The sequence below is a fragment of the Rhodoferax sp. genome (assembly GCF_018780565.1).
In the GTDB taxonomy this organism is placed as follows: domain Bacteria; phylum Pseudomonadota; class Gammaproteobacteria; order Burkholderiales; family Burkholderiaceae_C; genus Rhodoferax.
On sequence record NZ_JADMJN010000008.1, the window covers coordinates 1 to 114,503 of the forward strand.

At 57.8% G+C, this 114,503-nt stretch carries 113 protein-coding genes, 1 tRNA gene and 1 pseudogene (1 of these 115 running past the window's edge); 75 read left to right on the top strand and 40 right to left on the bottom strand.

Going from position 1 to position 114,503, the window contains the following annotated elements; all coding sequences use genetic code 11:
- Positions 1-76 (bottom strand) — tRNA-Arg (locus tag IV109_RS11725).
- Positions 77-165: 89 nt separating this feature from the next.
- Here IV109_RS11725 and IV109_RS11730 point away from each other — a divergent pair.
- Positions 166-699: a c-type cytochrome gene (locus IV109_RS11730; RefSeq protein ID WP_296696563.1), complete on the top strand. Its 534-nt coding sequence runs from the start codon at positions 166-168 to the stop codon at positions 697-699.
- 88 nt (positions 700-787) lie between these two features.
- Here the strand turns inward: IV109_RS11730 and IV109_RS11735 are convergent, their stop codons facing one another.
- Both IV109_RS11735 and IV109_RS11740 read right to left on the bottom strand, forming a co-directional pair.
- Positions 788-1,327, bottom strand: a complete 540-nt coding sequence (locus IV109_RS11735; protein WP_296696566.1) for a DUF2946 family protein — start codon at positions 1,325-1,327, stop codon at positions 788-790.
- Between the two features lie 3 nt (positions 1,328-1,330).
- Positions 1,331-2,311 (bottom strand): alpha/beta fold hydrolase, encoded by a 981-nt coding sequence (locus IV109_RS11740; RefSeq protein ID WP_296696569.1) that lies wholly within the window; start codon positions 2,309-2,311, stop codon positions 1,331-1,333.
- 138 nt (positions 2,312-2,449) lie between these two features.
- On the opposite strand from IV109_RS11740, the gene IV109_RS11745 reads away from it, so the two are divergent.
- From IV109_RS11745 to IV109_RS11755, 3 genes are read left to right on the top strand one after another with little or no spacing between them, the layout of a single operon-like run.
- The gene (locus IV109_RS11745; protein WP_296696573.1) at positions 2,450-3,037 is read left to right on the top strand and encodes a LemA family protein; all 588 of its coding nucleotides are present in this window, start codon (positions 2,450-2,452) and stop codon (positions 3,035-3,037) included.
- Positions 3,038-3,052: 15 nt separating this feature from the next.
- Positions 3,053-4,000, top strand: a complete 948-nt coding sequence (locus IV109_RS11750) for a TPM domain-containing protein (protein WP_296696575.1) — start codon at positions 3,053-3,055, stop codon at positions 3,998-4,000.
- The gene (locus tag IV109_RS11755; RefSeq protein ID WP_296696579.1) at positions 4,000-4,521 is read left to right on the top strand and encodes a TPM domain-containing protein; all 522 of its coding nucleotides are present in this window, start codon (positions 4,000-4,002) and stop codon (positions 4,519-4,521) included. Before IV109_RS11750 ends, IV109_RS11755 begins: the two co-directional genes overlap by 1 nt.
- A 98-nt stretch (positions 4,522-4,619) precedes the next feature.
- Here IV109_RS11755 and IV109_RS11760 read toward each other — a convergent pair whose 3' ends face one another.
- Genes IV109_RS11760 through IV109_RS11800 form a run of 9 tightly spaced genes read right to left on the bottom strand, consistent with a single transcriptional unit; the run spans position 4,620 to position 11,765 of the window.
- The gene (locus IV109_RS11760; protein ID WP_296696582.1) at positions 4,620-5,036 is read right to left on the bottom strand and encodes a F0F1 ATP synthase subunit epsilon; all 417 of its coding nucleotides are present in this window, start codon (positions 5,034-5,036) and stop codon (positions 4,620-4,622) included.
- A gap of 39 nt (positions 5,037-5,075) precedes the next feature.
- Positions 5,076-6,476: a F0F1 ATP synthase subunit beta gene (gene atpD, locus IV109_RS11765; RefSeq protein ID WP_296696585.1), complete on the bottom strand. Its 1,401-nt coding sequence runs from the start codon at positions 6,474-6,476 to the stop codon at positions 5,076-5,078.
- Between the two features lie 26 nt (positions 6,477-6,502).
- Positions 6,503-7,387, bottom strand: coding sequence for a F0F1 ATP synthase subunit gamma (gene atpG / locus IV109_RS11770; protein WP_296696589.1), 885 nt, complete (start codon positions 7,385-7,387; stop codon positions 6,503-6,505).
- A 39-nt stretch (positions 7,388-7,426) separates the two neighbouring features.
- Positions 7,427-8,980, bottom strand: a complete 1,554-nt coding sequence (gene atpA / locus IV109_RS11775; protein ID WP_296696593.1) for a F0F1 ATP synthase subunit alpha — start codon at positions 8,978-8,980, stop codon at positions 7,427-7,429.
- Between the two features lie 49 nt (positions 8,981-9,029).
- A complete protein-coding gene (locus tag IV109_RS11780) occupies positions 9,030-9,560 on the bottom strand; it encodes a F0F1 ATP synthase subunit delta (protein ID WP_296696596.1) in 531 nt (176 codons plus the stop codon).
- Positions 9,561-9,570: 10 nt separating this feature from the next.
- Positions 9,571-10,041, bottom strand: coding sequence for a F0F1 ATP synthase subunit B (locus IV109_RS11785; protein ID WP_296696601.1), 471 nt, complete (start codon positions 10,039-10,041; stop codon positions 9,571-9,573).
- A gap of 37 nt (positions 10,042-10,078) precedes the next feature.
- Positions 10,079-10,345: a F0F1 ATP synthase subunit C gene (gene atpE, locus IV109_RS11790; RefSeq protein ID WP_188709704.1), complete on the bottom strand. Its 267-nt coding sequence runs from the start codon at positions 10,343-10,345 to the stop codon at positions 10,079-10,081.
- Between the two features lie 45 nt (positions 10,346-10,390).
- The gene (gene atpB / locus IV109_RS11795; protein WP_296696604.1) at positions 10,391-11,275 is read right to left on the bottom strand and encodes a F0F1 ATP synthase subunit A; all 885 of its coding nucleotides are present in this window, start codon (positions 11,273-11,275) and stop codon (positions 10,391-10,393) included.
- Positions 11,276-11,285: 10 nt separating this feature from the next.
- Positions 11,286-11,765, bottom strand: a complete 480-nt coding sequence (locus IV109_RS11800) for an ATP synthase subunit I (RefSeq protein WP_296696606.1) — start codon at positions 11,763-11,765, stop codon at positions 11,286-11,288.
- A gap of 192 nt (positions 11,766-11,957) precedes the next feature.
- Here IV109_RS11800 and IV109_RS11805 point away from each other — a divergent pair, with 192 nt between their 5' ends.
- The 4 genes from IV109_RS11805 (at position 11,958) to IV109_RS11820 (ending at position 17,512) form a co-directional block, all read left to right on the top strand.
- Positions 11,958-12,248: a DUF493 family protein gene (locus tag IV109_RS11805; protein WP_296696609.1), complete on the top strand. Its 291-nt coding sequence runs from the start codon at positions 11,958-11,960 to the stop codon at positions 12,246-12,248.
- Between the two features lie 61 nt (positions 12,249-12,309).
- Entirely contained in the window at positions 12,310-12,966 is a 657-nt protein-coding gene (gene lipB, locus IV109_RS11810) for a lipoyl(octanoyl) transferase LipB (RefSeq protein ID WP_296697137.1), read from the top strand.
- A 16-nt stretch (positions 12,967-12,982) separates the two neighbouring features.
- Positions 12,983-13,990, top strand: a complete 1,008-nt coding sequence (gene lipA / locus IV109_RS11815) for a lipoyl synthase (protein WP_296696612.1) — start codon at positions 12,983-12,985, stop codon at positions 13,988-13,990.
- A gap of 63 nt (positions 13,991-14,053) precedes the next feature.
- Positions 14,054-17,512: a DEAD/DEAH box helicase gene (locus tag IV109_RS11820; RefSeq protein WP_296696615.1), complete on the top strand. Its 3,459-nt coding sequence runs from the start codon at positions 14,054-14,056 to the stop codon at positions 17,510-17,512.
- Between the two features lie 6 nt (positions 17,513-17,518).
- On the opposite strand, the gene IV109_RS11825 is transcribed toward IV109_RS11820, so the two are convergent.
- Entirely contained in the window at positions 17,519-18,322 is an 804-nt protein-coding gene (locus IV109_RS11825) for an SDR family oxidoreductase (protein ID WP_296696618.1), read from the bottom strand.
- 152 nt (positions 18,323-18,474) lie between these two features.
- Here IV109_RS11825 and IV109_RS11830 point away from each other — a divergent pair, with 152 nt between their 5' ends.
- A complete protein-coding gene (locus tag IV109_RS11830) occupies positions 18,475-18,903 on the top strand; it encodes a thioesterase family protein (RefSeq protein WP_296696622.1) in 429 nt (142 codons plus the stop codon).
- On the opposite strand, the gene IV109_RS11835 is transcribed toward IV109_RS11830, so the two are convergent.
- Positions 18,878-19,360 (bottom strand): hypothetical protein, encoded by a 483-nt coding sequence (locus IV109_RS11835; RefSeq protein WP_296696624.1) that lies wholly within the window; start codon positions 19,358-19,360, stop codon positions 18,878-18,880. The two genes, IV109_RS11830 and IV109_RS11835, sit on opposite strands and share 26 nt — an antisense overlap.
- A gap of 184 nt (positions 19,361-19,544) precedes the next feature.
- Between IV109_RS11835 and IV109_RS11840 the strand changes: the two genes are divergently transcribed.
- Positions 19,545-20,465, top strand: coding sequence for an alpha/beta fold hydrolase (locus IV109_RS11840; protein WP_296696626.1), 921 nt, complete (start codon positions 19,545-19,547; stop codon positions 20,463-20,465).
- Here IV109_RS11840 and pqqE read toward each other — a convergent pair.
- From pqqE to pqqA, 5 genes are read right to left on the bottom strand one after another with little or no spacing between them, the layout of a single operon-like run.
- Positions 20,443-21,639: a pyrroloquinoline quinone biosynthesis protein PqqE gene (gene pqqE / locus IV109_RS11845; RefSeq protein WP_296696630.1), complete on the bottom strand. Its 1,197-nt coding sequence runs from the start codon at positions 21,637-21,639 to the stop codon at positions 20,443-20,445. The two genes, IV109_RS11840 and pqqE, sit on opposite strands and share 23 nt — an antisense overlap.
- Before the next feature lie 5 nt (positions 21,640-21,644).
- On the bottom strand, positions 21,645-21,941 hold the full coding sequence (gene pqqD, locus IV109_RS11850) for a pyrroloquinoline quinone biosynthesis peptide chaperone PqqD (RefSeq protein WP_296696633.1): 297 nt from the start codon (positions 21,939-21,941) through the stop codon (positions 21,645-21,647).
- 29 nt (positions 21,942-21,970) lie between these two features.
- Complete coding sequence (pqqC, locus tag IV109_RS11855; protein WP_296696635.1) at positions 21,971-22,681, bottom strand: pyrroloquinoline-quinone synthase PqqC; 711 nt, start codon at positions 22,679-22,681, stop codon at positions 21,971-21,973.
- Positions 22,674-23,606 (bottom strand): pyrroloquinoline quinone biosynthesis protein PqqB, encoded by a 933-nt coding sequence (gene pqqB / locus IV109_RS11860; RefSeq protein WP_296696636.1) that lies wholly within the window; start codon positions 23,604-23,606, stop codon positions 22,674-22,676. The genes pqqC and pqqB overlap by 8 nt, the downstream gene beginning before the upstream one ends.
- A gap of 57 nt (positions 23,607-23,663) precedes the next feature.
- Positions 23,664-23,738 (bottom strand): pyrroloquinoline quinone precursor peptide PqqA, encoded by a 75-nt coding sequence (gene pqqA / locus IV109_RS11865; RefSeq protein ID WP_086121059.1) that lies wholly within the window; start codon positions 23,736-23,738, stop codon positions 23,664-23,666.
- Positions 23,739-23,976: 238 nt separating this feature from the next.
- Between pqqA and IV109_RS11870 the strand changes: the two genes are divergently transcribed.
- Positions 23,977-24,381: a PaaI family thioesterase gene (locus IV109_RS11870; protein WP_296696637.1), complete on the top strand. Its 405-nt coding sequence runs from the start codon at positions 23,977-23,979 to the stop codon at positions 24,379-24,381.
- Positions 24,382-24,401: 20 nt separating this feature from the next.
- Here IV109_RS11870 and IV109_RS11875 read toward each other — a convergent pair whose 3' ends face one another.
- Positions 24,402-24,878 carry a glycine zipper family protein gene (locus IV109_RS11875; protein ID WP_296696638.1) on the bottom strand — a complete coding sequence of 159 codons (477 nt, stop codon included), beginning with the start codon at positions 24,876-24,878 and terminating at the stop codon, positions 24,402-24,404.
- Between the two features lie 141 nt (positions 24,879-25,019).
- Between IV109_RS11875 and IV109_RS11880 the strand changes: the two genes are divergently transcribed.
- A complete protein-coding gene (locus IV109_RS11880; RefSeq protein ID WP_296696640.1) occupies positions 25,020-25,160 on the top strand; it encodes a hypothetical protein in 141 nt (46 codons plus the stop codon).
- Positions 25,161-25,534: 374 nt separating this feature from the next.
- Positions 25,535-27,409, top strand: coding sequence for a phosphoenolpyruvate carboxykinase (GTP) (locus tag IV109_RS11885; RefSeq protein ID WP_296696642.1), 1,875 nt, complete (start codon positions 25,535-25,537; stop codon positions 27,407-27,409).
- Between the two features lie 150 nt (positions 27,410-27,559).
- Here IV109_RS11885 and IV109_RS11890 read toward each other — a convergent pair whose 3' ends face one another.
- Positions 27,560-27,979: a hypothetical protein gene (locus tag IV109_RS11890; RefSeq protein WP_296696645.1), complete on the bottom strand. Its 420-nt coding sequence runs from the start codon at positions 27,977-27,979 to the stop codon at positions 27,560-27,562.
- 128 nt (positions 27,980-28,107) lie between these two features.
- Here IV109_RS11890 and IV109_RS11895 point away from each other — a divergent pair, with 128 nt between their 5' ends.
- The 4 genes from IV109_RS11895 (at position 28,108) to IV109_RS11910 (ending at position 31,599) form a co-directional block, all read left to right on the top strand.
- Entirely contained in the window at positions 28,108-29,118 is a 1,011-nt protein-coding gene (locus IV109_RS11895; protein ID WP_296696647.1) for a LysR family transcriptional regulator, read from the top strand.
- Complete coding sequence (locus tag IV109_RS11900) at positions 29,084-29,941, top strand: metallophosphoesterase (protein WP_296696650.1); 858 nt, start codon at positions 29,084-29,086, stop codon at positions 29,939-29,941. The genes IV109_RS11895 and IV109_RS11900 overlap by 35 nt, the downstream gene beginning before the upstream one ends.
- Before the next feature lie 49 nt (positions 29,942-29,990).
- The gene (locus tag IV109_RS11905) at positions 29,991-30,410 is read left to right on the top strand and encodes a universal stress protein (RefSeq protein ID WP_296696651.1); all 420 of its coding nucleotides are present in this window, start codon (positions 29,991-29,993) and stop codon (positions 30,408-30,410) included.
- Positions 30,411-30,480: 70 nt separating this feature from the next.
- Complete coding sequence (locus tag IV109_RS11910) at positions 30,481-31,599, top strand: PilT/PilU family type 4a pilus ATPase (RefSeq protein ID WP_296696655.1); 1,119 nt, start codon at positions 30,481-30,483, stop codon at positions 31,597-31,599.
- 13 nt (positions 31,600-31,612) lie between these two features.
- Here IV109_RS11910 and IV109_RS11915 read toward each other — a convergent pair whose 3' ends face one another.
- Together IV109_RS11915 and IV109_RS11920 are read right to left on the bottom strand one after the other, a co-directional pair.
- Positions 31,613-32,065, bottom strand: coding sequence for a PaaI family thioesterase (locus IV109_RS11915; protein ID WP_296696657.1), 453 nt, complete (start codon positions 32,063-32,065; stop codon positions 31,613-31,615).
- Positions 32,062-32,544 (bottom strand): MerR family DNA-binding transcriptional regulator, encoded by a 483-nt coding sequence (locus IV109_RS11920; protein WP_296696658.1) that lies wholly within the window; start codon positions 32,542-32,544, stop codon positions 32,062-32,064. Before IV109_RS11920 ends, IV109_RS11915 begins: the two co-directional genes overlap by 4 nt.
- A 182-nt stretch (positions 32,545-32,726) precedes the next feature.
- On the opposite strand from IV109_RS11920, the gene amrB reads away from it, so the two are divergent.
- Genes amrB through IV109_RS11940 form a run of 4 tightly spaced genes read left to right on the top strand, consistent with a single transcriptional unit; the run spans position 32,727 to position 35,876 of the window.
- Positions 32,727-33,542: an AmmeMemoRadiSam system protein B gene (amrB, locus tag IV109_RS11925; protein ID WP_296696660.1), complete on the top strand. Its 816-nt coding sequence runs from the start codon at positions 32,727-32,729 to the stop codon at positions 33,540-33,542.
- On the top strand, positions 33,529-34,125 hold the full coding sequence (amrA, locus tag IV109_RS11930) for an AmmeMemoRadiSam system protein A (protein WP_296696662.1): 597 nt from the start codon (positions 33,529-33,531) through the stop codon (positions 34,123-34,125). The genes amrB and amrA overlap by 14 nt, the downstream gene beginning before the upstream one ends.
- Complete coding sequence (gene amrS, locus IV109_RS11935; RefSeq protein WP_296696664.1) at positions 34,062-35,201, top strand: AmmeMemoRadiSam system radical SAM enzyme; 1,140 nt, start codon at positions 34,062-34,064, stop codon at positions 35,199-35,201. Before amrA ends, amrS begins: the two co-directional genes overlap by 64 nt.
- 18 nt (positions 35,202-35,219) lie before the next feature.
- A complete protein-coding gene (locus IV109_RS11940) occupies positions 35,220-35,876 on the top strand; it encodes an alpha/beta hydrolase (RefSeq protein ID WP_296696666.1) in 657 nt (218 codons plus the stop codon).
- A 32-nt stretch (positions 35,877-35,908) separates the two neighbouring features.
- Here the strand turns inward: IV109_RS11940 and IV109_RS11945 are convergent, their stop codons facing one another.
- The 5 genes from IV109_RS11945 to IV109_RS11965 form a co-directional block, all read right to left on the bottom strand.
- Positions 35,909-36,532: a phosphoribosyltransferase family protein gene (locus IV109_RS11945; RefSeq protein ID WP_296696668.1), complete on the bottom strand. Its 624-nt coding sequence runs from the start codon at positions 36,530-36,532 to the stop codon at positions 35,909-35,911.
- Between the two features lie 81 nt (positions 36,533-36,613).
- On the bottom strand, positions 36,614-37,618 hold the full coding sequence (locus IV109_RS11950; protein ID WP_296696670.1) for an alpha/beta fold hydrolase: 1,005 nt from the start codon (positions 37,616-37,618) through the stop codon (positions 36,614-36,616).
- 7 nt (positions 37,619-37,625) lie between these two features.
- Positions 37,626-39,365, bottom strand: a complete 1,740-nt coding sequence (locus IV109_RS11955) for a methyl-accepting chemotaxis protein (protein WP_296696672.1) — start codon at positions 39,363-39,365, stop codon at positions 37,626-37,628.
- 67 nt (positions 39,366-39,432) lie between these two features.
- Positions 39,433-39,900, bottom strand: a complete 468-nt coding sequence (locus IV109_RS11960) for a cache domain-containing protein (RefSeq protein WP_296696673.1) — start codon at positions 39,898-39,900, stop codon at positions 39,433-39,435.
- A gap of 140 nt (positions 39,901-40,040) precedes the next feature.
- A complete protein-coding gene (locus tag IV109_RS11965) occupies positions 40,041-40,466 on the bottom strand; it encodes a cache domain-containing protein (RefSeq protein ID WP_296697146.1) in 426 nt (141 codons plus the stop codon).
- A 332-nt stretch (positions 40,467-40,798) separates the two neighbouring features.
- Between IV109_RS11965 and IV109_RS11970 the strand changes: the two genes are divergently transcribed.
- Both IV109_RS11970 and ald read left to right on the top strand, forming a co-directional pair.
- Complete coding sequence (locus IV109_RS11970) at positions 40,799-42,145, top strand: aspartate aminotransferase family protein (RefSeq protein ID WP_296696674.1); 1,347 nt, start codon at positions 40,799-40,801, stop codon at positions 42,143-42,145.
- Between the two features lie 27 nt (positions 42,146-42,172).
- Positions 42,173-43,291, top strand: coding sequence for an alanine dehydrogenase (ald, locus tag IV109_RS11975; protein WP_296696676.1), 1,119 nt, complete (start codon positions 42,173-42,175; stop codon positions 43,289-43,291).
- Positions 43,292-43,305: 14 nt separating this feature from the next.
- Here the strand turns inward: ald and IV109_RS11980 are convergent, their stop codons facing one another.
- From IV109_RS11980 to IV109_RS12005, 6 genes are all read right to left on the bottom strand, one after another.
- A complete protein-coding gene (locus tag IV109_RS11980) occupies positions 43,306-43,884 on the bottom strand; it encodes a YceI family protein (protein WP_296696678.1) in 579 nt (192 codons plus the stop codon).
- 96 nt (positions 43,885-43,980) lie between these two features.
- A complete protein-coding gene (locus IV109_RS11985) occupies positions 43,981-44,553 on the bottom strand; it encodes a YceI family protein (RefSeq protein WP_296696681.1) in 573 nt (190 codons plus the stop codon).
- 20 nt (positions 44,554-44,573) lie between these two features.
- The gene (locus IV109_RS11990; protein WP_296696684.1) at positions 44,574-45,152 is read right to left on the bottom strand and encodes a cytochrome b; all 579 of its coding nucleotides are present in this window, start codon (positions 45,150-45,152) and stop codon (positions 44,574-44,576) included.
- Positions 45,153-45,277: 125 nt separating this feature from the next.
- Complete coding sequence (locus tag IV109_RS11995) at positions 45,278-50,188, bottom strand: PAS domain S-box protein (protein WP_296696687.1); 4,911 nt, start codon at positions 50,186-50,188, stop codon at positions 45,278-45,280.
- 5 nt (positions 50,189-50,193) lie between these two features.
- Positions 50,194-51,282 (bottom strand): ABC transporter substrate-binding protein, encoded by a 1,089-nt coding sequence (locus IV109_RS12000; RefSeq protein ID WP_296696689.1) that lies wholly within the window; start codon positions 51,280-51,282, stop codon positions 50,194-50,196.
- Positions 51,283-51,353: 71 nt separating this feature from the next.
- The gene (locus IV109_RS12005) at positions 51,354-52,208 is read right to left on the bottom strand and encodes a M14 family murein peptide amidase A (RefSeq protein ID WP_296696691.1); all 855 of its coding nucleotides are present in this window, start codon (positions 52,206-52,208) and stop codon (positions 51,354-51,356) included.
- Positions 52,209-52,307: 99 nt separating this feature from the next.
- Here IV109_RS12005 and IV109_RS12010 point away from each other — a divergent pair, with 99 nt between their 5' ends.
- Genes IV109_RS12010 through IV109_RS12020 form a run of 3 tightly spaced genes read left to right on the top strand, consistent with a single transcriptional unit; the run spans position 52,308 to position 55,125 of the window.
- The gene (locus tag IV109_RS12010; protein WP_296696694.1) at positions 52,308-52,826 is read left to right on the top strand and encodes a flavin reductase family protein; all 519 of its coding nucleotides are present in this window, start codon (positions 52,308-52,310) and stop codon (positions 52,824-52,826) included.
- Between the two features lie 40 nt (positions 52,827-52,866).
- A complete protein-coding gene (locus IV109_RS12015) occupies positions 52,867-53,766 on the top strand; it encodes a DMT family transporter (RefSeq protein ID WP_296696696.1) in 900 nt (299 codons plus the stop codon).
- A gap of 12 nt (positions 53,767-53,778) precedes the next feature.
- Positions 53,779-55,125, top strand: coding sequence for an HD-GYP domain-containing protein (locus IV109_RS12020; protein ID WP_296696698.1), 1,347 nt, complete (start codon positions 53,779-53,781; stop codon positions 55,123-55,125).
- Positions 55,126-55,134: 9 nt separating this feature from the next.
- Here IV109_RS12020 and IV109_RS12025 read toward each other — a convergent pair whose 3' ends face one another.
- The 5 genes from IV109_RS12025 to IV109_RS12045 all read right to left on the bottom strand — a co-directional run bounded on the left by IV109_RS12025 (position 55,135) and on the right by IV109_RS12045 (position 59,862).
- Positions 55,135-56,097 (bottom strand): hypothetical protein, encoded by a 963-nt coding sequence (locus IV109_RS12025; protein WP_296696700.1) that lies wholly within the window; start codon positions 56,095-56,097, stop codon positions 55,135-55,137.
- A gap of 27 nt (positions 56,098-56,124) precedes the next feature.
- Positions 56,125-57,375 carry a CaiB/BaiF CoA-transferase family protein gene (locus tag IV109_RS12030; protein WP_296696702.1) on the bottom strand — a complete coding sequence of 417 codons (1,251 nt, stop codon included), beginning with the start codon at positions 57,373-57,375 and terminating at the stop codon, positions 56,125-56,127.
- Positions 57,376-57,470: 95 nt separating this feature from the next.
- Positions 57,471-57,788 (bottom strand): hypothetical protein, encoded by a 318-nt coding sequence (locus IV109_RS12035; protein WP_296696704.1) that lies wholly within the window; start codon positions 57,786-57,788, stop codon positions 57,471-57,473.
- 143 nt (positions 57,789-57,931) lie between these two features.
- The gene (locus IV109_RS12040; protein ID WP_296696706.1) at positions 57,932-59,128 is read right to left on the bottom strand and encodes an acyl-CoA dehydrogenase; all 1,197 of its coding nucleotides are present in this window, start codon (positions 59,126-59,128) and stop codon (positions 57,932-57,934) included.
- 152 nt (positions 59,129-59,280) lie between these two features.
- On the bottom strand, positions 59,281-59,862 hold the full coding sequence (locus IV109_RS12045; RefSeq protein WP_296696708.1) for a hypothetical protein: 582 nt from the start codon (positions 59,860-59,862) through the stop codon (positions 59,281-59,283).
- A gap of 207 nt (positions 59,863-60,069) precedes the next feature.
- Between IV109_RS12045 and IV109_RS12050 the strand changes: the two genes are divergently transcribed.
- From IV109_RS12050 to IV109_RS12255, 42 genes and pseudogenes are all read left to right on the top strand, one after another.
- Positions 60,070-60,975 (top strand): LysR substrate-binding domain-containing protein, encoded by a 906-nt coding sequence (locus IV109_RS12050; RefSeq protein WP_296696710.1) that lies wholly within the window; start codon positions 60,070-60,072, stop codon positions 60,973-60,975.
- A gap of 266 nt (positions 60,976-61,241) precedes the next feature.
- Positions 61,242-62,159, top strand: a pseudogene (locus tag IV109_RS12055) (ABC transporter substrate-binding protein).
- 376 nt (positions 62,160-62,535) lie between these two features.
- Positions 62,536-63,594, top strand: a complete 1,059-nt coding sequence (locus IV109_RS12060) for a Gfo/Idh/MocA family oxidoreductase (RefSeq protein WP_296696713.1) — start codon at positions 62,536-62,538, stop codon at positions 63,592-63,594.
- 11 nt (positions 63,595-63,605) lie between these two features.
- On the top strand, positions 63,606-64,190 hold the full coding sequence (locus IV109_RS12065) for an acyltransferase (RefSeq protein WP_296696714.1): 585 nt from the start codon (positions 63,606-63,608) through the stop codon (positions 64,188-64,190).
- Complete coding sequence (locus tag IV109_RS12070; protein WP_296697148.1) at positions 64,190-65,284, top strand: DegT/DnrJ/EryC1/StrS family aminotransferase; 1,095 nt, start codon at positions 64,190-64,192, stop codon at positions 65,282-65,284. Before IV109_RS12065 ends, IV109_RS12070 begins: the two co-directional genes overlap by 1 nt.
- Positions 65,285-65,403: 119 nt before the next feature.
- Positions 65,404-66,405, top strand: a complete 1,002-nt coding sequence (locus IV109_RS12075) for an NAD-dependent epimerase/dehydratase family protein (protein WP_296696715.1) — start codon at positions 65,404-65,406, stop codon at positions 66,403-66,405.
- 11 nt (positions 66,406-66,416) lie between these two features.
- Positions 66,417-67,562, top strand: a complete 1,146-nt coding sequence (locus IV109_RS12080) for a DegT/DnrJ/EryC1/StrS family aminotransferase (RefSeq protein ID WP_296696716.1) — start codon at positions 66,417-66,419, stop codon at positions 67,560-67,562.
- A complete protein-coding gene (locus tag IV109_RS12085; protein WP_296696717.1) occupies positions 67,528-68,589 on the top strand; it encodes a class I SAM-dependent methyltransferase in 1,062 nt (353 codons plus the stop codon). Before IV109_RS12080 ends, IV109_RS12085 begins: the two co-directional genes overlap by 35 nt.
- A 76-nt stretch (positions 68,590-68,665) precedes the next feature.
- A complete protein-coding gene (asnB, locus tag IV109_RS12090) occupies positions 68,666-70,561 on the top strand; it encodes an asparagine synthase (glutamine-hydrolyzing) (RefSeq protein WP_296696719.1) in 1,896 nt (631 codons plus the stop codon).
- Positions 70,562-70,599: 38 nt separating this feature from the next.
- Positions 70,600-71,124 carry an acyltransferase gene (locus IV109_RS12095; protein WP_296696721.1) on the top strand — a complete coding sequence of 175 codons (525 nt, stop codon included), beginning with the start codon at positions 70,600-70,602 and terminating at the stop codon, positions 71,122-71,124.
- Positions 71,125-71,145: 21 nt separating this feature from the next.
- A complete protein-coding gene (locus IV109_RS12100; RefSeq protein WP_296696722.1) occupies positions 71,146-71,883 on the top strand; it encodes a hypothetical protein in 738 nt (245 codons plus the stop codon).
- Positions 71,880-72,593: a WbqC family protein gene (locus tag IV109_RS12105; protein ID WP_296696724.1), complete on the top strand. Its 714-nt coding sequence runs from the start codon at positions 71,880-71,882 to the stop codon at positions 72,591-72,593. The genes IV109_RS12100 and IV109_RS12105 overlap by 4 nt, the downstream gene beginning before the upstream one ends.
- A complete protein-coding gene (locus tag IV109_RS12110; RefSeq protein ID WP_296696726.1) occupies positions 72,593-73,786 on the top strand; it encodes a glycosyltransferase in 1,194 nt (397 codons plus the stop codon). Before IV109_RS12105 ends, IV109_RS12110 begins: the two co-directional genes overlap by 1 nt.
- Positions 73,786-75,591 (top strand): asparagine synthase (glutamine-hydrolyzing), encoded by a 1,806-nt coding sequence (asnB, locus tag IV109_RS12115; RefSeq protein ID WP_296696728.1) that lies wholly within the window; start codon positions 73,786-73,788, stop codon positions 75,589-75,591. The genes IV109_RS12110 and asnB (IV109_RS12115) overlap by 1 nt, the downstream gene beginning before the upstream one ends.
- A 78-nt stretch (positions 75,592-75,669) precedes the next feature.
- Positions 75,670-76,638: a hypothetical protein gene (locus tag IV109_RS12120; protein ID WP_296696731.1), complete on the top strand. Its 969-nt coding sequence runs from the start codon at positions 75,670-75,672 to the stop codon at positions 76,636-76,638.
- Positions 76,639-76,647: 9 nt separating this feature from the next.
- Positions 76,648-77,607: a Gfo/Idh/MocA family oxidoreductase gene (locus IV109_RS12125; RefSeq protein ID WP_296696733.1), complete on the top strand. Its 960-nt coding sequence runs from the start codon at positions 76,648-76,650 to the stop codon at positions 77,605-77,607.
- Positions 77,608-77,670: 63 nt separating this feature from the next.
- Entirely contained in the window at positions 77,671-78,366 is a 696-nt protein-coding gene (locus IV109_RS12130; RefSeq protein ID WP_296696735.1) for an acylneuraminate cytidylyltransferase family protein, read from the top strand.
- A complete protein-coding gene (locus IV109_RS12135) occupies positions 78,357-79,298 on the top strand; it encodes an NAD(P)-dependent oxidoreductase (RefSeq protein ID WP_296696737.1) in 942 nt (313 codons plus the stop codon). Before IV109_RS12130 ends, IV109_RS12135 begins: the two co-directional genes overlap by 10 nt.
- Entirely contained in the window at positions 79,295-80,323 is a 1,029-nt protein-coding gene (locus IV109_RS12140) for an N-acetylneuraminate synthase family protein (RefSeq protein ID WP_296696739.1), read from the top strand. Before IV109_RS12135 ends, IV109_RS12140 begins: the two co-directional genes overlap by 4 nt.
- Before the next feature lie 112 nt (positions 80,324-80,435).
- Positions 80,436-81,572, top strand: coding sequence for a UDP-N-acetylglucosamine 2-epimerase (gene neuC / locus IV109_RS12145; protein ID WP_296696742.1), 1,137 nt, complete (start codon positions 80,436-80,438; stop codon positions 81,570-81,572).
- 43 nt (positions 81,573-81,615) lie between these two features.
- Positions 81,616-83,082: a hypothetical protein gene (locus tag IV109_RS12150; protein ID WP_296696744.1), complete on the top strand. Its 1,467-nt coding sequence runs from the start codon at positions 81,616-81,618 to the stop codon at positions 83,080-83,082.
- Positions 83,083-83,104: 22 nt separating this feature from the next.
- Positions 83,105-83,875, top strand: a complete 771-nt coding sequence (rfbF, locus tag IV109_RS12155) for a glucose-1-phosphate cytidylyltransferase (protein WP_296696747.1) — start codon at positions 83,105-83,107, stop codon at positions 83,873-83,875.
- A 24-nt stretch (positions 83,876-83,899) separates the two neighbouring features.
- Complete coding sequence (locus IV109_RS12160) at positions 83,900-84,391, top strand: acyltransferase (protein ID WP_296696750.1); 492 nt, start codon at positions 83,900-83,902, stop codon at positions 84,389-84,391.
- A complete protein-coding gene (locus IV109_RS12165) occupies positions 84,388-85,221 on the top strand; it encodes an NAD(P)-dependent oxidoreductase (RefSeq protein WP_296696752.1) in 834 nt (277 codons plus the stop codon). Before IV109_RS12160 ends, IV109_RS12165 begins: the two co-directional genes overlap by 4 nt.
- 41 nt (positions 85,222-85,262) lie before the next feature.
- Positions 85,263-86,051 carry a cephalosporin hydroxylase family protein gene (locus tag IV109_RS12170; protein ID WP_296697150.1) on the top strand — a complete coding sequence of 263 codons (789 nt, stop codon included), beginning with the start codon at positions 85,263-85,265 and terminating at the stop codon, positions 86,049-86,051.
- Between the two features lie 91 nt (positions 86,052-86,142).
- Positions 86,143-87,021, top strand: a complete 879-nt coding sequence (locus IV109_RS12175; protein WP_296696754.1) for a glycosyltransferase family A protein — start codon at positions 86,143-86,145, stop codon at positions 87,019-87,021.
- Positions 87,022-87,242: 221 nt separating this feature from the next.
- Entirely contained in the window at positions 87,243-88,601 is a 1,359-nt protein-coding gene (locus IV109_RS12180) for a hypothetical protein (RefSeq protein ID WP_296696755.1), read from the top strand.
- Between the two features lie 244 nt (positions 88,602-88,845).
- The gene (locus IV109_RS12185) at positions 88,846-90,621 is read left to right on the top strand and encodes an ABC transporter ATP-binding protein (protein ID WP_296696757.1); all 1,776 of its coding nucleotides are present in this window, start codon (positions 88,846-88,848) and stop codon (positions 90,619-90,621) included.
- Positions 90,622-90,743: 122 nt separating this feature from the next.
- Positions 90,744-91,880, top strand: coding sequence for a glycosyltransferase (locus tag IV109_RS12190; RefSeq protein WP_296696758.1), 1,137 nt, complete (start codon positions 90,744-90,746; stop codon positions 91,878-91,880).
- 97 nt (positions 91,881-91,977) lie between these two features.
- Positions 91,978-93,054: a CDP-glucose 4,6-dehydratase gene (rfbG, locus tag IV109_RS12195; protein ID WP_296696760.1), complete on the top strand. Its 1,077-nt coding sequence runs from the start codon at positions 91,978-91,980 to the stop codon at positions 93,052-93,054.
- Between the two features lies 1 nt (position 93,055).
- Positions 93,056-93,607 (top strand): dTDP-4-dehydrorhamnose 3,5-epimerase, encoded by a 552-nt coding sequence (gene rfbC / locus IV109_RS12200; protein WP_296696761.1) that lies wholly within the window; start codon positions 93,056-93,058, stop codon positions 93,605-93,607.
- Positions 93,604-94,827: a class I SAM-dependent methyltransferase gene (locus tag IV109_RS12205; RefSeq protein WP_296696763.1), complete on the top strand. Its 1,224-nt coding sequence runs from the start codon at positions 93,604-93,606 to the stop codon at positions 94,825-94,827. Before rfbC ends, IV109_RS12205 begins: the two co-directional genes overlap by 4 nt.
- Positions 94,827-95,738 (top strand): NAD(P)-dependent oxidoreductase, encoded by a 912-nt coding sequence (locus IV109_RS12210; RefSeq protein WP_296696767.1) that lies wholly within the window; start codon positions 94,827-94,829, stop codon positions 95,736-95,738. Before IV109_RS12205 ends, IV109_RS12210 begins: the two co-directional genes overlap by 1 nt.
- 18 nt (positions 95,739-95,756) lie before the next feature.
- Complete coding sequence (locus IV109_RS12215; RefSeq protein ID WP_296696769.1) at positions 95,757-97,250, top strand: oligosaccharide flippase family protein; 1,494 nt, start codon at positions 95,757-95,759, stop codon at positions 97,248-97,250.
- Between the two features lie 388 nt (positions 97,251-97,638).
- Entirely contained in the window at positions 97,639-98,562 is a 924-nt protein-coding gene (locus IV109_RS12220; protein ID WP_296696771.1) for a class I SAM-dependent methyltransferase, read from the top strand.
- Positions 98,559-99,713, top strand: coding sequence for a glycosyltransferase family A protein (locus tag IV109_RS12225; RefSeq protein ID WP_296696773.1), 1,155 nt, complete (start codon positions 98,559-98,561; stop codon positions 99,711-99,713). The genes IV109_RS12220 and IV109_RS12225 overlap by 4 nt, the downstream gene beginning before the upstream one ends.
- Before the next feature lie 2 nt (positions 99,714-99,715).
- Positions 99,716-100,819, top strand: a complete 1,104-nt coding sequence (locus IV109_RS12230; protein WP_296696776.1) for a hypothetical protein — start codon at positions 99,716-99,718, stop codon at positions 100,817-100,819.
- A gap of 254 nt (positions 100,820-101,073) precedes the next feature.
- Entirely contained in the window at positions 101,074-102,600 is a 1,527-nt protein-coding gene (locus tag IV109_RS12235) for a hypothetical protein (protein ID WP_296696778.1), read from the top strand.
- 6 nt (positions 102,601-102,606) lie between these two features.
- Entirely contained in the window at positions 102,607-104,595 is a 1,989-nt protein-coding gene (gene asnB / locus IV109_RS12240) for an asparagine synthase (glutamine-hydrolyzing) (RefSeq protein WP_296696781.1), read from the top strand.
- Positions 104,592-105,746: a glycosyltransferase family 4 protein gene (locus IV109_RS12245; RefSeq protein WP_296696784.1), complete on the top strand. Its 1,155-nt coding sequence runs from the start codon at positions 104,592-104,594 to the stop codon at positions 105,744-105,746. Before asnB (IV109_RS12240) ends, IV109_RS12245 begins: the two co-directional genes overlap by 4 nt.
- A gap of 34 nt (positions 105,747-105,780) precedes the next feature.
- Complete coding sequence (locus tag IV109_RS12250; RefSeq protein WP_296696787.1) at positions 105,781-106,731, top strand: SDR family oxidoreductase; 951 nt, start codon at positions 105,781-105,783, stop codon at positions 106,729-106,731.
- On the top strand, positions 106,728-107,288 hold the full coding sequence (locus IV109_RS12255; RefSeq protein ID WP_296696789.1) for a sugar transferase: 561 nt from the start codon (positions 106,728-106,730) through the stop codon (positions 107,286-107,288). The genes IV109_RS12250 and IV109_RS12255 overlap by 4 nt, the downstream gene beginning before the upstream one ends.
- 85 nt (positions 107,289-107,373) lie before the next feature.
- Here the strand turns inward: IV109_RS12255 and IV109_RS12260 are convergent, their stop codons facing one another.
- Positions 107,374-108,252, bottom strand: a complete 879-nt coding sequence (locus IV109_RS12260; RefSeq protein ID WP_296696791.1) for a crotonase/enoyl-CoA hydratase family protein — start codon at positions 108,250-108,252, stop codon at positions 107,374-107,376.
- 212 nt (positions 108,253-108,464) lie between these two features.
- Here IV109_RS12260 and IV109_RS12265 point away from each other — a divergent pair, with 212 nt between their 5' ends.
- The 7 genes from IV109_RS12265 to IV109_RS12295 form a co-directional block, all read left to right on the top strand.
- The gene (locus IV109_RS12265; protein WP_296696792.1) at positions 108,465-109,487 is read left to right on the top strand and encodes a sulfate ABC transporter substrate-binding protein; all 1,023 of its coding nucleotides are present in this window, start codon (positions 108,465-108,467) and stop codon (positions 109,485-109,487) included.
- 41 nt (positions 109,488-109,528) lie between these two features.
- Entirely contained in the window at positions 109,529-110,119 is a 591-nt protein-coding gene (ssuE, locus tag IV109_RS12270; protein WP_296696795.1) for an NADPH-dependent FMN reductase, read from the top strand.
- Positions 110,120-110,224: 105 nt separating this feature from the next.
- The gene (locus IV109_RS12275) at positions 110,225-111,187 is read left to right on the top strand and encodes a sulfonate ABC transporter substrate-binding protein (protein ID WP_296696796.1); all 963 of its coding nucleotides are present in this window, start codon (positions 110,225-110,227) and stop codon (positions 111,185-111,187) included.
- 22 nt (positions 111,188-111,209) lie between these two features.
- Positions 111,210-112,244 carry a sulfonate ABC transporter substrate-binding protein gene (locus IV109_RS12280; RefSeq protein ID WP_296696799.1) on the top strand — a complete coding sequence of 345 codons (1,035 nt, stop codon included), beginning with the start codon at positions 111,210-111,212 and terminating at the stop codon, positions 112,242-112,244.
- A gap of 34 nt (positions 112,245-112,278) precedes the next feature.
- The gene (ssuD, locus tag IV109_RS12285; RefSeq protein WP_296696801.1) at positions 112,279-113,442 is read left to right on the top strand and encodes an FMNH2-dependent alkanesulfonate monooxygenase; all 1,164 of its coding nucleotides are present in this window, start codon (positions 112,279-112,281) and stop codon (positions 113,440-113,442) included.
- Positions 113,443-113,452: 10 nt separating this feature from the next.
- Complete coding sequence (ssuC, locus tag IV109_RS12290; RefSeq protein WP_296696803.1) at positions 113,453-114,355, top strand: aliphatic sulfonate ABC transporter permease SsuC; 903 nt, start codon at positions 113,453-113,455, stop codon at positions 114,353-114,355.
- A 72-nt stretch (positions 114,356-114,427) separates the two neighbouring features.
- Positions 114,428-114,503, top strand: partial view of an ATP-binding cassette domain-containing protein gene (locus IV109_RS12295; protein WP_296696805.1) — the 5' end (the start) only. 755 nt of this gene lie beyond the right edge of the window; the window shows 76 of its 831 coding nt (coding positions 1-76); its start codon is at positions 114,428-114,430; its stop codon lies off the right edge, out of view.

The window sequence follows — 114,503 nt, forward strand, 5'->3', positions numbered from 1 at the left end:
TGGTGCGGCTGGCGGGGATCGAACCCACGACCCTTGGCTTCGGAGGCCAATACTCTATCCACTGAGCTACAGCCGCAAACCGAAGGGTGCATTGTAGGTGTTTTCGCAAGGGGGGCGGCTATAATCACAGGCTGCTTTCAACGCCCCCGATTTTTAGAGGACACCATGAGCGACAACAGTCACGCCACCGTTCACGACGAAGACCACACCGGTCCCGTCAAAAACCCCAAGCAACTGCTGCTTGCCGTATTCTTTTCGTTTGTGGTTCCCGTATTCGCCATCATTGGCCTGGTGCAGTACGTCACATCGGACAACAAGCCCGCTGCTGGAGCGGTCAACATGGAAAAAGCGCTGAATGCGCGTATCCAGAAAATTGGCACGATCGAGATTCGTGATGCCAATCGCCAGCTCAAGAGCGGTGAAGAAGTTTTCAAAGCCCAATGCACAGCCTGCCATACATCCGGTGCGGCTGGTGCGCCAAAGTTTGGTGACACTGCAGCCTGGGCTCCTCGCGTGGCAACCGGCTACGAGGCACTGCTGACCTCCGCCGTCAAAGGCAAAAACGCCATGGGTCCTCAGGGCGGTGGTGATTTTGAAGATCTGGAAATCGGCCGCGCGGTGGTCTACATGGCCAACGGATCCGGCGGCAAGCTGGAAGAACCCAAAGCACCAGCAGCTCCTGCCGCTGCAGCCAAGTAGGACCGTCCCCCACATTACAAAAAAACCGGTTGCTGACCGGTTTTTTTGTTTTTCAGTCCTCTAGCTCCCGATTCAATTGCTGATATTGCTATGTTTTTTGAAGCAATTGAGGGCTCGCCACATAGTTGAAGCGCACCGGCAAATCGGTCGACAACACATCTTGGGGAACCCATAAACCTTGCTCCACGGCGTCGGCAGCATGGCCCATGTCCATGGTATGAACCAAGCCAAAACCTGAATCGGCATCCAGATAAAGGCGCCCTTGTTCGTCCAGCAGGCAGCGCTGAAGTCGCGCCGGTTTGCCTGCGTGGTCTTGAATCGAGAAGTCTTCGCTGACACGCCAGATCAGTGGCGTCACTTCCAGTTCGACATAAACGCGCTGCGGTCCGTTCTGGAAAAACCATTGCCCCTGGCGATCCGACTCGTAGTTGCGCTGGATGAACTCAATCAACTTTTCATGCTTGAGCTGCGAGCCCTTGCTTTGCGGCGTGCCGCCAGCAAACGGTCCCTGAGCTTGCACCCGGTCGTCGCGCATGAACCAGTTGCCGCGCGCATCCAGCCCCAGCCAGCCGTAACAATCGGGCACGTTGGGCCACTTGGCGAGGGCTTGTTTAACAATGTCGTCCATGGATCATGAATTCTGAGGTTGAGAAATATGTGAAGCCAGCCAGCCGCCCACTGCGTCCGGCATGGAGCGCACATGACCTGGCAAACGGCCTTGAGGAAAACCAACATGCCCGCCGTGCGCTGGCTGCCACAGGGTCACGTAGCGCCCGGCATCTTGCTGCTGCGGCAGACAGGAGGATGGCACAAAAGGATCGTTTCGGGCGTTCACCACCAGCGCCGGGATGCGTATCCGGTGCAAATGCGGTTTGGCCGAGGCACGCGTCCAATAGTCGTCGGTACTTTTAAAGCCATGCAGAGGGGCCGTGAAGACGTTGTCAAACTCATAAAGATCTCTCGCCGCACGCAGCGCATGAGCATCGAACAGGCCAGGATGTTGCGCCAACTTGCGCAGGGCCTTGGGCTTCATCGTGTTCAGGAACATGCGGGTGTATACCAGCCGGTTAAAGCCCCGCCCAATCGCCCTTCCACTGGCAACCAGATCAATGGGCGAGGACACACTTGCCACGGCATCGGCCACGTAAGCGGCCTCGTCACCCATTTCTTCGGCCCAGCGTAGCAGCGCATTGCCGCCCAGTGATATGCCCACGGCAAGAATGGGACCCCGGTGCTGCTGGCGTATGCGCGCCAGGATCCAGCCGATTTCCTCAAAATCACCCGAGTGATAGGCCCGCGGTCCGTGGTTGAGTTCACCACTGCAACCCCGGAAATGCGGCACGGCGAAACCAAATCCGCGGACTCTCGCAAAGTCCGCAAATGCCTCTGCATAGTGGCTGCCGGATGAACCTTCCAGTCCGTGGAACATCACCAGCAGCGTCTGGAATGGCGTGGTCTCAAGCCAGTCGACGTCTATGAAGTCGCCATCTGGCGTATTCCAGCGCTCCCGCCGGTACAGCGGCGTCGGGCCAAAAACCCGCCGAGAGTACAAGGCAGGCCAGATGGTCTGCAAATTGCCGCCTGGCAGCCACTTGGGCGCGGTGTACTTCATGGTTGGATGTAGCGAATCTCGTGCAATTTTGGCGTGTTCTGCAAACGGGTTCTTGCGATTGCGCATTTTCCATGCGAATCCTCAGTGTAGGTGCAACAGGTTTATGCTACTGTCGGTCACCCAAAGTTGGAGAGTTTTATGACGCGCTGGTTCCTGATCCTCATTGCCTCGTTCAACCTTACCGCTTGCGGTTACAACGATTTTCAACGTCTTGACGAACAGACCAAGTCCGCCTGGAGCGAGGTACTGAACCAGTACCAGCGGCGCGCTGATCTGGTACCCAACATCGTGGCCACAGTCAAAGGCGAAGCCGCTTTTGAGCAGGAGACGCTGACCAAGGTGATTGAGGCCCGCGCCAAGGCAACCTCGATTCAAGTGACGCCGGAGACCTTGAACAACCCGGAAGCATTCAACAAGTTCCAGGCTGCACAGGGTGAATTGGGGTCCGCTTTAAGCCGTTTGATGGTTGTCTCCGAACAGTACCCCAGCCTCAAGGCGAACGAAGGTTTTCGCGATCTGCGGGTGCAGCTTGAAGGCACTGAAAACCGCGTGACAGTGGCCCGCAACCGCTATATCCAGGCCGTGCAAGCGTATAACGTGCTGGCCCGCAGCTTCCCCAGCAACCTCACTGCCATGTTGTTCAGTTACCAGCCCAAGCCCAGTTTTGCTGTGCAGAATGAGGCAACGATTTCAAGCCCGCCTGTGGTTGACTTCAACAAGAAGTAACACCACTTTGAGCCTATGTTGATTGGCATACTCCTGCAGCAACGGGTAGTGGCCCCTTCTTTGCCGGCGTGGGCCTGGGTGGCTGGCTTGCTCACAGGGCTGCTGTTCGCTTTTGCGTCAGCCCATGCTCAACAGGCAATTCCGCCCGTCACGGCTCATGTCATGGACACCACCGGCACGCTGGATGCTGGACAGGTGCAGCAACTTGAGAACAAGCTCACCGCTTTTGAGCAGGCGCGGGGCGCTCAACTTGTCGTGCTGCTGGTGGCTACCACCCAGCCTGAGGACATTGCCAGCTATGCCAACCGGGTTGCGAACACCTGGAAGCTCGGACGCAGGGAGATTGGGGATGGTGTATTGCTTATCGTCGCCAAAAATGACCGCAAGGTGCGTGTTGAAGTGGCCAAGACACTGGAAGGCGCCATCCCGGATCTGGCTGCTAAACGTGTCATTGACGAGGTGATCACCCCTCGCTTCAAGCGGGGCGACTTTGCCGGTGGTCTGGATGCAGGGGTAGCCCGTCTTACAGGCTTGATCGCTGGCGAGGCCTTGCCCCCACCACCCCCGGGCGCGTCAGGCTCGGAGCAGGCGAAGTCGGGGTTTCAGTGGATAGACATGGCCATCTTTCTGTTCATCGCCGTGCCGGTGATGGCGGGAATGGCCCGCAAGATGTTGGGGCTCAAGCTGGGTGCCCTGGCAACTGGCGCAGCGGTCGGAGCGCTGACGCTTTTCGTCACCTCCAGCCTGATTGTGGCCAGCGTGGCCGCGTTTGTGGCGCTCCTGTTTGCCTTGTTGACCCGCTTTCCGCAGGCGCATCCCGGCAACTGGACTTCCGGCAGCAGTGGCACTGGCGGCTGGGGGACAGGAGGAAGCGGCGGCTGGAGTGCTGGCAGTGGGGGTGGCGGCTTCAGCTCGGGCGGCGGCGGTGACTTTGGGGGCGGCGGCGCCTCGGGAGATTGGTAATGCTAGGCCGGATCAAGCGTGTTTGGAGACATCGGTGGCTGGACGATTCCGTTTTGCAGCGGGCGGTTCCTGCGGACATGTTGCGCCGGCTAGGCGACAGGGTCGCGGCGAGCGAGCGGCGTCATTCGGGGGAAATCCGGATTTTTGTGGAAGCTGGCCTGCCGCTGCACTGTCTTTGGACAGATGCACCCACTCGACAGATCTGCCGACAGCGCGCACTGGGAGTTTTCAGCGAACTTCGTGTTTGGGATACGGCCCACAACAACGGCGTACTGATCTATCTGTTGCTGGCCGAGCGTTCCATTGAAGTAGTGGCGGATAGAGGACTGAGCGAACGGGTCTCCCACGAAGCCTGGCAGGCCATGGTGGGCCGCATGCGGTCCGCATTTCAGCAGGGTCAGTACGAAGAAGGACTGACGCAGGCGCTGGGGGAAGTGTCTGCTCTGTTGGTCGAGCATTTTCCTCTTGGCGACAACGACGGCAATCCCAATGAATTACCGGATACACCTGTGTTGAATTAAAACCTTGATGCTGAAATAACAAAAGCCCTGGTCTTTGCAGAGCAGGGCTTTGAAACCGGGAAGCACGTCGAACGGCGATGAACGCCTTCGATTTTCGTTTACTTCTTGAGGCGGTATTTCCGCAACGCGGCGATCTGGGCAGCCATAACAGCCAGTTCAGATTGTGCGCGGGCAATATCGAGTTCGCCCTTGGCGTTCTTGAGTGCTTCTTCAGCCGCGGCCTTGGCAGCATTGGCCTTCTCATCGTCCAGGTCTTTGCCGCGAATGGCAGTGTCGGACAACACCGTGACGCAGTTGGGCTGGACTTCCAGAATGCCACCGGCCACGAAGACAAACTCTTCACTGCCGTCGGCATTTTCAATACGCACCGAACCCGCCTTGATGCGCGTGATCAATGGGGTATGGCGGGGGTAAATGCCAAGCTCGCCAGCTTCACCGGGCAGGGCGACAAAGCGCGCCTCACCGGAGAAGATGGATTCTTCAGCACTGACCACGTCGACGTGGATGGTGTTCATGTTGGCTTTTCCTTAGATTCGAATGTTCGATCCGAGTACTTACATCTTCTTGGCTTTTTCGAACGCTTCGTCGATCGTGCCAACCATGTAGAACGCCTGCTCAGGCAGATGATCGCACTCACCAGCCACAATCATCTTGAAGCCGCGAATGGTTTCGGCCAGAGGCACGTACTTGCCGGGGCTGCCGGTAAACACTTCAGCCACGTGGAAAGGCTGGCTCAGGAAACGCTGAATCTTACGGGCACGGGCCACAGCCAGCTTGTCTTCAGGAGCCAAGTCGTCCATACCCATGATCGCGATAATGTCGCGCAGTTCGCGATAGCGCTGCAGCGTACCCTGAACCGCACGGGCGGTTTCATAGTGATCAGCACCAACGACCAACGGGTCCAGCTGACGGCTGGTGGAGTCCAGAGGATCCACGGCAGGATAGATACCCAGCGAAGCGATATCACGGGACAACACCACGGTGGAGTCCAGGTGAGCAAAGGTTGTCGCAGGGGATGGATCGGTCAAGTCATCCGCAGGAACGTAAACGGCCTGAATAGACGTGATGGAACCCACTTTGGTGGAAGTAATACGCTCTTGCAGACGGCCCATTTCTTCGGCCAATGTAGGCTGGTAGCCCACAGCGGAAGGCATACGACCCAACAGCGCGGACACTTCGGTACCGGCCAATGTGTAACGGTAAATGTTGTCCACGAAGAACAACACGTCTTTACCTTCGTCACGGAAAGATTCCGCAATGGTCAGACCGGTCAAGGCCACGCGCAGACGGTTGCCCGGGGGCTCGTTCATCTGACCGTACACCATCGCTACTTTGGACTCAGGCAGGTTCTCGAGGTTCACAACGCCGGAATCAGCCATCTCGTGGTAGAAGTCGTTACCTTCACGGGTACGCTCACCCACACCGGCAAACACGGACAAGCCGCTGTGTGCCTTGGCGATGTTGTTGATCAGTTCCATCATGTTCACGGTTTTGCCCACGCCGGCACCACCGAACAGACCCACCTTACCGCCCTTGGCGAACGGGCAAACCAGGTCAATCACCTTGATGCCGGTTTCCAGCAGCTCCTGGGATGGGCTCAGTTCGTCGTAAGCAGGTGCCTTACGGTGAATGGAAGCGGTCAGCTCCTGGCTGACGGGACCACGTTCGTCAATCGGCGAACCCAGCACGTCCATGATGCGACCGAGGGTAGCTTTACCAACGGGCACAGTAATGGGGTTACCGGTATTCGACACAATCAGACCACGACGCAGGCCGTCCGACGAACCGAGCGCAATAGTACGCACGATGCCATCGCCGAGTTGCTGCTGCACTTCAAGGGTCAGCGCAGAGCCGTCCATTTTGAGTGCGTCATAAATCTTGGGCATCTGGTTACGGGGAAACTCCACGTCGACCACAGCGCCAATACACTGAACAATTTTTCCTTGGGCTTGCATTTTTCGCTCCAATAATTTGAATTTGCTTAGCCGCTGATTGCAGCTGCGCCAGACACGATTTCCGACAACTCTTTGGTAATAGCCGCTTGACGGGTTTTGTTGTAGATGAGTTTGAGCTCACCAATCACATTGCCCGCATTGTCGGTAGCCGCTTTCATGGCGACCATGCGCGCTGCATGCTCAGAAGCCATGTTTTCAACGACTGCTTGGTAAACCAAGGCTTCGGCGTAGCGCACCAACAGATCATCGATGACCGCTTGTGCGTCAGGTTCATAGATGTAGTCCCATGCATGCTGGGTGCCACTTGCCTTCGTTTCAGCTTCCATGACGGAAGCGGACAAAGGCAGCAACTGATCCAGCACCGGCTGTTGGGCCATGGTACTTACAAATTTGTTGTAGCACAGGTAGACAGCACTGACTTCACCGCGGGCATAAGCGTCCAACAGCACCTTGACGGGGCCGATGAGCTTGTCCAGGTGAGGCTTGTCACCCAGGTGCGTCAAGTGCGACACAACCTGAGCACCCATGCGGTTCAAAAATCCGAGCCCCTTGCCACCGATGGCAACAGCTTTCGGCGTTTTCCCCGCTGTCTGCGTTTCCCGCAATTTACCGGTCACAGCGCGCAACAAGTTGGTATTCAAACCACCGCACAGGCCCTTGTCCGTGGTCACCACAATGAAACCCACCGACTTGCCGTCGTTGGCCTTCATGAAGGTGTGCACGTACTCTGGATTGGCATGCCCGAGGTTGCTCGCAATACTGCGAATTTTTTCGCTGTAAGGACGGGCTGCGCGCATGCGCTCCTGCGCCTTGCGCATTTTGGAGACAGAAATCATCTCCATCGCCTTAGTGATCTTCTTGGTGTTTTCCACCGATTTGATCTTGGTGCGTAGTTCCTTGCCTGATGCCATCAGAGGCTCCTCATGAGGTAGGGAATGATCAGGAAGGAATTAAGCAAAGCTTTTCTTGAATGCGCTCACCGCAGCAGTCAACTCAGCCTCAGCATCCTTGTCCAGGGCTTTGCTGTCTTCCAGCTTGGCCAACAGGGCAGCGTGCTTATCCTTCAGATAGCTGTGCAAGCCATGCTCAAAAGACAAAATCTTCTTGACTTCGATGTCGTCCATGAAGCCCTTGTTCACTGCGAACAAAGACGCTCCCATCAGGCTGATGGACAGCGGACTGTACTGGGCTTGCTTCAGAAGTTCGGTCACACGGGCACCGCGGTCCAGTTGCTTGCGTGTGGACTCGTCCAGATCGGACGCGAACTGCGCAAAAGCAGCCAATTCACGGTACTGCGCCAAGTCGGTACGGATACCGCCGGACTGGCCTTTGATGATCTTGGTCTGAGCCGAGCTACCCACGCGAGACACCGAGATACCGGCGTTAATCGCAGGACGGATACCCGCGTTAAACAAGGAGGTTTCCAGGAAAATCTGACCGTCGGTAATCGAAATCACGTTGGTCGGCACGAAGGCGGACACGTCACCCGCTTGCGTCTCAATAATGGGCAGAGCTGTCAAAGAACCGGTCTTGCCCTTGACGGCGCCTTTGGTGAAGGCTTCGACGTAGTCGGCGTTCACACGAGCGGCACGCTCAAGCAGACGGCTGTGGAGATAGAACACATCGCCGGGGTAGGCTTCGCGGCCTGGAGGACGACGCAGCAACAGGGACACCTGACGGTAGGCGACGGCCTGTTTGGACAAATCGTCATACACGATCAGCGCGTCTTCGCCGCGGTCACGGAAGTATTCGCCCATGGTGCAGCCCGAGTAGGCAGACACATACTGCATGGCAGCCGATTCAGAAGCGGAAGCCGCCACAACAATGGTGTAAGCCATTGCGCCAGCCTGCTCCAGTGCACGCACCACGTTCTTGATCGACGAGGCCTTCTGGCCAATCGCGACATAAACGCAGGTCATGTTCTGACCCTTCTGGTTAATGATGGCGTCAATGGCAACAGCGGTCTTGCCGGTCTGACGGTCACCAATGATCAGCTCGCGCTGACCACGGCCGACGGGCACCATGGAGTCAATCGACTTCAGGCCAGTCTGCATGGGTTGGTCGACGGATTTACGAGCGATCACGCCAGGCGCAACCTTTTCAATCACGTCGGTCATCTTGGCGTTGATCGGACCTTTGCCGTCAATCGGCTGGCCCAAGGCATTGACCACGCGACCAATCAACTCGGGACCGACGGGCACTTCCAGAATACGGCCGGTACATTTGACCGTGTCGCCTTCGGAGATGTGCTCGTACTCACCCAAAATCACGGCGCCGACAGAGTCGCGCTCAAGATTCAGGGCCAGGCCGAAGGTTGGCGTACCGTCAGCGGTCAGAGGAAACTCCAACATCTCGCCTTGCATCACGTCGCTAAGACCGTGTACACGAACGATACCGTCGGTCACCGAAACAACGGTACCCTGGTTACGGATGTCGGCGCTGGCCGCAAGGCCTTCGATACGGCTCTTGATCAGTTCAGAAATTTCTGCTGGATTGAGTTGCATGACTCTTTCCTTCTTTCGTTAATTGGGCTGACGACTCGGGGCTTACGCCTCAAGCGGTCAAGGCCATTTTCATTTGTTCAAGACGGGCTTTGACAGAAGAGTCAAGAACCTCATCACCCACCGCCACACGAATGCCGCCGATCAGCTCAGGCTGCAATTCGACGGAGACATTGAGCTTGCGGCCAAAGCGTTTTTCCAGTGTGACCTTCAAGTCAGCCACGGCAGCACCGTCAATGGCAAACGCGCTGTACACCACTGCATCAGATGAGCCGCTTTGCGCATTTTTTAATGCGCGAAACTGCTCTGCAATTTCCGGCAATGCATTCAGGCGGCCGTTTTCGATGACGGTGCGCAAAAAGTTCTTTGCCATGTCCGGCAATGCCACTTTGGCCACGCCGGCAATCACATCAAACACCTGAGCGGTTGTGACGTTGGGGTTATCGGAGAATTGCTGGAGCTGCGCATTTTTCGCAATTTCCTGCAAGGCTTCGACCCAAACAGCCGCACCATTCAAGTCTGATGACGAAGCCTTGAACAAGGCTTCGGCGTAAGGTCGGGCAATGGTGGCAAGTTCAGCCATGGTTGTCCTCTTAGAGCTCTTTGGCCAAACGACCAAGCAATTCAGCATGAACGCCAGCATTGACTTCCTTGCGGAGAATCTGCTCGGCACCCTTGACCGCCAGGACCGCGACCTGCTCACGCAGAGCTTCGCGCGCCTTGATGGCTTGCTGTTCAGCTTCAACCTTGGCGGCAGCAATGATCTTGTTGCCTTCCTCGGTTGCTTTTGATTTGGCTTCTTCCACGATGGCCTGACCGCGACGCTCGGCATCTGCCAGGCGGGCTGCGGTCTCGTTGCGCGACTTGGCCAGTTCGTCTTCCACCCGCTTATTTGCGGAGGAAAGCTCGGACTTGGCTTTGTCGGCAGCAGCGAGGCCGTCGGCGATCTTGCTGGCACGTTCGTCCAATGCAGCCGCGATGGGCGGCCACACGAACTTCATCGTGAACAGCACCAGCAATGCGAAGACGATAGCTTGCGCTACCAGTGTTCCATTAATGTTCACAGTATTTCTCCCTCAACAAGGTTGTTGCAGGCAGCGCTTACTTGACCAGACGTGCGATTTGGGCGAGGAACGGGTTGGCAGTAGCGAACCACAGAGCAATACCGGTACCGATAATGAAAGCCGCGTCAATCAGACCAGCCAACACGAACATCTTGGTTTGCAGTTCACCCATCAACTCAGGCTGACGAGCAGCTGCTTCGAGGTACTTGCTACCCATGATGCCGATACCGATACAAGCACCCAAGGCGCCCAGGCCAATGATCAAACCAGCGGCCAGAGCAGCAAAACTAATAACTTCCATGATTCACTCCTAATTAACTAAAAAAATAAAACGAAAACAAACCGAAAATTAATGCGCGTCGTGCGCCTGCCCGATGTAGACCAAGGTCAACATCATGAACACGAATGCCTGCAACAAGATGATGATGATGTGGAACACCGCCCACGCCCAGCCAGCCACCACGTGCAGCAACAAAAGCATCAGGCTACCAGGCTCTGCAGAGAAAGCCCAGGAACCACCCAGCAAGGCGATCAGCATAAATACCAACTCACCCGCATACATATTGCCAAACAGTCGCATACCGTGCGAAACCGTCTTGGCAGTGAAAGAGATTAACTGCTCTGCAATGTTGACAACGGCCAGAATCACCGCAAACACGGGGTTCTTGCTGGTACCGAACGGAGCGGAAACCAATTCATGCGCCCAGCCGCCCATACCCTTGATCTTGATGTTGTAGAAAAGGCAGATAAGCAAGACAGAAACCGACAGACCCATGGTGACCGAGAGATCGGCAGTGGGAACAACACGCAGGTAAGCGTGATGCGGATCATGACCGGCAGCGCCGTAAATCCAGCCCCAGACCGTGGGCAACAAATCCAGCGGCAACAAATCCATGGCGTTGAGCAGGAAAATCCAGACAAACACGGTCAGCGCCAACGGAGCAACCAGCTTGCGACTCGTGGCATTGTGAACGATCGACTTGGCCTGGCCATCGACCATTTCCATCAGCATTTCGACCGCCGCCTGAAAACGGCCCGGCACACCAGAAGTGGCTTTGCGGGCAGCTTTCCAGAGGAAGAAGCAACCCAAAATACCCAATGTGATGGAGAAAAACAGGGAGTCGATATTGAAGACGGAGAAATCAACGATTTCCGTCTGCGGCTTGTTTTGCCAATGCGTCAGGTGGTGAACAATATATTCACTGGCTGTCGGAGCGTTTGCTTCTGCGGACATTGTTAACTCTTTAAACAGTTTTTCGTTTAGGACGCATTAATAGCGCCACCCAATACACCTTCATGGTCACGATCAGGCCAATCAGCATTGCCAACCAGTCCAGATCTGCAACCAACCGCGGCGCCGCAAATAGCATTCCGACGCTCACGGCGATCTTGATCGCTTCCCACACAAAAAAACCAAAACCTGCGGTCATCGCGTTGATTGACGAGAATTGACTCATCAAACCCCGGGCAAATAACACAGCGGGGATTATCACCGCCAGCGCACCATACCCCGCCGACCAGGCCGCAGCAGACCTTCCGGTCAAACCCAAAGCAGCCAAAGCCACTACCAAACCCACCACAACCTGCCAAGAAACCACCCACCAGGGCGATAACGACGGATGAAGCTCTCGCAATACCCGTGCTTCTTCAGCACTCAGCCGCTTGAACTCCAGATCTTCGGCCTCATCTGCCTTAAATTCTGGGGCTGGATAGACTCTCGTCATCTGGAATTACACGCAGGTTACACGCGACAATTGTCACAAAGCCTTCGATTATACGTAGAAACCCGCGGCTTTGGACACCTCCACGGCGATAATTCACTCATGAGCATCACGCGCCCTCTGTCCGGCGACCTCCGCAGCAGGCCGCCAACACCCTGCACAACCCCCAACTGACCCACCCCAACGCCCCGAATCGTGTCCATACCCAGCCATCCCGATCAGCCGCGCAGCGAGTCGCTCATAGAGTACCCGTCGCTCTTTCCCATTAAAGTCATGGGCCTCAAAGTGGACGGCCTGGTGCATGCCGTCACCATGGTCGCCGCCCAGTTTGACCCCGACTTTGATGCCAGCACGATTGAGTTGCGAGAGAGCAAGGGCGGCAAATACCTGGGCGTGACCATTACCGTTACCGCAACCAGCCGGGAGCAGCTCGACGAGTTGTACCGCACGCTGAGCACACATCCCATGGTCAAAGTGGTGCTGTAAGGCGGTGGATATCCTCGTTTCCAACCTAGGCCGCGTGGACTATCTCCCCACCTATGTTGCCATGCAGGAATTTACCGAAAAGAGAGGCACTCCCCCCTCGTCGGATATGCCTGATCAGCTATTGATTTGTGAGCATCCACCCGTCTTCACTCAAGGTCTGGCGGGCAAAGCCGAGCATATTTTCAATCCAGCCGACATCCCCGTGGTGCAAACCAACCGTGGCGGACAGGTCACCTACCATGGCCCCGGCCAGGTGGTGGCGTATCCGCTGATCGACCTCAAGCGGGCCGGGTATTTCGTCAAGGAATACGTGTACCGCCTTGAGGAAGCGATCATCCGCACCCTGGCGCATTTTGGCGTCACCGGGCACCGGGTAGCCGGTGCGCCCGGTATCTATGTGCGTCTGGACGACCCGACCTCTCACGCCATGCTGCCCCAGCGCCCCAGCAAGTCGACAGCAGCGCAGGGCCGTGGCTCTGACCCCGATTTCGCCGGACTGGGCAAAATCGGTGCTTTGGGCATCAAGGTCAGCCGCAACTGCACCTACCACGGTGCGGCGCTCAATGTGGCGATGGACCTGGAACCCTTCGCCCGCATCAACCCCTGCGGTTACGCCCGGTTGCAGACCGTGGACCTTTCTACAATCGGCGTATCCGTTGGCTGGGCCGAGGCCGCCGACGTTTTGAGCCACAAGCTCGTAACCTATCTGGCGCCCTGATACCGGCGTCCACACCATGAGCCACACCGACCCCGCCGCCAACCCCACGGTCCGCGAAGCCCAGACCACCGAAACCTACGATCCGCTGGCCAAGCAAAAGGCTGCCGCCAAGCTGTCGCGCATCCCGGTCAAGGTGGTGCAAGGCGAAATGCTGAAGAAACCGAACTGGATTCGCGTCAAGGCGGGCTCGCCTTCGACCCGTTTTTACGAAATCAAGGACGTGCTGCGTGCCAACAAGCTGGTCACCGTGTGTGAAGAGGCCAGCTGTCCCAATATCGGTGAATGCTTTGGCAAGGGCACGGCCACCTTCATGATCATGGGCGACAAGTGCACCCGGCGTTGCCCGTTTTGCGACGTGGGCCACGGCCGACCCGACCCGCTGGACGCGCACGAGCCGGAAAACCTGGCCAAGACAATTGCTGCGCTCAAACTCCAATACGTGGTCATCACCAGCGTGGACCGCGATGACCTGCGCGACGGCGGTGCCCAACACTTTGTGGACTGCATCTTGCGCATCCGCGAACTCTCGCCCAGTACGCAGATCGAGGTGCTGGTGCCCGACTTCCGCGGTCGCGACGACCGCGCACTCAAGATCCTGCAGGCCGCACCCCCCGATGTGATGAACCACAACCTGGAAACCGCGCCCCGCCTGTACAAAGAGGCCCGCCCCGGCAGCGACTACCTGTTCAGTCTGAACCTGCTCAAGAAGTTCAAGGAGCAGCACCCCAACGTACCCACCAAGAGCGGCATCATGGTCGGCTTGGGCGAAACCGACGAAGAGGTGCTGCAAGTGATGCAGGACATGCGCGACCACAACATCGAGATGCTGACCATTGGTCAATACCTGGCACCCAGCACGGCCCACCTGACGGTCAAGCGCTACGTACACCCAGACACCTTCAAAATGTTCGAGGCGAAAGCCTATGAGATGGGCTTCAAGCACGCCGCCGTAGGGGCGATGGTGCGCTCAAGCTACCACGCCGACCAGCAGGCCGGCCATGCACTGGGGATTCCTACCTCCTGACTCATTTAGCTATTTAATTAATAGCAAATTGGTCAGCGGAGACAAGGACCAGACGCTAATTCAATGACAATTTCTGCTCACGCCAAAGGTCTCTGGTTCGACCCACGTTCGCTGGAGAAGCTGGCGGACAGCGGGGCCTGGTCGCGCGGGCTGATGCTCTATCGCAGCCAGAAGGTACTGAGTCTGGACATCGAGCCAGCGGGCGACCACTGGGTGCTGATGGGCGAGGTGCAGGGCAGCCAGCGCAACCCGTATGAAGTGTCAGTCGACATGGCGATCACACCCCAGGGCACGGTGGCTTACTGGGACAGCGATTGCGAATGCCCCGTGGGCGACGACTGCAAACATGGCGTGGCGCTGATGCTCAAGGCCGCCTACCAGGGTTTGCAATTGCTGGGCGGTGACGCGCCGGATGCGCGCAACTCGACACCCTCTGCGCCCTCGCCCGAACAGGTTGAAGCGATCCGCCAAGCGGCCATCGCGCGCGCGGCTGAGATGGCCCGACTGGAAGCTGAGGCCAAGCTGATGGCCTGGCTGCAAGAGATGGACCGCGCCAATGGCGTGGTCGTGGAAAGCCCCCAGGCCAACGAGCGCCCCGAGCAGTTTCTGTACTTGTTGACCGTACATGGCGGCCAGGGACCCAAGCCGCAGCTGCAAATCGAAGCGATGGTGTCTTACCCCAAAGTCACCGGCGGCTGGGCCAAGCCGCGGGCCATCAAGACCCCGCCGTACAAAGGTCTGCCCGTGTATGACCGCGCCAGCGCGACCGATCATGAGGTGCTGGAGCTCATTCGCGCCATGCCCAACACGCAGAATTTTCGCTACTCCTATGCCTTCAGTGCCAGCGCGGTGCTGCAAGGCCAGGTGGGATTGCTCGCGCTGCAACAGGCCGCCAGCACCGGACGGCTGGTTCTGGAAGACAGCAAGGGCAACCCGGGTGCGGCCATTCAATGGGGTCCGACCCAGACCCTGCGCTGGGAATGGCATGAAGTGCCCAGCCTGCACACCCCCGAGCCCAGTTGGGCCTTGCGCGCAAAGCTGCCCAATGCTTCTGCCAGGCTGTGCCTGAACCAACCCCCGCTTTATCTGGATGCCACCCAGGGCTTGTGCGGTCTGGTGCAGGCGCAGGGTATTCCACCGGCCCAGCTGGAGGTGCTGCTGAAAGCACCCCCGCTCAAGCCCGAGGCCTTGAAAAAGCACCAACTCGCGTTGATGCAGAGACTGGGTAACTTGCCCATGCCACCGGTGCTGCAAGAACTCATCCCGCTGAAAGACATTGCCCCCGTACCCTGCCTGCATCTCTCGCCCAGCTTGCCCGAGGATGCGCCCCACATTGGCATGATCCGGGCTGTGTTGCGCTTTGACTATGGCGGCCACCGCGGTTGGTGGGCCGGCAAGGGCCAGGCTGTGGTGATTGAAGACGCACAAGGACGCTTTTTGCTGCACCGTGACACCGAAGCCGAGTTCGATGCGATGAGCCGCCTGATGGACGTCGGCTTGCACGCGGGCGATGGTGGCTTGTTCAGCATCCCCGGCAATGAGTCGCAGCAACCGTGGCTGCACTGGGCCGACGACAACTACAGCGTGCTCAAAGATGCCGGTTTTGTGGTGACGCTGGACGACGCACTGACCGGTTGGATCACCCACGCCGATGGACTGGACGTGAACCTGCACGCGCAGGGCGATGACGAGGCCACCTCGCCCTGGTTTGACCTGTCTCTGGGCATGGAGATCAACGGCCAGCGCCATAACATTCTGCCCTGGCTGCCGGACCTGATTGCCGCTGCCGCCAGCAGCCCGCTGGACCCCGAAACCGGCCAGCCCAACATTCCCCCTTTTGTCTACGTGCGCTCCAGTGTGAGCAAGGGCTTTATCCGCCTGCCCACCGACGCGCTCAGGCCCTGGATGGCCGCGCTGCTGGAGATGGTGGGCGACCGCAGCCACGATTTCACCGCCGACAGCCTCAAGCTGTCGCGCCTGGACGCCATGCGGGCTACCGCAGCGCTGGGTGAAGGCGCGGTATGGGAAGGTGCGCAGGCTTTGCGCGACATGGTGCAAGGCTTGAGCGGCCGCGCCGAGTTGCCCAACGTGCCGGTGCCCAGCAGCGTAGTGGCCAGCCTGCGCCCCTACCAGCAGCAGGGCCTGAACTGGTTGCAGTTTTTGCGCGCTCATGGCCTGGGCGGCATTCTGGCCGACGACATGGGCCTGGGTAAAACCCTGCAAACCCTGGCTCACATCCAGGTCGAAAAAGACGCCGGCCGATTGACCCAGCCCGCACTCATCATTGCCCCGGTCAGCCTGATGGGCAACTGGCTGCGCGAGGCCCAACGCTTTTGCCCGCAGCTGCGCAGCATGGTGCTGCACGGCAAAGAGCGCCACGATGCGGCCCACGCCATGGCCGAACACGACATCGTGATTGCGCCCTACTCGCTCTTGCACCGCGACAAGGAACGCTGGCTGGAGATGCAGTGGCACCTGGTGGTGCTGGATGAAGCGCAGAACATCAAAAACGCCAGCACCCACGCCGCGCAAGTGGTGGGTCAGCTGCAAACACGGCATCGCCTGTGCCTGTCCGGCACCCCGATGGAAAACCATCTGGGCGAGATCTGGAGCCTGTTCCACTTCCTGATGCCCGGGTTTTTGGGCAGCCAGGCGCGCTTCAAGGAGTTGTTCCGCAACCCTATCGAAAAACAGGGCGACCCGGACCGACTGACCCAGCTGCGCGCCCGCATCACGCCTTTCATGCTGCGCCGAACCAAGGCGCTGGTGGCCAGTGAGTTGCCGCCCAAAGTGGAGACGGTGATGCGCGTGGAGTTATCGGGCAAACAGGCCGACCTGTACGAAACCATCCGCTTGGGAATGGAAAAAACCGTGCGCGAGGCGCTCACGAGCAAAGGGCTGGCCAAGTCGCAGATCACGATTCTGGATGCGCTTTTGAAGCTGCGCCAGGTCTGCTGCGACCCCAGCCTGCTGAAGCTGCCTGCCGCGCAAAAAGTCAAGACCTCGGCCAAGCTGGAACAGCTGATGGAGCTGCTGCCCGAGATGGTGAGCGAGGGGCGGCGCATTTTGCTGTTTTCACAGTTCACCAGCATGCTCACGCTGATCGAGGCTGAGCTGAAACAACGCAACATTCCCTGGGTCAAACTCACCGGCCAGAGCCAGAACCGCGATGCGCTGATTGAGCAATTCACCAGCGGCGCCGTGCCCATTTTCCTGATCAGCCTCAAAGCCGGTGGCGTGGGCCTGAACCTGCCACAGGCCGATACCGTGATCCACTACGACCCCTGGTGGAACCCCGCGGCAGAAGCCCAGGCCACCGACCGCGCGCACCGCATCGGCCAGACGCACACCGTCTTTGTCTACAAACTGGTAGCGCAAGGCACCATCGAAGAGCGCATCCTGGCGCTGCAGGAGCGCAAGGCCGCCTTGAGCGAGAGCATGTACAGCGGCGCCACCGGGCGCAAGCAGCCGCTGTTCACCGAAGGGGACCTGGCGGAGTTGCTCCGGCCGCTGTCGGATTAAGCGGTCTCAGGACGCTTTTTCGTTGAACATCATGGTGCGGCCACCGTCAACGACCAAATCATGGCAGTTGACAAAGCGCGCATCGTCGCTGGCGAGATACAGGGCGCCATAGGCAATGTCCATGGCGTGGCCGGCGAAGGGCAATGGCGTTGCTTTGGCCAGGCTAGCCTCCAGCTTGGCCATTTTTCTGGCGTTGTCTTCTGCGCTCAAGGTGTTGGCGCGTGCCGAGCCGCCCCAGAAGATCGGCGTCGGGATCGCCCCCGGTGCGATCGAGTTCACCCGAATGTTGTGGGGCCCCAATTCAACGCCAGCCAACTTGGTGTAGTGCGTCACGGCCACCTTGGCAGCCGAGTAAATGGCCGCGCCTTGTCCATAACGAATCGCGGCAATGCTACTGTTGTTGATGATGGAGCCGCCCCCGTTATTTTTGAGCGCGGGAATGGCGTGCTTGATTCCGAGCACCACGCTGCCCAAGAGCAGTTGCATCGCGTAGCCAAAGTCTTCGGGCGTGATGGTTTCCAGGTCGCCCTTGGTGGGCCCGCCAGCGTTGTTGAACAACACATCCAGTTTGCCGAATTTCTGCACAGCGAGATCCATCACGCCTTTGATGTCGGCTTCCTGCATCACATCCGCCTGCGCGTAAAGCGCGTGATTGCCAAGGCGCTGGGCAATCGCCTGGCCCTTGTCGGCGGAGCGGCCCACGATGAGCACTTTGCAGCCCTCGCGAACAAACAGTTCGGCGGTGGCTTCGCCAATGCCGCTGGTAGCGCCGGTAATAACAGCGACTTTGCCTTCTAAACGTTGACCCATGATTCTTCCTTGTTGGAGGATGTCGAAAATTCCAGCATGTGCTGACCACATGGCGGGACTATGCCCTGTTTATAAGGCATGCTGGCTCAAGGCAACAGAGTGAGCGCATTCAGAAGTTACGATTGACACTTTCAAAATCCAAGCCAACTCTCATGCCACGCATCCAGCTCGTTCCCGCGCCAAACTACCCGTTTGTCACGGAAGTGCAGATTTACATCAGCCACGTCAATCAGGGCGGGCACCTCGACAACGCTCAACTGCTCACACTGGTGTCCGAGGCACGGCTTCGGTTTTTTACCTGGCTGAGTTATTTTGAGTCGGATGTGGAAGGCACCAACATCGTGGTGGGCGACATCGTGGCGCAGTACAAGTCCGAAGGCTTCCATGGCGAGACCATGCGCATTGAAATGGCCCCGACCGATTTCAACAAGTATGGCTTTGACCTGCAGTTCCGCATGAGCGACAAGGCGACGGGTCGGGAGGTGGCGCTGGGCAAAATTGGGATCGTCTTCGTTACCCGCACCAACCGTAAGGTGGCCTTGATTCCAGCGGCCTTTATGACTCGGCTACGCCAACTTTAAACTGGGCTTCCACCCAAGCTACCGCACTGCTGCGGTTGAGCTTGAACGAAGGCGCTACACGCGCCTGGGCCAAGGTGTCACCGCCATCGTCCTGCGCGCTCAGCACGGCGTAGGGATTGTCTTCATCGGGCACGATGTCCAGCAACACGGTCACGCGAGCTGAGCCCACGGACACGGTAATGCTCTGGTGCAGCGAGGCATGCAATTGCTGCTCTTGCCGACGCACAAACTCTGAAGCTGTTTTGACCAGCGTACTGAAGGCATTGCCGTCCAGCGGCTTGGGATTTTTCTTGTCGCGCCCCATGGTCCATGGTCCAACCAGGGCGGGTTCGGGCTCGCCGTCTTTGGTCATGGCCACGGCCCAGCCATCATCGTCTTCGTTCTTGATGACGCGTGCAGTCCAGCCGTCGCCACTCCACAAACGAGGTTCCTGAATTTTGGTGGGCAGGTCAGTCACAGGTAGGCAATCGGTAAAAAGGGTGGGCGGGGCAAACTATGCCTGGAGCGAGGATGCTACCTGAGATGGGGTGAGGGATCGCCCCAGCCGCTCAGAATACTCAATTAGCTCCTAATTAGATAGCATACCTGCTATATTTTACGTTGGCCTTTGGCTTATTTGATGGCCAAATACAATGCTTTGCATGCCCACGCAAACGCCCGCCCCAATTTCCCCACCAACCTGGGACAGCGGCTGGCTGGACGCCGGCGATGGCCATCGCCTGTACTACGAACAATGGGGACGCCCCGACGGGCCGGTAGCGCTGGTGCTGCACGGCGGGCCGGGTTCGGGGTTCACCGAGCGACTGCGCTCCTTCTTCGATCCGACGCAGTTCCGCGTGATCGCCTTTGACCAGCGCGGCTGCGGTCGCAGCACCCCGCGCGGGGAATGCCAGCACAACACCACCGAGCACTTACTGGCCGACATCGAGTGTCTGCGCCACGCGCTGGGCGTGCAGCGCTGGCTGGTGGTCGGTGGGTCCTGGGGCGCGACGCTGGCCTTGGCCTACGCCACCCGCTTTCGCGCACCGGTAGCGGGCTTGCTGCTGCGGGGCTTCTTCTGGCCCGAGGCTAAGTCCATCGACGAGTTTTTTGCTGACCGGCCCTGGCGACAATGGGCGACGCAACTCGATGCGGCAACCCGGCTTGAGCGGCATGCGGCCGCGCGCGCATGGTGGCAATGGGAACTGTCGCGCTCGGGGCCCAATGCTGAAACCGCACCCAACTTGCCTGCGTTATCCGAGCCGCAGCTGGACGCCCTGTGTGACCGCTACCGCGTGCAAGCCCATTACCTGCAGCACGCCTGTTGGCTGGATGACGCGAACCTGGGGCGCGGCGCGGCGGACTGGTCAGGCTTGCCGATTCAGTTTTTGCATGGCGCGGCGGATCGGGTCTGTGCGCTGGCTCCCGCCGAACACGTACACGGCTGGCTGGCCGGCAGTAGCTGGCGCGCGGTTGAAGGCGCAGGGCATGACCCGTTTCACCCGGCCATGGCGCAGGCCATGCGCGACGCTTTGAACGTATTCGCGCAGAGCGGCCGCTTCAGCCCAAATCCGGCAGCTTGAGTGCGGCGGCACTCAGCGCCCGCGAGTTGCTGTCGGTACGAAACACCAGCGGCTTCCAATGGGCATCCTTGACACCTTGGGTATCGCTCTCTTCGGCCCGCGTTGCTGCAGCCCGCACAATGGCCACCACCTGCTCGTGTTGGGGCGACTTGGCGCACACCGGATCGGTGGCGGCAGCGTCGCCCGTGAGCATGTAGGCCTGGCAGCGGCAGCCACCAAAATCCTTGTGCCGCTCATCGCAGGAGCGGCAGGGTTCCTGCATCCAGGCTTCACCGCGAAAGGCGTTGAAACCAGTGCTGTGGTGCCAGATGTCGGCGATGGAATGCTCGCGCACCGAGGGGAATTTCAAGCCTGGCAGGTCGCGCGCGTTGTGGCAGGGCAGCGCCATGCCATCGGGTGCGACGGTCAGGAAGACGCTGCCCCAGCCGTTCATGCAGGCTTTGGGTCGCTCTTCAAAATAATCAGGCACCACGTACAGCAACTGGCAGCGCGCGCCAATGCGGGTGCGGTAGTCGTTGACCACGGCTTCGGCGGCCTGCAACTGCTCGCGCGTGGGCATGAGTTGCTCACGGTTGAGCATGGCCCAGCCGTAGTACTGGGTGTTGGCCAGCTCCAGGTATTCGGCACCAATTTCCAGCGCGAGGTCAATAATGGCACCGATATGCGGCAGGTTGTGCCGGTGCATCACGCAATTCATGACCATCGGGTAGTCATGGGCCTTGATGAGATCGGCCACTTTGCGCTTGAGCTCAAAGGTTTTGGTGCTGCTCAGAAAGTCATTGAGCTCGCGCGTGGAATCCTGAAACGACAATTGGATGTGGTCCAGGCCCGCATCCTTGAGGGCACGAATGCGCGGCTCGGTCAGGCCCACGCCCGAGGTCAGCAGGTTGGTGTAATAGCCCAGCCGGTGCGCTTCAGCGACCAACACCTCCAGGTCGTCGCGCACCAGCGGCTCACCGCCCGAAAACCCCAGCTGCGTGGCGCCCAGGGCGCGTGCCTCGCGCAGCACTTTGATCCACTCGTCGGTCGTCAACTCATCACGCACGGCGGCGTGCTGCGTTGGGTTGTAGCAGAACACACAGTGCAACGGGCAGCGGTAGGTCAGCTCGGCCAATAGCCAGAACGGTGGTTTGATGGCGTTGGCGCCTGATACGCCTGCAGTGGGGGCCAACATCATGGCTAGATCAGCCAGCGACGCGCGTAAGCCTGCGCCAGCAACTGCTCAATCTGGCTACGCAAACCGGCTTGTCCGAACGCCGTCTCCAGGTCAGCCACCAACGCGTCCACCGTGGTCTGGCCGTCGCAGCGCTTCATGATCTCGCCAGCCGAGGCGTTGAGCTGCACCATGCCTTCGGGATAGAGCAGTACATAGGCGTTCTGCACCTCTTCCCATTGCAGGCGAAACAGTTTGTTGAGGCGCGGTCGGGCATCGCCCGGGGGCGCAGTGGGTTCAGGTGCTGCTTGCGGTATTTCCATCGATAGTGCCAATAGGTTTCTGACGCAGCTCAGGCCGGATAGGCTGCGTCAATCGCATCCAGCATCGACCAGAGAATATCCAGCTTGAATTGCAGAATGTCGAGCGCGCGTTGCTGTTGCGACCGGGTCGTGAAATGTTCCAGAGTCACCCTCAGCCCGTGCTCCACATCGCGCGACGCCAGCGGAATGCGGCTGCGGAAATAGCTCAAGCCCGACGCCTCAATCCAGGGGTAATGAATCGGCCAGGTGGCGAGGCGATCCTTGTGAATCTGCGGCGCAAACATTTCGGTCAGCGAGGAGCACACGGCCTCTTGCCACGGCGCGTGGCGCGCGAAATTGACATAGGCATCGCAGGCAAAACGCACACCGGGCACCACCGCCTTGAGCGACCACAACTCATCGCGCTTCAGGCCCACAGCTTCACCCAGTCGCGTCCAGGCCTCCATGCCGCCGGCATGTTCACCTTCGAAATCATCTTGCCCATCGTGGTCCAGCATGCGCTGAATCCAGAGTCGGCGATGCGCCCGGTCCGGCATGTTGGACATGACGGCCGCGTCCTTGAGCGGAATGCACCATTGGTAATAGAAACGGTTGACGACCCAGCCGCGCACCTGCTCGGGCGAGCACTGGCCGCTGTTGAGGCGCACATTGAACTTATGGTGAATATGGTACGCCGCGCCTTTTTCGCGCAGACGGTTCTCAAATTCGACGGCGTCCCACGCCAGGGTGTGATCAGCCATTGTCAGTACCCAGATTGATGGCCATGCCATCCCAGGCCACCTCGATGCCGGCGGCGGTCAAGGCGGCGCGCTCAGGCGAATCGCTGCGCAGGATGGGGTTGGTGTTGTTGATGTGAATGAGGATTTTTCGGGTGCTCTTGGGCAGGGCGGCCAGCACGTCTATCATGCCGCCGGGGCCGGACTGTGCCAGATGGCCCATGTCCATCGCGGTTTTGCTGGACAAGCCCAAGACCTGCATCTCGTCATTGCGCCAGAAGGTGCCATCCACCAGCACCACATCCGCAGTCGCCATGGCACACGCCACAGCGGGTTCGATGCGCCCCAGCCCGGGCGCGTAAAAGACACGCTTGCCGCTGGGAATATCCTCCACCACCACACCAATGTTGTCGCCGGGCAGCGGTGCGTCGCGGCGCGGTGAATACGGGGGCGCGTTGCTGGTGAGAGACATGACCGAGAAGCGCAAGCCCGCTAACCCGGCCACCTCGAAATCAGGTTCGCTCAGGGATAAAGGATGAGCCTGCACCCCGGCATAGTGCGACAGCACGCGCACCAGGGGCAGGCTGCCATTGAGTTCTTCCAGTACTTGCGGCGTGGCGTACAAGGGCAACGCAGTGCGACGCTCTCTCAGCATCAGCAAACCGGTGACGTGGTCAATCTGGGCGTCCATCAGCAACACCGCGGCAATGCCGGTGTCGCGGACCGAGCGCGCGGGCTGCAACTCGGGCATGGCGCGCACCTGGGCCAGGATATCGGGGGAGGCATTCACCAGCAGCCAGTCCTGGCCGTTGCTTGACACCGCAATCGATGACTGCGTGCGCGCGCTCAGGGCTGGATCACCTGCGCGCACCGCCGTGCAGTTGGCGCAGTTGCAATTCCATTGGGGAAAACCACCACCGGCGGCGGAACCGAGAATTCGTAGGTACATTTTTTGGGCGAAAAAAAACGACGCGGCACCCACGGGCGCAAGCGTCGTTCAGTCAGTTCATCGATTGGCGATGTACATCGTGATTTCAAAACCGAAACGCATATCGGTAAAAGCGGGTGTCGTCCATTGCATGCAAGTGCTCCTTTTAATAGTTGGTTAAACAGGCTGCATCCTCGCGGCAAGCAGTTCGCAGCCCAAGCCATGGCGCAGTTCTTGCGCCAACTGAAATACTACCCGCGAACCCGGCTTTTTGCTAATGTGCCTGGGCCCGGCGCTGGCTTGTTCCGTTTTGGAACACCGCAAGAGCCCAGACCCTGAACGCGGAGAAAACCCTGATTCCCATGGGGACATGAATCCGCTAAGCTGCCCCATGGATCAGATCACCCTGCAATCAGCCCTCTCCGACTACTTTGCGCCCTGGGTTCAGGCCTTGGGACTGCGCGTGGAATCTGCAAATGCCGACAGCGTCACATTGCGCCTGCCCCAAAGCGAGCAGTTGGTGCGCACGGGCGGCATGCTGTGCGGGCAGGCCATGATGGCAGCGGCCGACACGGCCAAAGTGCTGGCACTGATTCACCATTTCAACGAATTCAGGCCCTGCACAACGGTGCAGATGAACACCAGTTTCCTGAAACCTCTGTCCAATCAGGATGCCTTGATTGAAGCGCGCATTGTTCGCGCCGGAAAGTCCCTGGCATTTGGCGAAATTGACATTCGTGGCGCACTGGATGGAAAAAGCGTCTGCCGCGCGACAACCACCTACGCACTGCTATAGCCCCGCCCAATGGGTTTCTGTCAATTCCAGCCAATCACGTCAAAGCCCTTTTCGCCCATGCACCGCTGCACAAAGTGACGGTAGGTACCGCTGGCCTTTTCGTGCATGGCACCGGAAACGGCTCCGGCAGAGCCACCTACCGCAGCCCCTGCGGCACCGGAACGCACTGCTCCATCCATGCCACGACCGGTGACCAGCGCCCCCACCGCAGCAGCCACACCGCCTGCGGCCGCCCCCTGACCCGCACGGCGCGCGGTCTCATTGGTTTTTTCTTCAGGCGTCAGGCCCGCGCTTTGGGCGCGTGCCATGCAGACGTCCACTTCGGCTTTGGCTTTGGCCTCGCCTACACGGTTGAAGGTGGCGTTGGGGTAGAGCACCGGCCGTGCTGATGGACTTTGAGGACCTGTGGCAGCACAACCCGCCAGCATGCCAATGGCAAAACCCAGGCCCATAAGCCGCGATGAGGGGCCAATAATGTGAGAAAAAAGATAGTTCATGGGTCAACAACGGCTGAAAGACGCTGCATGCTGACACGCTGAACAGATTTCCCGGGCCACTTTGCCGCCGAACTGAATCAAATTGTGTCCGGATGGGTAAAATTCCCCTTTTTAGTGAATTTGAAAACTCAAGGAATCACCATGTCTGCACCCAAATCCAATCAGGAAGCCCACGAAGTTGATCCCGTGGAAGCCGTTGTATCGGTCATGCCGATCGTCTTGCCCTTGGTCGGCGGTGTGATGATGTTGTTATTGGCTTTTATTGCCGTTTCCATGGCCTGATCGGGCTATAGCCAGCGTATTTATTGCCTGTTTTGCTATTAAATTTATAGCTAAATGGGCGGCGCCCTCGCGCACCAAAACCTCACTCAATCTTCAACGCCCCGACCAACGGTTGGGTCGGTCGCATTGGCACGTCAGCAAGCATGGTCAGCGACCTCGCGCATAAAGCGATGCATTTTTTGCATATCTTTTCGATGTAACTCCCAGGTAACCCCCCGGCAAGTTCATAAAATCGTCATCCGGGCGAACGCGGCCAGACATCCAGCACAGGCCCTTTCGCAGAAAACCGCTTTCTGAAAACAAATGGATAAGACTCCGGCGATTGACGTGCCGTTTGTTTTGAAAAGACGATTTTTTTATTCTGGAGCTTTTCAATGAACTCACCTGCGATGCAAGGCCTGAACCTCAACGCCCCAAGCTACGTTAAAAATGCGAAATTGATCGCCTGGGTGGCCGACATGGCGGCCCTGACCAAGCCCGCCAACATTTACTGGTGCGACGGGTCGGACGAAGAGTATGCGCGCCTGTGCCAACAACTGGTGGCCGCCGGCACCTTCAAGAAGCTCAGCGATGCCAAGCGGCCCAACAGCTTTCTGGCCTGCTCCGATCCTTCCGACGTAGCCCGCGTGGAAGACCGCACCTACATTTGCTCTGAAAAGAAGGAAAACGCCGGCCCGACCAACAACTGGATGGCCCCGGCCGAGATGCGCGCCCTGCTGCAACAAGGTGTGGGCGGCGACAAAGCGTTGTTTGACGGTTGCATGAAAGGCCGCACCATGTATGTGGTGCCCTTCTCCATGGGTCCTCTGGGCTCGCATATTTCGCACATTGGCATTGAGTTGACCGACAGTGCCTACGTTGCCGTCAACCAGAAAATCATGACCCGCATGGGCAAAGCGGTTTACGACGTGCTGGGCGTTGACGGCGCGTTCGTACCCTGCGTTCACACCGTGGCCGCACCGCTGGAAGCTGGTCAGGCGGATGTGAAGTGGCCTTGCAACAAAACTAAATACATTGTTCATTACCCCGAAACCCGTGAAATCTGGAGCTATGGCTCGGGTTACGGCGGCAACGCACTGCTGGGGAAGAAGTGTTTTGCGCTGCGCATTGCTTCCAACATGGGCCGCGATCAAGGCTGGCTGGCCGAGCACATGCTGATCTTGGGTGTGACATCACCCAAAGGCAAAAAGTACCACGTGGCAGCCGCGTTTCCAAGCGCTTGCGGCAAGACCAACTTCGCAATGTTGATTCCACCCGCCGGCTTTGAAGGCTGGAGCGTTACCACCATTGGTGACGACATTGCCTGGATCAAACCCCATGCCGACGGCAAGATGTACGCAATCAACCCTGAGGCGGGTTACTTTGGCGTTGCCCCCGGCACCAATACGCTGACCAACCCCAACTGCATGGCCAGTCTGAACCGCGACGTGATCTTCACCAATGTGGCCCTGACCGATGACGGCGACGTATGGTGGGAAGGCATGAGCGACGAGGCTCCGGCCCACGCCATCGACTGGCAAGGCAAGGACTGGACTCCCGCCATCGCCCGCGAAACCGGCGCCAAGGCCGCGCACCCGAATGCCCGCTTCACCGTGGCAGCCACCAACAACCCCGCGCTCGATCCAGCTTGGGATGACCCTGAAGGCGTGGCGATTGATGCGTTCATCTTCGGTGGCCGCCGCTCGACCACCGTGCCACTGGTGACCGAGGCCCGTACCTGGATGGAAGGTGTCTACATGGCTGCGACCATGGGCTCCGAAACCACTGCGGCCGCAGCCGGCCAGATGGGCGTGGTGCGCCGCGACCCGTTTGCCATGCTGCCATTCTGTGGCTACAACATGAGCGACTATTTCCAGCACTGGCTGGACATGGAGCACAAGCTTGAGGCCACGGGCCATACGCTGCCACGCATCTTCTGCGTCAACTGGTTCCGTAAAGGTGACGACGGCAAGTTTGTCTGGCCTGGTTATGGCGACAACATGCGCGTACTCAAGTGGATGATTGACCGCATTGAAGGCCAGGCACAAGGCACGGATCACGTCTTCGGTGTCAGCCCGACCTACAAGGAAATCACCTGGACCGGCCTGAATTTCAGCGAGGCCCAATTCAACACGGTGACCAGCATTGATAAAGCCGCCTGGACCGAAGAACTCAAACTGCACAGCGAGCTGTTCCAGCAACTGGCCTACCATCTCCCGAAAGAACTCGAAGAGACAAAAGCACAAATCGAAAAACGCCTGGCTGCCTAAAGGCAGTTGGACCTCAAACTGTCCGGGTTTACGATCTGAACCTGGATGGAAAAGTCCCGGGAAATCCACCCGTGAAATAAAAAAGCCACCGAACCCGGTGGCTTTTTTTGTGTTGTGGGCCAGTTCGCACCGGCACGCACAGGCTGGGTATCAGCGCTCGGCGCGGGTCATTGCGGCATTCAAGTCCGCCATCACGCGCGAGTCCGACTGAGCAATAGCCCAGAGCTGCCTGTCGGCGTTGACGCTCCTGGCCTGCTCCATCCACACGCTCAGCAATCCAGTAAAAGTAATTGCCAACTTACGTGCAGCACCCGCAAACATGGCAAGTGCTGAGAACCCTACCAGCCACAAAGCGACCCAAGCTGCAAGCAAGTGCCCATCGGCCCATGTGTCGATCAGTTGATCAGCCACCACCACGAGCGCGGCCACCATGGCAGCCAACAGCATGGCACTCAAGCCCCGGGTGCCGTCGAAACCACGGCGCATGGTCTTGACCGCACCGACTGCGGACTCAATACGGTCAACGCCCAAATGGCGGGCAGGGTAACTGGGTTGTACAAAACTGCTCATGATGAATTTCTTTCCTTCATCGCCTCAACCAAATGGCGAGGACGTGTTGAGATATTAGGGTTTTCACTAATGTGTTTCAACTTTATATTGGTGATGCTATATATTCATATCGGTGATTAATTCCACGCATGAACTCTGTCAACTTCCGAACACTTGATCTGAACCTGTTGCGCGTGTTCGACGAAGTCATGTCCGAGCGCAGCCTGACCCGGGCTGCCCACAAGCTCTCGCTCACCCAGCCGGCGGTCAGCAACGCCCTGCGCCGCCTCAGGGAAGCCCTTGGCGACGAACTGATCAAGCGCAGCGGTCAGGAAATGGCACCCACCCCCCGCGCACTGGCCCTTTGGCCATCGGTGCGGGACGCGCTCAATCAGCTGCAAACCGTGCTCACACCCACCCAATTCGTTCCTGCCACGGCCAACACCACATTTGTGCTGGCGATGGCTGACGCGACCGCGGCGGAACTGATGCCAGGCTTGATCGAAGTCATGGACCGCGATGCGCCCGGCGTCTCGATCCGTGTTGTTCCCTTGACCACGCGCGACCCGCGTCGCCTGCTGGAGGCCGAAGCAGCCGACATGGCGCTGGGATTTTTCCCGGCCGCGCTGGCCGACCTGACTGCACGTGCCCAGGCAGGCGAAGCGGTGGCGTTCACCCACCAGCGTCTCTACAGCGGTGAATACGTCTGCGTGTTGCGCCGTGATCATCCGCTGGCCAGCGGACCCTTCACGCTGGACCATTACTGCGCTGCGCGACACCTGCTGGTCAGCTTTTCCGGCCGGCCCTACGGCTTTATTGACGAGGCGCTGGCCCTGCTCGGACGAGAGCGTCGCATCGTCGTGACAGTCAACCAGTTCTTTACCGCAGGCAAGGTGGTTGCCAATTCCAATTTGCTGACGGTCCTGCCTCGCCATTTTGTCAAGGTCACGGGCATATCGGACGAACTGGTGCTGCGCGAACTGCCCTTTGCCGTGCCCACAGTCAACGTCGACGCGTTGTGGCACCATCGAGCCAAGCACGTCAGCTCCCATCAATGGCTGAGATCCACCATCTCGGCACTGGCTCAGGCCGCCTTCTCACCTGACGCTGATCCAAAAACACCCGATGAAAATCCAGCTCCTCTCAGACCTGCACCTTGAAGCCCATCCCGACTGGGTAGCCACGCCTGCGAAAGAGGCAGACATCCTCGTTCTGGCTGGCGACGTGGGCTCCTACCAGGCGGGTTCACGGCTGCTGGACCACGACTTTGGGTTAACCCGCTTTTCGCCCCAAAATGGCTGGCCGACGCCGGTCCTGTATGTTCCCGGCAACCACGAATACGACGGGATGGATTTTGATGCCACGCACGCGCGTCTGCAGGAGACTTGCCGGCGACTTGACATCACCTGGCTGGAACGTGAGATCGTCACGCTGGCGAACCCGCAGGGAAGAGCCGTGCGCTTTGTCGGCACCACCCTGTGGAGCGACTTTGACTCGCTCGGTCCAATGATGGGCATCGCGGACAGTGTGACCTCCGGCAATGCCTCAACGAGCCTGTTGTCACAGCAGCTCAAGGCTCGCGACAAGGCATTTCGCGCGGCCAACTTCTATCTCAAGAAAGCGGGGGGCACGCGCCATGGCCTGCCCATGCTGGCGCAAGCCGTGCGCGAGCAGGCCATTCAATGCCAGGCATGGTTGAAACAGGCACTGGCCACAGCGTTTGATGGCACAACGGTGGTAGTCACCCATTTCGCACCCAGTCTGGCAAGCGCCGATCCGCGCTATGGGCTCACGCCCGGCACCGCAGGCTTCTGCAATGCCCTCGACGACTTGCTGCCCAGCGCACAGTTCTGGCTGCACGGGCATCTGCATGCCCCCAGCGATTACGTCAAAGGGGGGTGTCGCGTCATCGCCAACCCCCTGGGCTACGCCCGAAAAGGCGAACAGACTGCATTCCGTAAGGAATTTTGCATCGAAGCCTGAGCCAAAGTGTGGCCGTGGATACACTCTAGTTTTGATGAAGGAGCCCCAAATGAAGATTCTTCTCGCCGTCGATGGCAGTCCGTACACCAAGAAAATGCTGGCCTATCTGACCACGCATGAATTGTTTGGCCAAGGCAACGATTTCACCGTGTTCACGGTACAACCTGTGCTGCCACCTCGGGCACGAGCCGCCGTCGGCAAGGAGATTGTGGACAAATACTATTCGGAAGAAGCCGAGAAAGTACTGGGCCCGGTGTGCAAATTTCTGGCGCGTCACGGCATTGATCCCAAGAGCAACTGGAAAACCGGGCATGCGGGAGAAAGCATCGCCAAGTTCGCAGACAGTGGCAAGTTCGATCTGCTCATCATGGGATCGCACGGTCACGGCACGCTTGCCAATCTGGTGATGGGCTCAGTGGCAACGCAGGTTCTGGCGCATTGCAAGGTGCCCGTGCTGCTGGTGCGCTGAAGCAAGTGTGATGCGTCCCGCCCATTGCATGCGGGGCTCTGTGTGAACCTGAACGAACGGAGTTTGTGAGATGCCTGCCTTGGTATTGCCGGATTCGACGGACCTGAGTTTCTATTTGAAATCGATGGTGCAGGCCAAGGCCTCCGACCTGTTCCTGACCGTCGGTGCGCCACCAACGGTCAAAATCCAGGGCACCCTGCAACCCCTGCAGTTGCCTCCACTGACCAGCGGTGCGGTCAAGCCACTGGTGATGTCCCTCTTGAGTCAAGCCCAGATGGAGCGCTTTGAAAGCGATCTGGAATGCGATCTGGCCGGTATCGTTGAAGGACTGGGGCGATTTCGCTTCAATGTCTTTGTGCAACGTGGTGAAGTGGCCATGGTGGCCCGTCACATTCAATCCCGGATCCCTTCGATCGAAGAACTCCGGATGCCCGCGGTCCTGAAAAAATTGACCATGCTCAAGCGTGGCCTGGTGCTGATCGTGGGTGCCGCAGGCTCCGGAAAATCCACCACCCTCGCCTCCATGCTGGACTACCGCAACACCAACCAGTCCGGCCACATACTGACGGTTGAGGACCCGATCGAGTTTGTCCATACGCACAAACAATCCATCGTGAGTCAGCGCGAGGTCGGCATCGACACGCTGTCCTTCGACCAGGCATTGCGCCATGCCATGCGCGAGGCGCCTGACGTCATCATGATCGGCGAAATCCGGGACCGGCTGACCGTGCAGCACGCGATGAACTATGCAGAGACCGGTCATCTGTGCATTTCGACCATGCACGCCAACAATGCAAATCAGGCGATTGAGCGGATTTTGAATTTTTTCCCGGAGGATGCCCACAACCGCATCTTGATGGATCTGTCCCTGAACCTGCACGGCGTGGTGGCGCAGCGCCTGATCCACGGCGTGAATGACCAACTGGTTCCGGCGTCCGAGATCATGTTGTTGTCCCCCTACATGGCGGACCTGATCCACAAAGGACAAATCGACCATTTGCGCGCACTCATGGGCAAGAGCAATGAGCTGGGTATGCACACGTTTGACCAGTCCCTGTTCAACATGTTTGCCAATGGCGATGTCACACTGGCGCAGGCGATCGACAATGCCGATTCCAAAACCGATCTGTCGGTTCGACTGCGTATTGAACTGGGCGCTTCGCTGGAGTTGTCCGGTCTGACTTTCTGACACCCGCTTTGGCTCACTGCCGCGGATTCATGTCGATATTGCGCGCCGTCCCCAGAAGCGTGGCGCACAGCGTTTCCTGGCCATTTTGATTGACCGCATAGACATCTGCTGCGCACACGGTGAGTAACTTGCCGGCATCAATCACCCGACCCCTGGCCCGCAAGCGCTCACCTTGAGCCGGGGCCAGGAGCTTGAGTGTGGCGTCAACCGTGGCGTTGACCCATCCGGGTGCCAAAAGCGTGCCTGCCGCAGCCACTGCTGCGAAATCGGCAACCGCAAAAACCGGCGTAGCCTGCAACTGACCTGGCCGAAAGCAAAAGGCTTCGAGCACCGGAATTTCAACTTCCACGGCCCCCGCTTCGATCCGGGTCAATGCCAAGCCCAAGGTTTGCGCCATGGGCATGGACAGGACCACCTGAGCAAGTCGCTGAAACTGAGGGTTTGTGACGGAGATCGTGGTATTCATTTCATGGCTTTCGTTGGCGTTGAACGCGGGGGTTGGGAATTGAGCCGGGATCGCGCCCTGACTGCCGGCCAGGGGGCCTGGACATGTCCGACGCGGGTCATCGCGAGGCGCTGCTGCTTCGCCTGATACGCACGATCCTGTTTTTTCAGCCACGCGATGTGGGAGATCACTTCAATGCGCTGGGCGTTGAGGCGCTCGGTTTGCTGCTCAATTTCCAGCACCCGCGCCTGTAGTGCCTCGACCATCTGCGTGATAGTGAGTTGGCCGGCCCGATAGGCCGGGAGTTGCGCCGCAATCAGCTTGAGCGGAATGCCCACCTTGCGCGACATGGCGATGAAGATGACCTCACGGCGCATCGCCTCGGGGTACTCGCGGTAGCCACTGGGACGCCGCGCGGGCTCAAGCATGCCGAGTTTTTCATAGTGACGCAAGGCATGCGTGGAGACACCGGTAAGTTGGGCAAGTTCAGAGATCTGCATGACCTCAAGATTAGCAAGCTTCGTCTTGCACGAAGCTTGTCACTTTGTCACATGGGCGATACATTTCACACTGACTGGAGAAGGCGCTGCAGCAAAAACAATACGCCGCAGGTGCCTTGATATGCGAGAAGGCACCCTGATCTTCGGGTTTGGAACACACTTCCTATCCCATGGAGGACCCCATGCACCAAGTCCGTCAAGCTGCTGTTGCCGGCGCTTTTTATCCCGCAGATCGAGACACATTGTCTGGCGCAGTGGCAGACTTGCTGGCAAACGCCAATACACAGGCCGATGATCACATGGCACCGCCGAAGGCACTGATCGTGCCGCATGCGGGCTACATTTACTCCGGCTCAACCGCCGCGTTGGCCTATGCCCAATTGGCAATGGCACGGCGCACCATTCGCCGGGTGGTGTTGCTCGGCCCCGTGCACCGGGTGCCGGTTCACGGTCTGGCGCTGGCAGGCGTTGCCCGCTTCAAAACCCCGCTGGGCGAGATCGAAGTGGATGGGGATGCCACGGCATTGCTGGATCATTTGCCGCAAGTCGTCGTCAGCCCGGCTGCGCATGCCCTTGAGCACTCGCTGGAGGTGCAATTGCCTTTTCTGCAAACTGCGCTGGATCACTTCAAACTGGTACCCCTGGCCGTTGGGGATGCCACGCCCGCCCAGGTAGCGCAAGTACTGGAAATTCTTTGGGGCGGGCCGGAAACCTTGATCGTGGTCAGTTCTGATCTGTCGCATTTTCTGCCCTATCCCACAGCGCAAACGACCGACCAGGACACGGTGCAGCGCATTCTCGATCTGGGTGGGCCTATTGGCCACAGGCAAGCCTGTGGCGGCACACCCATCAGCGGCCTGCTGCTGGCAGCGAAACACCATCGCCTCACGCCGAGGTTGCTTGGGCTGTGCAACTCAGGTGACACGGCTGGGGACAAGGATCGTGTCGTTGGCTATGCTGCATTTGCTTTTTCAGAGCCTCACCATGCGCTCTCATGAACCCGGCCACGCCTTGCTGCCGATCGCCCGTGCAGCCATTGCCAATGCACTGGGCCATGACCTTAAGGTTGACGACAATGCGGCGTGGCTTCACGAGCACGGCGCATGTTTTGTGACGCTGACCCAGGCGGGGGAATTGCGGGGTTGCATCGGCTCACTGGAGGCGCGCCGCCCCTTGATTGCAGACGTGAAAGCCAACGCCGTGGCCGCCGCTTTTCACGACCCGCGCTTTGCACCTGTGTGCAGCCATGAACTCGATCACATCAAGGTCGAGGTCTCATTGCTGTCGCCCATGCAAGCCCTGAGTTTCTCCGGCGAAGCCGATGCTTTGGCCCAGTTACGACCCGGTATCGATGGTGTAGTCTTCGAGTTCGAGCGCCATCGCAGCACATTCTTGCCACAGGTCTGGGATCAATTACCCAACGCTCGCGACTTTCTTGAACACCTCAAACGCAAGGCTGGACTGCCCTCCAGTTTCTGGAGCACTGAGGTACGCCTGCACCGCTACACGGTCGGCAAATGGCGGGAAGCCGACCTTCCGAACCAGCCCAATACGCCAAGCGCCGCAATGCGGGCAAGCTGATGGAACCCGACACCTACCCTGCCCGCTATTGGCACGCCCTGTCGGACGGCCGCATCCAGTGCGACCTGTGCCCCCGTGACTGCAAACTGCACGAAGGGCAACGCGGCGCCTGTTTCGTTCGCATGCGCAGCAATGATCAGATGATCCTGACCACCTACGGTCGTTCATCGGGGTTTTGCATCGACCCAATCGAGAAGAAGCCGCTCAATCATTTCTTTCCCGGCAGCAGCGTGCTGTCCTTTGGTACGGCGGGCTGTAACCTGGCCTGCAAGTTCTGCCAAAACTGGGACATCAGCAAATCCAAAGACATGGACCGCCTGATGGACCAGGCGTCCCCCGAGGCCATCGCCGAAGCAGCACAGCAAGCCGGCTGTCGCAGCGTGGCCTTCACCTACAACGACCCCGTCATATTTGCCGAATACGCCATGGACGTCGCCGACGCCTGCCATGCTCGCGACATCCAGACCGTGGCGGTGACAGCTGGCTACATGCACGACCAGGCCCGGCGCGAGTTCTACGCCAAGATGGATGCTGCCAATGTGGATCTGAAAGCATTCACCGACGACTTTTATTTCAAGCTCACCGGCTCCCGTCTGCAACCGGTGCTGGACACCTTGATCTACCTGCGGCACGAAACCTCCGTGTGGTTTGAAATCACCACCTTGCTGATCCCCGGTCACAATGACTCGGATGAAGAAATTGCGCAGATGTGCACCTGGATCATGCGGGAGCTGGGGCCCGACGTGCCGCTGCATTTCTCGGCGTTTCACCCCGACCACAAAATGCCGGACATTCCTGCAACGCCGCCCTCAACCCTGGTGCGAGCCCGCAACCTCGCCATAGGGTTGGGTCTGCACCATGTCTACACAGGCAACGTGCGTCACCGCGAAGGTGACACCACCTATTGCCCAGGCTGCAGCGCCGCACTGATTGAACGCGACTGGTACCAGATCATGCGTTACCGCCTGACACCGGACGGCCACTGCCCGGACTGCGGTACCGCTGTTTCCGGGCGATTTGCAGCACAAGCGGGCAACTTTGGCCGCAGACGTATTCCCGTCATCATGGGGACCTGAACACGCACGAGGTTCACGATGCAGAAATCACACACCGAACTTGAGCAACTCATTCAAATCCCGGTGGACCATGTCCACATCGAGGGCATGCTGGAGCTACCTGCCAATACTCGGGGCGTGGTGCTGTTTGCCCATGGCAGCGGCAGTAGCCGCCACAGTCCGCGCAACAGCTTTGTGGCGCGGATGCTGCGGAAACAGGGCATCGGAACCCTTTTGCTGGATTTGCTCACGCTGTCTGAAGACCTGGACTACCAAACCCGCTTTGACATTCCCCTGCTGACCCTGCGCCTGCTGCACGCTACACGCTGGGTCAGAATGCACATGCCCACACGGCGCCTGCCGATGGGCTACTTTGGCGCCAGTACGGGCGCTGCCGCCGCTTTGCAGGCGGCGGCAGAATTGGGTACGGAAGTCTTTGCCGTCGTGTCCCGCGGAGGGCGCCCGGATCTTGCGGGAAACCAGGCTCTGGCGAAGGTCAGTTGCCCGACCTTGCTACTGGTTGGCAGCATGGACAAGGAAGTACTGGAACTCAACCAGGAGGCCTGCGACCACATGCACTGCATCAGGGAGTTGGCCATAGTCCCCGGCGCCACGCATCTGTTCGAAGAGCCGGGCACGCTGGAGAAAGTGGCACACCAGGCAGCCAACTGGTTCAGTCGGCACATTCCCGCCTGAGCACACCACTGTCTGTCTGGGTACAGGCTGCTTCAGGCGTCCTTCAGGATCCGAATCACCTCGTCGTCCTCGATCTGTCCAAAATGCCGGTAGAACTGACCGACAGCCTGAAAGAACTCGGGCGTCTCCAGGCACACCACCTCATCCGCCAGCTTGGTGACCTTCGCCAGCGTATCCGGGGGTGACACTGGTACCGCACAGACCAGCCGGGCGGGATGGCGGACACGCAAACCGTGCAATGCAGAAATCATCGTCGCCCCTGTGGCCAAGCCATCATCGACGACGATGACGATGCGTCCACCCGGATCTATCGGGGGGCGAATGGGGGTGTACTGGGCGCGGCGCTTGCGCAGGGTTTCCAACTGGGTGCGCTTTTCGGACTCGATGTAGTCGTGGTTAGCTCCATAGAGCTCGGCATAGTCGGCCAGGTAAGTCCAGCCGCTTTCATCGACCGAACCGATGGCCAACTCCGCCTGGTGCGGCGCACGCAGTTTGCGCACCAGGACGACATCCAATTCACCCTCCAGCTCACTGGCGATGATCCTCGCCATCGGCACCGCGCCGCGAGGAATGGCCAGGATCAGGGGGTTCTTGCCCCTATAGGCTTGAAGTTTGCCAACCAGCAGGCCAGCAGCCTCATCACGGTCACGAAACATGGTCCGACCCTCCTCAAAGCGGCTTGAAGAAATTCAAGCACTTCTGGATAGTGGAGCCACTCCCACGGTTTTCAACTGTGTCTAGCGTTTGGATTCGATGCCTGGCGGCAAGGCCTTGACCCATCTCACGATAGAGCTTGCCATCGGTGCCGTCGCTTCCGGCGCCCGAACGTCCCCGGCCAGAACGTGCTGGCCCTTGCTCTTGCTGTAGCTCACGACCTCAATTGATTTCAGCGGTGCGCCGATACGGGCAAAGGCTGCCTGTGTTTCCAAGGGATCGACCGTCTGGTCATCCAGGCTGTACAGAACCTTGAGCGGCGTGGTGAACTTGGACAGATCACTGTCCCGCACCTTCTTCACCATGGCCATCATCGGAAACAGGGCACGCGTCGGATAGCGGCTGGTCCACACCCCGGCCTCCCTCGCGTCCTCAGATGCCTTCCCGCGCGTTTCACCCTCCAGCGCAATCGCAATCTTCGTCCCCCACGGGGCATTGATGATTTCCGAGCGTTTGTTTTTGGGACCAAAATTGGGCGATATGAACACATGCGCCGCAACCTGTCTGCCTTCGGGCGCCAGCGCCAGCCAGGTGGCCAGCGTCGAACCGGACGAGCAACTGATTACCAGCACCCGCTCACCCAGGGTTTGACCGATGCGAACCGCCTCCACCGCATCCGCCATCCAGTCTTGAACACTCGCCTCCCCCATGGCGGCGTCTGACCGGCCATGACCGGTCAGACGCGTGTAGAAGACATTCGCACCCAGCTCTTGAGCCACCAGCTCGGTCAATGGGGCCGTTTCAAGCCGACTGGCCGTGAAACCATGGATATAGACCACCGACCAGGATGTTCTCTGCCGGGATGCCGACGCCCACACAATGCCTTTGGCCGTACCGGGTCGGATATCCGGGTAAGCTGCCTCGCTTGCCTTGAGGGCATCTTCCAGCGTCTCAATCCGGCTTGGCACCAAGGTTCGCTGTGTGGGAATATCGGGGCCAAATTCGTTACGCGGGCCGGCAAAATAAACGATGGCGGCAAGCGCCACTGCGATTGCCGCCACGCGTGCAATACGTACCCTCCACTTCATGGATACATCAGAAGGTGGTCCAGTCGTCGTCTTTCTCCGCCGCTGGTTTTGCAGCAGGCAACTGCTTGGGCGCAGCGCGAGGCGCTGCAGGAGCTTTTGCTGGTGCAAGACGTGCTGCCGGGGCTGGTGCAGCCTTCAGGGCCGGACGTGGCGCAGCAGCCCGGGGAGCGGCAGCGCGAGGGGCTGCCGCGTGAGAGTGGCCGTCGGCCAATTTGAAAACGCTGACCACTTCGACCATGCGACCGGCCTGCTGATTCAAGCTGTCTGCGGCAGCAGCAGCTTCCTCCACCAAGGCCGCATTTTGCTGGGTCACATTGTCCAACTGGGCAATGGCTTGGTTGATCTGGTCAATGCCACTGGTTTGTTCATGGGCCGAGGAGCTGATTTCACCGATCAAATCGGCCACGCGTTTGACCTGGGTCACGATATCGTTCATCGATTCGCCCGCCTCGCCCACCAACTGGCTACCGGCTTCGACTTTCTCTACGCTGGCGCCAATCAGGCTCTTGATTTCCTTGGCCGCTTCTGCCGAACGCCCAGCCAGACTACGCACTTCGCTGGCCACCACGGCAAAGCCACGACCTTGCTCGCCCGCACGGGCCGCTTCCACGGCCGCGTTCAGCGCGAGGATGTTGGTCTGAAATGCGATGCCGTCAATCACGCTGATGATGTCCGAGATCTTGCGCGAGGCGACTGTGATTTCCTGCATGGTCGCAACCACTTGGCCCACCACTTGACCGCCCTTGACGGCGGCAGAGCTGGCCGAACCGGCCATTTGATTGGCCTGACGCGCGGTATCAGCGTTGTTCTTCACGGTGGAGCTAAGCTCCTCCATCGAGGCTGCGGTTTCCTCCAGATTGCTGGCTTGGGTTTCGGTTCGTTGCGACAGGTCGGCATTGCCCGAGGCAATCTCATTGGCACCTGTAGAAATATTTTCGGCACCTGCGCGCACCTCGCTGACCAGGCGTGACAAACTGTCACGCATCTCCTGCAAACCACCCAGGAGATGCGCCGCCTCGTCGCGACCAGTGACCTGAATGTCACTTGCCAGATCACCCCGCGCTACACGCCCCGTGGCATCAAGCGCAGTTCGCAAAGGCCGGGTGATGCTCATGGTGAGGCGCCACGCCATCAGTCCAGCAATCACCAGCACCAATGCCGCAGCAATACTGATCACGCTAACGGTGGCACGGTTGCTGGCGTTGGCCTGTTCGGTGGCGTCCTTGGTATGCTGCTTTTGCAACGCGACAAAGGTGACCAATTCGGCAGAGGCCTTGGTCAGCAAGGGATCGATTTTGCCGGTGATGACAGCACCAGCCTGCTCGGTGTTGAACTGTGCAGCCAGGTCAACCGCTTCCTTGAAATGGGCGTCCATCAAACGATCGATGTCAGCCAGACGGCCAAACAACTCCCGTTCCTTGGGACCCAGGCCAGCGGCTTCCAGTTTGCCTTTGGCGGCCAAATAAGCCGCGCGGTACTTCTTGGCCTCTGCTTCGTCCTTTTGCACGCCTTCCACTTTGCTTTGCAAGCCCATGTTGCGCACGGAAACAGCACTGCTGAGCAAGGAGTCGCGCATATCTACGGCCAAGTCCTGCTGAGCGCCGGCTTTTTGCAAGGTATCCAACAAGGCTGATCGGCTGGCGCCATTGCTGACAAGTGTTCCAACCAACATCGCGCTGGAGGCCAACAGGATCAAGCCAAAGCCCAATCCAAGCCGGGGGCCGATTTTTATATCACGCAAATTCATTTAAAGGCTCCAACATTGGACAAGCAAAGGTCCGTTAATTGCCCCTCTGGAGGGGCACCCACAATAACTATTTATAGATGCCAACGCAAACAATGTTGTCACCGACACGCTCTACATACATCGCTTTTTCAGAAATCTTCTCGGTTGTCGGGTTGCGGAACTTGTAGTTCTCTGTCCACCCTTTGCCTTTGTTTTTACCCACATCGACGAGCATTTGAACCAGCGGCTTGCCATCGGGATCCTTCAAACCGATCAGGTCCTTGCCAACCAACTTGGGGTTGGCGCCATGACCAAGCGCTCTTCCGTTCAGATCAAGGTAACTGACGTACAGATCCCGATCCTTGAAGGTTTTGCCATTCGTGAATTCCTCCGCTGCTTTCTCGGGACCATTGGCCTTGACATAGGCAACCGCCTTTTTCACCATGGCTTCGGCTTCGGCAGCGGTGCCCTGGTCAGCTGCCCAAGCACCCCCCGCCATCAAGAGGCCCAGTGCGGACCCGATCAACAGGGACTTCAGATTCAGAAGAAATGTCATGATAGTTGCTCCAAGTTTATAAAAGAGGCTTTGTAATGCAAGCCTTTGATGTCAGGCGGAATGCTCTTGAGCATCCGTAAATCGCCTGTTCCCGCGGAGGGCTCTCAGCAAGCACACTCCGACGAGGACAGAGACGAGAATCAGCCCTTGTAAATACCGCAACCCACCAGTGTGTCACCCACGCGCTCAAGGTACATGGCTTTGCCTTCGATCTTCTGTGTTGCCGGATTCAGGAACTTGTAGCCCTCGACCCAGCCTTTGCCCTTGGTTTTTGCCAAATCGACAAACATCTGGATCAGCGGTTTGCCATCGGGATCCTTGAGCCCGATCAAATCCTTGCCGACCAGCTTGGGATTGGCGCCTTGAGCCAAATTCTTGCCATTCAAGTCATAGACGATGACATACAGATCGCGGTCCTTGAAAGACTTGCCATTGGTAAATTCATCGTAAGCCTTTTCTGGCCCATTGGCCTTGATATAGGCTACGGCCTTTTTCACCATGGCCTCGGCTTCTGCGGCCGTACCCTGATCAGCGGCCTGGGCGGCGCCGGCCATCAGGAAGCTCATTGCGGTAGTGCTCAATACAACTTTAAGGAAGGACAAAATCTTCATAACAGGTGCTCCTGATTTACTAAATATGGAAAAAGAACCCGACGATCCGCTGATATGACAACGGGGACACCGAAATATCAGTCTACGCTGATTTCATGCCAAATTTGCTTCCGTAGTTTCCCGTATTGATTTTCCCGGGTCGAAATGCCATATTTATCAAGGACTTGACTCTGAGCAAGAAGCATCTCCAGATGTTGACCGACCATGGCGGCGCAATGTTGTCATACTTATGCTGACGCGCGCAAGCGCTTCGGGGCGCACCCGACTCACCCGACTCAGGAAACACCATGAACATGAACGATGCACAGCAGTTGTCCCCCCAGCGCACAGATGCAGCCTGGCTTGATGCACACTGGATGCCCTACACCGGCAACCGCGACTTCAAAGCCAATCCACGCATGATGGTGAGTGCCAAGGGTTGCTATTACACGGACATCCATGGCAAGCAGATTTTTGATGGCCTGTCGGGCTTGTGGTGTTGCGGCCTGGGGCACGGGCGCAAGGAGATCACCGATGCGGTGACACGCCAGATGGCTACGCTCGACTACTCACCCGCATTCCAGTTTGGCCACCCGCTCTCATTCGAGTTGGCCAATAAACTCAAGGAACTCACCCCCGCCGGCCTGGACTATGTGTTCTTCACCGGTTCAGGCTCGGAGTCAGCCGACACTTCACTCAAAATGGCCCGCGCTTACTGGCGAGCCAAAGGTCAAGCCGGCAAAACGCTTTTGATTGGACGCGAAAAAGGTTACCACGGTGTCAATTTCGGTGGCATTTCAGTCGGCGGCATCGTTGCCAACCGCAAGATGTTTGGCCAGGGCATCGCAGCGGACCACCTGCCGCACACGCAACTGCCCGGCAATGCGTTTTCGCGCGGCATGCCGGACAAAGGCGCAGAATTGGCGGACGATCTGTTGAGACTCATCGCACTGCACGATGCCAGCAACATCGCAGCGGTGATCGTGGAACCGTTTTCGGGCTCGGCTGGCGTGGTGATTCCGCCCAAGGGCTATCTGCAACGCCTTCGGGACATTTGCACGGCCCATAACATCCTGCTGATTTTTGATGAGGTGATTACCGGCTTTGGCAGGGCTGGCGCCTATACCGGTGCCGACGCCTTTGGCGTGACGCCGGACATCATGAACGTCGCAAAGCAGATCACCAATGGCGCACAACCGCTGGGCGCGGTGCTGGTCAAAAAGGACATCTACGACACTTTCATGGCACAAGGTGGGCCGAACTACATGTTGGAGTTCGCCCATGGCTACACCTACTCGGCCCACCCGGTGGCCTGCGCAGTAGGCTTGGCCGCGCTGGATCTGCTGGTCAAGGAGAACATGGTCGAACAAGTCAAGGCCATGGCACCGCATTTTGAGAATGCGGTACACAGCCTCAAAGGGGTGAAACATGTCACGGACATCCGCAACTTTGGACTCGCGGCGGGCATCACCCTGGAAGCCATGCCGGGTGAGCCGGCGCGTCGGCCGTATGAGGTCGCCATGGCCATGCTAAACAAGGGTTTTTATGTCCGCTACGGCGGTGACACCATCCAGCTGGCGCCGCCATTCATCACCACCGCTACCCAGATCGACAGCCTGGTCAACGCCTTGGGCGAATCATTGAACGCGTCTTGATGGAGCGCCCCTTGTCGGGAGATCAGCATGCGCATCGGACTGCCCAGGGAGATCAAGAACCATGAGTACCGCGTCGGTCTGACACCGGCCAGCGTACGTGAGTTGTGTTCGCATGGGCACGAGGTACTGGTGCAAACCGGCGCGGGTACCGCCATTGGTCTGGGCGACGAGCAATACCAATCGGCCGGCGCCCGCCTGACGGCAGACGCAAGCGAGGTATTTGCCCAAGCCGACATGATCGTCAAGGTCAAGGAGCCCCAACCCCAGGAATGCGCCATGCTGCGCCCGGGCCAGATTCTGTTTACCTACCTGCATTTGGCTCCAGACCTGGCGCAAACGACCGCACTCGTCAAATCAGGCGCAGTGTGCATTGCTTATGAAACCGTGACAGGCCCTGGCGGCGGCCTGCCTTTGCTGGCGCCCATGAGCGAGGTGGCGGGCCGCATGGCCATCCAGGCCGGTGCCGCACATCTGGAACTGTCCAAAGGCGGCATGGGCGTGTTGCTCGGGGGTGTACCCGGCGTGCAGGCGGGCCATGTGGTGATTCTCGGCGCCGGGGTGGTGGGCACGAACGCCTTGCAAATGGCTGTAGGGTTGGGTGCGCGGGTAACCGTGCTGGACAAAAACATGGACCGCCTGCGCCAACTCGACCTGGTCTTTGGCAATCGCATCAGCACCGTGTATTCCTGCGCCCACAGTGTGGCAGAGGCCGTCCAGGATGCCGAACTGCTCATTGGTGGCGTATTGATTCCTGGTGCAGCGGCCCCCAAGCTGGTCACGCGCAGCATGATTTCAGGCATGAAAAAGGGTGCTGTCGTGGTCGATGTCGCGATTGACCAGGGGGGCTGCTTCGAGACATCCCGTATCACCACACATGCTGATCCCACCTTCGTGGTGGATGGCGTGGTGCACTACTGCGTCGCCAACATGCCCGGCGCCGTGGCCCGCACATCAACATTTGCGCTCAATAACGCCACGATGGGCTATGCCGTCACTTTGGCGGACAAGGGCTGGCGACAAGCACTCACAGAAAACCCCCACCTGAAAAACGGCCTGAATGTGGCCCATGGCCAGGTGACCTGCGAAGCGGTAGCCCGTGCGCTGGGCTACGACTTCGTACCGGCCGACAGGTTGCTGGCCGGTTGAGGTGTGCGTCGAACTTACTGCTTGATGGCTTCGACCGCTATGCTGATGGTGACATCGTCACCCACGTAAGGGGCATATTTCCCAGCCTTGAATTCGCTGCGCTTGATGACCACGCTGGCGTCGGCACCGATGACGTCTTTCTTCAGCATCGGATGCTCCATGTTCGTGTAGCTGGTGACCTTCAAGGTGACGGGCTTGGTGACACCCTTGATGGTCAGATTGCCTTCGATCGTTGTGGGTTTGTCACCTTCGAAGACCACCTTGGTGGACTTGAACGTGGCGCTTGGAAATTTGGCGGTGTCGAGGAAGTCCTCGCCCTGGATGTGTCCGTTAAAAACATTGGAGCCCGTGTCCACAGACTTCATGTCGATGACCACATCCACCGAACCGGTCTTGGCGGCCTTGTCCAGCACCACCGTCCCCGTTGTATTGTTGAAGCGGCTCACCTGCGTGGACAGGCCGAAGTGGTTGTAGGAGAAGCGCGGAAAAGAATGGTTGGAGTCAACCGCATAGGTTTCTGGCGCTGCCATGGCAGGCAGTGCAGCGGAGGCCATCAAAGCGAGAGCGATAGAAAGTTGAGTAAGTTTCTTCATGGTAAATGCGGGTGGGAGGTTAGAGAAAAATCTAGATCAGCGGCGCCGTGTGACCGGACTTGCATCAATAGACAGGGTTGGAAAAAGAGGAACCACTCAGAGCTTGCCAACGCCGCTCAAAGCAAGCTTGAACTTGACTTGCACGTCGTCGGCCACCATCGAGGTATCGGCCCATTCGTTTTCGCCAATCTTGAAAGCCAGGCGCTTGATGGGAAAGACGCCCGTGGCGGTGGTGACAGGCCCCGCTTGCGTCATGGTGACCGGCACCACCACATCGCGGGACTGACCCTTGATGCCAAGCTTTCCAGTCACTTCGTACTTGCCGCCGCCAAGTGACTTGAACGCGCTTGAAGCAAATGTGGCCTGTGCAAATTTGGCTGTATTGAACCAGGTGGCTTTGGGCAATTCGGAATCGACTTCGGCATTGCCCAGAGTGGCACTGGCTATGTCGACCGTGAAGGCCACCGAACTGCTCGCCAGCTTGGCCGCATCGAAGCTGATTTGCGCATCGAATTTCGTGAAACGTCCCTCCATCGGCACGCCCATCTGTTTGAACACAAAGCCGATAGTGCTTTGAGCCGGCGCCAGCTTCTGCTGCGCGGCAACGGGTAGGGCCGTAGCGGACACCAAAGTCAGCACGAGGGGGAATAGCAAAGAAGGTATTTTCATGATGGGTAGGAGAAAAAGATTCAACGACGTCCGGGCAACATCCGGCTCAACAAGCCATCGCGGTCAATCCAGTGGTGCTTCAAGGCTGCGGCGATGTGAACGCATGCCAAGCCCACCAGGGCGAAGGCCGACAACTCATGTAAGGGCTTGATCATTTCGGCCAGGGCCTTGTCCGGCGCGACCAAATCGGGCAATGGAATCTGACCGAACCAGACAATCGGAAAGCCCGCTGCCGAACTGTAAGCCCAGCCAATCAGCGGCACGGCAAAGAACAGGGCATACATCAGGTAGTGCGTTGCATGGTAGGCACGCAGCTGCCAGCTCGGCATGGCCTGCTCGATGCTTGCCGGCAAAGCCGGGGGACGATGGGTCAGGCGCCACACCAGACGCAGCACCGACAGGGCCAGAAAAGTAACGCCGGCCCACTTGTGCCAGTTGTAAAGCTTGAGCCGCAACGGCGAGAAGGGCAGATCGGCCATGAAAACGCCAACCGCAAACATGCCCAATATGGCAAGGCCCAGCAACCAGTGCAAAGCAATCGCCACCGGCGTGTAACGGGATTCCTCTGGTGTTGACCCTATGGACTGATGTACCTTCACTGCAAACTTCCAAAAATCGACATGCCTGGGACAATCCCTTGCACGAAGCCAGTTTAGGATTCAATGTGTTTGCATAAGTTCAATTGAATTGAAGCCTCAATTCAGTATTTCTGAACCAAAGGGGCTCAGGCCTGCAGCACCATGGCTTCAAACGCTTCCAGCGGCATCGGGCGGCCAAACAAATAGCCCTGGTAGGCGTAGCAACCCTGCCCGGCAAGAAACTCCCTCTGCGCCCCGGTTTCCACACCCTCGGCAATCACCGCCAGGCCCAGGCTATTGGCCAGCACCACGACCATCTTCGCAATGGCAGCATCATTGGGATCAATCAGGATGTCCCTGACAAAGCCCTGGTCGATCTTGAGTTGATCCAGCGGCAGACGCTTCAAGTAGGAAAGCGAAGAGTAGCCGGTGCCAAAATCATCCAGGGAAAAGCCAACGCCAACCGCCTTGAGCGCGGTCATTTTGGCGATGATGTCTTCCACATTGGCGACCAGCAAGCCCTCTGTCAACTCCAGCTTGAGTCGACATGGATTGGCGCCCGTTCGCGCCAACACCGCCAACACCTGGTCAACGAAGTCCGCTTGGTGAAATTGCCGTGCGCTGACATTGACGGCCAGAGTCAGTGGGGCCATGTCGGGTCGCCCGGCCCATCGCGCCAATTGTGTGCAAGCCGTTTCCAGCACCCAGGCACCCAGTGGCAGGATGAGGCCGGTTTCCTCGGCCAACGGGATGAACTCGGCTGGCGACACCAGACCCCGCGAGGGGTCATGCCAGCGCACCAGCGCCTCTGCGCCCGTGAGCACGCTGGGGCCGCTCGCCTGCCCCGTCACTTGAGCCTGGTAGTGAAGGATGAATTGCTTTTTCTGTACCGCCTCGCGCAGGCTTGATTCCAGCGCGGCGCGCACACTCACCACCGCCTGCATCTGTGGGTCAAAAAAGCGCAGGGTGTTGCGGCCAGCGGCCTTGGCCTGGTACATCGCCAAATCGGCCCGTTTCAAAGGCTGATCAATGTCTTCATGCTGTTCGCCGAACAGGGTGATGCCAATGCTGGGCGTACTGCGATGCTCGTGAGCGCCGAGCTGGTAGATCTGGTTGAGCGTGGCCAGAATCTTTTCCCCGACGATTTCCGCCTGGGTTGCGGCCTCGGGTGCGCTCTCGCTGAGATCCTCAAGCATGACCACGAATTCATCGCCGCCCAATCGGGCCACCGTATCGCCTTCGCGGATGCACGTCGAGAGACGCTGCGCCACCTGCTCCAGCAACAAATCACCCTGGTAATGCCCCAGGGTATCGTTGAGAACCTTGAAATTGTCCAGATCAACGAACAGCAATGCGCCTTTGCGCTGGTGCCGCGCGCCGGCGGCCAGGGCCTGCTCCAGACGATCCATCAACAGCCGCCGGTTGGGCAAACCCGTCAGCGGATCATAAAAAGCGAGTCTTTTGATCTGCTCTTCTGCCACCTTGCGCGCGCTGATGTCGGTGAAGGTGGCCACGTAGTGCGTTGTCAAACCCGCATTGTCTTTCACCGCAGTGATGGTGAGCCACTCGGGGAATACCTCGCCATCCTTGCGCCGGTTCCAGATTTCGCCTTGCCAGGAACCGCGTTGCTCGATACTGCGCCACAGGTCTTCATAAAACCGCTTCTCATGACGGCCGGATTTGAACAGCCGGGGGTTTTGTCCCACCGCCTCTTGCGCGGTGTAACCGGTGATCTCGGTGAAGGTCTTGTTGACGCGCAGGATCACACTGGACGTATCGGTGACGAACATGCCTTCCTGAGACTCGAAGGCGGTCGCGGCGATGCGCTGGGCCTCTTCAGCCTGCCTTCGTTTGGTGATTTCCCGCGTAATGCCGTGGTAGCCAATCAACACCCCGTTAGCGTCGCGATCCGGTTTGGTCACCACTTCGGTCCAGATCAGGCGGCCATCCTTGCAGCGCTGCTGCAGTTCAAAGGTGGTCGACGCGGTCTCGGATCCCGGTGCGTCTGCTGACCGCTTCTGACTGAGTCGCTCGCGCACCAGCGCGATACCCTCCTCGGTCAAAAGCTCGAACACATGGTGGCCGACCACTTCGTCAAAGCGAAAACCACGCATTCGCTCGTCGGCTGGACTGATGTAGGTGAACCGATTGTTCCGATCCTGCTTCCACACCACATCGCTTGCGTCCTCTGTGAGCAAGCGGAAATGCGCTTCACTGTCACGCAGCTTCTGTGTCGCTACACCTCTTTCGATAGCGATGCTGGCCAGATGGGCGGTTTGTTCAATCAGCACAATATCCGAATCTGCCGGCAGGTGCCGTTCGCGATGGTAGATCGCAAAAGTGCCCAGTACCGCGCCCGAAGAGGACTTGACGGGCTGCGACCAACAGGCACCCAGGCCCGCGCTGGCTGCGAGTTCCTTGTAAGCCACCCAGTAAGGGTGCGTCGCAATGTCTTCAACAACCACCCGCTCCCCGGTGAAGGCTGCGGTACCGCAGGAACCAACGCCCAAGCCAATTTCAGTGCCGTCCAGTGCCGCGTTGTAGAAGTCAGGCAGGCTGGGGGCGATGCCCTTGCCCAGATGCCGCGCTTCGCTGTCAAGCAACAAGATGCTGCAGAGCATCGCGGGATTGAGCCGCTCAACGCCGCGCACCAGTGCCTCCAGCAGGTTTGGCAGCGCCTCCCCTCCGGCAAGCAACTCCAGAATGTGGCTGCGAAATTGCTCGTACAACTCGGCTTGCTTGCGCTGCGTGATGTCATGCAAGGCCCCCAGCAACTTGATGGCCTTGCCGTCCTCCATCACAGCAGAGCCCTGCGCCCGTACCCAGATGGGGCGCCCGAGGGCCGTGACGGCTGGCAACTCCAGGTCATAGGGCGCGCCACAGTCCATGGCGGCCTGTACCGCAGCCCGGATGACTGGCCGAGCCTCAGGCGCATAGAGATTGATGCCCTGCTCCAGCGGGGGCGCCACGGGTGGATCGACCTCCAGGATGCGGCAGGTCTGAGGCGACCAGAAATGCGCCATGGTCTTCAAGTCGAGCTCCCACCCGCCAACTTGAGCGATCTCGCCGGTTCGCTCAAGCAGCTCGGCCGTGGACTCCAGGGCGGCCCGCACGCGGTAGTCTTCGGTGACATCACTGAACACCAGCACCACGCCCACAATCTGGCCAGCGGCATCCCGGATCGGGGCTGCGCTGTCGGAAATCTGGTGCTCCCGCCCGTCGCGGGCAATCAGGGCCGTGTGGTTGGCCAAGCCAACGACTTCACCCCGGTCCATCACCAACTGCACGGGGTTGACCGACGGTACGCGGGTCTGCGCATTGACGATATCAAACACCTCAGGCAGGAATCGACCCACAGCCTGTGTCAGCGGCCAGCCGGTGAGTCGCTCGGCCGTCGGGTTCATGCGGGTGACGCGGCCCTGCGCGTCGGTGGCAATTACCGCGTCCCCAATGGACTGCAACGTGATGGCGAGGTTTTCCTCACTCTGGCGCAGCTGCTCTTGCGCGCGTTTGCGTTCAGTGACATCTTCAGCCGAGGACAAGCTCCCGACGACAGCGCCCGAGGCGTCTCTCAGAAGGGTGTTGTTCCAGGCCATGATCAGTTCCTGGCCCATCGAGTTGACGACGCGGTTCTCGAAGTGGGCCACGGGCAGCAGGTCTCCAGACATGATTTGCCGGAACACCTTCCTGACCATGTGGCGCTCATCGGCCGGGACGAAGTTCTCGAACCAGTCCATCCCGATCAAGCCAGACTCCGCTTGACCCAATACTTCGGCCCCTTTTTTATTGATCATGGAGATCCGGCCATCCACATCGAGCGCCATCAACATGATGCCGGCAATGTCCAGATAGCCTTGCACCCGGTCGCGTTCTCGGGCCAGTTCAGTGGTGCGCTCAAGCACTTTGTCTTCAAGCGTCTGGTGCGCCTTTTGAATACCCTCGGCCATGCCATTGAACGCGTCCGACAGCGCTGCGATCTCACGACTCTCCCTTGGCCGCACCGTGGATCGAACCGACAGATCGCCACGTCCCAGTTTGGTGGCGGTCTGCGCCAGGGAGAGCAGTGGCCGGGTCACCCGGCGCGCCGCCAGACTGATCAGGAGCAAGGCGATTCCCGCGAGAATCAGGCCAGCGACCACCAGGGCACTCAGGTCTTCTTTCAGCGTACCCAGGGCGTCCGACTTGCTCAGGTAGTTGACCACGGTCCACCCTTGCGAGCCACTGAGCTGGAGATAGCGGTAAACCGCAACCCACTCCATGCCCCCGGCATCGGCGTAGGTCAAGGTTCCCTCGAAACCCGGCGCGACCTTGCGGTCCAGCGTGAAGGATCTGCTGTCCAGCGTGTCGCTGGACACATGCACCAAAGCTTGGGCTTCAGAGTCAAACAGTAGGGTCGATGCACGCTTGCCCAAAGCCAGCGACTCATCGGAAAAACCCAGTGTCACAAGCTGCTGGAGGTCAACCAGGCCAATCAGAATACCCACCAATTTCCCATTGGAAAATCCGTCCGCATCCGGTGCATGTATCTGGCGTACCACGGCCAGCGAAGCAGGGGCATCGTTTCGCACCAGTTGTTCAATCATTTCAGTGACGCCCGACTGTGTGGCCCGCTGGATCAGCACAGGATCCTGAAACGCTTTTCCGACATCAGCCGGGTCACTGCTGGCAACAATCTGCTTGCTCACCGGATTGACCACCAGCATTCGCACATAACGATCGGGATAGGCACGCTGCAGGCGTTCGAACACCCGCTCCGTTGTCTGTTGGGCCTCGGGACCCTTGCTCGCCAACTGCCTGGCCAGAACCATGTTTTCAGAAACGACCAACATATCGCCACGCCGCTCCCTGAGACCGTTGGCGATCAGGGTTCGATGCAGGTCCGCCTTGAGCTCCAGGGTGCGCATTGCCTCGGCCAGCCGCTGATTGCGGGCACCGCTGAGCTCCAGCAAAGGCAGACCCAAATACCAGAGCAAAAAGAAGACCCCCAGGGCGGCCAGAAACAGGGCGGCAAAATATCCGGCGATACGACTTGAAAACGACGCGTAAATGCCGGACATTGCGCCTAGTCCTCGTAGTCGAAGCTACGTAACTGGAATGCCCGGGGCTCTGCCAGGACCCGCACCAAACCGTCATAGGTCAAGGCCGCCTGGACGTTCTCCCACTTCGCACCCTCAGGCAATTTGCCCAGTTTCTGTAAAAACTGAAATTCATTCCTGAGTGGCGGGATGCCCGAGATGCTCATGATGGTGGGCGCCGAGGGAACGTCCAGGATCTCCCGGCGCGTGATGGCGCCAATCTGGGCGACCGATATCGGTGTGACTTTGCCGGAGAAAGATTCCGTATTCAGCTTGGCCCAACGTGCGGCTTTTTCAACATTCCGCTGGGAGCGGCGCATCCATTCAATGGCCCGCAAAAATCCGGCAACCACATGGCGGGCGGCCTGCGGGGAGCGCTTCTCAAACTCACGTTCAATAACGAAATAATCGGTGCTCAGGCCCCTGAAGACGATGTGGTTTTTGTCACTCTTCTCCAAGGCGATGGTCGGCGCGGGCTCCCACCCGGCAAAGGCATCGATATCCCCTCTCTCCAGGGCGTCGGGCATATCGCCCACCCCCAGAGCGACACGTTTGATCTGGGCTTCAGCAATGCCTGCCGAAGCCAGACCCTGCAGCAAAGTGTGGTGGGCACTGGAAGCCTCAACGTACCCGACCCGCTTGCCGACCAGCCCACTGACCTGGGTATCGCCCTTGGCGACAATGGCTGTGGACGTCTGCTTGACCAGCCCCACAATCCAGACATTGCCCGTCGAGGCCGCGAGAATGGTCGGCATATCGCCGAGCAAACCAGCGTCCAGACGGCGGTCTTTCAACAGGGAAATCATGTCGGCGCCGCGTCGAAACGGATGCATCGCCAGTGGTTGCTGGGTGTCTGCCAGCGCCTTCTTCAACAGGCGATCGTGTTGCATGACAGCGCTGATAACCCCCGAGGGATAGCCCAATGGCTGAGCGCCGATGTCGACCGGTTGCGAGGCCGGTGACAATCCATACCCCGCAAAATAGTCATCGGCAGCCGTTGCAGAGGAGAGGAACACGGCCAAGGCCAAGCCAGCAAAGACTTTTTGCCGCCGACAGCTGGTGCGTCTCATTTTCATGAACTACCTCTCCCTGGACCAGCACGGTCCCACTGGCGAGTATAGCCACGGCCCGCGGTTGCAGGTGGCCGCTAAGGAGACTTGCGGGAGGGCGAAACAGGCCCTTGTGCCATGACGCTCGGCGCCATGGTGTCGCCCATCCATTGCTGCAAATCCAGCCACATCCGCTTGATCTCGACATCACGTGGTGTCAGCAGCGCACTGGGCAGTTCGATGGTGACCACCGGCATACCTTTGTGCACACCACCGTAATTGCCCAGGGAGCCGGGAAAGATGCCCACCTGATCCAGATACAGTCGCCCCAGGCGGCTCGGTGGGGCAATCGGTCCGTCGAAATCCAGCACGCCGTAGGGCGCATGGATACTGACAATGAGATGCGGCTTGAATCTTTGCATTTCCTCATGCAGGAGTTTCGATTCGGGTTCGCTCAAGGGTTTTTTGCCGGGCCAGCGGCGCGGGTCCTTGCGGGTGCGCTTTTCCCAATAAACCGCAGCATCGCGCTCCCAGTTGGGGGTCGGGAAATTGCGGTTCAGATCCACCCCATTGGCGTTGACACGACGCGATGGCCGACTGAACAAACCATCGGGATTGAGTGCGGGTATGAAACGCCACAGGGTTTGTCCCGGCACGGCCTGGGCCAGGTCAATCCAATGCAAAGCCACTGATGCGGATGAGAGTTCGTCACCATGCATGCCGCCAATCACCAGCACACGCAAGCGGGCATCCTGCGGACCCGTGTCGCGCATGTAGATGGGACGCCCGCGGACGCTGCGGATCGTGGTGGGCTGCAGCTTTGCCGTTTCACACAGGGCCCGCGTGACATTCGGAAGCCTTGCGTAAAAATCATCACAGGCCCCCGACGCAATTGCCTGGGTTGCTATCACAATTGAAGCAACGAAGACCGGGATGAATTTGCAGAAATGCATGCGGTATTTTATTCCCCTGGCGAGTGCAGCACCCGCCTGCGCGACAGGGTTACAGCCCTTACCCACCAGTGATCCCGAAATTTCAGGTAAATTGCACCCATGTCTTTAACTGCCTCCAGTCGCAGGGCCCAGCCCCCCAGTTTTTCTGCCCCCGAGTTCCGCGCCGCCCTGGGTATGTTTGCCACTGGCGTCACGATTGTCACAGCCCGCACGGCCGAGGGTGAACTGATTGGCCTGACTGCCAACTCGTTCAATTCTGTGTCACTTGATCCACCCCTGGTGCTGTGGAGCCTAGCCAGGGCCGCGGCGTCGATGCCCGCCTTCAGCACCGGCTCGCACTACGCCATCAATGTCCTGGGCGCTGATCAGCATGACCTCGCCAAACGTTTTGCCGCCAAGGGCCTGGACCGTTTTGCCGACGTGGCGTTTGTGGAAGGTGTGGGCGGTGCACCCCTGTTGTCCGGGGCTGCCGCCAGTTTTGAATGCTTCAACCGCAGTCGCTATGAAGAAGGCGACCATGTGATCTTCGTGGGCGAAGTGGAGCGCTGTTCGCACCGCTTAGGCGCCTCACCGCTGCTATTTCACGGCGGCAAGTTCTACACCGAACACCCCTTGTGATACGAAGGATGGGCCGCACCATGACGCTCAGGCCCGGCCTATGACGCTGCGCAAAAACCACCTGGATGGTGTCGCCATCGGGCTGTTGTTGGCCTGCTGCCTGTTCTGGGGGCTTCAGCAAGTGCTGGTGAAAGCCACCATCCCTGAAATTCCCCCGGTCTTTCAGGCGGCGCTGCGCTTTGCGGGCGCCACCGTCTTGTTGTGGCTGTGGTGCCTGTGGCGCGGCGTGCGCCTTTTCGAACGCGACGGCACGTTGGCCATCGGTCTTCTGGCGGGCACGTTGTTCGCCATTGAGTTTGCCTGTCTCTACGCCGGGCTGCAGTTCACAACGGCCTCCCGACTCACCGTCTTTCTGTATACCTCACCCTTCTGGGTCGCGGTGCTGCTGCCTTTGCGGGTGAAATCCGAACACTTGGCGCCGGTGCAATGGGTGGGCCTGGCCCTGGCCTTTGCAGCCGTGCTGTTTGCATTGCGCGATGGCCTGGGTGCCCAAAGCCAGCCCCGGCAATGGCTGGGCGACTTGCTGGCGCTGGCGGCAGGCATGTTTTGGGGTTTGACCACCATCGTGATTCGCGGCTCGCGTCTTACCCGGGTGTCGCCTGAAAAGATGCTGTTTTACCAAGTGACGGTCAGCACCGTCACGCTGCCCGTGCTGTCGCTGGTACTGCACGAGCAATGGGTGTGGTCCTGGAGCGCATTTGGCAGCACCTCGATGCTGGTGCAAACCGTGGTGGGCGCATTTGCCAGCTACCTGACCTGGATGTGGCTGCTGGGGCGCTACCCGGCGACCAAGATCTCGGTTTTTGTATTCCTCACGCCCGTGTTTGCCCTGTTGTTTGGCGCACTCTGGCTGCGGGAGCCAATTACCATCAATTTGATAGCAGCTTTGTCAATGGTGGCGCTGGGGATCGTACTGGTCAGTCGAAAGCCGGCCGCCTGAAGGAAACAAGTCATGCAGGCATTGAAACTGTCGGAACTCATGGGCGCCTTGAGCCATGCGCTGGACATTACCGAGGGTCAGCCCGAGGGACACTGCGTGCGCTGCTGCTGGATCGGCATGCACATTGGCCAGCAGTTGAAGTTGCCAAGCGGCGAACTGTGGGAGCTGTATTACACGCTGCTGCTCAAAGATCTGGGCTGCAGCAGCAACGCCTCCCGCATCTGTGAGCTTTACCTGACCGACGACCTGTCTTTCAAGCGCGATTTCAAGTGGGTCGATGGCACCTTGCCCCAGGTGCTGCGCTTTGTGCTGCGTCATACCGGTCCAGCCTCCGGCTTGAAAGACCGGCTGAAGGCTTTGGGTGGCATCCTGACCAACGGCGACGACATTGCCCAGGAACTGATTCAGACCCGTTGCACACGCGGCGCGGACATCGCCCGCCAGCTGCGCTTCTCGGAAGGTGTGGCGCAAGGCATTCATTCGCTGGACGAGCACTGGGACGGCGAAGGCCGGCCCGAATGCCTGGCCGGCAAAGCGATTCCACTTTACGCACGCATCGCGCTGCTGGCCCAGGTGGTGGACATCGTCAATTGTTCAGACGGCAAAGCCGCCGCCCTGAAGGAAGTGGTTGCGCGACGCGGCAGATGGTTCGACCCCGAGCTGATTGACAGCTTTCTGGAAGTTGCCAGTGCCGACGCCTTCTGGAGCACCCTGAATTCCCCCGAAGTGGAGTCCTGCGTGTTCGCCATGGAGCCCGGTGGCCATGAAGCCCTGCTCGACGAAGACTATCTTGACGACATTGCCGAAGCGTTTGGCAAAGTGGTCGATGCCAAAAGCCCCTTCACCGCCGGCCACAGTGCCCGGGTGGGCCTCTACACGGCCCTCCTGGGTGAGTCACTGGACCTGCCTGAGGCGCGTCGGCGCTGGCTCAAGCGCGGAGCCCTGCTGCACGATGTGGGCAAACTCGGCGTCAGCAACTCGATCCTGGACAAGCCCGGCAAGCTCGACGATGCGGAGTGGGCGTCCGTCAGGCAACACACCGTTTACACCGAGTCCATCCTGGGACGAATCAAGGCTTTCGACGAGCTGGCGCGGGTTTCTGCCGCGCACCATGAGCGGCTCGATGGCGGGGGCTACCCGCGCGGCATCAAGGCTGAAGACATTGCACTGGAAACGCGCATCATCACCACCGCCGACATCTTTGACGCCATCACGGCTGAGCGGCCTTACCGGGGTGCTGTGCCCATCGACAAAACACTGGCCATCATGGCGGACACCGTGGGCACGGCGCTGGATGCCAACTGCTTCGAGCATCTGAAAAAAATCATCCGCACCAACCCGGAGTTCTTCCCCAAATAAAAGGGGCGTTCAGTTCTGGGGTGGGGTACTGCCCAGGCGTCGGGGCGAAAAACGGAACACCTGCGGATCTGTCACGTCCACGCTCGCCTTGATCCAGCCCATGAAGGGCGAACCAAAGGTTTCCACACGGGTGAAGTTTTTAACCAATTCATTGCCAGCGCTGTCGAGCATCGGCTGGTCGATTTTCTGCCAGTGGGTATCGCCATGCACCAGCACCACCTGGCCCGCAAAAGCCTGGGTCTCAGCTCGCAGCTGGGTCAAAAATTCTCGATAGCCGGGACGCGTATGACCGGCACTGAAAGCTTCCAACTCCGGATTGGCCTGAATCACGATCATGATGCCCGCCAGCTTCTTGGTTCGCGCCAGGGCAAAAGCCTGCGCCAGCCAAGCCCGGTTCGCAGCGCCACGCTCAATGAACTCCGGTACCGGGCCGCCGCCGCGGGTGGTGCCGTGGTAGTTGTTTTCGCTGCCCGGCAGATTCAACCCGACAAACAGAGCCCCGCCCAATTCCCAACGCACGTTTTCACGGTAGCCGGCAAAGGCGGGGTCGCTGCTCTGACGCACCAACGGCATGGGCCGCTGACCCAGGGCCGTGTCGCCGGCAAAAAACAGTTCACGCAATTTACCCAGACGCTCCAGCGGGTCGTAAGAACCGTTGTTGCTTCGATGGCAATCGGTCCATTCATTGTCACCCGGCACAAAAACCAGTGGATGCCGGGATGCCTGGAAGACGCCCAGCATGTCGCGCAGCACCTCGTCGCTGCATACGCTGCCGCCGCTCTTGATGTCCCCGTCATGCACGACAAAGGCCAGGTCTTCACGGTCCATCTCCGCCATGAGTTCAGGCAGCCGCTCCCGCTCCCGCGGGCTGTAGGGCGTGTCGCCGAACAGACCGAAGGAGACCGGCTGAGCGCCAACCGGCGTCGCCAGCAAGGCACACAGGCTCAAGGAAAGCAAATATTGGGGGATCATCAGCAAACTAGCAGAGAAAAGTTTGAATTAAACCACTCCAGTTTGCCGCAGCGCCGCAATCTGCGCGCTGTCCAGGCCCAACTCGGCCAACACTTCATCCGTGTGCTCACCCAAGGCCGGTGGTGGGCGATTCAACACGGGTGGCGTTGCCATGAGACGCAGCGGACTGGCCACACTCGCTATTGATTCAATAGCTGATTGCGCAGCAACGACTGGTGATAGAGGCTGATTAACCACCAGATGCCGGGCCTTGACCTGGGCATCGTCAAACGCCTGACCAAGATCATTGATGGGTCCGCAGGGCACGGCCTTGTCTTCCAGCAGGCTGATCCACTGCGCGGTGGTGCGTGTGCGGGTGACCTCTTCCATGGCCGGAATCAGCGTACCGCGGTGGGTCACGCGCCCGGCCATGCCGGCGTAACGCGCATCAGCGGCCCATTCGGGCTTGCCTGCGGCATGGCAAAAGCGGCTGAACTGGCCGTCATTGCCAATCGCCAGCAGCATGGAGCCGTCGGCCGTGGGGAAGTCCTGGTAGGGCGCCAGGCTGGGATGGCTGTTGCCCTGACGCTGCGGGACCTTGCCGGTGTTCAGAAAACCCGCCGCCTGGTTGGCCAGGATGGCCATGCCGACGTCGAGCAGGGCCATGTCGATCTGCTGGCCCACGCCGGTCCGGTTGCGCACTTCCAGCGCGGCCAGAATCGCACTGCAGGCGTACACGCCGGTGAACAAGTCCGTCAACGCCACACCCACGCGCTGCGGCCCACCGCCGGGCACGCCATCGGCCCGGCCCGTGATGCTCATCATGCCGCTCATGGCCTGGATCATCAGGTCGTAGCCGGCACGCTCTGCGTAGGGGCCATCCTGGCCAAAGCCGGTTACCGAGCAATAGATCAGGCGCGGGTTGATGGCTTTAAGGCTCTCGTAGTCCAGGCCGTAGGGCTTGAGGCCGCCAACCTTGAAGTTCTCCACCAGAATATCGCTTTGCAACGCCATCTTGCGAATAATGGCCTGCCCATCCGGGTGCGCCAAATCCAGCGTGATGGAGCGCTTGTTGCGGTTGGTGGCCGTGTAGTAGCTTGCTTGCGTGGTGTCCTTGCCCTGCACGTCTTTCAAAAACGGAGGCCCCCAGTGGCGCGTATCGTCACCCGCCACGGGGCGCTCGACCTTGACCACGTCGGCGCCCAGATCCGCCAGCATCTGGGTGCACCAAGGGCCAGCGAGCACGCGGGAGAGGTCGAGGACCTTAAGGTGGCCTAAGGCCGATGGTTTGTCTGACATATGAATTCAATTCTCTGATTGCGTGTTGGGTTGCGTGTGTGCCCGCCAAGCGGGGTCAGGTTGGCGGTCCAACAAAGTAACTCTTGCGATTGCATTTATTTTGTGAATAGTTTGTATGCACGAAAACAGCCAAACGACAACAGCATCAACGTCGCACACGCCAGCAGTATTGCAATCATCACCATACCCACTTCTTCTTGTGGACTTTGGAAACGGTATCCAAAACTAATGGCAACTAATGCCGCTGTCACTACCCCAATCGTCGCGACAAGCAGGGCCAGACGCCCCGCTGCCCCGACCTGGCGACTTAGCAGGAGGATTACTGCAGCAGAAAATCCTAAAAAGACATACAACGCCCCGAACACGTAGCAGAGAAGCCACGTCCAGTTGGCAATCTGTTTCAGCAATTCCATGTTTGCATCTCGACATGCCTAGCAACAGCACTACCTACTGGGTTAGGGGTATGGGGCTTCGCCGATTTCGCAAAGCGAAGCGCGTATGAGGCGAATCCCCATACCCCAACCCAGCCACCCAGGACGTCGGCTGGCAAGGACTTTTAGTTCCCGAACGCCGCGATGCCAGTCTGCGCGCGACCCAGAATCAGCGCATGGATATCGTGCGTGCCTTCATAGGTGTTCACCACTTCCAGATTGACCAGGTGACGCGCCACACCGAACTCGTCGGAGATGCCATTGCCACCCATCATGTCGCGCGCCAGGCGGGCAATGTCCAGCGCCTTGCCGCAAGAGTTGCGCTTGAGGATGGAGGTGATCTCGACCGAGGCCGTGCCTTCGTCCTTCATGCGCCCCAGTCGCAGGCAGCCCTGCAGGCCCAGTGCGATCTCGGTTTGCATGTCGGCCAGCTTTTTCTGGATCAGCTGGTTGGCAGCCAGGGGGCGGCCAAACTGCTTGCGGTCCATGGTGTACTGGCGCGAGCGGAACCAGCAGTCCTCCGCCGCACCCAGGGCGCCCCAGGCGATGCCGTAGCGTGCCGAGTTCAGGCAGGTGAAGGGGCCTTTGAGGCCCTGCACTTCGGGGAAGGCGTTTTCTTCGGGGCAGAACACGCCGTCCATCACGATTTCACCGGTGATGGAGGCACGCAAACCGACCTTGCCGTGGATGGCAGGAGCGCTCAAGCCCTTCATGCCTTTTTCCAGTACAAAACCGCGGATCGGGCCGACCTGGCCGCTCTCACTCACCTCTTTGGCCCAGACCACGAACACATCGGCAATCGGGCTGTTGGAAATCCACATCTTGGCGCCGCTGAGCTTGTAACCACCCGCCACCTTGTGAGCCCGGGTGGCCATGGAGCCGGGGTCGGAGCCGTGGTCAGGCTCGGTCAGGCCAAAGCAGCCAATAAATTCACCAGAAGCCAATTTCGGCAGGTATTTTTGCTTTTGCGCTTCGGTGCCGAACTCAAAAATCGGCACCATGACGAGGGAACTTTGCACGCTCATCATCGAACGGTAGCCAGAATCCACGCGCTCGACTTCCCGGGCAATCAGGCCGTAAGCCACATAGTTCAGGCCGGGGCCGCCGTAGGCTTCGGGGATGGTGGGGCCCAGCAGACCCAGTTCGCCCATTTCGCGAAAAATGGCCACGTCGGTGGTGCCGTCGCGAAAGGCTTGCGTCACGCGGGTTTGCAGCTTGTCCTGGCAGTAGGCAGCAGCGGCATCGCGCACCATGCGTTCATCGTCGCTGAGTTGGCTGTCGAGCAAAAAGGGATCTTGCCAGTTGAATGCGGCGTGGGCCATGGGAAATCTCCAGAAATGAAAAATGAAAGGTTCGCGATGGCCTGAATGGTAGCGGCGCACCCTGCAATTCGCAATCAATCGTTTTTCACCCAGATATGCGTGTGGTGCATATCTAGGCCACTGCCGGGCCCCATGGTCAGGAGCTTGGCGGCTCAATCGCAGTGTTTGTATTTCCCATAGGCATGGCCCTGGCCCGGATGATCTTCGTTGCAGCGATCCTTCCTGCCGTGCTTTTTATGCTTTTTGTGCCTTTTGGGATCGTCAAGTGCCTGCCCTTGCACTGCGTAGACCCCGCCTTTCGGACCGGTGGTCGTCACAGGACTGGTCTGGCCGACATTTTTCCCGATGGTGGCGCCTGCGGCACCGCCTGCACCGGCACCCACCACGGTGCCGGTCTTTCCGCCCACGGATTGTCCGACCACCGCGCCAGCCGCACCGCCCACGGCACCACCCACCATGGCGCCACCCTGACCGGAGCCCTGGGTGCTGACTGCGGCACCCGTGGCGCCGCCCAGGGCACCCCCGAGAATGGCGCCGTTCTTGCCGCCGACCGATTGCCCCACCACGGCCCCGGCAGCGGCGCCCAAACCGCCACCCACGGCAGTTTTGATGTCATCGGCGTGTGCGAGGCTTACCGTGCCGGCGAGCAGAAGCGCCAGACAGGCGCAGCGCCGCCAAACCGGTACGGATGTGGAGGTTGTCCGGGAGGAATTCAAAATGTGTGCAGTGTTCATGACCGTGATTAAAGTGAGAAGGCCCCATCGGGACCGGGGAAAGGGATTGTGCACACCTACAACTGGCGCCAACGCCACCACGATGACAAGCGCAACAACCCGTTACAAAACAGAGCCCACCAGCGCCTGGGCCCGAAATGGGCCTGAATCTGCTTTCATACCCGGCAGAGTCTGCACAATAGGGGTTTGAGATTCACCCCCTGCCCCATGCGCCGCAAGATTCCTTCCACCCACACGCTGCTCTGTTTTGAGGCGGCGGCCCGCCACGAAAGCTATACCCGCGCTGCGCAGGAGCTGGCATTGACGCAGAGCGCTGTTTCGCGCCAGGTCACGGCGCTGGAAGAGTTTTTGGGCGTGGCACTGTTCCGTCGCACCCGTCATGGCGTGGCCTTGACTGACCGCGGTGCGGAATATGTGCATCAAATCGCACCCCGCCTGCAAGGGCTGGAGCAGGACACGCTGGACGTGATGTCCACACAAGGCAGCGGCGGCAGCATTCATCTCGCGGCAGTTCCCACCTTTGCGACGCGCTGGCTGATCCCGCGTCTGCCGGAACTGAACGCCCAGCATCCCGACATCACGGTTCACATTGAAACGCGAACCCGCCCGTTCATGTTTGCAGACACTCCGTTTGACGCGGCCCTGTATTCCGGCACCATCGAGCAGGTGAGCAACTGGGCCGGAACCCGGGCGGTGCGTCTGCTGGCAGAAGACGTGGTGCCTGTGTGCAGCCCCAAGTTTCTCGGCACCCGGACCACACTCACACCCAAGGCCATCGCCCAGCTTCCCTTGCTGCAGCAAAGCACCCGCCCCCGCGGATGGCGGCAGTGGTTTGATGCCATGGGGGTGGAGGCGCCCCTGGCCCTGTCCGGACCCCGCTATGAGCTGTTCTCGATGACGGCTGCGGCAGCGGCCCATGGCTTGGGACTGGCGCTGGTACCCCGCCTGCTCGTTGAGGCCGAACTGGCTGGCGGCGAGTTGGTGGTGGCCTGCAACCAGCCCCTGGTGGGCGAACGCGCCTACTACCTGGTCATGCCCGAACGCGGCGAGGAGCGACCGGTTCTGAAAACCTTTCTGGACTGGCTGCAACAGGCCGCCGCAAATCGGAACTGACGAAGACTGTTCCGCCTGCTGCAACCCTAATCCACGCCAGATCGACGATGGGCGAGTTTACCCGAGGAACGATTGGATTTGGCATTTATCCCCTCGAAGTGCCCGTATCATTGCGCCCGCGACGCCTTAAATTCGAGGCGTCTTCAAGCCATTGTTTCAAAGAATTGGGGGATCCATGGGGAAATGTTCGCGTTTGTTGCTGGCCGCACTGGGCTTGACCTTCATTCAGCCTGGGAGCGCATCTTTCTCACGCCGCTGAAACCGGTGTGAGCGACAAAGAGGTCTTACTCGGTCAATCGGTTGGCCTGACAGGCCCCCTCGTCGAGCTAGCACCCGACATCATCAACGCCGCCAAAACCTACTTCGATCAGGTCAATGAAAAGGGCGGCGTTCACGGCCGAGAAATCCGCACCGTGGTTCTGGACGACGGCTATCAGGCGGTCAATACGCAAAAGACGGTGCGTTAGCTGATCCACACCGAGCAGGTTTTCGCGCTTTACAGCATCACGGGTACGGCCAATGTGGCTGGTATCTTGCCCATGCTGGCCAAGGAAAGCCCGCCGGTACCGCTCTTCGCCCCGATCACCGGCGCAGACTCCATTCGCACGCCTCAAATGCACAATGTCTTTCATATCCGCGCAAGTCATGGCGATGAGATCGAAAAAATGGTCCAGCACCTGAGCACCATCGGCGTCAAGAAGATCGGCGTGGTGTGGATCCACAATGGGATGGGCACGGACGGAATGGCGGGCATCGAGAAAGCCATGCAAAAACGCTCGCTCAAGCCCCATGCCACCGTTTCGATCCAGCCCGACGGCTCTGACGCTGACAAAGCGGTGGCCGCTTTGCAGGCAAGTCAACCCGAAGTCATCGTGATGATCACCACGGAAACCGCCACGGTGAAATTCATCAAAAGCCACAACAAGCTCAGCCAAGGCATGCGTTTCTATACGCTTTCCGTCATGGGTTCCCAGTCAACGATTCGTGCCCTCGGCCCGGACGGCATTGGCGTGGTGGTGGCGTCAGTAGTGCCATTCCCCTGGAGCCAGAGCAACACACTGGCCAGGGAATACCAGGCCACCATGCGCAAAGCCGGCTTTGTAACCTGTCGTTTCTGGGATTTGAAAGCTACATCAGCGCCCGGGCCATGGTGGAAGCGCTCAAGCGCGCAGTCAAGGACTTGACCCGCCAGAAGTTCGCAAGCGCGGTCGAGAGCAGGAAGCCTCTTAATCTTGGAGGTTTTGAGGTTAATTTCAGCAAAGAGTCGCACCTAGGCTCGCGCTTCGTCGAGCTCACCATCATCGGCCCCAACGGGAAATTCATCAAATAAATGGAACGGGCGCACTTTCCCTTGAAGGCGGGTTCGCCAAACCATCCGCACGGGCGGTACCTTCTGTTTGATTTGCAGCTCTCAGGGAAACACCAAGATCAAGTAACCGATTCGCTATTTTTGGCATCTGACAAGTTCCACGATCACCTAGGCGGCCATAGCGACGGGCCATCGTTTCCACCGCCTTTCTGAACTATCATTCACATTTAGGCAGAGCTTTTTCTTCATTCATGCATGACTACCCTCTAATCGTTGGCCGCAAGATTCGACTGGCCGTAGTCGGTTGTGGCCGTATTTCCAGCAATCATTTTGATGCGATTCATCAGCATTCAGAGAATGTCGAACTTGTGGATGTCTGCGACACCAATGTGACAGCTCTTGAAAACGCAATGATGCGCACAGGGGTACAAGGTCACCGCAATCTTCGGTCTCTACTTGAGAGCACAACCGCAGACATGGTGGTCCTTGCAACACCTAGTGGACTACATCCGGAACAGACCATTCAGGTCGCAGAGTCACGTCGTCATGTCATGACTGAAAAGCCCATGGCAACACGTTGGCATGACGGATTGCGTATGGTAAAGGCCTGCGACGAAGCGAATGTGCGACTTTTTGTGGTCAAACAAAATCGGCTAAATGCGACGCTCCAACTCCTGAAACGTGCTGTGGAAGAAAAGCGTTTTGGGCGCATTTACATGGTAAACATCAACGTTTTTTGGACCCGGCCACAAGAATATTACGACAGCGCCGCTTGGCGTGGAACGTGGGAATATGATGGGGGTGCATTCATGAACCAGGCAAGCCATTACGTAGATCTCCTGGACTGGTTGATTGGCCCGATTGAAAGCGTACAAGCCTATACCGCAACGCTCGAGCGCAACATTCAGGTCGAAGATTCGGGGGTCCTTAACGTACGATGGCGATCGGGCGCTCTCGGTTCGATGAACGTAACCATGCTTACCTATCCAAAGAACATGGAAGGTAGCATCACCATTCTCGGCGAAAAAGGTACGGTCCGCATAGGTGGCGTCGCCGTCAATGAGATTCAGCAGTGGCAATTCGCCGAACCTCATGAGGACGACGACAAGGTTCTGACTGCAAGTTACGAAACTACGTCAGTATATGGATTCGGCCACCCACTCTATTACAATAATGTGATCAAGACGCTTCGCGGAGAAGCACCGCCGGAAACTGACGGACGAGAGGGCCTTAAGGCACTGGAAGTCCTCATCGCCATCTACTTGTCTGCCCGGGATGGCAAGCGCGTCCCGTTACCGCTTGACTATTGAATTCCCTTTTTATGACAGCAACCATCCACCCGAGTGCCATCATCGACGCTGGCGCACACATCGGCGAGGGCACCAAGGTCTGGCACTGGGTGCATGTCTGCAGTGGCGCGCGCATTGGCGATGAATGCTCGCTTGGTCAGAATGTATTTATCGGTAACCGAGTCGTTATCGGCAACAACGTCAAGATTCAGAATAACGTATCGGTATACGATGGTGTTGAAATCGAGGACGACGTTTTTTGCGGCCCTAGTATGGTCTTCACCAACGTCTACAACCCCCGTTCTGCCGTCAGTCGAAAAGATGAGTATCGTCATACGTTGGTACGCCGGGGGGCCAGTTTGGGCGCCAATTGCACAATCGTCTGCGGTGCGGTGATAGGTGAGTACGCATTCATCGCGGCGGGTGCTGTGATCAATCGAAACGTGAAGCCCTACGCGCTTATGGCTGGCGTGCCGGCACGCCAGATCGGCTGGATTAGCCGCTTTGGCGAGCGCCTTGCGTTGCCCCTGACTGGCATTGCCACCGCTGTTTGTCCGCACACGGCAGATACCTACCGATTAACGGATGACCATTGCACATGCCAAATAGCTCCCTGATTCCTTTCGCTGACCTCAAAACTCAATACCAGGCGCTCAAGTCGCAAATCCAGCAGCGAATCAATACCGTTCTGGAACACGGTCAGTACATCATGGGGCCGGAAGTACGCGAGCTTGAAGTGCGACTAGAGGCCTACACTGGCGCTCGGCACTGCATAACCTGCGCGAGTGGCACAGAAGCCTTGCTGATGAGCCTCATGGCTCTCAACATTCGTCCCGGCGACGAAGTCATCACAACGCCGTTTACCTTTGCAGCAACAGCAGAAATGATCGTACTACTTGGTGCGAAGCCCGTTTTTGTCGATATTGAACCAGACACCTGCAACATCAATGTCGCACTGATCGAGGCCAAAATCACCGCTCGGACGCGGGCCATTATGCCGGTCAGCCTTTATGGTCAGGTATCCGACATGGATGAAATCAACGCAATTGCGGCACGCCATGGTAATTTACCTGTGATTGAGGATGGGGCACAGAGTTTCGGAGCGGACTACAAGGGGCGCAAAAGCTGCAACCTGAGCACCTTTGGCTGCACCAGTTTTTTCCCAAGCAAGCCGCTCGGTTGCTATGGAGACGGTGGCGCTGTGTTTACCAACGATGACACGCTGGCGCTGGCGTGCCGTGAAATCCGCGTTCACGGCCAGAGCCGTCGCTACGTTCATTCCCGCGTTGGCCTCGGTGCCCGGATGGATACCCTGCAGTGCGCAGTGGTGCTCGCCAAACTGGAGCGGTTTGAGTGGGAAGTCGAAAAACGCTTGGAAATCGGAAGAATGTACAACGCTACACTCGAAGGGTTGGGTATTTCGCACGTCCGTCAGCGGCCCGACCGCAGCAGCGTGTTTGCCCAGTACACCGTGTTCGTCGACAATCGGGGCGCCGTGCAAGAGAGGTTGAAGGTTGCAGGCATTCCTACTGCCGTGCATTACCCATTGCCATTGAATGAACAGCCGGCTTATGCACACCTATGCTGCTCCGGCTGCACGCCTGTGGCGGCTGATGCCGCCCAGCGGGTCATGAGTCTGCCTATGCACCCCGATCTGCCTGCGTCGGAAGTCGCTCGTATCACTGATGTGTTGACCAGGTCCAACGCATGAGCGCAGAACTCCTCCCCCGGGTAGTTTGCAGACAGTAATGGCATTTCCATCAGAATCTCGGGCACTGACGTGCAGCAAAGGCTAACTCCGTGACAACGATATTGAAAAAGGGTAGTTAAATGGAACTTATAGGGAAAAAGCTGGTTCTCGTGGGTGGTGCGGGCCTGATCGGCTCGCATACCGTAGACCACCTGATCAAGGAAGACGTCAAGGAAATCGTCATTTATGACAACTTCGTGCGTGGTCGTGTGGAAAACCTCCATGAAGCAATGAAGGACCCGCGCGTCAAGATTTTTGATGCTGGTGGGGATGTGCTTCAAACGGACATCCTGGAAGCGGCCCTTGACGGCGCCGACGGCGTGTTTCACCTTGCGGCTCTATGGCTTCTGCAATGTCATGAATTCCCCCGGAGCGCTTTCGATGTCAATGTCCGTGGCACATTTAACGTCATGGAAGCTTGCGTCAAAAAAGGGGTCAAACGCCTCGTCTATTCATCGTCGGCATCGGTTTACGGTGATGCCGTTGAAGAACCCATGACTGAAGACCATCCGTTTAACAACCAGAACTTCTATGGCGCAACTAAGATCTGCGGGGAAGCCATGTTGCGTTCGTTTCATCACCGTTATGGCCTGAATTACGTGGGCCTGCGCTACATGAACGTTTATGGCCCACGTCAAGACTACCACGGCGCCTATATTGCGGTGATCATGAAAATGCTCGATGCAATAGACCGAGGTGATAGCCCGACCATCATGGGCGATGGCTCCGAGGCGTTTGATTTTGTGGCTGTGGAAAACTGTGGTCTGGCCAATGTCTGCGCCATGAAGGCCGACACCAAGGATCGCTTCTACAACGTTGGCACCGGTAAGCGCACGTCTCTCAAGGAACTCGCGGAAATGTTGCTGGTGCTCACAGACTGCAAAAAGCCCATTACCTATGCACCCCGCAGCCAGGCAACCTTGGTAAGAAACCGCATCGGTTCAGCCAAACGAGCTAGTGCTGAGATCGGTTTCACTGCCAATATCGATTTAATGAATGGACTGAAGCAATTGATCGAATGGCGAGCCGGCCACAAGGCCGAAGTCGAACAGCGCCGTCGGGCGGTGGGGTTAGCAGTCTAATGGATATGAGCATGAAACGGTCGATTCAAATATCATTGCCGTCCACTGGCGAGGAAGAGTGGCAAGCCTGTAGAGAGCCTTTGATGAGCGGCTGGTTAACCCAAGGGCCAAAAGTCGCAGCGTTTGAAAAAGCATTCGCAGAGCATCACCAAGTAAAGCATGCGCTGGCCACGACGAACTGCACAACGGGCCTGCACCTGATCCTGGCCGCCATGGACATTGGGCCCGGGGATGAGGTCATCATCCCGGCATTTACCTGGGTTGCTACGGCCAACGTGGTGCTCTACTGTGGCGCCACGCCGGTCTTCGTCGATGTGGACCGTGTCACCAACAATATCGATCCAGCCGACCTCGCGCGCAGGGTGACCTCTAAGACGCGCGCCATCATTGTTGTGCATCTGTTCGGCCTCTGCGCCGATATGGATGCGATTCGTGCAGTGCTGCCGTCCCACGTCAAGATCATTGAAGACGCGGCGTGCGCCGCGGGGGCCAGTTACAAGGGAACATATGCTGGCGGACTGGGCGATGCTGCCGCCTTTTCATTTCATCCGCGCAAATCCATCACCACGGGTGAGGGCGGCATGGTCACGACCAACAATGACGAACTCGCCGAGCTCGCCAACATGCTGCGCAACCATGGCGCGTCGATTTCCGAAGAGCAGCGTCACAACGGCCCGCGTCCCTATCTTTTGGCCGAGTTCAATCTGCTCGGGTTCAACTACCGCATGACGGATTTGCAGGGTGCGGTGGGTCTGGTGCAGATGAGCAAGCTGGAGAGCTTTATCAAGGAACGCCAGGAGTGGGCTGACTACTACCGGCGAGAACTCGCGGGGATTCCCTGGCTGCGTATGCCGGCTCACCCCCTTGGCGGGCAACATGCATGGCAGGCCTTTGTCACCTATGTTGATCCGGCGAAGGCGCCGATGCCGCGAAACGACATCATGGAGCGTCTGCAGGCGGCCGGAATCGCCACCCGGCCCGGAACCCATGCAGTCCATATGCTGGGGTATTACAAACAGCGGTTTGGGCTGAAGCCGGAGGACTATCCGGGGGCGTACGACTGCGATACAAACACCATGGCCATTCCATTGCACAACCGCATGAACAAGGAAGATTACGCATATGTCGTCCATTGCCTCCAGCAAATCGCAGCCTGACGCTGTAGCGGCCATGCCGGCGTGGCTGCATCAAGTGCTTGGAGTCGAGTCCCTCACGGAAGGCGTGTCTTTCGATGTGGGTGGACAGGCTTTCGTGGTCAAGAACGGAATACCACGCAGCAAAAAGCTTGTCTCACAGGCGCAGGCTCAGACCAGTGAAACCTTTGGCTTTAAATGGAAAAAAGTAGATACCTTTGATTCGCCAGCGTCGCTGGCGCGCATGCGTGAATGGCTCGTCGAGCGCTATGGCGATCTTTCGAGCGCGTCTTGGCTGAGAGAGCACGGCGAGAACCCACTTCTGATTGATGCCGGTTGCGGCGCCGGCATGTCTGGTCTCGAGTTGCTGGGGCCGCTTGTTCCGCATCTGCGCTATCTGGGCGTTGACGTGTCTGAAGCGGTCGACGTCGCGCGAACCAGGTTTCAGGAGCGCGGCCTGGAAGGCGGCTTTTTCCAGGCTGATATCAGCGAATTGCCCTTGCCCAAGGAATCGGTGGACCTGATTTTTTCGGAAGGGGTTTTGCATCACACCAACTCGACCGAGGGCGCGCTGAAATCCCTGGCGAGTCTGTTGAAGCCCGGTGGACGTTTCCTCTTCTATGTCTACAAGCGCAAGGGGCCGTTGCGCGAGTTCACGGACGATTACGTGCGCGACAGGCTTCAACCGATCTCGCCCGACGAGGCATGGAAACTGATGGAGCCATTGACGCAGCTTGGAATTTCATTGGGTGAACTCAACGCGGAAATCGATATTCCCCATCCGATTGATTTGCTGGGCATTCCCGCTGGCCGCATCAATGTCCAGCGCCTCTTTTACTGGCATGTGGCAAAGACTTTTTATCGGCCGGACCTGAGCTTCGATGAAATGAATCACATCAATTTCGATTGGTACGCGCCGGCCAATGCCCAGCGGCAATCGCCGGAACAAGTCCGTGCGTGGTGTGCGGAAGCTGGCCTTGAGGTGGAGCGCGAGGTGGTGGAAGACGCCGGCATCACCATTGTGGCGCGCAAGTCGGACAGGATGTATTGACTTTTTCTTCACAGCAGAACGCGTGAACTCGTTACCCGATAAACAGTATTAATGAATTTTTCAGGTTGATTATTTGATGTGTGGCATAGCAGGCTATTTGCAATTCGATGGGGACGCTGCTTCGCCGGTTGTGCTTCGCCGGATGGGCGAAGCCATTGCACATCGTGGGCCTGATGGCGAGGGCATTTTTGTCGATGGCCCGCTGGGGCTGGCACACCGCAGGCTGGCAATCATTGACACGTCGCCAGCCGGGCATCAGCCCATGGCAACGGAAGACGGCCGCTATGTCATTTCATATAACGGTGAGGTGTTCAATTTTCAGGAGCTGCGAATTGAATTGGAAGCACTCGGGTGGGGCTTTCGTTCCCGTACCGACACCGAAGTCGTCCTCAAGTCGTTCGCCCAATGGGGCACCGGTTGTTTCAAGCGTTTCAATGGCCAATTTGCCGTTGCCGTTTGGGATCGTGCCCAACGCAAACTCGTTCTTGGGCGCGACAGGTATGGCATCAAACCGCTCTACATCAGGCGGAGTGGAAAAAGCCTTGTCTTTGGATCAGAGATCAAGGCCATTCTTCGTCATCCCGAGGCTGGAGCGGTGCTGGACAAAGAAGGCTTGTTTGAGTATCTTGCCTTCCAGAATTTCTTTACCGAACGCACACTTTTCAAGGGTGTCAGCATCTTGCCGGCGGGTTCGTGGATATCTGTCGCAGAAAGTGGTGCTACGGCCACCGATCAATATTGGGATTTTCATTTTACCGAGTCAGAAGGCGGCGCGGTTCTCAGTGACGCAGAGTACAAGGAGGAGCTTGACCGACTGCTGCGTCAGGCGGTCAAGCGGCAACTTGTCGCAGATGTGGAGCTTGGAACCTACCTGAGCGGCGGCATGGATTCGGGCACGATGACGGCAATCGCGGCTAGTGAGTTGCCCTACATGCGGACGTTCACTTGCGGCTTTGATTTGCACTCGGCATCCGGCATGGAACTGGGGATGGACGAGCGGGAAAAGGCCGAGTACATGTCCTACCTGTACCGTACCGAACACTATCAGATGGTGCTGAAGGCGGGCGACATGGAGCGCATTTTGCCCAGGCTTGCCCTGCACCTTGAAGAGCCCCGTGTCGGCCAGAGTTACCCCAATTTTTATGTGGCGCAACTGGCGAGCAAGTTCTGTAAGGTTGTATTGTCGGGGGCTGGCGGTGACGAGCTTTTTGCCGGCTATCCCTGGCGTTATTACCGTGCCGTAGTGAACGACGACTTCGAGCATTACTCCGCCAAGTATTTTCAGTTCTGGCAAAGACTGTTGCCTCGTGATACGGCGGCGAATATTTTCGAGCCGATCTGGAAGGATGTTTCCCACATCTCTACCCGCGACATATTCCGCAATGTGTTCAGCGCAGACGCGCACAAGCTGACTCGTCCGGAAGATTACATCAACCACTCCCTGTATTTCGAGGCCAAGACCTTCATGCATGGCTTGTTGGTCACCGAGGACAAGATCGGAATGGCGCACGGACTGGAAACTCGGGTGCCGTTTCTCGATAATGATCTGGTGGACTTTGCGATGAAGGTGCCGGTGCGGCTCAAGCTCGGAAATCTTGGCGAGGTAGTGCGGCTGGACGAAAACGAACCCGGTCCCAAAACGGCGAAATACTTCCAGCAGACCCGTGACGGAAAACTGCTGTTGCGTCGCGTCATGGAAAAGTACGTACCGGCCGATATCGCAGATGGCGTGAAGAAAGGTTTTTCAGCGCCCGACGCGAGCTGGTTTCGTGGCGACAGCATGGATTTTGTAAGACGCAGTTTGATGGGCCGGGACGCACGAATTTTCGAGTTTCTTGACCGGACCGCGATTCAGGGGCTGGTCGGCGACCATCTGGACGGGCGCGAGAACCGCCGTTTGTTGATCTGGTCTTTGTTGAACCTGGAGCAATGGTTGAAGCATCTGGAGGCGGGAAATTGGACGAGTCAATGAGTCCGGAACGGTTTGCGGAACTGCTAGCTACCTGTTACATGGCGAACGAAGAACGGCTCACGCGCGATCTTCAGCGCAGCCTGCCGTTCCAGGACGGCATGTTCGACCGATGGGAGCGTGCGCGCCGACTCGGATTCGGTGAGCGGACCAGCATATACAACAGCGCGACGGTTTTTGGCGACGTGCGTGTTGGAACCGACTCCTGGATAGGCCCGAACACGATGCTCGATGGTAGCGGGGGCGGACTGAGCATAGGCTCTTTTTGTTCAATAGCGAGCGGGGTTCATGTTTACACGCACGATACGGTGCTGTGGGCGCTGTCAGGGGGGGCGCTGGGCCGCGCTGAAGGCCCGGTGTCAATCGGTGACTGCGTTTACATTGGCAGCCAGTGCGTCATCGCCGCCGGTGTAAAGATCGGTAGTCGGTGTGTTGTCGGCGCCAACAGCTTTGTCAATGACGATGTACCGGACGGAACTGTGGTGGGGGGCTCTCCTGCCCGCAAAATTGGTACCGTTGTTGGCGAGTCCGATAAAGTGTGCATCGTGTTTGATTCCGCCAGATAAGCAGATAGGATGACTTTCGGCATGAGTGACGATTTCACCACCGCGCGCTACAGCGAGATCCTGGAGGTCGCAAAAACGAAATTCCGTTTTGCGACCTTCGCAGATCGCCACGGTGAAGGCCCCGTCGCTCTCTGGCGTCATGACATCGACTTTTCACCCCAGCGAGCGCTCGCATTGGCCCGAATCGAGGCCGATGCGGGTGTGATCGCAACCTACTTCGTCCAGCTATCCTCGCGCTTTTACAACGTGTTCGAGCCGGAGATCACCGCTATTGTTCGGCAGATCGGGGCACTTGGGCACGCTATCGGACTTCACTTCGAAACAGAAGCCGTGGGCCACAGTCAGGATGTTGACCATGAGCGCCGTCTGGCATTTGAGGCGAGTGTGCTGGAACGTTTGGCAGGCAAGAAGGTTTCCGCATTTTCTCTGCACAATCCAACCACGATGTCAGGCGTTTCATTGGATGAGCCGGAGTACTGCGGCCTGTTCAATGCCAGCCACCCGGTATTGCGTGACGAGTTTGCCTATTGTTCCGACAGCAATGGTATCTGGCGCTTTAGACCTCTGGATGCGATGGTCCAGGACGTGCAGGTTGCCAAGCTGTACGCACTGACCCACCCCGAATGGTGGCAAGCGACGGCAATGGCTCCACGGGATCGCATACAGCGCTGCATTGATGGCCGAGCCCTATATGGCGCTCGTTACTATGATCGTCTTTTGTCTGCAAACGACCGGCCTAATGTCGGAAGCGGAAAATGACAACAGGCCGTCTGGTTGTTGCCGGGCATCAACCCAATTTCCTCCCCTGGTTCGGGTATTTCGAGAAGATGCTGAAGTGCGACATCTTCGTTTATTCCGACGATGTGCAATACCCGAAGCAGTCATATACCAACCGGGTGGAGATCATGGTTGGCAAAGCTCCGGGCTATCTGACCCTGCCGGTCGTCAAGGGGGGCGACGCGCGCATAGCCGACAAGCAATTCGTCCAGGACGAGGTGACCTGCAGCAAGTTGACCAAGACCCTCCAGTTCAATTTTGGCGGTTTTCCGCATTTTCGCGATATCGAGCCGCTGATTGACGAGTTTCAAAGAGCTTATTGGCAGTATCAATCCATTGCCGATCTCAACATCCATATGAACCAGCATCTTGCGGCGTGCATGGGCATAGAAACACCCGTGCGGCGAGGAACAGAGCTCGGTCTCGAAGCCTTTCACCGCAACGATCGTCTGGTTCAGCGATGCCGAATTCTGGAAGCCGGCACCTATCTGTGTGGCCAAGGCGCCGACGGGTACCAAGACGAAGCGTTTATCGCCGGGGCTGGAATAGAGCTTCGCCGGATCGACTATGCCATTGGACGAGAGCTGTTTGGCGAGGATCTGCGCTTCAGCGTGTTGCAGGGTATTGCGCGTCGTGGAATCGTGCTGGTCAGGGATGCTGTTGCCGGCTACCGCCAAGGAGATTGCGACTGATGAAGGTGCTGTACGTCGACGCCAATGTATGGCACATCAACCCCACGGCAAACCTGTTGCCCATGCTTTTTCTGGAACGTTTTTCGGAAACGTCATGTTACGGCCCCGGTTTTTCCAGCCGTGCGGATTTGGCTGGTGGATTGCGCCGCCATGTTGACACGACTGGGCCATATGACGTTGTCGTGATCGGCTCAAACACGCCACTCCTTGCGGATGGCGCGGCCGAAATTGAGGGTTCTATCGCTTATCTTCAGCGATACACGGCCCATCATCTCGCAAGTGCCGACCTTGCAACTTTTTTTCTGGATGTCCGCGAGTCGCTGGCCGGACTGGACATTCCGGTCAAGCTGATTTCCACCCTAAACCTCGACTACTACGCAGCCACGCCACAGCAAATTGATGTGGTGCTGGAGAACGGCTTGGGCGTGATTGGCCCGAACGCACAGTTTGTCTTGCCGCTGGGGAGTCTTCCTGATTTCGCAAAACGCGAGAAACATTACACGCGAAAAGCTGACCGTTTTTCAGATGCTTGGTACGACTTCCTTTGCCGGTATCCAGAGAAGGTCGTCACAGCCGTTCACTTCGTCGGGCAGCAGGAGTTTTTCCGTGAACCGCTGGATGTGCGTGCGAACGATGTGGCGGTTCCAGGCGTCGAATATCTGCTACGCAAAGATGCCATCAAGCACCTGGCGCAGACTCGGCTTCGCAAATCCTCAAAGTCATATTTCCACGCCTATCGATTGGCGAACCGCCTGGGGTTACCGGTATTTTCAAATCAGGTAGCTTTGCGCCTGTACAACTTGATGTTCCAGAGAACCCTGGCGGATACCCGTTGTGTGTATACGGCACGTGGTGGCTTCGGGATTCCCATCCGGAAATTTTTCGAAATACCCGCTGCCGGCGCCTTGCTGTTGTGCAGCCCCTGTAACGGCTATGAGGCTCTTGGGTTTGAGTCTGGCAAGCACTATGTGGCCGCCGAACCGGAGGCTCTCCCTGATACTCTGGCGCACTGGCTCCAGAATCCGGATGCGCAGAAAATCGCTCGCACGGGCCAGTCGCTGATGCTCGCCAGGCATTCGGTATCAGCCCGTGGCGAACAGATTGAACGCTGCCTGCGCGAGATGGTTACCGGTGGATTTACTGGCGCACGTTGGACCCGCGGCGAGTACCTGGTGAATGAGGGGCGCGCCTGATGTGTGGATTGATCGCTGCATGGGACCCCTCGGGTCTGGATGAGACTTTACTGGTCAGCGCGCTGGGTGACCTGCGTCATCGTGGTCCCGACGCGCAGGCAACGGTTTGGCGTGAGAACCATCGCGTGCATCTCGCGCACGCCCGATTAAAAATCATCGATACCTCTGACGGTGCAAACCAGCCGTTTGTGTCGCCTTGCGGGCGCTGGGCGCTGGTGTTCAACGGTGAAATTTACAACTACCTCGCCTTGCGTGCCGAGATTGGTGACCGCTGGCAATGGCGAACCCGCGGCGACACGGAGGTGTTGCTGGCTGCATGGGCCTTGTGGGGCAGTGCCTGCTTGGACAAATTGGTAGGCATGTTTGCGTTCGCGCTACACGACGCGCAGTTGCACCAATTGACCTTGGTGCGGGATCGCTTTGGCATCAAGCCCTTGTATCGGGTTAAAGGCGGTTCAACGCGGATTTTCGCAAGCGAAATACCGCCGTTGTTGCGGTTTCTGTCGCGAGTTGCGCCGGACAACTCCACCATATTAACCTATCTGGAACATGGCTTGTACGACCATGGCGTGAACACCTTTTTTGCCGGTGTCGAAGCGCTTGAGCCCGGAAGCCTGATCGAGATCGACCTGAATTCAGGCGCCGAGCAGCAACGGCGCTGGTACCGCCTTGTTGATCATGTGCCCGATCTAACCGGTGCATCTGAAGCGGAATTGCTTGAACAAACCGAGGAATTGATCGTGCAGGCGGTACGCTCGCACCTGGTTTCTGATGTGGCTGTCGGGCTCAATGTGTCCGGGGGCGTTGATTCGTCGATGCTGGTCCGAACCACGCTGGCGGAACTTGGGCATGCGCATCTGTTTACCCAGGATTACGAGGGCTACAGCGAGCTTCCGTGGGTGAATGAAATATCTGAGGGGGGTACGCTGCATGTTGCAAATCTCGACCTGAACAGGATTAACGGCTATCTGCCGCAAACGGTACGGTCACAAGCGGAGCCTTTTGGGGGAGTTACTGTGTGTGGGTATAACGCTCTTTATGAGTTGGCCCGCCAGGAAGATGTCACCGTATTGCTCGACGGCAACGGGGTCGATGAGGTCTTTTTAGGGTACAAGCGTCATCACCAGATCTACGCCGCCAGTGCGGCATCGCCGCCTGAACGGGAGCGTCTGGCCGCTGATTTTGAGACATTCTGGGGGGAGCGTCCCAAGGCGGTTCGTCCCGGCGCATCAATCGACGGGACGGATGGCTTGCGCCCCCAGGCCTTGACGGCGCAGTTACGCGCTTGCGCGCCTTATGTTGAAGCCTTGCCAGTGGCGTTTTCCAGTCCGGTTCGACAGGCTGCAGCCGATGATCTGCTTCGTGCCAAGATTCCGCGTGGCTTGCGGTTTAACGACCGGGTGTCCATGGCGCATTCACGCGAGTTGCGGGTTCCGTTTCTGGATCATCGCCTCGTCGAGTTCGGTTTTGGAATCCCTGAAGAATTTCTCTTTGGTGCACAAGGTACCAAACTTCTGTTTCGTAAGTTGTTGGCGCGGCGTGCATCTGGGGCGGTAGCTTTTTCGGCTAAACGCTCCGTGCAGTCACCGCAACGGGAATGGTTGGCAAATGAATGGCAGGGCTTGGTCAAAGAGGTTTTGGGATCTGAAAGTTTTCGCGCGCGGGGTTGGGTCGATGCTCACAAAGCCCAGCAGTCCTATGAACTGTATCTGTCGGGCACACAAGAAAATTCGTTCTTTATATGGCAGTGGGTTAATCTTGAACTTTGGGCCCGCGCTTTTCTTGATGGGAGTGTTGGTCGATGAATTTCCACGGTCGGCTAGTACGACAACGAACTTGAATGAAGCCGCACAAATCCTTCTAGCGAATATGAGCCTCAGTCTATGAAAACTGCATTTCTCTCTGCCTTGGGCGCGATGGGGCGGCGGCATGTCAAAGGTCTGGTGGGCGCCGGCTTTTCGGTCACCGCTTACGACATCAATGACGGACTGGAAGAGACCGTCAAAAAAGAACTGCTTGCCGCCGACCTGCCTGCTGATCGGGTTAGCTTTGTGCGGGCGATTCCACACGGCAACTTTGACGTTGCTGTGTTCGCGGAAACCACGGTGAACCGCTTGCAGAATTTCAAGCAGTTTTTAAGCCGCGGGAAGGCTGACCGAATTCTGCTTGAAAAGCCGATGGCGGCTGATCCCGACGAGGTTCGGGCTTTCCAGGCAGTTGCACAGGAGCATGGTGTTGCTGGCATCACGCAAGTCAATTTTGTGCGCCGCCACTGGCCGCATCTGCACAGGCTTTCCGAACGCTGCGCACATGAGGAAAAATTTTCCGTCACGCTCAACGGCGGTGCCATTGGGCTGGGCTGCATGGGCATTCACTACCTCGATACTTTTTTGGCGCTGTCTGGTGACGAAGTGCCGGACGTCACCTGGTCGGAACTGTCAAAGACATTGGTCGCCAGCGGTCGCGGTGCGCGCTTCACCGATTTTGGTGGTGACTTCGTACTCACAGGGCGTAGATCACGCCTGATGGCAAGCCTGGAAGCCGGCAGCAGCGCGAATGTCCTGATGTCTGTACGTGGCGCCCATTTTCTGGCGCAGGTCGATTACACGGATATGCGCTGGAAAATCAGTTCACGCAAGCCAAACAGTACTTTACCTAACTACCGTTACGGTGCCGACTACGTAGTGGAAGAAGAAGGGCTCGTTGGCGTTCCGGCAATGGACGGCGTTACGCACGACTGGGCATTGGGCTTGATCGAAATGCCCGGCCTTGCGCAGGCATTGAAAACTCACGACCTTCTGGACCGCATTTTGCAGGCTGGTGGCGCACGTCCACCTTATCAATACACGTAAAGGCTGCAGATGGCGATTCATTGTCTGGTTATTGGTGTGGGAAAGATGGGCGCAGCCCACCTGCAGGCGCTTGCGGCACTTTCGCCCGACTCGCTTACAGGCTGGGCGCCGGGCTCGCGGCCCCGTGCGGTTGAGCGTGACGTGGGGGGCGCCGTGGTCCGGCGTGATGAGCTGCAGGCGACCCTGGCTGCGGTGCGCCCCACGCATGTAATTGTTGCGTCCCCGGTTGAAACCCTCACGCCGATTGCCATCGAGGTCATGAATGCTGGCGTGACGCACCTCCTGATTGAAAAGCCAGCCGCGATGGACCGGCGCGAATGCAGTCTGCTGATGGCCTGTGCGGCAGAAACGGGCGCTGAAATACATGTCGCGTACAACCGGCGGTTTTACGCCTCTGTCCGCAGTGCGCTGACACATATGCGGGCTGCGGGCGAAAGCATTGAAAGTGTCCTGTTCGAGTTCAATGAGGCCATGCCGGCGCAGGGGCCAGGCGCTGCGTCCGAGGTCAAGGCCCACTGGCTGCTGGCCAACAGCATGCATGTGATTGATGCGGCGTTTCATCCGGTCGGCTTGCCAGACATGCAGCGCAGCCGGTTTCAGCATTCTGGCGGACTCTCATGGCATCCAGCGGGCAGTGTCTTTGTTGGTTCCGGTGAAACCGTGACAGGTGTGCCGTTTGCCTGCCATGCCAACTGGGATGCGCCGGGGCGTTGGGGCTTTGAGTGGATGACCAAATCCACCCGCTATGTGTTCAGGCCCATGGAGAAACTGTTCGTCATGCGCCGAGGCCGGTTTGACCTGGAGCCAATGGCATTGGACGACGAGATTGACATCCGTTTCAAACCCGGCGTGTACCACCAGAATCAGGCCTTTTTGGCGGGTGACCGCACGGCGGGCCTTGTCGCGCTGTCCGAGGCCGCGTTGTTGATACCGCTGGCCCAAAAAATCGCGGGCTACCCGGAGGTCTGAAACCATGATGCAAGCAACAACGCCTGGTTCCTCGCTAGCCCTTTTTGAATGTGAGGTCGCCACATGCGCATACTGGGAATAGTGCCCGCCCGGGGGGGCTCCAAGGGAATCCCCCGCAAGAATCTGGCTGATGTGTGCGGCAAGCCACTGATTGCCTATTCCATCGAAGCCGGCCGGCAGCTGCTGGCCAGCGGCACCCTGGCGCGATGCATTGTCTCGACGGATGACGATGAAATCGCATCCTGTGCCAGGGCGCTGGGAGCGGATGTGCCCTTCCTGCGGCCCGCTGCTGCGGCCACGGATACGGCCAAGGCGCTTGCCTATGTGCTGCATGCACTCGATGCGCTCGAGCCGCAGGACGGTGTTTATGATGCAGTCATGCTGCTGCAGCCCACCAGTCCCATCCGGAATCCAGAGGCCATTGCCGCAACCGTCAGGCGCTTCGAGGCCAGCAACGCTGATTCCCTGATCTCATGCTATCGGGAGGAGTACATCAATGAACTGGTCATGTACGACCCGCAGCCCGATGGCACGCTGATTCCCCGCAACCCTCTTCACAACAAGGGCGTGCGGCGGCAGGAGCATGGCCCGGCCATGATTCGCAATGGCGCGCTGTATGTCACCCGCACGCCCTACCTCAGGGCAAGCGGTTCACTGGTTTGCGATCGCCCGGTGTTGCTCGAAATGAGCAAGCTGGACTCGATTGATGTCGATGCGCCAGATGATCTCATTTTGTTGCGGGCGGTCATGTGCAAATAGGCCTGCTTGAACCGGACCGGTTTGACCCTGCAGCCATTGCGCAGCTGCAGGCCATGGGGCGCGTGGTACTGTACGAGGGCGGGGACTTGCACGCCTTCCTCAAACCACTGCAGGTGCTTTTCGTGCGCCTTGCCCACCAGATTGACGCCGCATTCCTGGCAAAGGCGCCTGCGTTGCGCTACCTGTGCAGCCCGACGACAGGCCACACCCACCTGGATGAAAGCGCCCTCGCATTGCGGGGTATCCAGGTTGTCAGCCTGAGAGGTGAGCAGGCTTTTCTGGAAACGATCAGGGCAACGCCAGAACATACCTTGGGCCTGGTGCTGGCGTTGTTGCGCCGCTATCGGGGTGCCTTTTCCCATGTGCAAGCCGGCGGCTGGGACCGCGACCTGTTTCGCGGCGAGGAGCTTTACGGGCAACGCGTGGGCATTGTGGGCCTCGGCCGGGTGGGCTTCAGGGTGGCCAGTTATTGCGATGCTTTCGGCGCCAGCATCAGCTACGTGGACACGCGTGACGTGCCGGCTGGCGAGGGCTGGCAGCGGCTGGCGGGCGTGCAGCAGCTGATCAGCACCCATCGCATCATTATTTTGTGCGCCTCCTACGTCAATGGGGACGCGCCGATAATGGGAAAACTCGAAATTGCCTTGCTGCGCGATCACTACCTGGTCAATACGGCGCGCGGCGAACTGGTCGATGAAGAGGCCTTGCTGGCGGCCATTGAGGCCGACAAACTGGCCGGGGTGGCCACGGATGTGCTGAGCCATGAAACCGGCACGAACCACCTCTCACGGTGGAACGCTGCCGCCATCAATCGCAACGTCATCCTTACGCCACATATCGGCGGGGCGACCGTCACGGCCATGGCAAGAACGGAAAATTTCATTGTCAAAAAGCTTGCGCAAACCCTTGAAGGCACGGAGAGAATCACATGAAACTGGCTGAATATGAATCCACCGGGCGCACTTTTATTGTGGCCGAGATTGCACAGGCCCATGATGGAAGCGTAGGCATCTTGCATTCCCTGGTGGATGCCGCCGCCGCCGCAGGCGTGGATGCTGTCAAGTTTCAGGTGCATATTGCCGAAGCAGAAAGCAGCACGCTCGAACCCTTTCGCGTGCGGTTTTCCACGGTCGATGCGACGCGCTTCGATTACTGGAAGCGCATGGAGCTGTCGGCGGAACAGTGGGCTGATCTGAAGCGCCGCTGCGAGGCGGCCGGCGTGGAGTTTCTGGCCACCCCATTTTCAAACGCTGCCGTGGACCTGCTCGAAAGCATCGGTGTGCGGCGTTACAAGGTAGGCTCCGGTGATCTGGCCAATCCCCTGCTGCTTGAGCGGCTGGCGCGTACCGGCAAGGAGGTGATTTTGTCGACAGGTTTGGGCGCGCTGGAGGAAATAGATGCCGCAGTAGCCCTGATGCGCGGACGGCAGATAGCCGTGACCGTGCTGCAATGCACAACCAAATACCCAACAGCGGCCGAAGACATCGGCCTGCCTTGGCTTGCCACCCTGCGTACGCGATATGCCTGCCCTGTTGGCCTTTCCGATCATTCCGGAACTATTTACCCGGCCCTCGGGGCAGTCGCCCTTGGCGCGGTGGTGATTGAGGCGCACATCACATTTGATCGCCGAATGTTCGGTCCAGATGCCAAAGCGTCTTTGACAGTCGATGATTTTGCCGAGTTAGTGCGTGGCGTGCGTTTTCTGGAACAGGCCCGAGGCAAAGGACCTGACAAGGCGACAGACGAAGGAAAGCAGGAGCTCAGGCGGATGTTTGGCAAGGCACTGGCTGTTAATCGTGACATGCAGGCCGGCGAGACCTTGCGCTTTGAGGATCTTGAGAGCAAGAAGCCTGCGGATGGCGGGTTACCGGTCGCTAAAATAGCGGAAGTGATTGGTCGAAGGCTTAGACAGACCAAAAAGCGCTGGGATTTCTTGACGAAGGACGATTTTGCATAGATTTGACGCATGTATTGCGGTTTGGCAGTTGACAATTGCAATACCGAAAGATGCTTGTCTCTTCATATGGGTATGACGACTTTCAGCGAAAAGATACAAGAACGAGATATTAATGAAGAAAATTTGCGTAGTCGTCGCCAGCAGAGCTAATTACGGACGAGTCAAGTACCTGATGAAGGCGATCCAGGCGCATCCCCATCTAGAACTTCAGCTGATTGTCGGCGCATCGACTCTACTTGAGCGCTTTGGGAAAGCGATCAACATCATCAAAAAAGATGGGTTTACCCCCGTGCGGTCGATTCACTATGTCATTGAGGGCGAAACCCTTGTGACACAAGCCAAATCCACCGGACTCGGTATTGTGGAGCTATCCAGCGCTTTCGAGGATCTTGCACCCGACATGGTCGTTACGGTGGCTGACCGGTTTGAAACCATGGCAACTGCAATTGCTGCCACCTATCTGAATATTCCCTTAATTCACCTTCAAGGCGGCGAAGTGAGTGGAAACATCGATGACCGCGTGCGTCATGCAATTACAAAACTAGCGGATATTCACTTTGTCGCTTCGGACGATTCAATGAAGCGAGTTATCGAGATGGGGGAGGACTCCGCCTACGTTTTCAATTATGGCTGTCCCGCGATGGATGTACTGGTCAATGAAGACCTATCCATAAGTAACGACGCAATGAGCCAATATCTTGGTGTGGGCAAACCGCTGGATTGGTCCAAGCCCTACATACTGATGGTTCAGCACCCGGTCACCACAAGTTATGGACATGGTTTTGAGCAGGTTAGTGAAACTCTCGAAGCTTTAAAGGGCATTGAAAACATGCAGAAGGTCGTCATGTGGCCCAACGTGGATGCCGGCAGTGATGACGTTTCAAAAGGCATTCGGCATTTTCGGGAATTGAATATGCAGGAACCGATTTACTATTACAAGAACTTTTCACCTGAAGACTACGCCCGCGTGATCAACAACGCAGTCTGTTGCGTTGGAAATTCATCTTCCTTTATCCGTGAAGGGTCGTTCTTGGGCGTCCCGGTGGTGATTATTGGCGATCGTCAGCAGGGTAGGGAGCACGGAAGCAACGCCGTGTTCGCAAACTACAAGGCTCAAGACATCGCGGCAAAGCTGCGCCAACAAATTGCTCATGGACGGTACGTACCAGACCACCGCTATGGAAAGGGTGACGCGGGAGTTCGTATTGCACAGGAACTGGCTACAACCGGCTTTAGGCACGGCGCATGAGTGACCACTTTCAGTCGGCTTTTGAAAAAGTGCTCGCGCGTTCATGAAAATCGCATTTGTTGGAAATCAGGGCGGCAAGGGTGTTCTCGACTTTTATGCCGCCATGGCAAGCGGCCTTCGTGAAGGTCGATATGAGGCGCAATGCTTGCTTCTCCCTTGGCTTGACTCGGAGCGCAATGATCTTTTGACTCAAGGCTGGCCGGGATCAGATGTAATGACTTTTGAAAACTGGGTGCGCGGCTGCGCATGGGGACCCGACGAGGTCAGCCGCTTGCGCGATGAGTATGCCGATGTCAATTGGTCTGCGGTAATTGCAAGTGAGCGGGCATTTACCGACTACTCCTTGCTACTGGGCGGCGCTGGGCAGCGCCGGGAATCGTCACACTACGTGATGCAGCTGCTGGTGAGCATCGTGACATTTCTGGAGCATGTCTTCAAGGTCCACGGCGCAAAGGCAGTGGTGTGTCAGACGGCAGACACGCTTTTCTCCCATGTTGTATTCAAAGTAGCCAAACACCTTGGTGTAAGGGTGTTTGCCATTACGCCTGCATGGCTTCTTGAGAAAGGGGCTCAAGGCGGATACTTCTCCAACAATGAGTTCATGGAATCCGAAAGGATGATTGAAGAATACCGTTTGGCGGGAGAGAGGGAACTGTCGGCAGCAGAAGTTTTGCGCGTCAATGCTTTCGTTGATTCACTGAAGACGTTCCAGAACAAGACGCCCTTCATAGAAAAAAACAGGGAACGCAATGCCGGATTTACCGCACTTTCCCCGAATGTTCGGCGTTTGTTCCGGTATCTGGTAACGAACTCACAACGGAACCCAAACGTTGAATACGTGAAGGTTTCACCCACGCGTAAGGTGAAAGCGAATTTGCTTCGTGTTTGGAGAAAATTTCTCGGCCGCAATATGTTCGGACCAACCGATTGCAGCAACATACCTGCAAAAAGCGTTTTTTACGCCTTTCAGTATCAGCCAGAGCAATCCACCTTAAGTCAGGGAATTTTTTATACCAACCAAATTGCGCTGGTGGAAAATATCTCCAAATCGCTCCCTCTGGGCTACACGCTGATCGTAAAAGAGCACCCCTGGGGCAGGGGTTCGCGACCAGTTTGGCAATATCGGCATCTGGCAGAGCTGTACAACGTCCGGTTCTGCGATGCGCCTTCAAAAGAAATCATAAGCCGGGTTGATGCCGTGATTGCCATCAGCGGGACGGTCGGCTTTGAGGCGCTGGTACTTGAAAAGCCGACGATCGTACTTGGGCGAACGTTCTTTACACACTGCGATCTTTTCTACAGGGCCACCGCTGTGCAGGAGTTACCACGCATCATGAGAGAGATACTGGTGGACGGTGCCTTCGACAGAATTCCAGAGCGGCAGGCGCACCTGAATCGATTTCTATTGTCTTACCTGAACTCGCTGATCCCATACTTTCCAATGATTGAAAATGGTGGGCATTATGGCGTTGCCCTGGCAGATCAACTCGGCATTGCGAGCAACAGATAAAATTTATCAAGAGGACAAATAGATGAAAGCAGTCATTCTGGCCGGTGGACTGGGTACCCGACTCAGCGAAGAAACCGTACTCAAGCCGAAGCCAATGGTTGAAATCGGCGGCATGCCTATCCTGTGGCACATCATGAAGACCTATTCAAGCCATGGCGTCAACGACTTCGTTGTTTGCCTCGGCTACAAGGGTTACCTGATCAAGGAGTATTTTGCGAACTACTTCCTGCACATGTCAGACGTGACCTTTGACATGGCCAACAACAAGATGGAGGTGCACCAGGCCAGCGCGGAGCCATGGAAGGTGACCTTGGTTGATACCGGGCAAGACACCATGACCGGCGGGCGCATGAAGCGGGTTGCGGCTTACCTCGGTGACGAAGACTTCTGCTTTACCTACGGTGATGGTGTTGCCGATGTGGACATTGGCAAGCTGATCCAGTTCCACAAGTCGCAGGGCACGCTGGCCACAGTGACATCCGTGCAGCCCCCTGGCCGGTTCGGTGCGCTTGATATCGAGAACGGACGAATCACCGGCTTCCAGGAAAAGCCGCAAGGCGATGGCGCCTCCATCAACGGCGGCTATTTTGTGCTTTCACCCAAGGTGATTGATTACATTGCCGACAGCACCACCACCTGGGAGCGCGAGCCGCTTGAGCGGCTTGCGAGGGAGGGCCAGCTGTCTGCCTACAAGCACGAGGGTTTTTGGCAACCCATGGACACGCTGCGCGACAAGGTTCATCTTGAAGAGCTTTGGAGCAGCGGCTCGGCCCCGTGGAAAATCTGGAAATAGGCTGTAGCTGGCCCAGGATGTTTCATGACAATTCTGATTGACCCGACCGCCAGCGTATCGCCGTTTGCAGATATTGAAGACTCTGTCCGGGGAACGCTAATAACCGTGGGCGCGCATTCGATCTTGGACAGCTTTGTGAAGATCAAGCCGGCCGGGGGCACCGGCAACATAGCCATTGGGCGCAATTCGGTCATTAACTCAGGGTGCGTTTTCTACAGTGGCAATGGTGTCAGCATCGGTGATTCCGTGGCGATCGCCGCCAATTGTGTGTTTGCCCCGGTCAATCACGAGTTTGGCAAGCGCGAACTCCTTATTCGTGACCAGGGTTTCCGTGCCAGCAGGGGTGGCATCATCGTTGAAGACGATGTGTGGATTGGCGCTGGCTGCGTGTTGCTGGACGGCGCTATCTTGCGCAGAGGGTGTGTCATCGGTGCCATGAGCTTGGTGCGCGGTGAGGTGGCCGCTTACAGCATTCAGGCGGGTAATCCCTTAAAACTCATCGGATGGCGGGAGTGAAGTTCACAGTACTTGGCGGCGGCGGCTTTGTCGGCACTCATCTCGTAAGGTATTTGCGCGATCAAGGCCATACCGTCGATGTGCCGGCCAGAAGCTTGGACGGAATTTTTGACACAGACTTGGGCCATGTCATTTACGCCATAGGTTTGACGGGGGATTTTCGCAAGCGCCCTTTCGACACCGTTGAAGCGCACGTCTGCTTGCTGGCCAAAATGCTGCAGAAATGCCGCTTTGAGTCTTGGCTTTACCTCTCCAGCACTCGTGTGTATGCCAGTCTTGACCGCGATAAACCTGCTCACGAAAACTCAGCCATTGTCGTGGCGCCTGGATCGGATAGCCTTTACAACCTGAGCAAACTCATGGGCGAGTCTTTGTGTCTGGCGTATCCTGATCGTGCCGTGCGCGTAGCGAGGCTGTCGAATGTTTACGGTGCCGGTATCAGCGCGGACGCTTTTTTGGGTTCCGTGATGAGCGATTTGCGTCTGCATTCCCGGGTGACTGTGAATGAATCGCCGGATTCGGGCAAGGACTATGTGGCAATAAACGAGGTCACGCCCCTGCTTGAGGCAATTAGCCTTCACGGGCTAGAGCGCCTTTATAATGTTGCCAGCGGACGCATAGTCACTCATAGAGAGTTGTTCGAGAAAATCTGCGAAGTGACGGGGTTTTCTGTGGATTACTCGGATGGCGGTTTGACGCGAACATTCCCTGTGGTGGATATTTCCCGGGCTCAATCAGAGTTCGGGTTTCAACCAAATAATTTACTCGATACTCTCGACGGATTCCTCATTGCGTGCGGTCTCCGTGACAACGCTGGAGATGATTTGTGAGCATCAAGAAGTCTGTTGACCCCATTGCTGAGTTTGAGGCGATGAAGCTCTCAAATATCGCCTCGTATGCGCAGGACAGGGACTGGCATAGTCTCTCAAAGGAGTTCCATACCAAGTCCTTCTTGCAGTATTACATGTACAACTTCTCGATCCTTGGCCGTCCGATTATTCAGATGCCCATGGACATCATCGCGACGCAGGAATTGATCTGGAAGGTCAAGCCGGACCTCATCATCGAGACCGGAATCGCTCACGGCGGATCACTCGTCATGAGTGCCTCGATGCTTGCGCAGATTGACTACTGTGAAGCCGTTGAGGCAGGTACCACCTTGGACCCCCGGGCATCGCGGCGCCGAGTCTTGGGTATAGACATCGACATACGCGCTCACAACCGCGCCCTTATCGAAGCCCATCCGATGTCCCACCTCATTGAAATGATCGAAGGCCCCTCCACCTCGGCTGAAGTCGTCGCGCAGGTGCAGGAATTTGCCAAGGAGTACAAAAGAGTCATGATTTGCTTGGATTCCAACCATGCGCATGACCATGTGCTGGCGGAACTTGAGGCATATGCTCCGTTGACGAGCGTTGGGAGCTATTGCTGTGTTTTCGACACCGTGGTTGAAGACCTCCCGCCTGAGATCAGCGCTGGCAAGCCCTGGGCCAAAGGCAACAGCCCCAAAACCGCAGTATGGGAATACATGCGCCGCTTGAAAGACGGCAGCAGCAAGGGCTTGCACAGCGAGGTGATGGTCTTCGCTGTTGACAAGGAGATTGAGAACAAGTTGATCATGACCAATGCGCCCGATGGTTATCTGCAGCGCGTTGCTTGATGCTGTTCCCGGGCGTAGCGCTTGAGCAGGCGTCCGCGCTCGCAAACTCGCTTGGATTGTGACGTGTGGCCTGAACGAATTGGATCGGTGCATGGATAGCGTGCTGCCACCGCAAGACCCCGGGAACGCATCGAAGGTCCCTCGGGTGAGCATCGGGATGCCGGTTTATAACGGAGCTGCGTTTGTTCGCGAAGCGTTGCGAACGCTTCTGAGCCAGACGGAGGCGGATTTCGAGCTAATCGTCTCCGACAATGGCTCGTCTGACGGGTCCACGGAAATACTGCTGGCCGCCGCGGCGGGCGATAGCCGGGTGCGCTACTTCCGGCATGACAAGAGTCTGCGTGCATACGACAATTTCCACTACGTGCTTGCCCAAGCGAGAGGTGAGTATTTCATGTGGGCGGCCTGCGACGATAACTGGGATGCCAACTTCATCGAAAAACTCGCCCAGGCGCTGGAGCTGCAGCCGGAGGCCATCATGGCCTTTGGAAACGTCAACACAGTTACCCCGACAGACAAGATAGGGGCGGTCGTGCCCTTTGATTTCCAGACAGCTGGCCTGAAAACCATGGCTAGGCTGTGCAAACTGGCTCCCTTGCAGTGTTATTACTTCTACGGTCTGTGGCGAACGCTTGCGATCAAGCGGGCGCCCTATTCGTATTGTGCCTGGTGGCCGGACCTACCCCTCATGCTGGCCGCGTCAATGCTGGGTCCATTCATTCATGTTCCCGGCGTGCGGTTTTACTATTACGAGGTTCCGAAAAGCAATCTCAGGCGCGTCAAGGAGCAAGATTATGTTGACCGGTTTAACCTTCTGCTGGGAGTAGGGGGCCTGATTGCTGCGGTATACCGGGCCTGTGCCGCTGTCGGTGGACCCTTCATGGGGGTCTATGCAGCGGCGCTTGTCATTTGGAAGCAAATCCGGACAGTTCCCGGATACCTTTACCGTCGGTTGACGGGCCACCGTTGATCCGCCGACTTGGTCGGGTACAAGGGACAGGCTGGGGACTTGGCGCCCATTCAGGATCCGATGGCCTATAAGGGGCCGGGTTGGCCAGCTTTCGGGTGGCACCAAAGACGGGGACAATCCGGGCAATACACGTGGCGGCGTATTGCTGGCGCCTGTGTCAATCTCTGCAATCACAAGAATTTTCGAGCTTCAAAATCCGGATGAAAATCGACCATCACGCTATGCCAGCCAACCTGCCCAGTCCTTGGTGTGAGCGGACAACGTGGTTGCTGTTCCTCGTGGCGTTTTTCGGCACATGCGCCGTAGCGCTGGTGGTGCAACTTGTGTTGTTGCCCAGCTATCTGCCGCACTTGCACGCCGGCCACGGCATGCTGGTCGGCAGCGATTCTGAAGGCATGCATACCACGGCGGTGGCGCTGGCTGAGCGCATACGCGAAGAAGGCTGGTCGGCGTGGGAGCTCAGGCCGGCGGGCAACGCACCAACCGGCATCGCTGCTGCCATTTACGTCTACCTCACGCCTGAGCCTTATGTGCTTGTCCCGCTGAATGCGCTGGTGCATGCAGGCGGTGGGCTGGCTATTTACCTGATGGCCAGCTACATTTTCCGGCACAGGGTGGCCGCCGTGGCGGCAGCCATTCCATTTTTGGTGTTTCCGTCGGCTGCCAGTTGGTACGCTCAAATCCATAAGGATGGCATTTTCGCCTTGGGCATGCTCTCGTGCGCGGTCGGCTGGACGCAGGCTTTTCGCAGGGACTTTTGGATGGCTCCCGTCTTGCGTCTTACCTCTTTGCTGGGACCCATCGTACTGGGGCTTTTTCTGGTGTGGGTGGTGCGACCGCACATCATGATCCTGATGCAGCCGGTGGGCATTGTGATCACGCTGTTTGGTCTGGGCCTGGTGGCGGTGTGGTGGCGCGGTGGCGCCCTTGGCGGGGCACGCGCGTTGATGGCCGTTTTTGTGTTTGCCGTCATTCCGGTCTTGATGGTGGTGGTAAAACCATCAGATTACCGGGTAGAAAGCTGGCGTGGAAGCGTTGTTGAGCGTGAATCTGTCATGCACTACATGCCGGGTGCATGTTTGATTGAGCGGGGTGCCAGCGCGGGGCTCGACAAGCTGCCCAGTACCGTTGCGGCGATGCGGGACTTTTTCATATCGGGCTACCGCAATGCAAAAAGCAACATGGACCCTGATTTTGTGCCCGGTACGGTCTGCAATCTGCTGGCTTACGTGCCGCGCGCGTTGCAAATCGGGTTTTTAGCCCCTTTCCCCAATGCGTGGCTTGCAGAGGGCAGCCTCGCCGCCAGTACCATGATGCGACGGGTGGTCAGTGTTGAAATGATCGCGGCTTACCTGGCGCTGCTTTTGTTGCCAATCGCGCTTGGGGACTACCGCCGCAAGCCGGAGTTCTGGTTCATCCTGGGATTTTTTGCCTTATTGATGCTCATTCATGTTTATCTGGTGCCGAATCTGGGCACCTTGCATCGAATGCGGTATGGATTTCTGACCGGCGTGGTTGGCCTTGCCATTGGGGGGGGCGTGCACCGCATGTTTTCGCACAAGGTCGCCAGGTCGGTGTGATTGCCTTGCGCATACCCATCGCGGCTACAATTCCCAGTCGCTGCCGCAATGGCATAACTTCTACAGCCTGCCACTTGTGGCGCTTGCCGTCTGGCTTTACGCAGTCAAAATTCTTGAAAATTTTCCTGATCCCTGTTCCGTTAACTGTACTGGAGTGCGCCTGTCCGGTGCTTCCTGTATTGTTGGTGCCGCCTAACCTAAATGCGCTCGTGCGCTGCGGTACAGTTCCTGGCAAGGCTGAGTGATGATTGATGTCTTGGCCTTTCGTCGTCTGTTTGCAGACATCTGGTCGGTGGTCGGAACCCGCTACGCGTTTTACCTGTGCTTGCTGGCGCTGACGGGCCTGCTTGAAGGCCTGACCCTCGCGAGTGTGGTTCCGCTGCTTGCTGCGATCGGTATTGGCGAAGGTGGGAGCGGTGCAGGTGGTGTCGTAAGCCGAACGGTGCTTGAGTTGTTAGGCTGGCTGGGCCTTGGGGTATCGGTGCCCGCGATTTCCGCGTTGATACTTGCATCTCTCTTCTTCAGCACAGTTGTTTTCCTGGCTCAAGCCTATATGGGCATCTCGCTGCAAACGAGCTACGTGAGCCGCTGGCAGAAGCGCCTGCTCAGTGGCATCTTTGCGGCAAAATGGGGGCTGTTTCTGAAGACCAGAAACGGTGACCTGATTAACTCCGTGGTTACTGAAACGCAAAGACTAGGCGGCGCGTTTTACCAGACTGGCTTGCTCCTTACCGGCTTGCTGCACAGTATGATTTACATGGCGCTGGCCGCCATGCTGTCCGGCTTGACAACGCTGGGTGTTATTGCGGGCGGTGCATTTCTTTTTCTTATTACACGGCCCTTGATCCAGCGTGCGTACCGTATCGGAGCGGGCATCAGCCATGAAAATGCCGAGCTGCAAGTCAGAACGGGGGAATTCGTGGGCAGTGCCAAGCTGCTCAAGGCAACGGCTACCGAAAGTGAAGCTTTGCGGGTTTTAAGCGGGATCATACAAAGATTGCGTAAACACACCCTGGCCAACGGGTTTGATGCACAGATAGTTAAGGGGATTTTCGATTTTGGTGCTGCGACCATGGTCGCCAGCATTCTGGTTATCAGTCGCAGTGTTCTTAATATCGATGCTGCTGTGATCCTGGTCATCCTGGCGATTTTCGTTCGACTGATACCCAAGCTGACGGGATTGCAGCAAAGCCTTCAGTCTCTCACTAGCAGCTTGCCGGCCGTTGCTAACCTGAATGAGATGGCGCACACCATAGAGGCCGAAGCCGAACTTACCAAATTGGGACCGTTGCCTGAGGTGCTGTCCGCAGGCCCTATCGCGCTGTCACTGCATAACGTCGCTGTGAACTATGGGGACGTCGAGGTCATATCGGAACTGTCTCTCTCGATTCCGCCGGGAGCTTGTGTGGCATTTGTGGGGCGTTCGGGCGCAGGCAAGTCAACCCTTGTCGACGCGATGCTTGGCTTGGTGCCGATATCGGCCGGATCGATCGATGTGAACGGGATCGATCTCAATGAGTTGCCGCTGCATGGGCTGCGCCGGCGAATTGGTTATATGGCTCAAGAGACCATGCTGTACAACACCACCATTCGGGGCAATATCCTTTGGAGTCAGCCGCAGCACTCAGACTCGGCCGTGATGGCCGCGGCTACGTTGGCCGCTGCAAATGCGTTTATTTCCCAATCGCCGCAGGGGCTCGACACGATGGTCGGTGATCGCGGCGGCCGGCTGTCGGGCGGCGAGCGGCAACGTTTGGGTTTGGCCAGGGCCCTGCTCGGTAATCCCGGCCTGTTGGTGCTTGACGAGGCGGCCAGCGCCTTGGACGCAGAAACGGATGCCGCAGTCACGCAGGCACTAGAATTGCTGAAGGGCAAAGTCACCATGGTTGTGATCTCTCACCGCTTGTCTTCGGTTCGAATGGCAGATTACATCTATGTTCTGGACAAGGGGAAAATCGTCGAGTCGGGCACTTGGTCAGAACTTGAAGGCAGCGAAGGGCAGTTTGGCCGCTTGCTATAGACGGGAAGGCTTTTCATGACCTGTGTTGCGGTGTCTGATAGACCACCATATTCAAAGCAGGTTTTTATTCCCGTAAATATCGGCAAACAGGCAATAGTCTGCGGTCGCTTGACGTTAACAAATTGAAAATACTTCACATCATTACCTCTCTCGATCAAGGCGGTGCGGAAGCGGTGCTTTGCCGCTTGGTCGCCTCCAGGCAAGAGGGCGTGGAGTATTCGGTCATCTCGCTCAAGGGTGATGGTTTTTATGGAGAGGTTCTTCGGGCCAATGGTCTGGACCCTTACTCCTTCCAGTTCAAGCGGTTTTTTCAACTGACGAGCCTTTTTGAGTTTTTTCGCCTGGTTCGTCTCATTGCCAAGCTGTCGCCGGATGTGGTTCAAACCTGGCTGTACCATGCGGATTTGATAGGCGGCGTGGCTGCAAGATTGGCGGGATGCCCCCGGGTCGTATGGGGCATTAGGACATCCAGATTGAGTCCTTCTTTGAATAGCCGTTTTACCCGAATGGTCGCTTGGCTTTGTTCCCGGCTGTCGCCAATCGTTCCTGTTGCCATTGCCACGTGCTCAATCGAAGCCGCAAAAGAGCACAAACGAATGGGCTACGATCCAGCCAAATTCCATGTGATTCCCAACGGATTTGATCTGGTGGCCTATGCACCCGATACGACGGTGCGCCAGCAACTGCGCCAGGAATGGGGCGTGGCGAAGGAGGAGGTATTGTTCGGTTGTGTCGCACGCTGGGACCCTTACAAGGATCACCCCAGCCTGTTGCTGGCTCTCTCACTGGCAGCAGCCAGCGGAACAGCCGTTCGGTGTGTACTTGTAGGTGGGGGTCTGACGGTGAGCAATTCGGCTTTGGCCGAGCTGCTATCTAAGTACAATCTGACCGATTCGGTAGTTCTTGCAGGCTCGCGCAGCGACATACCGTCGGTCATGAATGCGCTTGATTTTCACATCTTGTCAAGTGCAAGCGAAGCGTTTCCAAATGTAGTGGCAGAAGCGATGGCGTGTGGAACTCCTTGTATCGTGACCGACGTTGGAGATGCTGCGATGATTGTGGGAGCCACGGGCTGGATCGTGCCGCCAAAGAATCCTGGTTTGCTGGCTCGAGCCATCGAAGATGCGATGGGCGGTTTTGGCGGCAAGAATGATGCAAAACGGCGCATAGAGGCCCGAAAGCGGATCGTGGATGACTTCAGTCTGCAGCGAATGACGCAAGCTTATGTTCGCCTTTGGCAATCAGTAGCTTCGAAGTGATTTAAGAGAAGGCGAGCAAGCAAGTGCGAGTGCATCCCAAAAATTTGAAGTGGTGGTTTCCCACCCCGTTTCGTCATACTCACTGGAGTGTTGGGGCATGACGGCCTTCGGTGGAGCTTTCAAGGGACGCAGGGTATTGCTGACCGGCCACACCGGGTTCAAGGGCAGCTGGCTGGCGCTATGGCTACAGGAGCTCGGCGCCGAGGTTGTCGGGCTGGCTTTGCCGCCCGACACCCAGCCCGGCCACTGGAATTTGCTCAAGCTGGGCATGGAAGAACATCAAGTCGATATCCGCGACTACGCGGCTGTTCAGAAAGTGGTCGCGCAAGTTGAGCCCGCGATTGTTTTTCACTTGGCCGCGCAGGCCTTGGTGCGCCGTTCCTATGTTGACCCGCTGACAACCTGGGCAACCAACGTGCAAGGTACAGCCCATGTGCTTGAGGCATGCCGCCACACAGCGAGCGTCAGGGCCATCGTTGCCGTGACGACCGACAAGTGCTACGAGAACCAGGAATGGCTCTGGGGCTATCGGGAAAACGACCGCCTCGGCGGCCACGACCCCTACTCGGCATCCAAAGCCGGCGCCGAACTGGTCGCTGCCAGCTACCGAAAATCCTATTTTGGCAGCGAAAACTCGACGCTCCTGGCGACCGCGCGTGCAGGAAATGTCATCGGTGGCGGGGACTGGTCGGAGGATCGCCTCATACCGGACCTGGTGCGTGCCAGCGCGCGTGGTGAATCCGTCGAAATCCGCTCGCCACAAGCCACCCGGCCCTGGCAGCATGTTCTCGAATCCCTGTCTGGCTACCTGTTGCTTGGCCAGCGCCTGTTGGAGCGGCAGCCTGGCTTCGCCGAAGCATGGAATTTTGGCCCCGACGAATCGGGCAACCAGCCGGTTTCGGCTGTCCTTTCCCGGTTGACTCAAAGCTGGGGTGAACTGCGCTGGCATGTCACCGGTGCTCCCCAGCCGCACGAAGCCAGTCTGCTCCAGCTGGACAGCACCAAGGCGCGTACCTTGCTGCAATGGCTGCCTGTCTGGGGGCTCGATGAAGGCCTCAGGCAGACGGCCAACTGGTACCGCGCCTATGGCGAAAAAGGAGAGGCGATCAGCCGACAGCAGTTGGCTGACTATGTTTTGGCGGCCAAGGCAAAGAATATCGGCTGGGCGGTCTAGCGTGAAACTCCTCCCAACCATCCTTGCAGGCGTTTTCGTTGCGGAAACCCAGGCTTTCCAAGACAGCCGCGGCGCATTTTCGCGGCTTTTCTGTGAGCGCGAGTTGGCCGAGGCCGTTGCTGGCCGGCAGATCGAGCAGATCAACCACTCCCGCACGGCCACGGTAGGTGCGGTGAGGGGGCTGCATTTCCAGCGTCCACCCCATGCTGAGATGAAAATGGTGCGTTGCCTGAGAGGTCGTGTCTGGGATGTTGCCGTGGACCTGCGTAAGGGGTCACCAACATTTCTGCAATGGCATGCTCAGGAGCTGTCAACCGCCAACGCCTTGATGCTCGTTATTCCTGAAGGTTGCGCGCACGGCTTCCAGGTGCTCGAGCCGGACTCTGAATTGCTGTACCTGCACACCGCCAGTTACACGCCCTCAGCCGAGGGCGGGCTGCGTTTTGATGACCCGGCGCTGAATATTCCATGGCCACTGCCGGTGGCTGACCTGTCCGAACGCGATCAAGAGCATCCGCTCATCAATCAAAACTTTCAGAGTATTACCGTATGAATTGCCGTCACTGCAACACCCCCCTCGAACATGTATTCTTGGACCTCGGTTTCGCCCCGCCTTCCAACGCTTACCTGAGCGCAGCCGATCTCCGAGCGCCCGAGCAGTACTTTCCGCTGAAGCTGTTTGTGTGCGACCAGTGCTGGCTCGTCCAGACCGAAGACTACTCGCGCTCGGACGAGCTCTTCACGAAGGATTACGCCTACTTTTCGTCGGTATCGACCACATGGCTCGCGCATGCACGCTCCTACGTAGACATGATCACGACCCGCTTGGGCCTGAACGCTTACAGTTTCGTCATCGAGGTGGCATCGAATGACGGCTACCTGCTCAAGAACTTTGTTGCCAGCGGCGTGTCGTGCCTGGGTGTTGAACCCACCGACAGCACGGCGGCTGTGGCGGAAGCAGCCGGCATCCCGGTGGCGCGCGAGTTTTTTGGCCAAGACTTTGCCGGCAAGCTCGTGAAGTCGGGCCGACAGGCCGACCTCATTATTGGCAACAATGTTTATGCGCATGTGCCCGACATCAATGATTTCACGGCCGGCATGAAGACCGCGCTGAAGCCGGGCGGTACCATCACGCTTGAGTTCCCGCACCTTATGAGCCTGATGCGCCTGAACCAGTTCGACACGGTTTACCACGAGCACTATTCCTACCTGTCGCTGCAGTCGGTTAAGGTGATCTTTGCGCGTGCCGGGTTGCGGGTTTGCGACGTTGAACAAATCCCGACGCACGGTGGCAGCCTTCGCGTCTATGGTTGCCATGCTGATGATGCGCGTGCTGACGGTGCAGCCGTGGCCCGCATACGTGCCGAGGAAATTGCCAGCGGCCTGCAGGACCTGGCGACTTACGAACGCTTCCAGCGCGAAGCGGACAAGGTCAAGAATCAGTTGCTGGCCTTCCTCATTGAGGCCAATCTGGCCGGCAAGACGGTGGCCGCCTACGGCGCCGCCGCCAAAGGCAATACCCTGATGAATTACGGGGGCGTCAAGCCTGATCTGGTGTCTTTCGTCTGTGACGCTGCCGCATCGAAGCAGGGCAAGTTCATGCCGGGCAGCCATATCCCGATTCTGGCTCCGAAAGAGTTGCGCGAGCGCAAGCCTGATTACGTCGTGATCCTGCCGTGGAACATCGCCGATGAAGTGGTCAAGTCCAACGAGTGCGTGCGGGAGTGGGGCGGCAAGTTTGTTGTTGCGGTCCCAGCGTTGCGGATATTTTGATGAAAGTTCTTGTTACAGGTGGCAGTGGCTTCATAGGGCAGTACTGCCTGAGTCAGCTGCATGCAAAAGGCCACGAGGTTCATGCCGTTTCGTCCGTGTCTCGCCCCAGCACGTCTGCGGTGCAATGGCATCATGCCAGCCTGCTTGATATCACTCAGACACGAGCCCTTATACGGACGATCAAACCCTCCCACTTACTCCATCTTGCGTGGTATACCAAACACGGTAAATATTGGACGTCGCCCGAAAATCTGAACTGGGTGCAAGGTAGTTTGGCTTTAATTCAGCAATTTACCGAATCAGGCGGAGAGCGTCTTGTGTCGGCGGGCACCTGCGCCGAATACGACTGGGGGCACGGGGTTTGCCTGGAAGGCCAGACGCCGCTTGTTCCGGCAACCCTTTACGGAACATACAAACACGCTCTGGAGTTGATGTTGCGCTCTTGGTGCCAGCAAACTGGCTTATCCAGCGCTTGGGGACGCGTCTTTTCCCTTTATGGTCCCGGAGAACATCCTCAGCGCCTTGTGGCTTCAGTCATCACGGCCCTGCTAAGAGGGGAGGTAGCCACCTGCGGCAATGCGAGTCTGATTCGCGATTATTCACATGCGGAGGATGTTGCCTCTGCGTTTGTTACGCTTCTCGACAGTAGGCTTAAGGGCGCAGTGAATATTGGATCTGGCGATGCGGTCACGCTGCGCGATATCGTTGAAAAGATTGCCGGCAAACTTGACGGCCGCGAGCTCATACAATTCCGGGCGCCTCTGTCTTCTCCGAATAGCGAGCCCGAGTTGCTTTTGCCAGATATCAAGCGACTTGTTTCGACCGGCTGGAAGAAAAAGTTCGATCTCGATAGGGGGCTGGACGATACCATCGACTGGTGGAAGAGTCAGACCCTTTCGCCGCGAGTGTAACGACGGCGCGGGCTGACTTTGACTAAACTCAAGTCCAACATCATCTTCAACTTTCTGGGCAGTGCTTGGCTCGGGATACTAACGCTTGCCGTTACTCCGATTCAGGTGCATTTCCTGGGCGTGGAGGCCTTCGGTTTTATCGGACTCATCACTATCTTACAGGTGCTGCTGGGTACTCTCGACCTCGGCATCTCGGCAACGGTTACGAAAGTTGTGTCATCCGATCACAGCGACGGGCGCAGTGCAAGTTCCGATGCCGTGAATACCGCCTCGAGCGTGTACTGGATCATCGCGCTGTTCATCGCCGTGCTGTTGTGGTGGAACTCAGCAAAGGTTGCAGCTTTCTGGCTGAGCCGCACGCGTCTCGACCCGGTGACAGTCACGCTGGGAATACAGATCATTGCCGTTTATCTGGGCCTGCGCTGGCCGGTCGCGTTTTATACCGGAGTCATCAGCGGCTTGCAGCGGATGGACGTCCTCAACGTGATCAAGGCGGGTGTGCATACGCTGCGTCTTGTCGGCGGGGTCGTTGTTCTCTTTTTCGTGCCCGACCTCATGGCATTTCTCGTATGGTTCGCGATCAGTTCGGCCGTGGAGTTGCTGGTATATGCGACCTTCACCTATCGCCTCCTCCCGACCTTGCGGCTGTGGCCTTATTTCTCGCTGGCCTCGTTCAAGGATATCTGGAAATATTCTGCTGCGATGAATCTCATCGCTCTCACAGCGCTGGTGCTAAGCCAGGCCGACCGTTTGGCCGTCACCAAATTTCTGAGCCTTGAGGCGTTGGGTTATTATTCCATTGCGTACAACGCCTCCATAGCGATCTCGTTGGTGCAAAGCGCCATCAATAGCGCATCTTTTCCAGCTTTCTCCCACTCCTTTAGCAGCGGTCAGCATGCGGACCTGCTTTCGCGTTACAACAAGGCCAGCCAATTGATGAGCCTTGTTGTTGCACTACCTTGCTTCGCATTGATTTTCTTTGGCCATGAAATCCTGCATTTATGGATTAATGCCCGGGTCGCTGACGAAGCCGCGATAGTGATGACCTGGCTGGCCGGGGGTTTCTTTCTTAACGCAATGGTCTCCAATGCGTATATGGCCGCCGTGGCCTGCGGTCAACCCAATCTGCCGCTTAAGGTCAATCTTCTCGCCTTGGTGCTGTACCTTCCGTTGCTCTATGGATTGGTTCTTGAGTACGGTATCGTTGGTGCAGCCGCAGCCTACGCAGGCCTGAATGTTTACTACCTGTTCACGCTGCTACCGCAGGTTCAGGCGGGGGTCATAAAGCAAGGAATGGGCATATGGCTACGTATAAACTTCCTGCCTTTCGTGCTTGCAGGGGTCGGAGTATTTGGAGCTGCAAAAGCCCTTGCGTTGCTTGCTCAGCAGGGTTGGCAAGTCATGGCTTTGCTGGCACTGGGCGCTGCGCTATATGTGGCGATAGCCTGGTTCTTTCTTTCCCAGGCCCTGCGGACTGACTTGAGCAGTACGGCTAAAAGGTTAATCCGCTAGTGAAATGGGGCGGCCTTCTGTTCAAAATTGGCTGCGCTTTGACGCCCATCTGATAACAGGCTGCTGCTGGTTTGCCACACCGGTCATGGCCAATTTCGGCAAATCATGATGAGGATACTGCTCGTTTTTCTCAAAAAATGCAAGGCAGGTGGATAATACAATCGTCAGTTAATTGCCGCCGCCACTTTGATAGCATTGAAGCCCGTGATAACGCTATGGGGAAAGGGCATTTTATTTTGTTGGGAATTATGATTGTTCCGGGAGCCGCAGTGGCCAAAGCTTATTCTTCATGCCACCGTGCAATTGATGCCTGCTGTGGAGACCAAAAAAGATTGCGATATGTTCGTCGATGCCTTGACGGCAATGAGCTGTCCCTTGGAATCTAAGCATGTCGCCTATCCAAGAAGCTCCAGTAGCGCGAAGTCAGTCTCGATCTTGTCCGCTTTGTAGCGGCAAGGCCGAGGTTCTATTTGCTGCCACGGACGAGAATCACCACGTTTCGCAAATACCTTACACATACTTGAAATGTCGGGGTTGTAACGGCATCTTTCTCGAAAATCCACCAGTTGATTTGGGGCGTTACTACCGCAGTGATTACTACGCGATTCCAAGCTTTGAGCAGCTTCAGAAAGTAGCCGACAAGGATCACAACAAGATTGATACTGTACGGCGGTTCGTAACGGAGGGCCGGCTGCTTGAGGTGGGCCCAGCCTTTGGTGTGTTCGCTTGGCAAGCCAAGCAAGTTGGTTTCGTGGTGGATGTTATCGAAATGGATGCTCGCTGCTGTGCGTATCTTCAAGGCACATTGGGCGTTAACGTCACGCAGAGCGGAGATCCGCAGGAAGCCATCAAAGCGCTCCCCCCGCACGATGTCATTGCTATCTGGCATGTGCTTGAACATCTTGCAGATCCATATGCATTCCTAAGTTCAGCCGCAGCGAACCTGAAACCTGGAGGGATTTTGGTGATTGCGATGCCCAATCCTGATGCCTGGCAGTTTAAGGTCATGGGCCGGCATTGGCCGCATCTCGATGCGCCGCGGCATTTGTTTCTAATCCCCGAGGTCACGATGACAAGGCTCGCCGCCCAAGTTGGTCTGAAGAAGTTGTTTTTGACCAGCGACGACAGTGATGCCAAAAGTTGGAATCGCTTCGGCTGGCAACGTCTCTTGATGAACAGGTTTAGCAGTAAGTTTATGCAGCGCGTTATGTTTGTGCTGGGCTATGGCATCAGTCTTTTCTTTGCAGCTCTCGATCGCCAAGGTTTCAATGGTAGTGCTTATACGATAATCTTCAGGAAAAATGAGCCATGAAATTCTCTGTATTGCTCCCGACGCGCAACGGCGGCGCTTTTCTCGAAAATTGTATTCGCTCCATTCTTGAGCAGGGCTATGAAGATATGGAATTGGTCATTTCGGACAATGCCAATACCGATCAGACTCCGCAAATCATTCGGCAATTCATTAGCGATCCACGGGTCAAGACATTGAGGCTTGAAGCGCCAGTTTCCGTTACCGATAATTGGAACAGTGCGCTTTCCGCCTCGTCGGGAGACTATGTCCTCATGATGGGAGATGACGACTATCTGCTTCCCGGGTATTTTTCGCGCATGGAGCGCCTCCTCGATAAATACAACCAGCCCGACTGTGTTGTGCATAACGCTTACTCGTACGTTGCGCCAGGCTCAATTGCAGACAACCAGCAAAGTTTTTACAGCGAAGCTCATTTTCAATTCGGACCGGACCTTATGGCTGAGAGCATGCTGACGCGGGAGCAACGTTTTGGCATTGTTCACGACATGTTCAATTTCAAGGTGCGTATTCCGTTGAACATGCAGACAACACTTGTTTCCCGCAAAGCCTTTGCTAGGGTGGGCGGGGGGTTGTTTCAAAAACCTTTTCCTGATCATTACGCACTCAACGCATTGTTGCTAACTGCGGACAAGTGGATATTCTCGCCCGAGCGGCTGCTGGTTGTGGGTGTTTCGCCAAAGTCATTTGGACACTACGTCTACAGCAACAAGCAGGCCAGCGGCCTGAGTTATTTGGGCATTGACGCCGATTTCCAAGGGCGCTTGCCAGGAAACGAATTGATGAACGGGATGCATGTCTGGCTGGTGCTTCTCAAGCAGAACTATTCAGAGTTGCTCAAGCGTGTGGAGATTGACCGTGCTGGGTACGTGCGCCGTCAGTTCTATTCCTGGTTTATGCAACGCAAACTCGGCGCCATCACTGCAAGGGATCTGCTGCGCAACCTCGGATTGTTAACCTTCTCCGACTGGAGTGGGCTGGCTGCCACCGTTTTTGACCGTGCCAGTTGGGTGCGCTTGAAGCGGGTGCTTGCCATGAATTCGAAGCAAAGCGGTGCGGAGATTCAATGGCAATCGTTACAGGCTTTGGAAGGTGTGACGGACATACGCCAATTCGAGCATTGGCTGGCTGAGCGTAACTCGGTCGTTCATTGACGATGGAGTCTTCACTTGCTGACGGTCTTTCCGGCTTACGCATTGGTTATGTGCCATATAGCGATTCGCTAGATCGGCCAGGAGATCGACGCCGCTTCGTTTTTTACGCCAAAAAACGAGGTATTGAGTTTGAGATAGCGGATCCGGAGAAGGACTACGATCTGGTCGTACTGTCGGCGCGCGCCGACATCAGCCGATGGAGCCGTTATGCGAAGGGGAAAGTAGTGTATGACCTTATTGATTCCTATCTCGCGATCCCGCGTACGGATTTCAAGGGGCTATTCCGAGGTGTGTTCAAATTTTTGTCTGGACAAAGCCGATATCTACAGCTTGATTACTGGAAGGCCATAAGTGGGATGTGCGCACGTGCTGATGCCGTAGTGTGTTCCACAGAAGAGCAGCGGCGAGACATTCAGAAGTATTGCACGAATGCTCATATTATTCTGGATGCACACACAAGCGTAACGCGCACGATCAAAGTCGACTACAGTGTTGAGTCAGATCGACCTTTTCGGCTTGTCTGGGAAGGCCTGCCCCACACTCTCGGTTCACTGGAGCTAATAGCACCAGTCTTGGAAAAGTTGCGCGAGCAGTACCCGATAGAAATGCACATTGTCACAGATAGAGAGTACTTTCGGTATATGGGGCAATATGGAAAGGCCAGCACAATCGAGACGGTGCAACGCTTCTTGCCTGAAGTGCGGTTTCACGAATGGACGGAAGCGGATTGTGCTGACATCATTTGTTCGTGCGATTTGGCGGTGATACCCTTGTCTTTGATCGATCCCTTTGCTGCTGGCAAGCCGGAGAATAAACTGCTTCTCTTCTGGCGCATGGCTATGCCGGTCGTGACGTCTGCCTCGCCAGCGTATGCGCGCGCCATGCGGGCGGCGGGGCTGAATTACACAGCAATCGATCAAGCTGGCTGGTTGATCATGATTGAGCAGCTTCTTGGCGATGAGGCTGCCCGCCGCCAGGCCGGTACCTTGGGCAGGGCATACGCTGACAGCGAGTTTTCCGAGGCGAGTCTGCTGGCTCGCTGGGACACAGTTTTTTCCTCGATTGGCTTTTCCTTCGGCCAGCAGAATCTCTTTGCCGGAGATTGAAGCGGGTGCAGTTTTTGAGAATGTTAGTGTAGAACGGACTTGCACTCACTCCTGGTTCCATTGCTTAGTTCGTTAAAATCCATTGAGTACATAGCTCCGCAGCGAAGGACAAGCCCCGCTGTCTGAAAGGTGAAAGATTTGAAAGTCGTGACTCTTGTGCACCTGCACCTCCCATTCAACTTGGTTGGGCGAATTGGAATTGCTGACTGCCTTAAATTTACTGAAGCGGCCGGTAGGGCGGTGGAGCGTTGTCGTTGAATGCACTGAATCACAAAGCGCGGCTTCTCACTCTCAAAGTTTGGGTTGTCCTATTCTTATATGCACTGTTCGCAGGGCTTGCTCTTCAGGTCTTGATCCTTCCGCATATTTTCCCGCAGTTGCATGCGGGAAATGGCTTGCTTATTGGGCGTGATTGGGTGGGCTTTCATGAGCAGGCTGTTGTGCATGCCCAGAAAGTTATTCTGGGTGGATGGGGGGAATTTCTATTGAGGCCTGACGGCGACAACTCCATCACCGGCGTCGCCTCATTTTTCTACGTAGTGTTCGGTCCGTACCCTTGGGTGCTTCTGCCACTCAATGCCGTGATGTTCGCCACAGGCGGAGTGGCCCTCTTTTCATTGCTTTTGCATCTTGATTTGGAGGAGAACGAAGCCCTCATTGCAATGCTTCCTTACCTAGTATTCCCGTCGGCTTTGCTGCAGTATGGACAAATTCACAAGGATGTTTTTTGTACGGCGGGCGTGCTCGTCATACTTTGGAGCTGGGTTGGCTTACTGCATTCGGAGCGAAAGCCTAAATACATCCTTCCAATGCTTGTGGCCAATGCGCTTGCGCTTGTCGTTGTGTCAGTGTTCCGTCCCTATTTCATGTACCCATTTTTGGGCTTTGGAATGCTCTTGCTATTCTGGCATGTCGCTAGAATTGCTTGGCAGATTTTCATGACTAACACGGCAAGATCACAGGTGCCGGATCGTGTCTCACTCAGGTTCAACCTTGGATCGCTTGCCATTCTCATAGTGCTCAATCTTTCCGTGTACCTAATGAGCATCAACCAGCTGGACATGAAGCTGCGACCAATTTCAGCCAACGGCAAAGTGAGCGATATCACTATTCCGGTTTTTAGCTGGAAATCCAACGCAGACGTTCGCAGTGCAGATGCGGCTTATGTATTCTCAGATACTGCAAAAGCTGCCAGCGCATTACGAGTCAATGCTGTCATTGAATGTCGCCCTGTTGTCATACTCAAAGACGGGGCCTTCTTCGAAAACATGGTGAATAGGGCGTTCCTCAAGATTGCTGTCGCCCGCGCGGGTTTCACCAGTTCCGGCGGAACGACTGCTGCAAGCAATATTGACAAAAACGTCGACTTTTGTAAGAACGAAGATTTGATTAACTACATTCCACGGGCCGTTCAGATTGCATTGTTTGCGCCGTTCCCTACGAGCTGGCTAAATGTTGAGAAACGCAATTCAAGTCCTGTGGAGATATACATTTCGGCGGTGGAGATGTTCTATTGTTACATTGCCTATGTTGGCCTGTTTTACTGGCTAATCAGCTACAAGCGTTGGAAAGTTAGCCTGCTCATTCCTGTCTCCTTCGCTTTCGGAATCATGCTGCTCATGGGCCTGACCGTGGCCAACGTGGGCACGCTGTATCGGATGCGATTCCCATTTCTTATGATTTTTGTGAGCATCGGTATGGCTGGCATTCTGCAGCTTGCAAAAATCACTCCGCGATGGATCCAGTCTCTTGATTCAACCCCCAACCATTCCCAGGGCTAAGCACTGATGTGTGGATTGGCGGGCTTTCTTTCCTTCAGGCAATCCGACTCTGCGGATCGTCTACTAAGGGCAATGGCAGCGCCCATCACCCATAGGGGGCCAGATGCAGCCGGCTACTGGCACGACGACGTTGCTGGTGTAGGGTTGGCTCACCGTCGCTTATCGGTTCTTGATTTGTCCGAAGCGGGTCATCAGCCCATGCAGTCGCCTCGTGGGCGTTTTGTCATCGTTTTTAATGGGGAAATCTACAATCACCACGACATTAGAAATAGCATTAATGCGTTGCCTTCTGGCATGCATACTTGGCGCGGTCATTCGGATACCGAGACGTTGCTGACGGGTTTTGAGAAGCTCGGCGTGGAAGCGACTGTCGCGATGAGCGTTGGCATGTTCGCCTTTGCGCTTTGGGATCGAGAAACAAGCACCCTAACGTTAGGTCGCGATAGGCTCGGTGAAAAGCCTTTGTACTATGGCTGGCAAGGCGACACATTTTTGTTCGGCTCCGAACTCAAGGCAATGCGCGGGCATCCCGCATTCACGGCCACGATCGACCGTGGCTCACTAAGTCTTTTCCTGCGGCACGGCTATATTCCTGCCCCCTATTCAATTTATGCGGGCATCGCAAAACTGCCCCCTGGCAGCCTGTTGGTTGTTTCACGGCAGCAGCGCGAGTCGGCCATATCCCGCTATTGGTCCGCTACAGCAGTGGCAGAAAACGGGGTTGCAAATTGTTATGCGGGCCCAATTGAACACGCGGTGGACGAGCTTGAAGTCCTGCTCAGGAATGCCGTGGGTCAACAAATGGTTGCGGACGTACCGCTTGGGGCCTTCTTATCGGGCGGGGTAGACTCGTCCACCATTGTGGCTTTGATGCAGACACAATCCTCGCGACCGGTAAAAACTTTTACCATTGGATTCCACGAACAAGGGTACAACGAAGCTGAACATGCCATGGCTGTAGCGAAACACTTGGGTACCGAACACACCGAGCACTATGTGACGGCCCAGGAAGCATTGGCAATTATTGAACGATTGCCTGCGTTGTACGATGAGCCATTTGCTGATTCATCTCAGATCCCGACATTTCTTGTTTCTCAACTGGCACGCCATCATGTGACGGTATCACTTTCGGGAGATGGCGGCGATGAGCTGTTTTGTGGCTACAACCGATACCAGCTCACGCAAAAGCTCTGGCGCAAGCTTTCATTTGTGCCACTACCAGCGCGCAGGTTACTGGCGTTGGCGATAACGAGTGTTTCACCCGATGCCTGGAATTGGATGGCGAACGCTGCAGATTCTTTTTTGCCAAAGGCATTGCGCATCGCACAACTTGGTGACAAGCTGCACAAAGGGGCAGGGGTAATTGCAAGTGAGTCGGCCGATGATCTGTACTTAGGTCTTGTTTCCCAGTGGCAAGATCCCTCGTCGGTTGTTATTGGTGGCCCTGAACCATCAACACTTCTCCATGGCAATACGCCAGCATTGAACGGGCTTAGCGACGTAGAACGAATGATGGCGCTGGACTTGCTCACCTATTTGCCCGACGACATCCTCACGAAGGTAGATCGCGCCGCCATGGGTGCATCCTTGGAGACACGCGTCCCATTTCTTGATCACCGCGTGGTCGAATGGGCGTGGCGCTTGCCGCTAGGAATGAAGATGCGGGAGGGCCAAAGCAAGTGGCTATTGCGGCAAGTACTTCATCGACACGTCCCTCGTGAACTGATTGAACGACCCAAAGTGGGGTTCGGCGTGCCGATAGATGCTTGGCTTCGAGGACCTTTGCGCACATGGGCCGAAGCATTGCTAGACGAATCGCGACTTGTGAAAGAAGGATACTTTCATCCGGCACAAATTCGGCAAAAGTGGGAGGAGCATCTGTCGGGTTACCGGAATTGGCAACATCAGCTATGGAACATTTTGATGTTTCAAGCATGGCTGGAGTCCCAAGGCGACCTGACTAAAACGCCAGGAACACTGCGGATGGCATCATGATTCCCAAACACTCAGCAAAAGGGCGCAAGAAGCTACTTTTTCTTGTTACAGAAGATTGGTACTTTTGTTCACATCGTTTGCCCCCGGCGCGTGCAGCGCAGGCTGCAGGATACGATATTGTTGTCGCTACGCGGGTCGAACGAAAGGGTGCTGAGATCTTGGACCAAGGGTTCAAGCTAGTGCCAATTGGCTTACGCCGCAAGAGCCGAAACCCCTTTCGTGAATTAGGCGCCATCGCTGAGATTGTGCAACTCTACTGGCGCGAACGCCCCGATATCGTTCATCATGTTGCGCTGAAGCCTGTGCTCTACGGCTCCCTAGCAGCACTAATCGCTCATCGGCCGGTCGTGGTCAACGCTCTCGCCGGAATGGGTTTTCTTTTCACATCCAGTCAACGCTCTGCAACCCTACTTCGCGCCGTCGTCTCGCAGGTTTTCAAAGTCTTGCTCAATGCCGGTCGCAATGTGCTGATCCTGCAGAATCGCGACGACGCAGCACTTCTGGTTACGAACGGCCTCGTTGCGTCATCACGGGTTCGGCTAATTCGAGGGTCAGGTGTCGATATACAACGATTTAGGGCATCGCATGAGCGCGAAGGTACGCCGCTGGTCATGCTACCGTCGCGCATGCTTTGGGATAAAGGTGTCGGAGAATTTGTCGCCGCGGTCAGTATGCTGCGCGCACGCGGCATTGTTTCGGCACGTTTTGTTCTCGTGGGCGATGGCGATGGTGATAACCCAGCATCGATCTCGGATGAACAATTGCAAGCATGGACTGACAGTGGGGTGGTTGAGTGCTGGGGGCGCTGCAACGACATGCCTGCTGCTTTCGCAAAAGCCCACATCGTTTGCTTGCCCTCTTACCGCGAAGGACTGCCCAAGGTATTGCTTGAAGCCGCCGCGTGTTCACGTGCCCTCATTGCAACCGATGTACCGGGTTGTCGTGAGATTGTGCATCACGGCAAAACCGGCTTGCTTGTCCCGCCACGCAACGCAGCACTGCTCGCTGACGCCATCGAATTATTACTTGGCAACCCCGACCTAAGACAGAGGATGGGAACAGCAGGTCGGCACTTGGTCGAAGCGGAGTTTTCCGATACTAAGGTGGCACAGGAGACCCTCGCCGTTTACGATGAAATGTGTACCAGATGAACCTTGATATTAGCGAGGGCTGGAGTATGTGGCCGTGAATGCGCGCGTACTGGTGACAGGGGCCTCAGGGTTTGTCGGGCAACACCTGACGGCAACTCTGAAGGCCTTGGATCGGGATGTTCGCGCTGCGGTCCGGACAGAGGCAAGTGGCCTGATGTGCGAATCCGTCATCGTTGGCGACCTCAACGCCGTAACCGATTGGCGATCAGCCTTACGTAGCATTGAGGTTGTCGTTCATCTCGCCGCCCGTGTACACGTAATGCATGACACTGCCGGGGATCCGCTTGCAGCATTTCGCAAAACCAATGTGGAGGGCACCCTGCACTTAGCCAGTCAGGCTGCGGCTGCAGGTGTGAAACGTTTTGTGTTTTTGAGCTCAGTCAAGGTGAATGGTGAGAGCACAAAGCCAGGCCAAGGATTTACCGAAACGGATGTCCCGAAGCCAGAAGATGCTTATGGCCTGAGCAAGAGCGAAGCGGAGGTGGGTTTGATAAAACTCGGTCTGGAAACGGGCATGCAAATCGTCATCATTCGGCCACCGCTGGTGTATGGTCCTAACGTAAAAGCCAATTTTGCGGCACTTTTGCGGACGGTACAGCGCGGCTGGCCCCTACCTCTAGGAGCGGTACACAATCAGCGCAGTCTGGTTGCGTTGGAAAATTTGGTAGATTTCATTGTGACTTGCATGGATCATCCGCTGGCAGCCAATCAGACCTTTTTAGTGAGTGATGGCCACGACCTCTCCATAACTGAATTGATTCAAGAAATCGCACGGGCGGCCGGAGTCACCGCCCGCTTGATCCCAGTACCAACGTGGACCCTGCGAGCGGGGGCTGCCGTGCTGGGCAAAACCAGGGCCATTCAACGTCTGTGCGGCAATTTACAAGTGGATATTTCCAAAGCCAACAAACTTTTAGGTTGGGCGCCTCCAATTTCGGTGCACGAGGGCTTGCTTCGAACGGTCAAACGATTGGTGAACACATGAAGAGACTGTTCGATCTGGCGCTAGTGGGCGTGTTGGGCCCATTCCTGCTAGTACCTATAGTGTTGGTCGCTCTATTGGTACGTCTTACATCCCGGGGTCCAGTTTTGTATTGGTCCGATCGGATCGGGCGTGAGAACTTGATTTTTAGAATGCCCAAGTTCCGTAGTATGCGAATAGGCACACCCGCAGTTGCGACACATTTATTAAGTAATCCCGACAGTTATCTGACACCGATCGGTAGTTTCTTACGTAAGAGCAGCTTAGATGAATTGCCCCAACTTTGGAGTATTCTAAAAGGCGAGATGAGTTTTGTCGGGCCCCGGCCCGCACTGTTTAACCAGTACGATCTGATTGAATTAAGAACCCATCACGGCGTACATAAGCTACGTCCAGGCTTGACCGGATGGGCTCAGATCAATGGCCGCGATGAATTGCCGATTCCCACAAAAGTGGCAATGGATGTTGAGTACCTTCATAGGCAGTCATTCTGGCTAGACTTACGAATCATCGTTTTGACAGGAGTTAAAGTCTTGAAACGGGACAATGTGGCTCATTGACAATGCCCTTGATCCCAATTCAATCTACAGGTCTGGATTGATTGCAAACGGTTTCGGATGATTTATGCTCCTTCAGGCCTGCCCCTCACGCCCACCAGGGATAGAACGACGGCATCTCAGAAGCCTTGCCCTTGAAAGCGGCATCGCGCTTTTCCCGGAAGGCCTGCACACCCTCCTTGCCGTCGCCGATGCTGGTGTAGAACATGGCCAGCGAGTCCACCTGGTGCGCGGCTATCGGATGCGGCTGCGCCGAGTTGCGGTACATCATCTGCCGTGTCAGGGCGATGCCAACGGGTGAGCGCTCTTTGGCAATGCGCCGGGCGATCTTCAGGGCCTCTTCGACCAATTGCTCCGCCGGCACCACGGCCTTGACCAGGCGACCGCGCAGGGCTTCCTGGGCGTCGAACACATCGGCCATGTAGGTCCACTCCAGCGCCTGCGAGATGCCGACCACGCGGGGCAAAAACCAGCTCGAACAGGCTTCGGGCACGATGCCGATGCGGCCGAACACAAATCCGATACGGGCTTTTTCCGAGGCCAGGCGAATGTCCATGGGCAAGGTCATGGTGGCGCCAATGCCGACGGCAGCGCCGTTGATGGCGCCAATCACCGGCTTCTTGCAATCGTAGATGGCCAGCACCACACGCCCACCGGTGTCGCGCACACCATCGCGAATGGCGGGGTCGTCCAGGCGCAAACGCAGGTCGTCCAGGGTCGGCTGCTGGGTTTCGTCCAGACCGAACACATTGCCTTCGCTTGACAAATCCATGCCCGCGCAAAAGGCCTTGCCGGCACCGGTGACCACCACCGCGCGCACGGCATCGTCGTTGCTGGCGCGCGTGAAGGCGTCGATCAACTCATGCGCCATCTCCACGGTGAAGGAATTGAGCTGCTCGGGACGGTTGAGCTTGAGCAACAGCACACCGTCAGCGTCAACGGTGTAGTCCAGGGTGTTGTAGGTCATGGGGTATCTCATTCGAGGGGTGGAAACGGACACGGCGCCAGGCGCGCAGCTTGGTGAATTTTAGAGAGAGATCCACCACGCCAAGTCTCTTCAGGCCTCGCCTATAGATCATTCGGTTATTTAAAACTGAAAACTCAGTAGTTCCAGTTTTAAGTGATGCCTCCCAGAATTCACTTCATCGCAATTTTCAGTTTGAATTTCAGGAGTTGAACATGACCATACGCCGTCACATTTTGTCGTCCACTTTCAAGGCCGCCCTGGGCATCGCCCTGCTGGGCGCAGCGCTCACCTCGACCGCGCAGCAGGCAGTGTCCCTGCTCAATGTGTCCTATGACCCCACGCGTGAACTCTACGTCGAGTTCAACGCCGCCTTCACCAAACACTGGAAGGCCAAGACCGGCCAGGATGTGACCATCAAGCAATCGCATGGCGGCTCGGGCAAGCAGGCCCGCTCGGTGATCGATGGGCTGGACGCCGACGTGGTGACCCTGGCCTTAGGGGGCGACGTGGACGCGCTGGTCAAGAACGGCAACCTGGTCCCCGCCGACTGGCAAAAACGCCTCCCCCACAACTCGGCGCCCTACACCTCCACCATCGTGCTGGTGGTGCGCCAGGGCAACCCCAAGGGCATCAAGGATTGGGATGACCTGATCAAACCGGGGGTGAGCGTCATCACGCCCAACCCCAAGACCTCCGGCGGCGCACGCTGGAACTACCTGGCCGCCTGGGAATTTGCCAAACGCAAATTCGGCAGCGAAGCCCGGGCGAAAGAATTCGTGCAGGCCCTGTACAAGAACGTCCCCATACTGGACACCGGGGCACGCGGCTCGTCGATCACCTTCGCCCAACGCAACCAGGGCGATGTCTTCATCTCCTGGGAAAACGAGGCCCATTTGCTGGAGAAGGAGTTCAGCAGCAAGGTGGACATTGTTTACCCGTCGCTGAGCATTCTGGCCGAGCCGCCTGTGACCGTGGTCGACAAGAACGTGGAGCGCAAGGGCACCCGCGCCGTGGCACAGGCCTATCTGGAGTACCTGTACACCGATGAAGGCCAGGACATCGCCGGCAAGAACTTCTACCGCCCGATCTCCCCCAAGGCGCAGGCCAAGTACGCCGCCAAGTTGCCCAAGCTCAACCTGTTCAGCATCGACCAGGCCTTCGGCGGCTGGGCCAAAGCCGACAAAGACCATTTTGCGGACGGCGGCAGCTTTGACCAGATCTACCTGAAGAAGTAAACACCACCGCTGTCACACACCGATCCACCAGGGAGAAAAACATGACTGTCTTGCTTGTCGCGGGTAGCCCGTCGGAAAAATCACGCTCTGCAGCGTTGCTGGACGCGGTGCAGCAGCGCCTGCACCAGCGCGGCGCCCACGTGGAGCGTCTGCAAATCCGGGACCTGTCACCCCAGGCCTTGATACTGGCGGACTTCGGAAACCGAAGCATCAGCCACGCCATCGGACGCGTCGCGGCAGCCGATGTGCTGGTGGTGGCCACTCCGGTTTACAAGGCGGCTTACAGCGGCGTGCTCAAGGTCTTTCTGGACCTGCTGCCGCAAACCGCGCTGGAAGGCAAGACCGTGCTGCCCCTGGCCACGGGCGGCAGTCCGCACCATATGCTGGCACTGGACTATGCCCTGCGTCCCGTCTTGCAGTCCCTGGGGGCCAAGCAGATCCTGCCGGGCATCTATGCCACGGACTCGCAAGTGACGCTCACGCCCGAAGGCACTTACCAGGTCAGCGATGAGATTGGTGTGCGGCTCGATGCAGCGGTGAATACCCTGATCACCGAAACCCTGCGTCCGGTGCTGACACCCGCCCATCAGTTGACGTCCGTGCCGTTCTCGCAAGTGCGATGTAGCGTGTAAGCACCACCGCCCGCCTGAACACGGCGGACTCCCTCTTTACCCATTTTTTAAACCGCGCTTGCGGCAAGGGACAAGCCTTGCCCGCGGACCACGAAAGACATTGCCATGACACATATTTCTACATTCAACCGCCGCCAGATTCTTGCCGCTGCTGCGGCCGCCACCGCGCTAAGCTCCACCGGACTGGCACTGGCACAGACGCCCAGGCGCGTGCTGCGCATCGGCCACCAAAAGGGCTGGCTGTCGATTCTCAAAGGTCGCGGCACGCTGGAAAAGCGCCTCAGTACGCTGGGCGTGAGCATCACCTGGACCGAATTCAACGCCGGCCCGGTGCAACTCGAAGCGCTCAACGTCGGCGCCATTGACTTTGGCGACGTGGGCGAGGCGCCCCCGATCTTTGCCCAGGCCGCTGGCGCGCCCCTGGTGTATGCCGGCGCCACCGTGCCGCGGCCCAGGCTTGAGGCCATCATCGTGCCCAAAGACTCCGGTATCAAAACCGTGGCCGACCTCAAAGGCAAGCGGGTCGCCTACAACAAGGGCTCCAACGTGCAGTACTTTCTGGTCAAGCTGCTGGAAAAACACGGCCTGAAATACGGCGATGTGCAGTCCATCTTTTTGCCCCCGCCCGATGCACGCGCTGCCTTCCAGAAAGGTGCCGTGGATGCCTGGATCATCTGGGACCCCTTCTTCGCCGCGGCGCAAAAAACACTGGACGCACGCCTGCTGGCCGACGCCAGCGGGGTGGTGAACAACCGGGGCTACTACTTCACCTCGCGCGACTTCGCCACCAAAAACACCGACGTGCTGAAGATCGCCATCGAGGAAATCAACGCCATTGACACCTGGGCCTCGAAGAACCAGGCCACTGCGGCGAGCGAACTGTCCACGGTCCTGGGACTGGACAAGAGCATCACCGAGCTGTACCTGAGTCGCACGACCTACGGCACCGCACCGGTCACGCGCGCCATCCTGGCCGAACAGCAGGTGATTGCCGACACCTTTTTTGAGCTCAAGCTGATCCCGAAAAAGCTCAACCTGCTGCACGCAGCGCCTGTGGACCTGGGCTGAACGCTCAAGCCGGAGAACGAATATGACTCACTTGCAAGCCACCTTGAAAGGTACACGGCGTGAGCTTCTGCGCTTGCTGTCCGTCACCGCCGGTGTCTGGGGCCTGACAGGCCCCATCACCGCACGCAGCGCCTGGGCGCAGGGCGCCCCATCGGGCAAGGCCCCGGAACTGCTGCGCATCGGCTACCAGAAGTCCGCCGTCAATCTGGTGATTCTCAAGCAACAGGGCGCACTGGAAAAACGCTTCCCGCAAACCAAAGTCCAGTGGGTCGAGTTTCCGGCCGGACCGCAGTTGCTGGAGGCACTGGCAGTCGGTAGCCTGGAGTTCGGCCTGACCGGCGACTCCCCCCCGGTCTTTGCCCAGGCTGCCGGCAAGGACCTGGTTTACGCAGGGGCCGAACCGTCCAAGCCCGAAAGCTCGGCCATCCTGGTGCTGAAGGACTCGTCCATTCGCACGCTGGCCGAGCTCAAGGGCCGCAAGATCGCGCTGCAAAAAGGATCGAGTGCGCACTACCTGCTGGTGCGTGCCGTGGACAAGGCCGGTCTGCAATGGTCCGACATCCAGCCGATCTATCTCGCGCCCGCCGATGCGCGCGCGGCGTTCGAGCGAAAAAGCGTCGATGCCTGGGCTATTTGGGACCCGTTCTATGCAGCCACCGAGCTGGCGATCCAGCCGCGTGTGCTGACCACGGGCACTGGCCTGTCGGGCAACAACTCCTTTTACCTGGCCTCTCTCGCGCTTGCCAGGCACCATCCTGCAACGCTGGAGACGCTGTTCGAGGAACTGACGCGGGCTGACCGCTTTGCGCAGGAGCGCCGGCCCGAAGCCATCAAGCTGATCTCTGACTTCAGCGGTCTGGACGCCGGGGTGGTGAGCCTTTTTTTGCAGCGCCGTCCACGCTCGCCAGTGGCGGTGCTCACCAGCGCCATGGTGGCTGACCAGCAGCGCGTGGCCGATGCCTTTGCGCGGCTGGCGCTGATTCCCAAACCGGTCAAGGTGGCCGACATCGTCTGGCGTCCTGAAAACCAGCGCCTGGCCTCTGCCATCCGCCCCTGACACCCAACAACATCACAAGCGCACAAGGATTTTCATGAAGATATTCTGGTTCATCCCCACCCACGGCGACAGCCGCTACCTTGGCACCAGCGAAGGCGCGCGCGAGGTCAATCACGATTACCTGAAACAGGTCGCCCAGGCCGCCGACAGCCTGGGCTATGAGGGCGTTCTGATTCCCACCGGCCGCTCCTGCGAAGACCCCTGGGTGGTCGCCTCCAGCCTGCTGCCGGTCACCCAACGCCTGAAATTCCTGGTGGCAGTGCGCCCCGGCCTGCACCAGCCCAGCCTGGCCGCGCGCATGGCCGCCACATTCGACCGCCTCTCAGGGGGGCGTCTGCTGATCAACCTGGTGACCGGTGGCGATCAGACCGAGCTCGAAGGCGATGGCGTGTTCCTGGACCATGCACAGCGCTACGAACAGTCGGCCGAGTTCATCCGCATCTGGCGTGAGATTCTGGCGCGCAGCCACAACGGAGAAAGCTTTGACTTCGACGGCCAACACCTGAGCGTGAAGGGCGCCAGGCTGCTGTACCCGCCGGTCCAGCATCCCTACCCGCCGGTGTACTTTGGCGGCTCTTCGCCCGCCGCGCACGAGCTGGCGGCCGAGCAGGTCGATGCCTACCTGACCTGGGGTGAGCCCCCTGCTGAAGTCGCCAAAAAGGTGGCCGATGTTCGTGCCCGTGCCGCACGACTGGGCCGTACCGTCAAGTTCGGCATTCGCCTGCATGTGATCGTGCGCGAAACCGAAGACAAGGCCTGGCAAGCGGCTGAAGAACTGATCAGCCGCGTGGACGATGAAACCGTGATTCGCGCCCAGGCCGCCTTCTCGCGCATGGACTCGGAAGGCCAGCGCCGCATGGCCGCGCTGCACGCAGGCGGCAAGCGCCGAGCCCGCGCCGAGCTGGAGATCAGCCCCAACCTGTGGGCTGGCGTGGGCTTGGTGCGCGGTGGCGCGGGCACCGCCCTGGTGGGTGATGCCAAAACCGTGGCGGCGCGCATTCAGGAGTACGCGGCGCTGGGGCTGGACACCTTTGTGCTGTCGGGCTATCCGCATCTGGAAGAAGCCTACCGCTTTGCCGAGCTGGTGTTTCCGCTGCTGCCATTGGGCCTGCGCGAAAAGCTGTCGGGCTCACCCTTGACCGGGCCCTTTGGCGAGGTGGTCGGCAACAACTACCTGCCCCGTGCCTCGCAAAGTTGATGGAGCAAGCATGACCACACCAACCACCCCGATCCAGGAACTGCAGACCGGCCTGGCGGCATCCACCTTGCACCCTGAACAACCCTGGCCCCTGCTGAGCGATGGCATTGCGCTCAACCTGCAATGGGCCAAAATCCGGGCCGATCTGCGCGCCGCACTGCGGCAACTGCTGCCCTGGGTCGTGCCGGTGAGCCTGATCGTGGTCTGGCAGGTGGCCTCCTCCTGCGGCTGGCTATCGACCCGGGTGCTACCAGCACCGCTGGAAGTGATCCAGGCCGCCTGGACATTGACCCTGTCGGGCGAGCTCTGGACCCATGTGTCGGTGAGTGCCGGGCGTGCCTTGACCGGCCTGGCCGTCGGCGGGGGCCTGGGCCTGGCGCTGGGACTGTTGACCGGCTCGGTGCGCGTGTTCGAAACGCTGCTGGACTCCACCATCCAGATGGTGCGCAACATTCCCGCGCTGGCCATGATTCCACTGGTGATTCTGTGGTTTGGCATTGACGAGACGGCCAAGCTGTTCCTGATCGCGGTGTCGGTGTTCTTCCCGATCTACCTCAACACTTTTCACGGCATCCGCAATGTCGACCCCGGCCTGATCGAGATGGGACGCACCTATGGCCTGACGCGCTGGCAGCTTTACACGCAGATCATCCTGCCTGGTGCGCTCTCCAGCATTCTGGTGGGCTTGCGCTTCTCACTGGGTCTGGTGTGGGTGATCCTGATCGTGGCAGAAACCATTTCGGCGCAGGCCGGCATTGGCTACATGACCATGAATGCGCGTGAATTCCTGCAGACCGACATCGTGCTGGTGGGCATCCTGTTGTACGCCCTGCTGGGCAAGCTGGCCGACGTATTTGCCAAGGCGCTGGAACGCTACTGGTTGCGCTGGCATCCCGGTTACCAGGGGCAATAGGCGAAGCAATGTCCACAAATGCTACTAAATTAATAGCTAACTACGCATATTCAACGAAGGCTGGAGGCCAATTTGAGCACTGAATCCGATCTTTCTTCGCCGCGCGGCGTGTCTTTGACGCTGCAGGGTCTGACCAAGCACTATGGCG

Coding starts and splice junctions, on each gene's coding strand:
- IV109_RS12170 (WP_296697150.1), top strand. CDS start 85,263: ATGAAGCTCTCAAATATCGCCTCGTATGCGCAGGACAGGGACTGGCAT.
- IV109_RS11945 (WP_296696668.1), bottom strand. CDS start 36,532: ATGTTTCGTGACCGTGATGAGGCTGCTGGCCTGCTGGTTGGCAAACTT.
- IV109_RS12125 (WP_296696733.1), top strand. CDS start 76,648: ATGGCGATTCATTGTCTGGTTATTGGTGTGGGAAAGATGGGCGCAGCC.
- IV109_RS11910 (WP_296696655.1), top strand. CDS start 30,481: ATGCCTGCCTTGGTATTGCCGGATTCGACGGACCTGAGTTTCTATTTG.
- IV109_RS12140 (WP_296696739.1), top strand. CDS start 79,295: ATGAAACTGGCTGAATATGAATCCACCGGGCGCACTTTTATTGTGGCC.
- rfbF (WP_296696747.1), top strand. CDS start 83,105: ATGAAAGCAGTCATTCTGGCCGGTGGACTGGGTACCCGACTCAGCGAA.
- lipB (WP_296697137.1), top strand. CDS start 12,310: ATGCAGGAATTTACCGAAAAGAGAGGCACTCCCCCCTCGTCGGATATG.
- IV109_RS11840 (WP_296696626.1), top strand. CDS start 19,545: ATGCCCACGCAAACGCCCGCCCCAATTTCCCCACCAACCTGGGACAGC.
- pqqD (WP_296696633.1), bottom strand. CDS start 21,941: ATGGAAATACCGCAAGCAGCACCTGAACCCACTGCGCCCCCGGGCGAT.
- atpB (WP_296696604.1), bottom strand. CDS start 11,275: ATGTCCGCAGAAGCAAACGCTCCGACAGCCAGTGAATATATTGTTCAC.
- IV109_RS12185 (WP_296696757.1), top strand. CDS start 88,846: ATGATTGATGTCTTGGCCTTTCGTCGTCTGTTTGCAGACATCTGGTCG.
- IV109_RS11880 (WP_296696640.1), top strand. CDS start 25,020: ATGTCTGCACCCAAATCCAATCAGGAAGCCCACGAAGTTGATCCCGTG.
- ald (WP_296696676.1), top strand. CDS start 42,173: ATGCGCATCGGACTGCCCAGGGAGATCAAGAACCATGAGTACCGCGTC.
- IV109_RS11760 (WP_296696582.1), bottom strand. CDS start 5,036: ATGAACACCATCCACGTCGACGTGGTCAGTGCTGAAGAATCCATCTTC.
- IV109_RS11895 (WP_296696647.1), top strand. CDS start 28,108: ATGAACTCTGTCAACTTCCGAACACTTGATCTGAACCTGTTGCGCGTG.
- IV109_RS11735 (WP_296696566.1), bottom strand. CDS start 1,327: ATGGACGACATTGTTAAACAAGCCCTCGCCAAGTGGCCCAACGTGCCC.
- IV109_RS12105 (WP_296696724.1), top strand. CDS start 71,880: ATGACAACAGGCCGTCTGGTTGTTGCCGGGCATCAACCCAATTTCCTC.
- IV109_RS11980 (WP_296696678.1), bottom strand. CDS start 43,884: ATGAAGAAACTTACTCAACTTTCTATCGCTCTCGCTTTGATGGCCTCC.
- IV109_RS11755 (WP_296696579.1), top strand. CDS start 4,000: ATGCTAGGCCGGATCAAGCGTGTTTGGAGACATCGGTGGCTGGACGAT.
- IV109_RS12075 (WP_296696715.1), top strand. CDS start 65,404: ATGGAACTTATAGGGAAAAAGCTGGTTCTCGTGGGTGGTGCGGGCCTG.
- pqqC (WP_296696635.1), bottom strand. CDS start 22,681: ATGGCTGATCACACCCTGGCGTGGGACGCCGTCGAATTTGAGAACCGT.
- lipA (WP_296696612.1), top strand. CDS start 12,983: ATGAGCCACACCGACCCCGCCGCCAACCCCACGGTCCGCGAAGCCCAG.
- IV109_RS11900 (WP_296696650.1), top strand. CDS start 29,084: ATGAAAATCCAGCTCCTCTCAGACCTGCACCTTGAAGCCCATCCCGAC.
- atpG (WP_296696589.1), bottom strand. CDS start 7,387: ATGGCATCAGGCAAGGAACTACGCACCAAGATCAAATCGGTGGAAAAC.
- IV109_RS11995 (WP_296696687.1), bottom strand. CDS start 50,188: ATGTCCGGCATTTACGCGTCGTTTTCAAGTCGTATCGCCGGATATTTT.
- IV109_RS12255 (WP_296696789.1), top strand. CDS start 106,728: ATGAAGAGACTGTTCGATCTGGCGCTAGTGGGCGTGTTGGGCCCATTC.
- IV109_RS11885 (WP_296696642.1), top strand. CDS start 25,535: ATGAACTCACCTGCGATGCAAGGCCTGAACCTCAACGCCCCAAGCTAC.
- IV109_RS11830 (WP_296696622.1), top strand. CDS start 18,475: ATGCCACGCATCCAGCTCGTTCCCGCGCCAAACTACCCGTTTGTCACG.
- amrB (WP_296696660.1), top strand. CDS start 32,727: ATGCACCAAGTCCGTCAAGCTGCTGTTGCCGGCGCTTTTTATCCCGCA.
- IV109_RS11825 (WP_296696618.1), bottom strand. CDS start 18,322: ATGGGTCAACGTTTAGAAGGCAAAGTCGCTGTTATTACCGGCGCTACC.
- neuC (WP_296696742.1), top strand. CDS start 80,436: ATGAAGAAAATTTGCGTAGTCGTCGCCAGCAGAGCTAATTACGGACGA.
- IV109_RS12130 (WP_296696735.1), top strand. CDS start 77,671: ATGCGCATACTGGGAATAGTGCCCGCCCGGGGGGGCTCCAAGGGAATC.
- IV109_RS12180 (WP_296696755.1), top strand. CDS start 87,243: ATGCCAGCCAACCTGCCCAGTCCTTGGTGTGAGCGGACAACGTGGTTG.
- IV109_RS11730 (WP_296696563.1), top strand. CDS start 166: ATGAGCGACAACAGTCACGCCACCGTTCACGACGAAGACCACACCGGT.
- IV109_RS12050 (WP_296696710.1), top strand. CDS start 60,070: ATGCGCCGCAAGATTCCTTCCACCCACACGCTGCTCTGTTTTGAGGCG.
- IV109_RS12095 (WP_296696721.1), top strand. CDS start 70,600: ATGGCGAACGAAGAACGGCTCACGCGCGATCTTCAGCGCAGCCTGCCG.
- IV109_RS12225 (WP_296696773.1), top strand. CDS start 98,559: ATGAAATTCTCTGTATTGCTCCCGACGCGCAACGGCGGCGCTTTTCTC.
- IV109_RS12015 (WP_296696696.1), top strand. CDS start 52,867: ATGACGCTGCGCAAAAACCACCTGGATGGTGTCGCCATCGGGCTGTTG.
- IV109_RS11745 (WP_296696573.1), top strand. CDS start 2,450: ATGACGCGCTGGTTCCTGATCCTCATTGCCTCGTTCAACCTTACCGCT.
- ssuD (WP_296696801.1), top strand. CDS start 112,279: ATGAAGATATTCTGGTTCATCCCCACCCACGGCGACAGCCGCTACCTT.
- IV109_RS11820 (WP_296696615.1), top strand. CDS start 14,054: ATGACAATTTCTGCTCACGCCAAAGGTCTCTGGTTCGACCCACGTTCG.
- IV109_RS12010 (WP_296696694.1), top strand. CDS start 52,308: ATGTCTTTAACTGCCTCCAGTCGCAGGGCCCAGCCCCCCAGTTTTTCT.
- IV109_RS12030 (WP_296696702.1), bottom strand. CDS start 57,375: ATGTCAGACAAACCATCGGCCTTAGGCCACCTTAAGGTCCTCGACCTC.
- pqqE (WP_296696630.1), bottom strand. CDS start 21,639: ATGTTGGCCCCCACTGCAGGCGTATCAGGCGCCAACGCCATCAAACCA.
- IV109_RS12100 (WP_296696722.1), top strand. CDS start 71,146: ATGAGTGACGATTTCACCACCGCGCGCTACAGCGAGATCCTGGAGGTC.
- IV109_RS12120 (WP_296696731.1), top strand. CDS start 75,670: ATGAAAACTGCATTTCTCTCTGCCTTGGGCGCGATGGGGCGGCGGCAT.
- IV109_RS12060 (WP_296696713.1), top strand. CDS start 62,536: ATGCATGACTACCCTCTAATCGTTGGCCGCAAGATTCGACTGGCCGTA.
- IV109_RS12275 (WP_296696796.1), top strand. CDS start 110,225: ATGACACATATTTCTACATTCAACCGCCGCCAGATTCTTGCCGCTGCT.
- IV109_RS11940 (WP_296696666.1), top strand. CDS start 35,220: ATGCAGAAATCACACACCGAACTTGAGCAACTCATTCAAATCCCGGTG.
- IV109_RS12245 (WP_296696784.1), top strand. CDS start 104,592: ATGATTCCCAAACACTCAGCAAAAGGGCGCAAGAAGCTACTTTTTCTT.
- atpD (WP_296696585.1), bottom strand. CDS start 6,476: ATGCAAGCCCAAGGAAAAATTGTTCAGTGTATTGGCGCTGTGGTCGAC.
- amrA (WP_296696662.1), top strand. CDS start 33,529: ATGCGCTCTCATGAACCCGGCCACGCCTTGCTGCCGATCGCCCGTGCA.
- pqqB (WP_296696636.1), bottom strand. CDS start 23,606: ATGTACCTACGAATTCTCGGTTCCGCCGCCGGTGGTGGTTTTCCCCAA.
- IV109_RS11985 (WP_296696681.1), bottom strand. CDS start 44,553: ATGAAAATACCTTCTTTGCTATTCCCCCTCGTGCTGACTTTGGTGTCC.
- IV109_RS12280 (WP_296696799.1), top strand. CDS start 111,210: ATGACTCACTTGCAAGCCACCTTGAAAGGTACACGGCGTGAGCTTCTG.
- IV109_RS12230 (WP_296696776.1), top strand. CDS start 99,716: ATGGAGTCTTCACTTGCTGACGGTCTTTCCGGCTTACGCATTGGTTAT.
- ssuC (WP_296696803.1), top strand. CDS start 113,453: ATGACCACACCAACCACCCCGATCCAGGAACTGCAGACCGGCCTGGCG.
- IV109_RS12065 (WP_296696714.1), top strand. CDS start 63,606: ATGACAGCAACCATCCACCCGAGTGCCATCATCGACGCTGGCGCACAC.
- atpA (WP_296696593.1), bottom strand. CDS start 8,980: ATGCAACTCAATCCAGCAGAAATTTCTGAACTGATCAAGAGCCGTATC.
- amrS (WP_296696664.1), top strand. CDS start 34,062: ATGGCGGGAAGCCGACCTTCCGAACCAGCCCAATACGCCAAGCGCCGC.
- asnB (WP_296696781.1), top strand. CDS start 102,607: ATGTGTGGATTGGCGGGCTTTCTTTCCTTCAGGCAATCCGACTCTGCG.
- IV109_RS11750 (WP_296696575.1), top strand. CDS start 3,053: ATGTTGATTGGCATACTCCTGCAGCAACGGGTAGTGGCCCCTTCTTTG.
- IV109_RS11965 (WP_296697146.1), bottom strand. CDS start 40,466: ATGAGCTTCCTGATGGCCGGCGCCGCCCAGGCCGCTGATCAGGGTACG.
- IV109_RS12020 (WP_296696698.1), top strand. CDS start 53,779: ATGCAGGCATTGAAACTGTCGGAACTCATGGGCGCCTTGAGCCATGCG.
- IV109_RS12110 (WP_296696726.1), top strand. CDS start 72,593: ATGAAGGTGCTGTACGTCGACGCCAATGTATGGCACATCAACCCCACG.
- IV109_RS11740 (WP_296696569.1), bottom strand. CDS start 2,311: ATGAAGTACACCGCGCCCAAGTGGCTGCCAGGCGGCAATTTGCAGACC.
- IV109_RS11875 (WP_296696638.1), bottom strand. CDS start 24,878: ATGAACTATCTTTTTTCTCACATTATTGGCCCCTCATCGCGGCTTATG.
- IV109_RS12220 (WP_296696771.1), top strand. CDS start 97,639: ATGTCGCCTATCCAAGAAGCTCCAGTAGCGCGAAGTCAGTCTCGATCT.
- IV109_RS12085 (WP_296696717.1), top strand. CDS start 67,528: ATGTCGTCCATTGCCTCCAGCAAATCGCAGCCTGACGCTGTAGCGGCC.
- IV109_RS12265 (WP_296696792.1), top strand. CDS start 108,465: ATGACCATACGCCGTCACATTTTGTCGTCCACTTTCAAGGCCGCCCTG.
- ssuE (WP_296696795.1), top strand. CDS start 109,529: ATGACTGTCTTGCTTGTCGCGGGTAGCCCGTCGGAAAAATCACGCTCT.
- IV109_RS12045 (WP_296696708.1), bottom strand. CDS start 59,862: ATGAACACTGCACACATTTTGAATTCCTCCCGGACAACCTCCACATCC.
- IV109_RS12205 (WP_296696763.1), top strand. CDS start 93,604: ATGAATTGCCGTCACTGCAACACCCCCCTCGAACATGTATTCTTGGAC.
- IV109_RS11800 (WP_296696606.1), bottom strand. CDS start 11,765: ATGACGAGAGTCTATCCAGCCCCAGAATTTAAGGCAGATGAGGCCGAA.
- asnB (WP_296696719.1), top strand. CDS start 68,666: ATGTGTGGCATAGCAGGCTATTTGCAATTCGATGGGGACGCTGCTTCG.
- IV109_RS12040 (WP_296696706.1), bottom strand. CDS start 59,128: ATGGCCCACGCCGCATTCAACTGGCAAGATCCCTTTTTGCTCGACAGC.
- IV109_RS12210 (WP_296696767.1), top strand. CDS start 94,827: ATGAAAGTTCTTGTTACAGGTGGCAGTGGCTTCATAGGGCAGTACTGC.
- IV109_RS12175 (WP_296696754.1), top strand. CDS start 86,143: ATGGATAGCGTGCTGCCACCGCAAGACCCCGGGAACGCATCGAAGGTC.
- IV109_RS12150 (WP_296696744.1), top strand. CDS start 81,616: ATGAAAATCGCATTTGTTGGAAATCAGGGCGGCAAGGGTGTTCTCGAC.
- IV109_RS11955 (WP_296696672.1), bottom strand. CDS start 39,365: ATGAATTTGCGTGATATAAAAATCGGCCCCCGGCTTGGATTGGGCTTT.
- IV109_RS12035 (WP_296696704.1), bottom strand. CDS start 57,788: ATGGAATTGCTGAAACAGATTGCCAACTGGACGTGGCTTCTCTGCTAC.
- IV109_RS11870 (WP_296696637.1), top strand. CDS start 23,977: ATGGATCAGATCACCCTGCAATCAGCCCTCTCCGACTACTTTGCGCCC.
- asnB (WP_296696728.1), top strand. CDS start 73,786: ATGTGTGGATTGATCGCTGCATGGGACCCCTCGGGTCTGGATGAGACT.
- IV109_RS11905 (WP_296696651.1), top strand. CDS start 29,991: ATGAAGATTCTTCTCGCCGTCGATGGCAGTCCGTACACCAAGAAAATG.
- rfbG (WP_296696760.1), top strand. CDS start 91,978: ATGACGGCCTTCGGTGGAGCTTTCAAGGGACGCAGGGTATTGCTGACC.
- IV109_RS11890 (WP_296696645.1), bottom strand. CDS start 27,979: ATGAGCAGTTTTGTACAACCCAGTTACCCTGCCCGCCATTTGGGCGTT.
- IV109_RS12005 (WP_296696691.1), bottom strand. CDS start 52,208: ATGCATTTCTGCAAATTCATCCCGGTCTTCGTTGCTTCAATTGTGATA.
- IV109_RS12000 (WP_296696689.1), bottom strand. CDS start 51,282: ATGAAAATGAGACGCACCAGCTGTCGGCGGCAAAAAGTCTTTGCTGGC.
- IV109_RS11780 (WP_296696596.1), bottom strand. CDS start 9,560: ATGGCTGAACTTGCCACCATTGCCCGACCTTACGCCGAAGCCTTGTTC.
- IV109_RS12080 (WP_296696716.1), top strand. CDS start 66,417: ATGAAACGGTCGATTCAAATATCATTGCCGTCCACTGGCGAGGAAGAG.
- IV109_RS12025 (WP_296696700.1), bottom strand. CDS start 56,097: ATGATCCCCCAATATTTGCTTTCCTTGAGCCTGTGTGCCTTGCTGGCG.
- IV109_RS12260 (WP_296696791.1), bottom strand. CDS start 108,252: ATGACCTACAACACCCTGGACTACACCGTTGACGCTGACGGTGTGCTG.
- IV109_RS11920 (WP_296696658.1), bottom strand. CDS start 32,544: ATGCAGATCTCTGAACTTGCCCAACTTACCGGTGTCTCCACGCATGCC.
- IV109_RS12160 (WP_296696750.1), top strand. CDS start 83,900: ATGACAATTCTGATTGACCCGACCGCCAGCGTATCGCCGTTTGCAGAT.
- IV109_RS11970 (WP_296696674.1), top strand. CDS start 40,799: ATGAACATGAACGATGCACAGCAGTTGTCCCCCCAGCGCACAGATGCA.
- IV109_RS11960 (WP_296696673.1), bottom strand. CDS start 39,900: ATGACATTTCTTCTGAATCTGAAGTCCCTGTTGATCGGGTCCGCACTG.
- IV109_RS11915 (WP_296696657.1), bottom strand. CDS start 32,065: ATGAATACCACGATCTCCGTCACAAACCCTCAGTTTCAGCGACTTGCT.
- IV109_RS11950 (WP_296696670.1), bottom strand. CDS start 37,618: ATGAAGTGGAGGGTACGTATTGCACGCGTGGCGGCAATCGCAGTGGCG.